We start from the raw sequence: 115,343 nt of genomic DNA, 5'->3' as shown, positions 1-115,343 counted from the left end.
GCTCGCTGGCAACGAACTTGCGGATTGCCGCAACGCCGTTGTCGAACAGCTTCCGGCGGGTCGGGGCTCATCAGCGCGAATTCGGTCGCGATGAGTTCGCCCGTCTCGATGTCTATCGGATAGACGTCATCTTGAGCGACTGCTGAATGTGGGTCGCAGAGGCCCTGTCTTGATCCAAGGCCATACCAAGGCCTTCTACGCCTCTCAGCAGGGTCGGACTCATTTGAAGGCAGTGCTGGTCCATCAGGTTCATGCGGCGTTGCCGGTCGAGCCGCGCCCTTTGTCGATCTCAGGATCTCGCACAAGACCATCCAGACATCGGCAAATATACCAGGATACAATGAGTCATTGATGCGCAATATTGAGAACGCCGTACATGCTTGAATTTCCGGTCTGATCGGCTGTCACGGGTGCGGGGGTGTCCGTCATCGCTGACGACGTATGGGACGCGGACACTGGTGCCCTGGTCTCAACGCTCGCCGCCTTCGCCGGCGAACCTGCCTGTCCAGCAAGACCGTCCGCTGGGCCAGCGAGCGCGAGTGGCGCCTGTTCAAAGTGGATCAGGGCGAGGCGCGCCACGACGATCTTAGGACCGCAGCAAAGATTTTCCTCGGCTCGCGGGTGAGCGGGGCCGACGAGCGATTGGTGCGCGACGCGGCCGACAGTCTCAACGTTAGCGTGGCCAAAATGGAGATCGACGCGCACTCAATCGCCTTCAAGTCGCTGCCTATGAGAAGGAGTCGTAGCTCTGTTTAGTAAACTCGCTGACGAGGTCTATTTCAGTTATCGAGCTGTCGCAGCTTGAGCTGTTTCGTGTCTCTGTTAAGCATGATAGAGGCGAGGTTGTTTGAACTTCAAGGCGCTATCCCGATTAGATAACGGGGATGCGGGCGTGCACCCCAGGTTCAGCGTCCTCGCCTGATCTCTTCCGAAGGAAGCCAAGCGCGGTCCTTAGTAGAGAATCGCGGCATGCTGGGGGACATAGTCGTTGTGGCCAGGCTTCAAGCTCCCGCGCGTGCACGTTGGGCTTGAGCCGTAAAAAAATAGTGCTAGCCCCCGATGCCAGGCAGTCCCATCGCGTCACCCCTTCCGTATCGTCCCTCACGGCCACACTCTCCGCAATCCACGTCTCGTCGCGGTACAACGTAGGGAGACATTCCCGTCAGAAAGTGAAAGTGCTGGAAATCACCGATCGTCGGTCCAGGCTTGAGGCCGAGATAGTAGAATAGAAAGTCGTTGACCGCGTGCGCGGCAGAAACGGCGTTGAGCGTGATAACACTGGGGTTAGGCTCGGAAATGCCGTAGGCCTGATCACGTCGCTGTTGATCAGTCTTGGCCTCAAGCGCCAATTGCGTGGGATCGATCAACTGGTTGCACCACAGGCACCCAGTGCCCGGCCGCACATGGCGCACGGCCGCCATTGCCTCCGCCAGCCGTGCATCCTTACCGGGCCGAACCTTTGCACCCAATTGCACCCCAGGAATGCCGTATTGATGCACAAGGGCATTAAAAACCAGTCGCGCGCGCATCGAGTCAGCAGCAAGGAAGACGTAGTCGCAGTCCCGTAGCCGCAGCGAAACGGCGTGCTTGGCAAGGTCATCCGGGATCGCCTCAATACTAAGGTCGCCGCGCGATTCGCGCAGGTGACGGGCGGCAATCTGGGTCTTGAGCGCTGGCTCCTGCAGGTCAGCCACTGCCGCGCCAACCACCCGTGAAATGTTGGAGTATTCAATCACGTCTGGATCGACCAGCACCAGTTCTCCAACCCCTAACCGGCTAAGATATTCGGCAACAAGTGATCCAATCCCGCCAAGGCCGATGACTGCCACTTTGCTGCGCTTTAGCAAGGCCTGTCCGCTTGCGCCAAACATGCGAACCTGCCGATCAAAGGCCTTGTCGACTGAGTGTGTATCCAGTGGCCGGGGGTAAAGCCGTTCAAGCGTACCACCGATAACCCGACATTCGCCTAAGGAACGGCGTTCGCCAACCGGCAACCAGATGTCGGCCTCGACCGAGCGGTGCCCAAATACCAGCGCCCCGACCGGCACACCCTTGCCAATGTCGAGCAGTGCCGGATAGCCGCGCTCGTGCGAGGCGACGTCTACATCGCTGAAGCTCACGCAGTTATCGGAGTGGTGATTGTGCACAGCAAGGTAGGCGAGGCCTTGGTCGCGGCAGGCGGTGATCTGGCGATGGATAAAGGTGGGATGAAGTGCCCGATATCCAATCGTGCCGGCGACGTAGTCGGTGCCAAACTGGGCTAAGGCGACATGCTGCACGACAAAACGCAGCCTGTCGCCCGTCCGCACCACTCCGGCGCGCAACACAGCGCCATGTTCGTCGCCGTCGCCTGGAAACAGATGGGCGCGGAGCTGATCATAGTCCTCACGGCTTATGGTCAGATCACAAGTCGACTTCATGGCAGCCTCGCTAGAAAATCGAGCACTTTTAGGAATTTGGCTACGGCCGGCTGAGGATAGGTCTGGGCGTGATTATTGCGGCGTGATATCTGGATAGCGGTCCGACCAGCAAAGTTCGCGCCGTGCGTGACCGGAGCCTCGAACGGCGTGCCGTCCGCTCGCACGACCGCTGGATCTATGAAGACTGGGTAAATGTCAGCATAAGGATAGAGCGCTGGAATTTGCGCGCCGAGCCAAGCATGCCGCGGGACGTAGCGCTCCCCGAGATCCACATTGGACAAAAACACATATGCACCACCTTGCCCATCATCGATTGCCTCGACAACCGATGATGGAAAGGCCTTTCGCAACTGTTCCACTGCCCTCGCCACTTCCTGGTTCATGGTCGTGCGCCTTACGAGTTGTCGTCCGGCGCGATTGCGGTAAAGCTCATGTGTTTGTGCAGCTTCACCACGTCGGCATCGCCAACGATCATGCTTGAGCCGTTGGGCAATTCGCGCTGCAGCACGAAATTGAGCTGGATGGCGACACCCTTATCCACCGCTGCCTGCTTGATCTCGATGCCTGTCGCATCCTTATCCGACATTGTGATTTCCCGCCCGTTTACCTCGATTTCGATGGTCTTAAAGGGCTTTGCCTCCTGGGGGTGCGCAGAAGCCCCGGGCCGATCCTGTTCCGCCATAGTCATTCTCCTTTGACAATCGATTGCGAATGAGCAATCATCTTATTGCATTTGCAAATTAGGAATGCAATTGCTAAATCGCAAATGTTTGGAGAAAATTGCGGATGGACAAGGATCGGTTCGATTTTGAGTCATTTTATCGGGCGCTGACGGCTACGGTCGCTGCTCGGAAAACGAACTGGAAAGATGTCAGCATGCGCACAGGAGTGTCACAGTCGACGCTGTCCCGGATGGCCTCAGGGCGGCAACCTGACGCCGCCAGTCTGACGGCTCTGTCGGCCTGGTCAGGACTTGATCCAGTCGATTTCATGGGGACAAAGAGGCCGACACCAGAGCCACTGGCCATGGTTGGAAAGCTGCTCCGGGAAGATCCCCAGCTCGATGCCAGTGGAGCTGAAGCACTGGAGGCTATCATTAGTGCCGCTTACGCTCGCTTCCGCCGGGACAAAGCCAGTTAGTTGGCAGGCTCCTTGCGGGACGTGCCTTGCGTCGCAGTAGGAGAGTATCGCAACTCGGCTGCCAGCAGTTCGCGTTCCTGCACTGCTTCGACGATCTCAGGGATCACCTGTTCGTTCATTTCCGTGATATAGTCTTCGACGAGTTCTGGTTTGACGGCCTTGGCGCCCTGCTTGAGCAAATAGTCTTTCAATCGGTCCTTCATCGCTGCTTCGCCTCCAAGCTCGGTAGCATTCTAGACATGTGGTCTGACCGGGCGGAGATTTAGCTCCATCCGCCCCAAAGGGCTGCTGCCTGGCCGCGCGAGTTCGATAAGGCTCGCTTCGCTAGCCGCTGAACTGCGATCAAAAAAGATCGCCTTGTCGTGACCATGCACCATCCACATAGGAACTGCATCTCTTGGGCTGGCTGTCGCGTCCAAAATCGAGCGAGCGGCAATATGCCCCGCCGCCCACTGAGCAGCGGATGCATATTCCACTACCCATACATATTGCGCCGTGCGTAACTGCATGATGGCAGCCACCAGCTGATCGCCCAACTGCGACTGATTGTCCCTCGCGTAAGACCTGAGGTCCGATATCGTCGTCACGAAATAGCGCAGGACAAGTTCGTCTTGCACGGGCATTGGAAAAATTGGGGCCAGCAATTTCGACGCGGCGACCGCCTGTCGCGCAACCGCATCGGCAGGATAGAAGATCTTGTCTGGCAGCGAGACGGTGAAACTGTCGAAGTTGTCTGTGGTGTACCCTATCGAAGGATCGGCGGCGTTGCTGACTGTAATCACCTGGTAGGGCAGTTGATTGTCGTCAACAACGACAATCGAGGCGACCTGATTCCAGGCGTGTCTGTTGAGCAGGGGCGCCGCCAACGGTGGGGTGCGCCAAGCGTGACCTACCGCAGCGACGGCGTGCTGTTGCCCATTCATCGCGATGAACAGGGGAAAGCCGGATTCCAAATACGCCAGCATCTGCGTATAGAACTCGGCTTCATTCGAAACAGATTTGCGGACCGTCAGTGGGTAGCCTCCGGCCGCCTGGAAGATGCGCTCGGCTTGGGGAACGTTGAGTCCCAAGGCCGGTGTTAGCCCACCCGGGTCGAAGACGCTCGCCATCTTTGTGACTTCATGGATAAGGATCTCGCGGTGTTGCGGGAAGACCCGGCTATAGTGCCGAAGGATGGCCCAGCAGGACACATGCGCGCAGACTGAAATATCGGTGTGCTGCGCCATTGACGGGAAGCCCCAGACCGTCAGGGCGTGGCCGAGCAAGCTCACATTGTGTCTTGCTTGAATCACCATGCCGCTGGCACCCATCCGAACGTCCGGCGACAGGATCGACCGGCCTATCGTGCCGATGATAGTCGGTCGAAGAACCAGATAGCCAAAATAGTGATCACCTATTGTGCCTTCCGTGCTGTACAAGTCTAGCTTGTCGGCTGCGAAAGAAACGGTTTCATCGAACAAATGCAGCCGAACGCAGTCGTCGCGGTATCGCCGTCCCTTCTTCGTGTAGAAGTGGTAAAAGGTACTGCGATAATCTTTGTCGACATAGTCTCGCTCGATGAGTATGCCCTTTACCGCCGGCGATATTGACCCCTTTAGCTTTGAGGATGCTTCCTTAGGACCGAATTCAGGTTCAAGCAGGACTTCTAGGCAATCATAGTCCGCGTCGCTACCGATCGGCAGCCACTCATAAGTGGGAGCGATGAGCGTCGATGTCATTGCATTGCGTCTCGCAAGTTACGATGGCGTTCATTGGCTGCCAACTATTCAAAATTAACTATTTCGGTTTGAGACGTCTCGTCAACAGCGAAACGCCCCACACTTCTTTCCAACCCAACGAAAGAGAGACTGATTAGTCCAGCTCACGTCTAGCTTACGGCCATTTTCAGGGCCATGCATATTCCCGGTTCGTCCCACCTGGATCCGACAGGACTGATCGGGTCCCCGAAGATTTGCAGAATTCAGTTCGGCTAACGCATCAGGCGGTCTTCATGACTGCACCTTCGATGACGACGCCGGCGCTGACGTACTTCCACAGCGCGACGAGCAGCTTGCGAGCGAGCGCCACAATCGTCGCCTTCTTGAGGCGGCCGCCGTTGTGTTTGACCCGGTCCGGGAACCACAAGGTGAGCGCCGATCGCGGTTGATGGCGATGCCAGAGCCAAGCCGTCTGGATTAGCGTCGTCGCACCCTTGGATTGCCGGCTTTCGATATCCCCTAGTCGTGATCGACCGAGCCGCTCTGCCAGGGTCACGGCGCGAGGCCCGCATAGGCGGCGACCTGTCGCCGGTTGTCGAAGTGACGCGACAGTCGCTCCGACCACAGGACAGCGGCAAACTCCGGCCCGATGCCCTTCAGGTCGAGGCAGCATCGCCGGTGCCGGCAGACAACCTGCGTGGCCGCGAGCATGGCATCGCGCTCGGTCTCGACCGCCTTGATCTGCTCGAGCAGCAGTTCGAGCCAGTCGAGTTCCCGGCCGACCTGCGCCTGCAGATGGGCCGGCAAGGGCCGGCCGTCGCCGTCTTGAGCACCTCCAATCTCTTCCGCCGGTCGCGGCGCAGCGGCTCGTAGCCGGATACGCCTTGGGCGAACAGCAGGCCCTTGACGCGATTGACGTGTCGCACGCGCTCGTTCGTCAAGGCCTTGCGCTCACGCGAGATGCGCCGACGGTCCTCTTCTTCGGGCGCCCGCACCCGGAGCATCGCACACACCCGCGGCTCGCCTCGCTAGTAGGCCAGCAACGCGCGGGACCAGCGCCTCACCGTCGATCTTGTCGGTCTTGGCCCGGCGCCGCCGGCGCGAGGTTGCAATCAATGCCGGATCGACAACGTGGCTTTCGATTCCTTCGGCCTGCAGCACGCGATGGATCCAGAAGCCGTCGAGCCCGGCCTCCTGGATTGCGATGATCGGAAAGCGTCGTCCGGTGCGCGCCTGTGCCTTCCTGTGTTGAGCTCGGCAAAGCGCGCCAGCATGTCGGCGCCGGCCGCCACCATATGTTTCGACATCTTCTCCCCGCCGCCTGGCGACAGCGAGGTGATCAGCCATTTCGAGCGGCTCAATTCCAATGAGACGAAAATTGCGCCAAGATCGGTGCGAATAGCGGTCGGCGCTTTCGGTCGGTGAGCTGCAACGGGCATGCTTGTATCCAAGGGGTAAGGTGATTGTGTTTAAGCAACCGCACCTTACCACAGCGCAGGTCGCTATCCACCCTCCTCATAGGATCTACCTTTACGTGAAAGACGCGGAAGGTCAGTTCTTTCAGCGGACATCTTTCATCGGACTGGCCTTTCGTGTCGAAGCCGGGCAAGCAATGTCAGCCGATTAGCCGTGCGATGCTGTCGACTCTCAGAATGCGAGAAAAAGGGCTTGCGGTACAGGGTCGGGTACTCACGAGGTGAGTTGAGCAGAAATTCCGCAGTAGATCAACGATGCGGGTACCCAGTACGGCCAGTCCCCATCTGTGTACCGATAAGGCGCTCGATGTGACCGCCGAAGCGCAGCTCGCCCGGCGGTCGCCATTCGATCGCAATGCCGACATCCTGGCATCCTCTCTTGAAGGCTCGGCTGCGGAAGTCAGGACCGTTGTCGACATGCAGCGTATCCGGCAGGCCAGCAACGGGCCATGGTTTTGTGATCTGCGTTCTCTCAGCCATGCCGATTTGTCGAAGACAGAATGCAGCAGGCAAACGCTGGTCGAAAGCCGGGACGTTGCTTCCATCGTAAGGTAGAACCCAGTCACCATCCGGCTGGACACGTCCATCGCCAGTGTCAGCCACGGTCGACCGACCGGCTGCCGAGTTTGCTCGTCGACGACAAAGAGTATGGTCGATCTCGACCACCTCCAGGGGACGGGAGACCTCAAACGATCTAGGAACGGCCGTTGTCGCCTTCACGATCCTCTGTTTGCCGCGTCGCTTTGCGCATTTCTGGAGGTCGATGTCCTCAAAGCGAGCCACTATCGTCCGCCTATGCGGCGACTTCAGCCCAGCCGACATGCGGACCAGCTGCGAGACCGTCGGCCGGTTGCGATTCAGGTAGGATGCGTTGATCGTCGTCCGGACGATTTACTCTCGTTCATAGTCCAGGACACGATGACCCTCCGGCCGTCCGCGCTGACGATCCACCAGCGACAGGACGGTCCCTCCGCCGCGGAACAGCGTGATTAGACGGCAGGCTGCGACACGAGGCGGGGTCGTGACCGCTGAAACATTACGCGAGGCCTATGGTGTGAGGTTCAGCGTCATGACATCGATGAAGAATCTCACGCAGCCGATCCCCGGCGGCGCTGCACGGGGCGGCCGACCTGCGGTTAGTTTGCGCATAAAGCACGGCCGCCTCGAAAGCCCGACACGGAATATCGGGATAGTCCTCCAGGAGCGTCTGGATCGTGTCGCCGGAGGTGAGGCGACCATGGATCGCGCTGACGGTGAGCCGCGGACCCTTTATTACCGGACGCCCGCCTTGCACACCTTCGGCAGTCTCAATGAAGGCATCGCGGTCGGGCGGCGGTGGGTGTCGCAGTAAGGGGTTGTGTCGAGACAGGTAACGCAGTTGGCTTCGATGGAGAAGGTCGGACCGATCTCGCTCGCGTGCCAGGCGCTTGATAGGCTTGCCAACAACGCGGCCAGGTTCGGCGGTTCGAATGCGGTCTGTGGCGGGGTTTCGCCGTCAGCTAGGGGGCGCCAGATAAGCCTGCACAGCTCGTATCTCCTCGCGGATCGAGGTCAGTGGCGATCTCGCGCAGCTGATCTTGGCCGCAACGGTTGACGAGCTAGTCGCAATAGGTTCGCGCTCGAGTGCGCCGGACGCACCGCGCGCCTTGCCGCAAGTATGAAGCGCGACGCTGTTGTCGCTGCCCTCGAACGCGGTGGCAAGGCCGCGATCGTACGGGCCTAGATGCCAGTGGCGTACCATGGTCGACGACGATGAATGCCTCGTGCCGATCGGCAAGTTCGACCAAGCTCTCGATAGGCGCGCCAGCGCGTGATCGCATCCTCAATAGCAGGGACGCGGTTGTTCGCGGCCAGCATGAAAGAACGGACTTGCCAAGGCTTGTCGCTCATGCTGCGACCGGCAAGCTTCGGCTGTGTGAATGCTATCGCACCATTCATTGCTACTGCTCCTTGGGGCGGGCAGAAACCACAATTTGCTGAATGGTTTGAATCTCGCGCCTCATCCACCTCAGGAGCTTCGGAATCCGCTCTTGTGGCATCTGTGCAGTTGTCGCCTTGATAGCCAAGGCCCCAACGACATCCCTGCCAGGCGGTCGGATCGGCAACGCTAGTGATGAAATTCCAGTTACGAGATGGCCCTGATCTAGTGCATATCCTAGCTTCCGGATGCCCGGTAGTTGGTGCCGGATCTCCTCTGCACTTAGGCCGTTGAAAGCGTGGTAGAGGTGAGCGTCGGCGCTTATGATTCCATTGGCTTCTTCAGGCAGCAGAAAAGCCAGAATTGCAAGGGTTGCTGAACCGACCCCCAGCGGCACCTTACACGTGTGACGGGCCACGCTGTCAATGGGGTAGGTTCCCTCTTGCCTGTCTAAGCACACACTATGGAAGCCGCTTCGCGCCACCAGAGAGACAGAATTCCCCGTTTTGGCTGCCAGCCGTAATAGCGCGGGGCGGCAGCAACGACGTAAGGTCGTGCTTTCAACGGCCTTGACACCGAGCGTGTATAATAACAAACCCAAGCGGTAACGCCTCGTTGAGGAATCCCTCTCAAGTAGTGAATGCCGCTCCAGCGCGCTAACGATCCGATGCGTTGTTGACATGGTGAGACCGAAAGTTTTCGCCATTTCGTGCACGCGCGCTCCTTCGTCCCCCATCTCGGCAAGATAGTTTAGAAGGGCCACTGAGCGGTCGAGAAGCTGTGCGCCTTTTACTTCTTCTGGTTCAATCTTGTTGATTTGCTTTCTCATGATGGCACCCTCAAGGTTGTAAAACGGGTCGACTGCCAGGGTACTTCGTGGAGAAAAGGTGTTCCAAGTTCTGCCGGAGGCCGGCTGTCTTTTGCAATCAGGCGAGACGCTTGCGGTGGCAGACAACTTATCGAGGGCTGGGAGGTTGAGAGGGCTCAGATGGAACAAACAGCTGTACATTGGCAGGCCAGGGCGCGATTATTGTAGTCGGGCGGCGCGAGTGGCGCCTATGATTGAAGGCGGTCGCAATATTCGGCGTATTTGGCTGCCAACTCATCTGCGCGGTTTTCGCACTCATCCAGCGCCATTGCTTCGCAATCATAGCCGAGCAGCTCACGCAGGATTCCTGCCGATTCTCTCGTGAAGCGCACGGTACCGTCGCTTTCGATCGCCTCGATCCCATCGTACTTCTGGCATTGCGAATTGATCTCCACGGCATTGTCCAGGGACAAGCCTTCAGGCAGTTCGATCGAAATACCAGTTGGAGCAATCCTAACGGGATAGCCCCCCATGAGACCTAGTGGTCCCGGCGCGTGAACAACGCGTTCCAAGTGATCGGCAAACGCACGTAGAATCGCTATCGCTGACGAAGCGGTGACGGATTGGCCTGCAAGACCTTTCACTCGGCGAAAACGTCCGGCCACGTTCGCGAAGATTTCATTGTGCCCCAGTTCCTGTGGATTAACTTCCTGGCCGTTCCGATATATGGTCAGGTGATAGGGCGCTCCGTCCGTGGAGCCGGTGCTCGGCATACGATAACTCACATAATGTTGGGCAAAAAACTGCACGTCCACCGCGTTCAGTTCGCAACCCAGAAGATGTGCTGCTGCCAACCTGATGCCCGGGACGGCATTTGCGATGTTGCCGATCCCAATTGTCGGCGAGAGACCCTCGGCCGCAAGCGCGGCATTCGTCACGTCAGGGTAGGACGCGTTTACAACAATGCTCTCCACACCAGCTTGCCGCACAGCCCTCATGAGGCGTCGTACGAGCACTAGATGCATAGGCGTCCATACGCCCCCGCGTGCTCGATCGAGCTGCTGATGGGCATCGGTCGGCAATTGCGTTATCCGCCACCAAGAATGCAAAGTCGTGGCATTAAAAATTATATCAGGACGAAGGGCCGCTAGACGCTCTGCTGTCGCCTCTGTGTTCATCAAATCCAGCGGAACTATCTTAATGGCCGGAGAGAGCCCGAGGTTGACGGCGGTGTACGCTGAGAGGTTGACCCTCAAGGAGGCCCGCTGCAGATCTCGTGCTCCAACGTGCAGATCGTAGGGTCTGCCACTTTGGCAGAGAAAGTCGAGAACGGCCCCACCAAGTACGCCATGCCCAACAATCAGAATCTTTACCTGGCCATTCACTGCAGATCTCCGCCTTCTTTGCCGAAGAACGTCTTAAAGTGGGATTTGCAAGGATGAAAGAGGAGTTCTGTGAATTTTATGTTGCACGTGTGAAACAATCGTGCATGTAACTTTACATTACATTATACTCTCTCTAATGGACTTTTGGCGATTTCGTTGTTCTTATATGGATATGATTAATTAAGCTGATACTTGCTGGCGTGTGGCGGGAGGTGTGGAGTGCGACCGAGCTTTTCGATGTAACTGTGTACATGTCGCCCGACGAATTTGCGGTGCTTCGAAGTGCGTGCCGAGGACGGTGGAGAGCAAGACATGTTGACCTCGGTACGACCTGCCGATGTTGTGCTCGAAATCGATCTCAGCGCAATTCAGGCGAACTTTCAGACTATATCGGCCCTCGTTGGGCCACAGGTAAGGGTAGCCGCTGTCGTTAAAAGCGACGCCTACGGGCTTGGGTTGGTTAAGGTTGCAGGCGCGCTCATTGACGCCGGATGTGATCTGCTCTTCGTCGGCAATCTGCACGAAGCGCTGCTTCTGAGGTCTTCCCACACGGGCGCGGCAGTGGCGGTTTTGTGCGATGAGGTTGCGAGGTACGGCGAACACTATCGATCGAACGGCCTTATACCAGTTGTGAACAATTGTGCCGAACTGGATGCCATTAGCGGCGCACGGGAGCCGCAAACATACTTCCTCAACGTGGAAACTGGGCTCTCTCGGCTTGGCCTCGCTTTCGATGACGTACGGCGCATATATCTTGGTGGTATCTTCAAGCGGCGTCCGCCTTCGGTCGTACTCAGCCACCTCGCATGCAGCGAACGCCCTGGGGACGCAATGAATTTGCTACAAAGGAACCGCTTTCGGGCGACGTCAGATCTGCTCAAACCGACACTTCTCAGTCTCGCGGCCTCCGCCGGTGTGTGGCTAGGGGAGCGCTATCACTTCGATATGGTGCGGGTGGGCTCGGCACTTTACGGACTTAACAATGCCGGCATCCGGCCAAATCCTTTAAAGCCCGTTGTCAGCATCAAGGCAAAAACACTCGAGGTGCGCAATGTACCAAGGGGTGAGGCAGTTGGCTACGGTGCAACTTTTCGAACGGGCCGAGCCAGCCGCATAGCGATCGTCGGGATCGGCTACAAGCATGCCCTTCCATGGGCCTGCGCCAACAAGATATCCGTCCGGTTTGCTGGATATTCTGCTCCATTAGTCGGAAGGGTGTCCATGGAATGCATAACAATCGATGTAACGGATGTTCCTGAAACGCTTTGTGGTCCGGGTACGGATGTGGAACTGCTGGGTGACGATTTCACCGTCGATGACCTTGCCGCGACCGCTGGAATTCATCCACAAGAACTGCTCACGCGGCTTGGTGTCGGTTGCGCGAGGCGGTATCTGAATAGTTATTCTGCATCTGCGGGATCCCGGGGCAGTTTTACCAATGCGGGGCCATGACCACGATCCGCGCGCCATCCGTGGCTAGAGTGAAGAGGCCCGACTGTATTGCTTCAACATAGTTAAAGTAAGGGGCTTTTTTTGCCACGATCTCTGCAGTCGCGTGGAGCACCGCCGGGCTGTTCGTCAGGGTTCTGCCTCTTGACGCTTTGCGGCGGCGTTCCTGGCAATTCATCTCTTTGTAGATGGGCCAAGACATAGCCTTCGCCCAACAAGGCGAGGGGTGATTGTTGCAGCCCTCGATGTCAATGGCCATGCTAGCGTTCATCCACACGTGTCAGTTAACCTCGATCGCCAACGTAGCAGCCCTCTATGGGACGACACCGGTCTTCACTGCTATCCTGGGGTGGGCTTTGGTTAGGAGAGAAAAATCGTCCTGCGACCCTGTTGGCAATAGCAACGATGGCCGCAGGTACCTGCGTGCTCGTGCGGGAAACAGGTCTAGACTCCGAATTTATCGGCAACGCTCTCGCCGTCGCCATGACCTTCATTCCAACCTTTTCGTCTCGCTGCTCAGCTTGTGCTTTGCTGCGCCTGTATCATCAAGGCTGGGACATCTGGTATATCTTGCGCTTTTTGGCCTGCCGCAAGTGGGATTGGCTTGTGTTTTATTCGGCTGGCGCTCGTCGCGTTCCAGCTTCGCAAGCCGCCTTGATTGGAGCGCTAAAAACGTCGCGCTCCATTTTAGTGTGGCTCGCATTCGACGAGACACATTCCCTGTCTACCCTGGTTGGGGTGAGATCATTACGGCATCAAAATTTGAAGACGTTCTACCAATGGCCGGATTCACGGCGCGCCCCTAACGCTGATGTATGACTGTCTTAGGAGTTGCAGGCAGGCGTGAAAAAAGGAGCTAAAATCAGTGAAAAGTTCGCAATCGCCAATCATAATCGAAGGCATCGCGGGGATCATAGAAAAATATCGTGCCGTTGTTCTGGATGTATGGGGCGTCTTGCACGACGGGAGAGTTGCCTTTCCTCATGCGATAACTGCGCTGAAGGGTTTGCGAAACAAGCGGCTCGAAATTTGCCTCCTGTCGAACTCCCCCCGTCGTGCCAACCAAGTTGCGGAATACCTAGAGTCGATAGGAATAGATCCATCTCAGTATAACTATATCGTCACATCCGGAGAGCTGGTTTACAAGGCGCTAGAAAATGTGTCAGACGACTGGCATAGAGCACTAGCTGCTCGCTACTTCCATTTCGGACCACCTGAGCTGGCAGGTTTGCTCCGGGGGTTAGACCGATTCGAGGTTTCCTCAGCTCGGGACGCCGACTTTATTTTGACCACCGGGGGGAGCAGCCAGTCGCCAGATGAAGTTGCGGCATTGTTGAAGGAATGTGCTTTGCGCAAACTTCCAATGGTCTGCGCGAATCCCGATCTGGTCGTTTTAGTTGGCGATCAACTTGTTGCTTGTGCCGGAGCGCTAGCCGAGCAGTACGAAGCGCTGGGAGGCCACGTTTTCTACCATGGAAAGCCGTATTCATCGGCTTACCAACTCGCCCTCGACCTCCTCGGCTACGAAAGACATGAAGTGCTCGCAGTCGGTGATTCGCTGCGGACCGACGTCGCGGGTGGTCGAAACGAGGGCATGGACGTGCTCTTTATCGCCAGCGGCATACATAAGGACGCTGCTGATCACTTCAAAGCAGGCAAATTCCCCAGTGCGCTCCAAGAGTTCTTTGCGGGAGAGCCAGTCGTTCCCACGTTCGCTGCTTCCCTCTTTAGGTGGTAGGAGAGAAAAGGTGACGGGTACAACCACCCTTGGCAAGTTAGCCTGAAAAATCCACGGTGGTTGGTTGGCGGATGTGGCGCGCCGATCCGAACTATTTCCCGGAGACAGGATTGAAGGTCTGTGCAAACTCGTTCGGCGTTTGCCATCCGATCTGCGAATGAGGCCGCACGCTGTTGTACAACTCGGCGACGGAACACCCACGGAACCACCCCCGGAGCGCGGGCTTCTCTATCCATGGCATCCTTGGGCGGGTCGCCAGGTCCATATTCATGAAGTGATCGACGAGAACAAAGCAGAGTTTTCCGCTGCGGTCTTTCTGGCCGGGTATCGGATCGCTGGCCGGAGGTTCCCGGGTGGATGTTCGATCGGAGCCTCAGCGCTAGCTGGCGCATTATGACTGCTCCGCACGTCTACCTTGCCCGCGCTGGGCATCCTGGCGAAACTGCTCCACGACACGGGGGGCCATCGCAATCGCCGGAGATGGGCGCAGCATTGGGCTGTCACGCGAATCGGGAGATGTCCATGCCGCGCCAGCCCACGACCTACCAGTCCGATCTGCTCTCGAAGCCGAACGACGCCGACACGGTGCAGACGCCGTAATGGCAGGCGCTGCCGGCCGAGGCGCGCCGATCAGTGACGAAGCTTATGGTCAGCCTGATGCTCGGACACGTCGACGGCGAGGATTCCGCAAAACGGGAGGGCGCGAACGATGCATGAACAATTGGGCCCCGCATCATCTGGAGGGCAAAGCGATCCTCTATGTGCGGCAGTTGTCAGCACATCAGGTCCTGCACAATCGCAAGAGCAGCATGCTTCAATATGCGATGCGCGACCGCCTGACGGTCCTTGGCTAGCCTCGCGTAGAGACGATCGATACGATCTCAGCCGTTCCGCGGCCGCCGGCGTGGTACGCGCCGGCTTCAATCGGAATGGTCGCCGAGATCTGTCTCGGCAAGGTCGGAGCGGTTCCGGCACGGGAGGTGTCGCGGCATACGAGGCGTCCGCTCGCCGATCTTCGCCCGTGCGATCCACCGGATCGTACTCGATATGCCGACGCCGAACCCGCGCCGCTGCCTGCCGGGCCGACATGCGTCCGAAGCCTTGAAGACCCGCGATCGAAGATCGTCGCTCAGTGCTCTTCCCATCATCCACCTCATCAAAGTGGATGTTGAATCACCCGCCAAGCCCCACGTCACTTGATCGCGGGACGTGCTCTAGGCGATTGGTGCTGTTGCGAAAACGGGAGCGAATGATGCAAGGCTCCCGATCACCAGGAAGCACTGCAACGCTTCGTTCCGATCTTCTCGGCTCCTCGCAATTCATCATCCCGCCCCGCTCAAAACGCTCCGCTCTCTCGCTGCACATATTTACCGCCTGCAGGTTATGGCGGAATGGAAAGGCTGTGGCTGTGTTCGGCCAAGATCAGTGCTAAATATCATTATATGCAAAAAAACACTTGAAGATCCCATAATATGAGAGTACGCATCGATGCACTGCCGAGGTGAGGCGTGCGTCGGCGCCGTGGGCGGCCGGGGTGGCATTAAGCTCGAGAAGCAGGTTCTAATCACTGAGAATGATGGAGAGAACCTAACTAAGTGCCCGCTCGATGCTGCCCTGATGGCTTAATCAACGTTCAGATCTGAGCGGGACGTGTTCTGCTCACCAGGTATTCAGATGAACCTTGTCAAACATTCCGAGAATCTTTTCGAATTCAAAGATACCTGCAACGTTTTTGTGGTGAAAAGTGGCAGGGACTGTGTCTTGATAGATGCGGGGTCAGGCGCCGTGCTTGAACATCTTCAAAGTATCGGAGTGGACAGAGTGGTGTGGGTACTTCATACCCACCATCATCGTGACCAATGCTGGGGGACCCACTTGGTCAGGGCGAGCGGCGCACAGATTGCCGTTCCCGAATTCGAACGGCATTTGTTTGATGATGTTGAAGCGCGTTGGCGAATCCGGGCAGTATTTGACAACTATAATGATACCAATACGTTTTTCTCCCTTGCACAAAATGTTTCGGTCGATGCGGCACTAAAAGACTACGAAAATTTCGTTTGGAACGAATACAATTTCTACGTGTTGCCGGCCAAGGGTCACAGTTACGGCATGGTCACCCTAATCGCCGAGGTGGATGGGCAAAGAGTTGCTTTCACCGGCGACCTGATGGCAAGCGGTGGCAAACTGTATCAGCTCCATGCCATGGAGTACGCCTACGCCGATATGATCGGCGTACAGTTCACTATGCAGTCCATACTTGCCCTAAAGAAGCAGCAAGTCGCGATCGCATATCCGTCGCATGGCAAAGCCATCATCAACCCCAACGAGGACATTGTTAGTCTTGAGAAAAGGCTGGAAGCACTTGCTAACTTGGGCAGGCTATACACCTCAGGGCTAAATAGCAAATTCCCCGAGTGGCAAACGGTCCGCGAGAGCAGACTGCAGAAGATATCAGAACACTTGCTTTGGGGAGGGCCGTACACCTGCTCTAATTTCTATATCGTGCTTAGCGGGGTTGGACACGCGCTACTCATTGATTACGGCTTGGCTTCCGACGCACATCTCCATTTTGGGGTCGAGCACGAAGGCATACAGGCGCTGCGATTTGTCGAACACCACCTCGATCAGCTGCGGGATGACTATGGCATAGACCATATCGAGGTCGTAATACCTACGCATATTCACGACGATCATACGTGTGGAATTCCATTCCTTCAGCGCAACTTTGGAACCCAATGCTGGGCCCTTGATTGTGTCGCGGAGGTAATCGCTAACCCGTCCGATTGGGCAAGTACGCCCTGCTGCTTCAACAAGCCAATCAGCGTATCAAAGGTGCTGCGTGATGGTGAAGCCTTCCATTGGCGAGGGCACGAGTTCGAAATTTACTACGCACCCGGCCAAACCGAGTATCACTCAATGATTCTTGGCTTGATCGACGGTAAGCGGGTCTTGTTTAGCGGAGACAACGTCACCCTCTGCAATCCCAGGACAGAGCACGTCAATCATGATATTCCCGTCCAGACTAATATCATGCGTAATAGCTTCCAACTGGCAATGCACCGCCGTTGCGCTGAGGTGATGCAGACAACACATCCAGATTTTCTCTGTCCAGGTCACGGGGAATTAATCCAGATGGATAATTCTCGGCTCACAGAGTACTTGGACTACGTTGAAAGGAAGGAAATTGCTTTTCGCGAGGTTGTCAACGAACCTGCAGATCACTTTATCGATTTATTCTGGGCTCGCATGCTTCCTTATGTTGCCCAAGTGCCTCCGAGCAGCGAAATCATCTACACAATCAAGGTCCGCAACAATCTTGACCGCGCTGCCGTATACAGCGCTCGACTTCTGCCGGCGCCGGACTGGGTCTGCCGCCAGGGCATACAAAGCGTTGCCCTTGGGCCGTCAGAACACGGTGAAATTGTCTTCACGGCTGTTGCACCGGGAGATGTGGATCCAAAACGGAGGCTTATGACCGCCGAGATCCTCATCGATGGATTATCGTATGGGCCAATCTGTGAGGCTCTCGTCTCGGTTTCAGGCAGGGATCGTCATCCGTGCCAATCCTAGTTAGCCATAAGAGCTTGCATCACGACCACCAGCAAACGACGATCGAGACTCCGGCGGATATTGAACCGGACTGACAACCGCTTTGGCTGGGGATCTGTTCCAACCTTTTGATCGCCAGCGCTGTGGCATGGAGCCTTCGACCATTTTCGGAAGCTTGCGATGTTCCGCAAGCGTAGCGTAACCGGCAAATGGCATCTCGACGAGACTCGACTTACATCAAGATCCGCGGCCGTTGGATGTATCCAGCGTTATCAATTTAACTCGCGTTCAGGGATTTGCCGCATAGACCCGATGGCATGAACACCGCGACCGTCAGCTACAAGCGCCAATGGTTTCCCGCCGCAGATCATCGCCCATGCAGTCTGGCTCTACTACAGATTCCCTTGAGCCTGCGTCTGGTCGAGGAAATGCTGCTGGAGCAGGGGATCGTGGTTTCCTACGATATGAGACAATCCGCCGGTGGGCATCAAATTCGGTCCGGATTACGTTCGCCGCTTGCGCCGCAAGCAGCGCAGGCGAACCGATGTCTGGCACCTGGACGAGGTCGTCTCACCGTCGTCTGCAGGAAACACTGGTTGTGGCGCGCCGTCGACCAGGATGGCTATGTGCTCGACGAGATCGTTCAGAACCGTCGCAACACCAAAGCGGCCAAGCGCTTGCTGATGCGGCTGCTGAAGAAGCAAGGCGTCGCGCCGAAGCGCAGGATCACCGACAAGCTGCGCTCCTATGGAGCACCCAGGCGACAGGTGCCGTTGCGAAAACGGAAGCGAATGATGCAAGCAAGGCTTCCGATCACCAGGAGCACTGCAACGCTTCGTTTCGATCTTCTCGGCTCTGCGCAATCTCTTCATCCCGCCCCGCCCAAAACGCTCCGCTCTCGCTACACATATTCACCGCCTGCAGGCCATGGCGGAATGGAAAGCTGTGGCCGTGTTCAGCTGACATCAGCGGCCGCAGGTCTCAACGCGTTTATACGCAGACAACGCGACATCGCCGTTAATCGGCTTTGTACTGCAGGGGCTCGCGATCTAGTGCCTCCTGTCATCCAGGGCGTGCGTCCCAATAGCCTTCCTCTCTCAAGTTTGTCAGCTTAGCTGGCAATCGAAATATCGTGTGGGTTCATCGTGCGTTCGATTTCGTCGATTTCACGTCGCAGAATCTGAACGAAGTCGCCTACGCTGCTCCTCCGCAGCCTTGCGCTTGTCATGTTGATGGCGAGCGCGCCTGCTACATTTCCGCTTTCTAGGATGATTGGCACCGCTATCGCGGAAATTCCTTCCACAAGGTGCCCGTCATCGACGGCATAGCCGCGCCTGCGGATATCTGGCAGCGCATGCCTGATCTCGTCCGCTGTCAATCCATGGTAGCGCTCGAATTGTGGAGCGTTGGTTTCTAGAATGACCTCGGCTTGGTTTAGTGGCAGCATGGCCAAGATCGCCTGGCTAGCGGGGCCAACCCCAAGGGGTATCTGGCCACCGACCTGTCCCGTGAGGCTGTCGATCCGGTAGCCACCGTCCTGTCGGTCGACGCAGACGGTATTGAAGCCGTTGCGAGCCATAAGAAAAACAGTATCACCCGTTTCGGCCGCAATCCGCATCAAAGCAGGATGACAAACCCGTCGCATACCCGTCGTGTCCGCGGCCTTGGCTCCGAGCGCAAAAAGGGCCAGCCCCAATCTGTACCGCTTTGTTGTCTCGTCGCGCTCGATGTAGCGATGCCGCTCAAGGCCGGTGATGATGCGATGTGCCGTTGACATATTTAAGCCGAAGGCTTCGGCAATCTCGGAAACCCGCGCACCGCCACGGCCGAGCTCTCCAAGATGATTCAAGATAGCGATGGAGCGATCGAGCAATTGCGTTCCGGTCGCCTTCTCCTCGCTTTCAGTCGTCGTCTTCACGTGCACCTCGATCAACAAGCCGGCGGATCAAAACGATCCACAGGGTCGTCGCCCCATTATCACGACAGCCTTCAACGAGGCTAGCTACAGGGGCTACCAGCTCTTTGCCTCGAGCCAGGCTCGTCTATCGACGAAACGCGTGGTCGCTGCAGAGTCTCCATGAGGCTCCCTAGCTCCCCCTCTCGGAGATCCCGGAATGCCGCCAGAAACATTTCCAGATGCTGCTCTTCCAGTCTGCCCTGTGCGACGTTTCGAAACTTGTTCTTCAAGGTAGCCCAGCCCATCGGATTTGTCGGCTCCCCCATTGGGGCGAGAACCTCCTTAGACAGCCGCTCTTTCTTGGTCCTTATTACCACGCGTGCTGGAACGGATTGAGGGAATGCCGCGTCAAAATCGGGATCGACCCGCAACTCAATTCGCCTCGCAAGTGCGATCGTATCGGAATGATCTAAGTCCCTGTTCGTGATCTGCACGAGTGCTTCGGCTCCTTTTGTCAGCGCCATGGCCACACAAAATGGGACGCTATATTGGGCGGATTCCGTTGTGCGCGGCGCCACTTCGTTATTGAGACGAAGTGCCCAAGAAAACGTTTCTATTTCTATCGACTGTATTTCGGTGGCATGCAGCCCATGCTCAGCCTTAAGAGCCAGCACAGAATCAATCGCCGAATGCGCCCAACGGCAACAACCGTAAGGCTTGAAATAAATGCCGTTGATTGCCCAATCGGTTCCAAGCCCATCGAGTAGGCGACCGCGATCGAAGACTCTTTCGTTGTCCAGCAGGTCGTCCGGCCCGGTAAAGCCTTGGGCCGCGAGTTCGACCGCAACGAGAGCTGTAGCGGTTGCCCATGGGATCCCTTCTTTCACATGGTTGCCCATCACCTTCGAGTATGCGATCGCGGAAAGGTTCGGCGCAGTCGAGCCAGCTATAGCAATGGCCTGCTCGATTGCAAGGGGCTCAAGACCGCGCAACCACGCTGCCGCGGCGGCAGCCCCGTAGCCAACCCATGGGCCTGAAACGAGTGTCGTCAGGGTCGCGAAATCCCGCGAGGCAGCCACGCGGATGGCGATTTCATAGCCGAGCGCGATCGCGGGTAATATCCGGTTGGTCGGACATTTGAGTTCCGCTGCTGTGGCTATAACAGCGGGAATGATCGACGCCCCGGGATGTCCGGCCGCCGCTCGATGACCATCGTCTAGATCGAGGCTCGACGCACTTGTTGAATTAACAAAGGCCGCGCCGGCCGCGCTGGTGCGATGCTTGGTGAACCAAATTGGGGTATTTCCATGCTGCCAGATCATCAAAGCCGCATTTCGTGCTGCGACCGTCGCATCTTCATTGACGCCGGCGAGCGCAGCTGTCGCCAAATCCAGAACCGCCGCTTTCGCTTGTTCCACAGCGGGACCGTCGATGTAGCTTACCTCAGAAAGAAAATCTGCAAAGTGTCGGGCAATGGTCATGGGCGGTTGCCACCTGTGAACGGGATCGAAGGCTATTCGATAATTTTTATCATTATCTGAAAACAAACGCTTGTAAATCCCATAATATGGAAGTATGGATTATGCGTGGATGTCGAGTTGGCAGGCTGAGACCGATGGTAGATCGCACTTTAAGTCAGTCGGAAGGGCTCCTGGCAGCCGTTGCTACCTCTGGACAGCGTCGGGTTGGCATTGGTCAAGTTGAGACACCCGGACGACAGGTTTACCCCAAGTCGTGGAGCCGGAACCAAGCCCGCTGCTCCTCGGTGACGAGCAGCGGCTCAGGCGGCCTTCACGGATCGCGTGGTCAAGACGGCACCCTCCCGCCGATTGCGCCCCGTTCCGCGAAGGCCGCCACCTTCGTCTCTTTATTTCAGCACTTTAAATGCACATGCATGGGATGAGCAAATGACCGGCAACCGGCAAGCGTTTACAACCGAAGAATTCAAGACGCGCGTAGCGCAGGTGCAGTCAGAAATGTCGGTGCGGGGCATCGATATTCTTTTGCTGCACGCTCCGGAAAACATCTACTACCTCACCGGGCACCAGACGTCAGGTTATTTCGCCTATCAGACCGTGGTGCTCGCCCAGACTGGACATCCGCAACTGCTGTTACGCTTTCTGGAAAAGGGCAATGTCGACGAATACTCGTGGCTGCCGGATGCCTCTACCTGGAAGGAGGGCGACGACCTCGTCCAGAAAACGCTCGCCCTGGTGCGCGGTTTCGGAACCGCCGGCAAACGCATCGGACTGGAGAAAAGGTCCTGGTTTTTGACATCGGCCATCGCAGATGCACTGACCAATGGACTTAGCGATGCCACCATTGTGGATGCAAGTTTACTTGTCGATCGTGTTCGCGTGATCAAGTCATCCGCCGAGGTGGGCTACATCCGGCGTGCAGCGCAAATCGCCGAGATCGAGCAGCAAGTCGCGTTTGCCACCATTTGCGATGGAGCCACGGAGGCCCAGGTTGCTGCTGCGGTTTTCGCGGCCGGCGTTAACGCCGGGTGCGAGTATACCGGCTTGCCCCACCATATCATGTCTGGATACCGCTATAACGTCTGCCATGCGAACTGGAGCCCAAAGATCATTCGGCGTGGGGAATTGGTACTTTTCGAGCTCTACGGTTGTGTCGAACGCTATCATGCTACACAGATGCGCACGGTGGCCATCGGCCACGCGTCGGACGAGGTAAGGCGGGCCGCCGACATCGTTGTTGCCGCTCAGGATGCCGGCATTGCAGCTATGAAACCCGGAGCGTCAGCCCGCGAAGTTGATGCTTTGGTGCGGCAGCCAATCCGCAAGATCAGACCGGAATATTACAACCGCAGCGGCTACTCGACCGGCATTGGCTTCCCACCCAAGACCGCCGAATGGGAAGCACTCGACTTTAACGAGCAACAAGATTGGGAACTGAAGGAGGGCATGGCCTTCCATATGCTGGCACTGGCCTGCGGGTTCGGCATCAGTGAGACGGTGGTCGTGACCAGCAACGGAGTTGAGCGCCTGACAGGCTCAAATAGGCGCGCACTTCTGGTCAAGTGATCAGAAACTAAGAGGGATTCTAACAAAGGGAGTAAGAACATGATAGACAAAATCCTCAATATCCGCGTTGGCCGCAGAGGCTTTCTTGCTGGCTCGGCTGCAATAGCGGCGGCAGCGCTGCCATCCCCTCTCATCAAATCCGCCTCTGCACAGGAGTTTGCAGGAAAGCAGATTAGAGTCCTTACCTGGTCCGATCCGACTGGCCAGGCTGCTGTTAAGCACATCATGCAAACCTTCGAGGCAAAGACCGGCGCCAAGGTCATCGCCGACCTGACCGGCACCACCTCAGATATGATTGCGAAGATCAAAGCGTCTGCATCCAAGCCGCAATTTGATGTCGTCATCCTATCGGGGTTTGGCGCGGACGCTTTGGCCGAAGCCGGACTTCTAGAAAAGCCCGATACCAGCGCAGTCCCCAACCTGTCCCGCGTCGATTCCAAGTATCAAACCGGTGCCAATGGGCATGGTATCGGCTATTTCCTGTGGAGCGATGGCCTGATCTACAATACGAAGCGCTATCCTTCACCACCGAAGTCCTACGATGTGATCTGGGACCCGGCCAACGAGGGTAAGATCGTACTTCCCACGCCGGACAATCTCAACGCGCTTGAGCTGATAATTGTAGCAGCGAAGGCCGCTGGCGGCGACCTCAAGAATCCTGACCCTGGATTCGAACTGCTGAAAAAGCTCAAGGGTAAGAGCTTGGCCATCGCGACGAACTCGAATCAAATCGCCGACTTGTTCCGTTCGGACTCTGTGAATGCGGCAGGTGTAATATCCCCTCTCACGTTCTCGGCGTTCATTCCAAAGCCGGAGTTCAACATGAGTGGCACGTACGATCTGGCCGAAGGTTTCTTCGTGGATCTTCAGTACATGGTTGTCCCGAAAGGACACCCAGGCGATGCTGCAACCGTCAATGCATTCCTTAATCACGCTCTTGACCCAGTGGTGCAAGGGAAGATGGCCGAAGAGGTCTGGTACGGTCCAATCAACCAAGATGCGATTTTGTCGGACAAGGCAAAGAAAAGCCCGTTCATCCCAAGCCCGGAAGTGATCAAAGAACGCGCCAACCGACTGGATTCGGGCTTCCTGGCCTCGGTGCGTGACGACTGGATCCAGCGCTACACAGACGCAGTGATGTAAGATCACGTTCGGTGTTGGGCCGGTCACTCGGCCCAGCACCGGCCTGCATCATCTTTCAAGAACGCAATTCTGAGGTGACATGGAACAGAATCCTGTCCTTGAGATACGAAACCTTTCACGCACCTTCGCTCATGGTGCTGTGAGGGCTGTCGACCATATCGATCTCGACGTGCGCCCGGGCGAGATCATATCAATCCTCGGTCCCTCCGGCTGCGGTAAGACGACGATCATGCGCATCATTGCGGGATTGGATTCGCCGACTTCCGGAGAGGTTCGCATTCTCGGCAAGGACGTTGCGGGAAAGCCGCCGCACAAGCGCAATGTCGGCTTGGTCTTCCAGTCGTTGGCAATCTTTCCTCACATGAGCGTCAAACAAAATGTCGCCTTTGGCCTGCGCATGCAGGGTCTCGCCAGCAACCTGATTGAAACCAAGGTCGCCAAAGCGTTGGAACTCGTACAGCTTTCGCCCGAAAAATTTGCGGGACGACGGCCAAGCGAGCTGAGCGGAGGGCAGCTTCAGCGGGTAGCTTTGGCACGGACATTGGTGACTGAACCGGCGCTGGTCCTTTTCGACGAGCCAATGGCGGCACTCGACCGGCGCCTTCGCGATTACATGGCGGTCGAACTCAGGGCTATTCAAAAGCAGCTCGGCATTGCGGCGGTCTATGTTACGCACGACCAGGAAACGGCTTCGATGATGTCGGACCGCGTCATCATCATGAATGCTGGCAAGATCCTGCAAGCCGGGACCCCGGAGGAAATCTACGAGGCACCGAATTCCAGGTTCGTATCTGATTTTCTCGGCGACACCAACACCCTTCGCATTGCTCGCGTGCTCGATCAGGCGGATGGGACATCGCTGGTGCAGACCGATGCTGGGCTCGCAATTCGTGTCGCAAACTGCAGCGATATAGCTGAAGGAGCGTTTGTCATTTTTCGACCCGAGCAGACAGTCGTTCATTCCGCTGACCCTGGCGGCGCTTTTGAGGGCCGGGTGGCGTCGTCGCAGTTTCGCAGCGGTCTCTACTGCTGGCAGATTGTGCTCCCCGGCGGCAACACGCTTGTTGCGCAGTCGACCGAAAACAGACTTGCCTCATCTTCCGGCGATACTGCTTGGGTTACGATTGACCCGGGCAAAGCGAGAATCGTTAGCCAATGACCGCGATCGAGAACCCCATCGCTCCGCTTCCGTCGATGGAAAAAGACGCGCCGATCCGCAAGCCGCCGATCAGGCTCCTTCTTCTTCCGGCTGGCACGTTGATCGGTCTCCTCTTGGTCTGTGCGCTGGTCGTCCTGCGCATGAGTGTCGGAGAACGGAATGCCGAATGGACAGGCTGGAGTTTGACCGCCTACACGCAATTGGCCAGCTCCAGAAACATCGGCATCATAATAGACACAATCTGGATGGCACTGCTGAGTGCCCTGATAACAACGCTCGTAGCCCTCCCCATCGCGCTTTTCCTGACACGGACGACATCAGCATTTGCTCGGCGGCTCGTGCTAATTGCAATCCTGTTGCCTATGATCATCAGCCTGCTTGTGCAAAGCTTCGGCTGGATGGCTATTCTCGGGCCGAATGGGCTCCTCGACCAAGCTATTTCAGCCGCAACCGGAATCGAACGGCCCTTCTCGCTGCTCTTCAACCGCACGGGTGTCATGCTCGGACTTGTTCAGACGAGCATCCCGCTTGCTGTCTTGCCCACTGCCGCCGCGCTGCGCTCGGTTCCTGTATCGCTTGAAGAGGCAGCAGATGTTCTTGGAGCAAATCGGGTCAGAACCTATCGCCACATAATTCTGCCGTTGGCCTGGCCGGGTATGGCTGCGGGCGCCATTCTTGTCTTCGGGGTCAACACGGGTGCGTTTGTCGTGCCGTTGCTGCTGGGCGGGTTGAAGGTGACGACGATTGCGGTCGTAATCCGCGATCAGATGGGCACGTTTTCCAACTGGCCGCTCGGTGCAGCGCTATCGGTCTTGCTGATCCTGTTGGCACTCGCCGTGCAGTCGCTCAACCGCCTCATCGTGCGAACCAACGTGGAGATCAAGGGATGAGCATGCCGACCGCAACCGGGCGTGCCGGAATCGAGTGGCAGCTTGTCAAAGGCATCACTTGCTTGCTGCTGGCGCTGATGCTTGCACCAATCTGCATGGTCCTGGTGATCTCATTTACTAGCGGCGAGACGCTGCAATTTCCGCCGCCGGCGCTTTCACTGCGCTGGTATCAGCAGGTCTGGACAATGCTGGTCGGTCCCGACGCCGGGATCGGGAGATTGCGGGAGTCACTGCTTGTCAGCTTGGAAATCGCGGCGCTGACTGCGCTTGTGTGTGTGCTTGCTGGTGTCCCGGCTTCCTATGCGCTGGTCCGATATCGTTTCGTGGGTAAGACAGTTATCGAAGAATTGATCGGCCTGCCGGTGGTATTTCCAGCCGTAGTTCTGGGAATTGCGTTGCTGGTGCTGGTAAGCGCCTCCGGTCTCGATTTTGGTATTTTTCAGATCGTAGTCGCCCATTCGATCATCGGGCTGCCGTTCCTCATGCGCAACTGCATGGCGGCGATGCGGGGCATTGATCCCATGTTGGAGGAGGCTGCGATGACGCTTGGTGCTTCCGCGCCTAAGGTCTTTCGGGAGATCGTCTTGCCGCTTGCCAGTGGCGGTATCGCCTCTGGCGCCATCCTCGTCTTCATCTTGTCTTTCAACGAATTCACGCTGAGCTATTTTCTCTACTCCGTCGATGTCTTCCCGCTCTCCATCTGGCTTTTTCAACAGGCGAACACCTCCTTCAGCCCGGCGGTGTTTGCCGTGTCGTCGCTCATCGTCGTCGTCAACGTGGCGGCAGTCTTGGTCGTTGACGCGGTGATCGGAAGTCGCGGATCGGCTGCATAGCGGCATACCCGAGGATTCGTTCAATGACATTTGATCCGTTCTGGTCAATCGAGCAACTGTCGGATCTCTTCGCTCGGCGGGAACTGTCGTCCGTTGAAGCCGTAACCGAACTCTTCAGGCGCATAGCGATCTGGGATGGCCGGCTGCGCGCCTTCTGTCAGCTCGACGAGAACGGTGCTCTTGCACGCGCCCGGGCCGCGGACGAAGCACGAGCTAACGGAACTTCCACGTCCCCTCTGCTCGGCGTGCCGCTAGCCGTGAAGGACATCTTCGATCAGGCCGGGCATGGCACTCATGCTGGCTCCAAGGCTCTGAATGACAGGCTGCCAATCCGATCGGCAAATGCGGTCGAAAAGCTCGAATCCGCAGGCATGATCGCCATCGGCCGCACCAACATGGTCGAATTCGCCTACGGAGGATGGGGAACAAACCCAGTTCAGGGCGCGCCGTGCAATCCCTGGGGTCCGGACACTCACGTCGTTGCCGGAGGGTCAAGCAGCGGTTCGGCAGTAGCGATTGCTGGTGGGCTCGCCCCAGCCGCTTTGGGTACCGACACTGGCGGCTCGATCCGCACGCCTGCCGCCTGGTGCGGAATCGTCGGCCTCAAGACTTCAGTCGGGCTAGTCGGACGCGGCGGCGTCGTACCGCTATGCCCAACACATGACAGCGTCGGGCCGATGACCCGCACGGTCCGAGACGCCGCGCTTTTGCTGGAAGCCATGGTGGGGTCAGATCCTCGCGATGTCGCCACGTGGCACGTTCCCTCCGTGCGTTCACTTGCCACCATCGAGGACGGCGTGAAGGGCCTGCGGATCGGAATGCTCCACGAGCGGGATTTGGCAGGCGTCGAACCCGACATCCGGATGCTGCATGATCGCGCCATCGCCGATCTGACGGCTGTTGGCGCCCAATTCCACAAAATTGCTCTGCCATTGTCCATCAGCGATTATCTCGGCCGTGGCGGCGAAATCATGAGCGTCGAGAGCTATGCCCTTCTCAGTGCTTATGTCGACCATCCGGACAGCCTGGTGGATCCCGTCATTGCAGAACGCATCAGGCGCGGCCGCGACATCAGCGGACCAGCTTACTACCGCCTTCTCGAAACCCGCCGCTTGGCGCAGATCGGCTTTCAGGAAGCGGCAGCAGGATTTGACGCGTTCGTCGCGCCTGGCTCCCATCGAAGTCCCGTACCGCTTGCCGAAGTAGACGAAAGCCAGCCTCCCAATCATTTTGGAAGACTGGTGAACTATCTCGATCTGGCCAGCCTGGTAGTCCCGGTCGGATTGACATCAAATGGCCTGCCAGCTGGCCTGCAGATTGTTGTCAGGAAATTCGACGATGCCTTGGCACTTCGGATCGGAAGGACGTTGGAACGTGAGCGTGGTAGCCTGTTTGTGCCAGCGCCGGGGTTGCAGCCCCAATGAAGTCCACGGCTGATTTCCACAACCTGGCGAACCCTCCGCATTTATCTATGCCGAGCCCAACGGATTGCGAGGGCTTTTGATAACACTACGGGTGGCTTGTGGCCCCGCTGGACAAGTACTCAAACGATCGACTTGCAGAGCGAGAACATGAAGAAGCTGATCAACAGTCCTGAGAAATACGTGGATGAAGCGCTGGCGGGGATGAGCTTGGCGCACCAGGGCGCCTACAAGATTTCCGGCAGCAACGGGCGTGTCGTTGAACGGGCCAAGAAAAAGGCTGGGGGCAAAGTTGGAGTTGTGTCCGGCGGTGGGTTCGGGCACTTGCCGCTATTTGCCGGATATGTCGGAGAAGGACTGCTGGACGCCTGCGCTGTTGGGCACGTGTTCGCCGGTCCATCCTATGACGATATATTGGAAAGCCTGAACGCGGCCGACCACGGCGGCGGCGTATTGTCAGTCATAGCCAATTATGGCGGCGACACAATGGTGTTTGGCATGGTCAATGACATGCTGACCACCGAGGGCAAGGACTGCGCCACCGTGATTGTGGCCGATGACGTTGCCAGTGCAGACAAGGATCGAGCCGATACGCGCCGTGGTGTGGCTGGAATCATCTTCGCGTTCAAAGTTGCCGGCGCCGCGGCAGAAAGGGGACTTAGCCTATCAGAGGTGAAAGCCATGACCGAAAAGGCCATGGCTGGATGCCGGTCCATAGGGGTAGCGCTATCGGCCTGCACAGTACCGCAGGCGGGCGAGCCGACCTTTCATCTTGAAGAAGATGCCATTGAAATGGGCATGGGCATTCATGGCGAGAAAGGACTGTGGCGCGGGGCGCTCAAACCCGCTGACGAAATTGCCGCAGAGATGATCGAGCGCTTGTTGGCTGACCTCAACCCCCCCGCGGGGTCAAGGATAGCGGTGCTAGTCAACAGCCTTGGCGCCACACCGCTGGAAGAACTTTATATCCTGTATCGCAAAGTGGCCCAACTGCTCGAGGCAGAGGGTCTGAAAATCGCCTACTCACTCGCTGGTGAATACGCGACTTCAATGGAAATGGCGGGCGCCTCGGTTAGCGTTATGCAAGTCGACGACGAACTGCTCAGCTTATTGAATGCTCCTGCCCAATGTCCCCTGTGGAGAGCATGATGGCGACCGCCTTCACAGGAATGGATGTCGGCGCAGCCATGCGGCGCGTTGCGCTAGCGCTTGTCGAGAGCAAAGACCGATTTAACAAGCTTGATGCTGCTGGTGGTGACGGTGACATGGGCACTACCTTGGCTACTGTCTCACAGGCGTTGCTAGCTGATGAGACACTTTATCCGGATGACATCGGCGAGAGTCTAATGCGGATTGCAAAAACAATTGCACGGACCTCAGGCTCCAGCCTGAGTGCCGTTGTTATGACAGGACTGATCACACTGGGAAAGACTTGGTCGGCGAAACACGAAGTTGCCTGGATCGAGATGGCGCCCGCGTTATCAAATGCCGTTGAGACCATGCAGGCCCGGTCAAAGGCCAGACTCGGCGACAAGACGGTGCTGGACGGCATAATCTGGGTCGCACGGAGCGTCGAGGGGATTTCCACTGCAGAAGAGATGAGAGCCACGGCACAACAAGCGACCGCCGACGCGCTGGCGGAGTTTCGCAGTCGCCCGGCAATCATTGGGAGGCTGCGGCTCGAGCCATCCAAAGGGGTCGGAACCGACGATCCGGGCATGGTTGCATTGCATGTTGCCGTATCGGCCATGGCAGGGTCGCTGTCTGATCAGGCAGTGGGCGGTTCCAACAAATGACCGATCCGAGCACTAAATTTTCCTCCGTCTCTCACCAGACAAATCAGACGCCCAGACCGATACCCGCGAAAGCTGATGTCATTGTGGTTGGCGCTGGCATAATCGGAACCGCCACCGCCCTGTTCCTTGCACAACGCGGGCTGTCAGTCGTCGTTTGTGAAAAAGGCCATGTTGCATGCGAGCAATCCAGCCGCAATTGGGGATGGGTGCGCAAGATGGGGCGCGATCCGGCCGAGATACCCATGGCTCTTGCCAGCGCAAAGCTATGGGCTGGAATGAACGCGCTTACAGGCATCGAGACAGGATTCCGCGAAACAGGCATCTACTATTTGTGCAAAGACCAGAAGGACATCCAAAAGTACGAAGAATGGCTAGCATTCGCCAAGGAGCATGATCTCGATTCCTCCCTACTAAGGCAAAATGGTTTGAAAGAGCGTTTCCCAACGCTCAAGGGTCATTGGGAGGGTGCACTATTTACCAAAAGCGATGGACGCGCCGAACCCACCATGGCGACGCAAGCGATGGCGGCTTCCTTACGCACACTCGGCGGACAGATCATTGAGGATTGTGCTGTGCGTTGCATTGAAACGGCAGCGGGCTCAGTCCATTCGGTTGTAACGGAGCTTGGCGAGATTCGCTGCAAGTCCGTCGTCCTGGCGACCGGCGCCTGGACAAGACTGTTTTGCGGCAATTTGGGCATCGATTTCCCCCAATTGAAAGTTATCGGATCGGTCATGCGCACGCAGCGCCTTGACGGGCCTCCTGAGTGTGCCGTCGCGGGTCGGGATTTCGCTTTTCGCAAGCGTCTTGACGGTGGCTATACGATTGCTCAGAAAAACGCGAACATCGCGCAAATCGTACCGGATAGCTTCCGCTTGTTCTTCCAGTTTCTTCCGGCCTTTCGGTCGGAAGGGAATGAAATAAGACTTCGCTTCAGCAGTCAGTTCTTTAGAGAAATGAATACCCCGAAGAGGTGGCGATCGGATCAGGTCACCCCATTTGAAACGACCCGGGTTCTCAACCCAAAGCCTTCGAAAAAGATCCTTAGCGAGGGGCTGAACAACCTAAGGAAAGTGTTCCCAGAATTTGCCAATGCCAAAGTGGAAGAAAGCTGGGGATGCGCTATCGATGTCACTCCGGATGCGGTGCCCGTGATCGATACGATCGACGAAACTCCGGGCTTGCTAATCGCCAGCGGTTTCTCGGGCCATGGATTTGGCATCGGGCCGGCGGCAGCTCATCTAGTCGCTGATATCATCACGGCCCAAAGGCCGGTCGTATCTGCAGAGCCGTTCAAATTGGCTCGGTTGAAGAAGTTAGCTGTACCCACTATGGAGCAGGCAAGGAGGCAAGATTCCAGCTCGACTTGACGCGGGCCACGTTTCAAACAACGTGACCACGCCCGCAACAGCCTTTTGTGGGACGCCGTGGGGGCGATGGTGCGGCTATTGCCATGCCACGGCACGATCGCCGCGCGGCGAAGAAGCGGTCCCGGGCGATCGAATATACCCGCGGCCACCCGAAACGGGTGAAGCACTTCCGCGCTGCTCAGGATTACACGCACCACCTTGGGCTATCTCAAGCACGGGCTAAGCAGCTGACCTAGGCGTCGCCGCGCCGTTTGAACTGTGGCAGGCCCAAGTCCGCCATTACCCGCCGCTGATTGAGCAGATCGCAGATCATCGCCCAGACCGAACGGCGGGTCCTTGCAGGCGACGGTCCCCGGCTGTCGAGAGCTGATGAGCCTGTTCGAGCCGCATGCCGATGTCATCGTCAACGGCAGCCGCGACATCGAGTATGGCCATAAGCTCAATCTGACCACCGGTCGCAGAGGACTTATACTCGATCTCGTCATCGAACAGGGTACCCCAGCCAACAGCGAGACTGCTAATGCTGGAGCGCCACATCCCGTTTTGCGGCGAGCCGCCGCATCACGTGGCCTCGAGGCGGCTATATGCTAGCCACTCGCCAATCTGCGCAAGGCCAAAGCTGGGGTGGCGTGCGCGACATGCCGTTTCTCGTGAAAAGCGCGCTCAGGAATCGAAGTCAAGGTCGGCAGCTGCTCGGGTCTACCCCAAGCTGCGCAAGTTCCGCGCTGGTATCGAGGCCAGCATCTCCTGAAGGTCCTATGACGGGTAGTGGAAAGCGACCGGCGCTCTGGAAGAGTGGGGTTGCACGTCGAGGCCATCAAATGAGGTGAGAGACAAAGGTGGTGTGGCCAAATAGAGGCATATCACTCATATAACAAATTGATTTGCAAAATCTTAACATAACCTTATAGAAAAGGTATTTACCTGTGTTGTGACATAAATTAACGTAGCAGTTATCAAGGGAAGACACGAATCAAGAAGCTTTGGAACGCTTGACACAGGATGTCGATAAAAGCCACTTTTCAATAAAGGGTGGTTTTTGGCACGAGCAAATGAATGAATTTTATGACAAGCGATAATGGGCCAATGGAGTAATAGAACGTGAGAATAATTTCATTTAAACCCGACCATGATGGCACGATTGCAGCACTGGATACATCGTCAGCTGAGCTCATCTATTCATACGAGGCTGAGAAGGATAGCTTTCCCAGATACTCGACCATCACCCCGGCAACCGTTCTCGAAGCCGCTGGGCGCCTGGACGCCATTCCGGATGTGGTGGCTGTTGGTGGTTGGTTGACCGGATTCGGCGCGGACGCGGTAGGCTACTACGGCGTAGCGAAGGGGTCAGAGGTTGTCGGTCAGAAGACGATCTTCGGCAGAAAGGTGCATTTCTATTCCTCGACGCACGAGCGCTCCCATATCTGGGGTTCCTACGGCATGTCACCATTCCCCGCCGGAATGCCCTGTTATGCGCTGACCTGGGAAGGATTGTGCGGCGACTTCTATGAAATCGATGAGCGCCTGCAGGTCGTGCATTTGGGAAAAGTTATGGCGAACCCTGGCCACAAATACGCTTTCCTCTATGCGCTGGCGGATCCGAAATTCACCTTGCCCAAGGCACCGATGCGCAACGAAGACCCCGGCAAGGTGATGGCACTTAGCGCCTATGGGCAGACCGGATCGCCTGACCGGGACGAGCAGGAGCTGATCGACTTCCTGCTTCCACGCGATATGTACCCGCTCAACAAAGAGGATTTGCGGAATTCACCCTACTATAACATTGGCGTAACCCATCAGAAGTTCACCAACCTCGCCAGGCGAGTCTCGGACGCCATCTTCGATTCATTCCACGCCTTTGCAAAAAAGAACCTGACAAAGGGCTATCCGCTGCTGATCTCTGGCGGGTGCGGGTTGAATTGCGAGTGGAACCGCCGATGGATCGAAACGAAGCTTTTTTCTGATGTTTTCATTCCGCCGTGCACAAATGATACGGGCTCAGCAATTGGGACCGCAGTCGACGCAATGCGGCATTTCACAGGCAATGCTAAGATCAAATGGAACGTCTATTCGGGCCAGCCTTTCGTACTTGACCAAATTGACCGCACCGGGCTCGAGGTCCATCCACTCGACTACGGCCAAGTAGCCTCCGCGTTGCTTGATGACAAGGTGATCGGCTGGGTACAGGGGAATTGCGAAATCGGGCCACGGGCGCTCGGTAACCGGTCAGTTCTCGCGGCACCTTTCTCAAAGGCAATCCATGAGCGTTTAAACCGCATAAAAAACCGGGAGGGGTTCCGCCCGATCGCGCCGGTTTGCCTGGAAGAGGACGTCGGGCTCCACTTCGACTTGGCACGCCCGTCGCCCTATATGCTTCTTTTCCAGAAGGTTCTCGATAACCGGTTGGGGGCCGTCACCCATGTCGACGGAACTGCGCGCGCCCAGACAGTGTCGCGGGAGCAGAACCCGCACCTCTTTGAACTGCTTACCTCGTTCAAGGCGAAAAGTGGGGTTGGCGTTCTTTGCAACACATCGCTCAACTTCAGTGGCACCGGTTTCATCAATCGCGCAAGCGACTTGCTGAGCTATGCCCGGACCGCAGGACTCGACGGATTCGTTATCAACGATGCCTTTTATCTCCTCAAGGAGGCCCCGCTCACGGCATCGAGTGGACAGCAAAAGGCCGCGTAGCGGAGGAGAAAAGATCCCTCCGTCGGTGCTTTATAACCGCACCTTTTGCGCTCGCTCGACGCGGCTGCACCAGTTGCTGGAGCGCTTGGGAGGTCCCAGGTGCGCAAGCTTCTGAACCGCCCGGGTTTGCCAGAGGATCGCCTACATCATCTACACCTCGGGCTCCACAGGGACGCCCAAGGGCGTCATGGTCGAGCATCGCGGAGTGGTGCGCCTTGTGGCGGGGAACGATTTCGTAGAGATCTCCCCGCGGGACGTCGTTCTCAACGCATCTTCGCCCACATTCGACGCGACCACGTTCGAGCTCTGCGGAGCCTTGGCGAACGGCGCCAGCATTGTGCTCTATCCTGAACGTCACCTTTCGACCGCAACGCGCTGGCCCAGGTCATCCGAGATCAAGGCGTCAGCATCGCCTGGATGACTGCCCGATTGTTCGACGTCTATGTGGGGGAGGAGCGGAGTACTGATCGGCTACAGCAACTGCTGGTCGGGGGCGAAGAGGTCTCCGCGGCTTCCATAAGAACATGCCAGAAGCGACATCCGACGCTGCGGGTCTCAATGGCTATGGCCCGACAGAGAATACCACCTTCAGTCTCTGCTATTCGGTACCTGCCGTTTTCGATAGCCGGCAACGGGTGCCGCTGGGACGACCAATTCGCAATACGGTCGTCTACCTGCTGGACGGTCATGGTCAGCCGGTGCCGTTCGGGGCGGTGGGCGAGCTTTACATTGGCGGGGCAGGCGTTGCGCGTGGCTACCTGAACCTGTGGCTTCTCGGCCGAAAATACTCGGTGATGTCCTCGAACTCCACCCTTCATAAGGATATCGAGACCTATCGCAATTCGGCGTTCAAAGGCAGCCGAGCTGCGAAGCGCCTGGACCTTCTTTTGTCCCAGGACTATGGCGACAAATATTTGCTGATCGAGTTCAAGCGTCCGTCGCATAACATCACCCGTGACGACATTTCCCAGGCAGAAAAATATCGAGACGACCTTTCGTTCTCGGCTTTCGTCGACTGCCACCATGGACATCGTGATGGTCGGCAACGGGCGTGTCACGGCATTGGACACCCGCAATCTGCTCGATTCGATCTCGCTGCACTCGTACGCTAGCATCATTTCGTCTGCACCCACGGAGCTAGACTGGTTGATCGCTTCGCTGTCCAAGCCATAAGCAATGAGGCCGACGTCGCCGATCGGCCTCAGTGCGAACGTCACCTCTAGCCCGGCCGTCGAACCGAAACCTGCCGGTTCCCTGTCGGCCCCAATTCGCTCATTTCGGAACATGCGAAGGCGACTAAGTGGCGATTGAAATCAATACCACTGCGCCGCAGTGTTCATGGTTTGTGGTTCGAAAGTTGCATAAAAGGTAGTGTGGAACGCCACCGCCGAGTTTGCCTTGAGGTGACCGAGATCCGGCTCGGAGCGGTAGTGCTTGAGTGCTTGCGCAGCGTCTTAGGGTCGACGCCGATCAACCTGGCGAAGCCGAGTTCGGGAATGCCATAGCCGGCCAACGCTTCAACCTGTCGACGGAGGGCGCGATCGGCTTGGTGAGATGGTCGCGCCATCAGATTGTGTCCGCGCGGCGCTCAGCGCCTGTTGCCGCGGTTCGGGTGACCCCGGCGACGACAAACCGGACTGAAGGCTGACACAATGCTTCTGCCCGGGCCTGCTGCGAGGCCTCGTCGAATTCGGCTGAGGTTGCTTGTCCGGGCCTCGTTGCATAGCTGAGGCACTCAAACGGAACCTCGCCAAACACCTCCGCCACAGATCTCGTCCATGAAAGAACGGTGAAATGGCTTGACCATCACCCGCAATTAAACGGCCGATTGGCACCCAGCAATCAGGGGCTCTTCGAATACATGCAGCCTTCGGCCTGCCCATCCGGGCCGCGCGAGACAGTGATGCGATCAATTCGCGGGGAATGAGGCGCCAGCTTCTCCCAGATCCATTTGGCGATGTTTTCCAAGGATGGCACCGCCAAACCGTCAATGTCGTTCAGGTATGTATGGTCCAGGATTTTTTGCACCGAACTAATTCTCGGCTCTATCTCGTAAAGATTGGCCGGCCAGCCGAACACTGCGTCAGGTGAGCCCTTAAAGTGGACTCGAACCCTGAAGGTGTGGCCGTGTAACCCGGAAAATGGCTGTAGCTGGTGGGCGGCCTCGAATGTGAACTCTTTGTATGTCTCGACCATGGCGACGCTGGCAGAACGTTCCAAAATTCACTCCTTAAAATGCCGAGGGCAAAGCTTCTGACATTGTGATTGATCAGTGTCAAACGGGCTGAGCCGGCCCCTGGTTCAATGGAAAGAGGCATTAGCCCGCGATTTTACGCGCGCAGTTAACGCGGCGTTCAAGGATCGCGACGCATTGAAAGCGGGTAGTGTAGTGAGGCAAAGGATAAAATGATGTCAGGGATTCGCGGCGCACTTGCCTTAGCTGTTGCGCTTATGCTGCTGACCATATCTCCGGGGCACGTTCAGAATCAACAGCTGTTGCCGCCAAAGGAGACGCCAATCCTGTCGATCGAGGGCAAGATCCGAGTAACTAACGCCGATGGTATGGCGCAGTTCGATCGTGGGATGCTCGAGAAGATCGGTATGACCACGTTGACCACCACTACGCCTTGGTTTTCCGGGCCGGTCGAGTTTGAGGGCGTCTCACTCAAACGGATCATGGCGCTTGTCGGAGCGCACGGCACGGAAGTAGTCGCCATAGCTCTGAACGACTACCGTACGACAATTCCTCTTGAGGATTTTGACGACTTCGATGTGATATTGGCGCTGAAGCGCGATAAGCAATACATGCCGGTTAGCGATAAGGGGCCCCTCTTCGTAGTGTATCCTTACGACAGCGCTCCAGAATTGCATGCCCAAAAATACTATGCACGTTCGATTTGGCAACTTTCACGCCTGATTGTGCGATGAACAAGAGATAATTTATGCGTTGTCGCGGGGTCCTCCAGTGGGCGCTTTTCACCCCTTAAAGATAGGTCTCAGCACCGCGATCATTGTTCTCAGCGTTGGCGCAGTTTATCTTTCGACGCTCATTTTCGAGCGTCAGGAGATGCTGGCCAAGGTCTCGCGCTACAATGTGGCCTGGAGCGCAGGTCAGGGCGTGAACGAGTTTTTGCGGCTGCGTCAGCGCGTCAGCGAATTGGCGGCCGGTGAAGGCTCGAAGCAAGAGGCGCAGCTTCGGTTTGAAATTGTCAAGAATCGGCTTGAGCTGTTTCGCAGCGGCGAGTTTCAGCCGTTTGTGCTGGAAGCGGACGACCGGCAAAGGACGGTTGAATCACTATCCAACTTCCTGCATCGCGCCGAGATGCTGATCGAGCAGGTTGAGATTCCCGCAACTGCGAGAGCCATCCTATCAGAAATGGTCCCTCTGGAAGGAGACCTCATCGGTCTCGCCGCGGAGGCCAATAATTACGGCGGTCAACAGGTCGCGCGCGACCAACAAGAACTTCTGCAGCTGCATTGGACGTTCTCTGCCCTGGCTTGGGGCCTCGTGCTCTGCACGTTTGTGCTTATTGTACTTTTGGAAAGACGGCACCGACTTCTTATCCAGGCTCAGCAAACACTTCACGCGCTCAATGCGACATTGGTGCAAACGAGCGGGGACCTCGAGAAGGCCAATTCTGCAGCGCACGCTGCAAATGATGAGTTGATCACGCAAAACCGTCTATTCGATACTGCACTACACAATATGTCGCAGGGGCTTTGCATGTTCGGCGAAGACCGCCGGCTTATCGTTAGCAATCGCAGGTTGGCCGCCATGTATGGTCTGTCTCCGGAATCGCTGCGGCCGGGGAGTACCCTTGAGGATATCATACGGCTCACGGTCCAGACGGGTATCTGCTCCCGGGACAACGCCGACAATATCCATTCGGAACAACTTAGCCTGATTGCTCGAAAGAAGGGGGGTACGTTACTGCAGGAGCTGAGCGATGGTCGCGTGATTTCAATTTTGCATCAACCGATGAACAATGAAGGCTGGCTGGCTACTTACGACGATATTACCGAACGCCATCACGCTGAGGCCCAAATGGTGCACATGGCGCGCCATGACGCTCTCACTGACTTACCTAATCGAATTCTGCTTCGTGACCGGATGGTGAGTGAGCTGGCTCGGTGCCAAAGGCATCAGCGCTCTGCCGCGGTTTTCTGCTTGGATCTCGATCATTTTAAGAACGTCAATGACACGCTCGGACATTCCATAGGCGATCGGCTACTCCGCGAGGTTGCTGCCCGCATCTCAACCCTCGTTCGCCGAGAGGACACTGTGGCTAGGCTGGGAGGCGATGAATTCGTGATCCTGCAGGTGGATGTCACACAGCCAGCGGATGTTGACCAACTTGCCCAACGTATACTCGAGGTTCTTAGCGAACCATACCAGCTCGATGGGCATCAGGTCCTTATCGGGGTGAGCGTCGGCGTAGCCGTGACGTCAGGGATTGTCGACGACCCTGACACGCTTCTGAAAAATGCCGACTTGGCGCTCTACCGGGCCAAAGAACACGGGCGTGGCACATATCGCTTTTTCGAGCCCGAGATGGATGCGCGTCTTCAGCGCCGTCGGACGATTGAACTCGATTTGCGTGCCGCCGATTTTGACCAGGAGTTCGATGTAGTATTCCAGCCGATCGTGAACATTCACACGCTGCAAGTCACCACACTTGAAGCACTGTTGCGGTGGCCGGGCTGCAGACACGGACCGGTCGAAACGGAGGAAATCATCGCCATCGCCGAAGACACGGGCTTGATCGTCAACCTGGGCGAGTGGGTGTTGGAAAAAGCCTGTCGAGCAGCTGTAAAATTGCCGGGCGAGCTCAATTTCGCCGTTAATCTATCACCAACGCAGTTCATGCGAGGCGATGTCGTCGAGATGGTCTCCAGAGTACTCGCCGCTACGGGATTTCCTGCTAATCGCCTTGAACTGGAAGTGACAGAAACGTTGTTGCTTGAGGACAGCCAAAGGTCGTGCTGTGCGCTGCGGGACTTGCGTGCGCTGGGTGTCCGCATATCACTCGACGATTTTGGCACCGGTTATTCCTCGCTCGGCTATCTCAGAAAATATACCGTGGACAAGATCAAAATAGACCGTTCCTTTGTGGAGCAAATCTCCACAAATCAGGATCACATGGCGATCGTGCACGCGATTGTCAGTTTGGCCCATGCTTTGGGCATGAAGACCACGGCTGAAGGAATAGAAACTGAGGACCAGCTGGAAATTGTTCGCGCTACAGGTTGCGACGAGGTTCAGGGATATCTATTCAGCCCACCAAAATCGCTAGCTGAAATAACCGACTCCCTCGGCAATCGTAGGAGTAAAGCGGCTGTTGCGTAGCTTCTGTCAGCCCCGTGCCGTGGGGTTCTCGCCTCCGACTGGAGCCCGGAAGCCCGTTCGCTCTATGCACCTGGCTTTGGCCCGTGGGAGCTCCCTCGCCGCCATTTGGCGGCATCGGCCATACGCTCCTTTGGCGTTAGTAGGAGGGGCGCTCGGGTGTTTGGCGGTAATCTCGATCTATATCGGGCCTGGAACCGCAACAGATGACTGCGTTGGCGGAAAAATTGAAAAAATTCGATTAGCACGGTATCTCGATGTTGATCCGAATGGCCAAGCCTGAGACACCGCCGCGCTCCCTTACAAGTTGACCCTCCTATCTGTCCACATGGCCGCGACCTTCGCCCTGCGCAGCCTAGCCGTTTCCGTGATTGCACGCTCGTCATTCTCCTCGGAGATCAGCCGCATCCGGCGCAGGCTGGTGTTATCCTGCCGCCGTCTTTAGTCGTTGTCCCTTCCCAACAAGGCGACCGGCAGCCTGGCATACGCGGGAATCTTGGCGGCAAAAGAGGCGGACCGCCGTATGAGGCGCAATGGGACGCGTCATGGGCTGAGGTTTGCAGGAGCTGCTGGCTCGGCGCTGGAGGGACTATCCCCAGCCTCGCGACCGTCAAGGAGGTCATGGACAGACTTGCCGAACTCGGCCCGGCTGCTCAACGTCAAGCCGGTCTGGCAGATCGCATCGCCAAGATGGAAGAAGATCAGGCTCCCTTCTTGCGCGAGCTTGCTGGCTGCAGAACTCGGATTGGAGCGACCAGCAGACAGTGCCCTGAGACTTTGGGCGCTGATGTACGCCAGAGTGGAAGAGGCCGGACGAAAAAGGCAGAAAGGGAATCCAAGCAGCTTGCTCTCTAGGATCAGAGTCTCAAAATCCGGGACCTGGAGGCGGAAATCGCGATTTGCGAGCGACGCAAATCTGAAATGACGCAGCTGTTCGGTATATCTTCGTTGCAGGACGTAGAAAAAAGCTGCGCATGATCGAGCAAAGGAGAGACTTGCGACGGCGTTGCAATACCATCGAACATGAAATCCGAGAGGCGCTATCAATCCAAGACATGGGCGATGTCGAAGCGATGCTTGACGCCGCGGATCGGCCGGCGCTGGAGGCCGAGCAGGTAGAACTCAGGGCCCCGGATCGAGGATCAGGATCGGCGCGTACGAGAGTTGTTTACGGCATACAGCAAAGCGTCCGACGAGATGGAAGCCGTCGACGGCGATAGTGCCGTAGCTGCTCTTGATGAGCAAAGGCGCACGGTTCTCCTGGAAATCGAGGATAAGGCGTTCAGCTACTTCCGCCTCAGGGCCGGCATCGTCGCAGCCGAGCAGGCCTTGCGCCTCTATCGCGACAGGCATCGCAGTTCGATGATGCTTCGCGCCTCGGCAGCTTTTCAGGTGATCAGCCGGGGCGCCTATCGTGGTCTGGCGACCCAGCCCGACAAGGACACCGAAGTCCTTATTGGCATCGGGGCTGTTGGAAGTTCCAAGCTGGCTCAGGAAATGTCAAAGGGGACGCGCTTCCAACTGTATCTCGCGCTCAGGGTTGCCGGCTACCACGAGTTCGCCCAATCTCGAACTCCTGTTCCCTTCATCGCCGACGACATCATGAAGACGTTCGGCGACTTCCGTGCCGTGAACGCCTTCCGGCTGTTCGCCGACATCGCGAAAGTGGGGCAGGTAATCTATCTGACGCATCACCAGCATCTTTGCGATATCGCCCGGCGGGTTTGCCCCAATGCGCGCATACACGAGCTGGCCGTGCCGCTCGAGCCGGAACGCCGAGCTGCGTGAGACGTCGAAGCCCGAGAGCTGCCCTATCAAGGCCGGCCGGGCCGGCGACCAGCACCCGGCAGCCGGGCAGCGCGCCAAAAGGACCCCGCCCGTCATATGAACTGCATCCCTCCTAGTGCGTCGCAACATTTTGATGCTGCACTGCGGAACTTTGCGGTAAAGCGGGAGTTCTCTGTGCTTCTAGCAAGCGAGGGCTCGATGAGGCGCTACAAGATTCTGCCGTCGGAATCAGGGCTGTGGTCTGTGATCGATAGCCTGACAGGGCTTCCCGCCGAGAGATACGGTCGGCCGCTCACCGGGCTGACCCGGTACGAGGCCGAAGAGGCTGCCTTTAACCTCAGCGAGAGCACTCCGCCATGGATGGCCTTGGTCAGACGTCGCAGACCTTAATCAAGGCTGCCGTTTCCACGGATGGTCGGACGCGATGCGCCTCCCACCCCATCACACCCGTTCGCGTAACCTCTCACCTCTTCCTTCTGGATGCGTGCGTCATGGCAGGGGGCGCATGTGCTCCCCAGTTCGCCCTGGCATAAGAGCCGGACCGTCGCGGTGCGCCACCAGATGGTTCGCGACCGTGGCCGGAACCGTCCCCGTTCTCTTGCCGATGAAGTGCGGGGTGCCCGACACCGAAATGGCGCGCGAGCCCCCGAACCTTCTGCCGATCCTGACACGGGCGATCGACTGGAACCTCATCGAGCAGCAGTATGATGAGTTGATCAAATATGCGGCGGCCCTGCAGCACCGCACGGCCGATGCGGAATCGATCCTGCGCCGCTTTGCGCGGGCGAGCGTGCAGCGCCCAAGCTACAAGGCGCCGGCCCAACTCGGCAAGGCAATCAAGACCATTTTTCTCACCGCTATCTCGGCTCGGAAGCCTTCCGGCGCGAAATCCACGAAGTGTCGCTTGGCGGTTAATAGTGAGAACGCAGTCGTTCAGTCACGTTTGGCAGTTTATTGCGAGAATGGCGTAGCTCGGATTCTCCTTTTTAACTGCAATCGCATCAGTGTGAAGGTCATGAATCCTTTTCATTTTATAAATCGGAATTCCGCTTGCAGTGGTGCTGAACTCCCTGGCGAGGCGACCGGCATCTTCGTGCTGGAGGAGAATATCGGACCGGTGCGTTGCGCGGTGAGCAAGCACGACGGCCCGACCTTCGACGAGTTCGATCTGGCGAAACTGCCGCTCTTTCGCAACGTGGTCGATCTTCAGCGACAGCCTAGCGACCCCGGCTTCTAAACGCCGTCATGGAGTAGCTCCTGCACTCGTTCGACCGAAATGTCCGATGCAAAGATCAGGTCGTGAGGGAATGTCCCTTCCCCGCAGATGATCGGCAGTCGCTCGATCGCGCGACGCGCGGGATCGGCTTCTTCCGTGAACCAGCAGGTCGATATCAGAAAAAGGTTGCGGCGGTTACCGCGAACCCATGGCTGGCGCAGCAAGCGCTCTTTTCAGCAAGCGCCCTGGTCGGGAGCCGGTGAGGATGAAATTCGGCTCGGGTGCGACGATTACATGCTCGAGGTTCCATTCGGTCATCCCGTGCGTGTCTATAGCGACCTTCTTGTGTCCGAAACTGAACAAGAATGTCGGAGCCCCACCCGCTGGCCGTTACAGCCAGGCACCGGCCGGCGAGCAAGCGGTGGAACGAAACGGAGCGGACATCCCGGCACGCAAATTGCTTTGATCTGGTAAGTGAGACGTCGGCAGGGCGTCGCGGAGGACCGAGAAATCAACCAGGAGCGTGCTCGATGCCCGCAATGAGACGGCCAGAACAGGACGATGAACCCAACCACACCTGGGGAGCTGGACCGCTATAGCCAGCCGCGGCGCCTCCTCGTAGATCGCGCCTCCTTCAGCCAAGCCGTCCACCAGCACTACCAGGACCACCCTATGCAGCTCTCCAACCTGGCCACAGCGCGCATGTACATTCAAGCGCGCCCCTCAGCCTTGCGTGGTCCGCTCGAAGCGCGCCAGGAACGCATTGTGTGTGGACGAGGAACGTGCGCTTGGCAGCTCAGGGGGCGCGAGCGCTCTCGCACTCCTCCGATGCGCCGCACCCGTTCTTCTGATCAGCCGGTTTGACCCGCCATGTCGCCTTTGCATTTCATCTATCGTCCCTTTGAGACGCTTATCCGCCCGCTGGATATCCCCTACGCGCCTTTGCCGGCAACAGGTCCGTTTGCGCTGCTTCTGCATTTCGCACGCATGTTCCGTGGCGTGCTGGCGGCCATCGCCGTCTTCATGATGGCGGTCGAGGGAATCAACCTCGCGGTGATCTGGGGCATGTATATCATTGTGGACGGGGTGAGCACGAACGGTGCGGCGGTTTTCCTTGAGGAAGCTTGGCCTATGCTCACGTTCCTCGGCCTGCTGATGTTCCCCGCGCAACCGCTGCTGATGTTCATCGCCAATACATTGGGTTCCCAGGCTGTGTCCGTATGCATGCCCGCGGCTATGCAATGGCATGGCTACAAGGCGGTCGAACGTCAGGACCTTGCATTTTTCCACGATCTCTTCGCCGGCCAGGTGGCGTCGCGCATTTCGCAACTCGCCTCCGCCGTGCAGCAGCAGATCGTCGTAGCGTCGTACAGCATACCGTATTTTCTCGTGCAGTTTCTCGGTTCGCTTTTGCTGCTGGCCACGCTGTCCTGGCCGCTAGCGCTTCCGGTCTTTTTTTGGATCATGGCGAACGTCGCAGTCGCGGTTGTGGCAGTGCCATGTTTTGCCGTGCGGTCCCGCCACTCTGCCCGCGCGCGCAGCCTCGTCGTCGGCGCCATGACCGACCTCTACAGCAACATCCACGTGGTCAAGCTGTTTGCGGCCGAAGACAGCGAGGCGGACGCAATGCGCACCATCATGGGAGATGCCATCGAGACGCAACAGCTTGAACGGCGCATCCACTTAACAACCGACACCAGCGTCGTCCTGCTGAACGTCCTTCTTTCGCTGACCAACATCGCCGTCGGGCTCTGGGGACTCGTGGCCGGTTTTGTCACCACCGGCCAATTTGTTGCTTCAATCGCACTCGTTCAGCGGCTCAACGCCAACTCCCTGGCCTTTCTCCAGCTAGGACAGCAGATATTCCAGGCTGTGGGCACGATACGCGACGCGATGCCGGTCATCACCACGCCTTCAACGGTAACCGATGTCTCCGGAGCCAGGCCGCTGGCCGTTATCGCTGGCACGGTCGAGTTCAGGGATATCCGGTTCGAATACCGGCAAGGAAAAGGGGTAATCGAGAATCTATCGCTCAGGGTCCGCGCCGGCGAGAAGGTCGGGCTCGTCGGCATGTCGGGGTCCGGCAAGTCAACGCTTGTCAGCCTGCTTCTGCGGTTCTTCGACGTAAACGATGGCGCAATCTTCGTCGACGGCCAGGATATCCGTTCGGTGACGCAGGCAAGCCTGCGTCAGAATATCGGGGTCGTGACCCAGGATGTCTCGTTGCTCCATCGCTCTGTCGGGGACAATATCCGTTACGGCCGGCCGGATGCCTCGCCGGAGGAGGTCGAACGCGCCGCAATGCTGGCCGATGCGGACGGTTTCGTGGCCGATCTCAAGGACAGCGAAAACCGCACCGGCTACGATGCTTTCGTCGGTGACCGCGGGGTGAAGCTTTCTGGCGGCCAGCGTCAGCGGGTCGCCATCGCTCGGGTGCTGCTTAAGGACGCGCCAATCCTCCTTCTAGACGAGGCGACTTCTGCCCTGGACAGTGAAGCCGAGGCGGCGGTCCAAGAAAAACTCGAGCTTATAATGGAGGGCAAGACGGTGATCGCCATTGCCCACCGCCTGTCGACGATTGCCAGCATGGACAGGATCGTCGTGCTCGACAAAGGGCGCATCGTTGAGGAGGGCTCCCCCTCGGAGCTACTCAAACGCGACGGCCTGTATGCCCGCCTGTGGCGGCGGCAGACCGGCGGCCACATTGCCGACAGTTCCGAGGAGAGATAAGCCGACTGGAAGGTCGTTCGTCACGGCTCCGCGCTGCTCGCAATGCTTGGCTGTTGTCGTAGAGAGCGGGCATGTTCGCGTTAGACAAATCTCGGCTTTCGCCGCCTCCGTCGCAAATGTGTGGGAATGGGCGACGAGATTGCCACAAGAGCTCTTCGGTTCTATCGCGAGAAGCTGACCGCCCGCGGCCGTGCCGATGCTGGTACCGCCGAGTCTTAAGCAGTGGTGATCGCTCGACTTCGTCTCCGACCGTTCCACATCCTCATCGTTTGCCGACGCCACTGCAATTGGCCCCGCAACGGGGTCGCGAGCCGGAGTTCAACCAGGCCGTTCGCCCTAAAACTGATCCAGCTCAAGGCAGCCCACCGCTACCCATGTAGAACGGGCAACGAGCGCGGTGCGCACCAGACAAAGGGCAATGACCAAAGCCGTCCTCGACCTCGCATCGGAGTTCAACGTCTTTGCACCAATGCCCAGGAATGGTCGACGCGACAAACAACTCCCCGCGTACAGGCGCTGAGAGCCGCCGACGTTTAACGGAAAATCACAAACGGGCTATCCCGATCCCTGGGGGGCCAAGGAGGCCGCCCCGTGAATCGCTGCACATCATCAGTTGCAATTCTTGCTTTCGCCACCGTCTGCACATTGTCTGCCGTCGCTACGGCGGCGGATCGGACCATCTATGCAGCGCCCGACAAGAGCCTCGTGTTTCTTAGTGGCGTCGGCTACACGTGGCTCAAGGCCAACGAGCTTGTCTACGACAGGGGCAGATCACAATGGGCACGAACAATCCGCCGCTTTCGCCCGAGGACGTCGAACGCTTCGGGCCTGATCCCCTTACCAGCTTCCGCACCAATCTGGCGTCGGTTGAAGAGCGCATCACGCTTGCTTGCGCACGGGCCGGACGCGACCGTGCCTCCGTGCGGTTGCTGCCGATCACCAAGACGGTGCCGGCCCATATCCTGCGATATGCCTTCGACGTCGGCATCAGCACCTTCGGCGAGAACAAGATCCAGGAGGCAATGACAAAGAGCGAGGCGCTTCACGATCTCGCCATCGACTGGAGCATCGTCGGACATCTGCAGACCAACAAGGCCAAATATCTGGCCCGCTTCGCGCGTGAGTTTCATGCGCTCGACAGCCTGCGGCTCGCCGACCTTCTGAACACGAGGCTGGACCGCGAAGATCGCTTCCTCGACGTCTATGTGCAGGTCAACACGTCTGGCGAGGACAGCAAGTTCGGCCTTCATCCGAACGCACTGCTGCCCTTCGTGGAAACCCTCGATCAGTTTCCCCGTCTCCGGCCATGCGGGTTGATGACACTTGCGCTGTTTTCCTCCGACATGGCCAAGGTGCGGCCTTGCTTCATTCTGCTGCGCCGGCTGCGGGACAAAGCCGTGAAGCACAACGCCGCGCTCACCGGGCTCTCCATGGGTATGACCGGAGACTTCGAGGAAGCCATCGAGGAAGGCGCCACTGTCGTGCGCGTCGGTCAGGCCCTCTTTGGCAAGCGGCCGACGCCTGACGGCCACTACTGGCCGGGTTTCGCCCCCACCGATCGAGGAATTGAACCATGATTTTTCGCAAACGGCCTGTCTGCTTTTCCGATCACCCCCGCCGATCGTTCCGGCCGGGTCGACGTTGACGCGCTACGGAAACTGGTCAGCCGGCTGATCGCGGCTGAGGTCGATTCCATCGGCCTGCTCGGCAGCACCGGCATTTATATGTCACTAATGCTTTCGCCAATCATCAATGTTGCAGAGATGGGCGCAGCGGCGAAGCTGCCAATCTCCCTCCTTGCGGGGGAGATGGCCGGCAGGCCAGGGCGAAACATTCCAGATACGCTGTTGAAGCATATCTCGCCGCTGAGTTGGGAACATATCAACCTGACAGGCATCTACACCTGGGACACCGAGCATCAGATGCCCGAAGGCTTTCGAACCCTTAGGCTACCGACCCCAACCCGGCGGGCCGCATGAGTTTCACGATCCGTTCGGGCTTAGCGCAAGATTTTGTACAGCTCTTGTCCTCACCCCAGATTGTGAGCTAAGGACACCTTTCGTCCTGACAATCATGGTATCCTGCAAAGAAGATGCGGAGTGGCAAGCGGCCAGTCACTCGGACACTGGCTGCCTGTGGGAATGTCCACGAGGCGACACTTGGGTGAATAATAAATGGGCACGTTGAGTAAGATGACGAGACGATATTTCGGAACGGACGGGATCCGGGGAGGGGCCAACAAATTTCCGATGACCGCCGAGGTTGCGATGAAGGTCGGCATGGCTGCCGGCCTGTCGTTCCAGCGCGGCCACCATCGCCATCGCGTCGTGCTCGGCAAGGATACGCGGCTGTCGGGCTATATGATCGAGAACGCGCTGGTCGCGGGCTTCTGTGCCGCCGGCATGGATGTGTTCCTGCTGGGGCCGATTCCGACGCCGGCGGTCGCCATGCTGGCGCGGTCGCTGCGCGCCGATATCGGCGTGATGATCTCGGCCTCGCACAACCCCTATTACGATAACGGCATCAAGCTGTTCGGCCCCGACGGCTACAAGCTGTCGGACGAGATCGAGATGCGCATCGAGGCGCTGCTCGACCAGGATGTCGACATTTCGCTGGCCGACGCGGATGGGCTCGGGCGCGCCAAGCGCGTGGACGGCGTGCACGACCGCTATATCGAATTCGCCAAGCGCACTCTGCCGCGGTCCATGTCGCTGGCGGGCCTGCGCATCGTGGTCGATTGCGCCAACGGCGCCGCCTACAAGGTGGCGCCGGCAGCGCTTTGGGAACTCGGCGCCGAGGTCATCACCATCAACAACGAGCCGAACGGCTTCAACATCAACGAGGAATGCGGTTCGATGCACCCGGTGGGCCTCTCCAAGAAGGTTCATGAAGTGCGCGCCGACATCGGCATAGCGCTCGATGGCGACGCCGACCGCATGGTCATCGTCGACGAGAACGGCGCTGTCGTCGACGGCGACCAGATTATGGCGCTGATCGCCGAATCCTGGCATCAGAGCGGCCGCCTGGCAGGCGGCGGCGTCGTCGCCACCGTCATGTCCAATCTTGGCCTCGAACGCTTCCTCGGTGAAGCCGGCCTGCAATTTCACCGAACCCAGGTCGGCGACCGTTACGTGGTCGAGCACATGCGCGCGCATGGGCTGAATGTCGGCGGCGAGCAGTCCGGCCATATCGTGCTGTCTGATTTCTCCACCACCGGCGACGGGCTGGTCTCGGCGCTGCAGGTGCTGGCCTGCATCAAGCGCCAGAACAAGCCGGTCAGCGAGATCTGCAAAAAGTTCGAGCCGGTGCCGCAGCTCCTGAAGAATGTGCGCTTTTCCAGCGGCGAGCCCCTGGAGACGGCACCCGTCAAGGCCGCGATCGAGGATGCCCGCAACCGGCTCGGCAAGTCCGGCCGCCTAGTGATCCGGCCTTCCGGCACCGAGCCCCTGATTCGGGTTATGGCCGAGGGCGACGACCAGAAGCTGGTCGAGACGGTGGTGAACGACATCGTCGGCGTCATGGCCGAGATCAAGACCGCTGCCTAGACGTGCGGCGATTGATGCGCCGATGGTCCTGCTCGATCCAATTGTTGAGATACTTGCTCTTGCGGATTCGGATCGGCTTCAGCGCTCGTCGCGATCGATTCCGCAGACGGTGTTCGGCGTCGCGGGAAATGATCGCCTCATGATTGGTCGGGCTGCCGTCGATGACGATGCGATCCGGTCTGCCGTGGCGCTCCAGGGCCTTCCGGAAGAAGCGCTTGGCTGCCGGCAGGTCGCGGTGTTCGCTGAAGAAGAACTCGACCGTGTCGCCGACGCCGTCGACGGCACGATAGATACATCCATTGGCCGCGTATCTTGATGTATGTCTCGTCCATGTGCCACTTGCCGGTGACGGCGCGCTTGCCCGTTGAAGCGCTCCAGAAGCTGGGGCGAGAAGTGGACGACCCAGCGGTGCACAGTCGAATGGTCGACGTTCAGGCCGCGTTCGGCCATCATCTCCTCCGGACGCGCAGGCCGAGATTGTAGGCCAGATACCAGCGCACGCACAGCAACGCGTGGCGCGGGGGGCTTCCGGGAACCAAAAGCAATGCTGTATGCGGTGGGCACGGGCGTATTTATCGCCGGATATACGGTCGTAGATGGTTTAGGCGCCGAAAGCGCAGCAAGCTACACTTTCTGGTCTCACCTCTTCAACGGTATTCCGATAACCTTGGTGGCGTTGTATCTGCGAAGGGGGCAGGTTCGGGTCTCGCTGCAGAAATGCTGGAAGGTCGGAGTGCTCGGGGGCATGATTTCTCTGTTGGCGTATTGGATTGTCACTTGGGCAATGACAAAAGCGCCTTTGGCTTTGGTATCCGCAGTCCGGGAATCAAGCATGGTGTTCGCTGGGGACTGTCAGGAATTCTGTGCGCTGAGCTTCGTCGGTACGAAATGCACCCACCCCCACGACAAGAGGCGTTTTGCCGCCGATGCATTCCACGGCAGCCTGGACGGCACGCTTCCTTTGCTCCCTCGTGAGGTAAGCATAGCCGCCCGTGCTTCCGAGCAGCCCGATGGAGTCTGCTCCCGCGTGGTGAATGCGCTCGAGAAAACGAGCCAGTACCTCGGTGTCGACATGCCCTTCCGTATCGGTTGGCGTGAGGGGGAACGCCGACAGGCCACGAAACAAAGTCATCATCTATCTTTTCGAAACTACATACGGGAAAGCAGCATGCGCAGCCCGGCGAACGCGAAGAAGATCGCCAGCAGACTTTCGATCCAGCGGCGACAGCGGCGATACAGAGCCACCATCGGCGGTGTGGAGAAGACAATGGCGTAGCCGCAGAAGATCGTGACACTTAGGACGGCACAGCCGCCCAATATCGCCGCGATGCTCTGCCACGACGAATTCGGGCCGATCCCCAGCGTGACGAGCGCGATCCATGCCAGCACGGATTTTGGGTTCGCCAAATGCATCAAGAGGCCCCTTCTATAGAGCTCACCCCGTGAAAGAGCGACTTCGTCGGCCGACGCGCGTGCCGCCAGCTTCTCGTTCGACGTAAGCGCCGACCGTCCCGCCCTGAAGGCGAGGAATAGCAGGTAGAGGCCGCCGAAAATCTGCAGAACGAGCAGTGCCTGGGCGTACCTGGCCAACAGGGCGGAGATGCCGGTCGAGGCCATCAGACCCCAGAAGATCGAGCCGCTGACGACGCCCGAGGCGAGCATGAGCGCAGCACCTCTGCCGCGAGCCATCGCCACGCCCATGATGCGCATGTTGCTGGGGCCCGGGCTTCCCGCGGCAATGACATATGCAGCAAAGACAATGAGCAACTGATGGAGATCGACATTCATTCTCGGAGCCCTTGAAATTCTCATTCAAATCAATAAATGCGACCGCTCGACCGGAAACGTCATTTGGTGATGGCGATAGCTTGGCTGACGATCCTGCAGCCCGGCATCAACGCGTTCAGCCCTTCGACCGAGGAATCCGTCGCCTCCGCCAGCGCTTCGTCGGGCATGGTTTCCAACGCCTCCAATATGAACCATATCCGGCCTGTTGCGGCCTCCAGGCGGGTTCGAGTTCCTTGTCGCCAGTTCCAGCTCTGCAGGTGACGCCAATGTCGTCGCGCCAGATGACCTCTCCCAATAGGGGAGGATCGTCGACTGCCTCCCCGTTCATCAGAGTGTCGAATGTCTCAGTCCCGTCCGCGATCGTCAGGAAGAGTCTCCCGACATAGGCGTCGTAGTTCTCTCCGCCCACCGGATTGCGTATTTCAGGCTGACGGCGTTGTAGAGATCGACGACTGGGTTGATCGTCGGAAGGGTGCCGTCTTTCAGAACCCGCTTTCTGAGGGCCTGGGCTGAGCACGGCGTGCGGTTAGGCTTCGCGCCGAAGAGGACGTAGGCGTCGGACCAGCTCGCCAGATGAGCTTCTGCCCAAGCCGGGCCACCCGCCAACACGCAATCGCAGGCTTCAGCAAGCAATCGGGAATCGAAACGTCCTTCTCCAGCTGAAGTGGCATCGACGTGGACGCTCACGGCTCTAAATCCCGATGCAATATTCTTAATTCGACCGTCGATGATGGGACCGTCAAACATCCAGGCAACTCCATAATTGAAGCGCAAGCAATCCATGCGGCGCGCCCAGCCACGACCGCTTCCTTGACTGCAAGCCATATTGCAGTTCACTGGCCCAAGTTAAACTGCCACTTTTGGTAGATTTTCATCGGTCCAGTATAAGGAGGGTCTCGCAGGACGGGAGCGACGCGTCGAATTTATAAATCCTTGGTCAAGCAGATCGAGGCGTGAGTGGACGGTGTCGGTGACGCTCTACCTTCAAGTCGCTCGCTTGCGGAAGAACTGGGTGTTTCGAGGAGACTGTGACCGCCGCATTCGACCAACTCATTTCGGAGGGCTGTGTCTGGGCAGCAGGGACGGAAAGCGTCGGTTGCGGCCGCAGGGCGGCCGAGCCAGGTCACCCCGGCCGACGGTTCGGGGATGGCCGCGCGCCAACTCTCAGCCTATGCAACTCGTGCGATGGCTCTGCCGTCGAACAGCACCGCCGGGAGGCCGCCGCTTAAGTTCGATTTCCGCTACGGGGATGTCGCGTCAGCGGACTTTCCAACAGCCCCCTGGCGAAAGGCGATGAACACCGCCTTACTCACGCATCGCGACAGATTGGGGATACGATGGCCCGGCAGGAAGCCATATGGTGTTGGCGTAACGCTTTTAGGTTGAATGCCCAATGCGAAGGTAGCTCAGGCGGTCGCCTTTTGTGGCCGGCGGAACGTATTTTCCGGGCGCGGCAGACCGAAATGGTCCCTCAGCGTTGCCCCGTCATAGTCGTGCCGGAAAAGTCCGCGCTTGCGCAAGATCGGCACCACCTCCTCGGCGAATATGTCGAACCCGCCCTGCAGATAGGGCGGCATGATATTGAAGCCGTCCGCGGCACCATTGTCGAACCATTCCTGGATCTTGTCGGCGATTTGTTCGGGCGTCCCGGCCTGGACCCAATGGCCGCGCGCCCCGGCGAGGCGGTGGAGCAACTGCCGGATGGTTGGATTCTCGCGCTCGATGATGTCGAGTACGACGTGGAAGCGGCTGCTTGCACCACGCTCGCCCTCGATGCGGATAAGCTCGCGCGGAAATGGCCCGTCCAGATCGTAGCTGGAAAAGTCGGCGTCTACGATGCGGCGCAGCTGGTGAAGAGAATATTCCGGCTGCGTCAGCTCATTGAACTCGTCATGCAGCGCGCGGGCTTCCGCCTCGGTGGAACCGATGAAGGGGCTGATGCCGGGCAAGACCTTGGCGTGGTCAGGGTTGCGGCCAACCGACTTCACGCGCGCTTTGATGTCAGCGTAAAATTCCTGCGCGTTCCCGAGTGTCTGATGTGCTGTGAATATCGCCTCGGCATAGCGGCTTGCGAATGACCGTCCGTCTTGCGACGAACCTGCCTGCACGTAGACCGGACGCCCCTGCGGCGAGCGCGGAAGCGTGAGCGGTCCCTTCACCCGATGATATTTGCCGATGTGGTTGATTGGGTGGATCTTGTCAGTGTCGGCAAAGATCCGGACTCCCGGTCCGAGACGAGCGCGTCGTCCTCCCAGCTGTCCCAGAGCTTCGTCACCACGTCAACGAACTCGCCGGCGCGCTCGTAACGATCGGCGTGAGTTGGATGCCGGTCAAAGCCGAAATTCGACGCTGCGGACGCATCGCCCGTGGTGACAATATTCCAGCCGGCGCGCCCGCCGCTTAGATGATCAACAGAAGCAAACAGCCGGGCCAGGTTGTAGGGTTCGTTGTAGGTGGTCGAGCCGTGGCGATGAAGCCGATGCGTTCCGTCACAGCAGCGAGAGCCGAAATCCATGTCAGCGGCTCCAGTCTGAAGCGGCTTGCGTAGCGAATGTTGTCGGCAAGCGCAGGCCCATCGGCAAAGAACAGCGCGTCGAATTTGCTTGCCTCGGCCTTTTTCGCCAGACCCTGATAATAGGCGATATCCAGCACTCTCTCGGGGGCGGAATCCTTGTAGCGCCAGCCGGCTTCATGGTGGCCGCCAGGATAGATGAAGAAGTTGAGGTTCAACTGTCGTTTTTCGGCGGGCATCTAGTTGGTCCTCCTGGGTGGTGATGCTGAGCGACAGGTCTTGGGGGGCCGCTCAGACGGGCAGCACAGGTTTTGTCTTGACGCCGAGATGACGCAGAAGTTCGGAGCGGATCTCGCCGAACCGGCGATCGCCATGATCGCGTGGCGTGGGGACATCGATTGCGATGTCGGCGACGATCGCGCCATTGTCGAGCACCAAAACCCGGTCCGCCAGCGTCACGGCTTCGTCCACATCATGGGTGACCAGCAGAACGGCCGGCTGGTGACGGGCGCAGAGCTGGCGCAGCAGATCGTGCATGCGAAGGCGGGTCAGCGCGTCCAGTGCGCCGAACGGCTCGTCCGCTAGCAGCAGCTCAGGATCACGAACAAGCGAGCGCGCCAATGCCACCCGCTGCTGCTCGCCACCAGAGAGTTGGACCGGCCATGCGTTTTCGCGGCCGCTCAGGCCCACCTCTTCGAGAGCTACCCGTCCGCGTTCGACGGCGTCCGGCAGGTCGAGGCCAAGAACCACATTCTCCAGCACTCGTTTCCATGGCAACAGTCGGGCATCCTGGAACACCACCGATTTCTTGTCGGGTGTTTCGAGTCGGCCGGAGCCGGAGACTTTGCCGTCGAGATCGGCGAGAGCGCGCAACAATGTACTCTTGCCCGACCCGCTACGGCCGAGAAGCGCGACGAACTCCCCCTTCTCGATGTCGAGGCTGAGGCCGTCGAGGATGGTTCGCGGCCCGAAACGTCTCACAAGGCTCTCGACCCGCACCACGGGAGCGCCGCTCAATCCGCCAAGGTGCGACGCCATGACAGTGACCTTTCCTGGAAGAAGCGGACGATGCCGTCGGAGACAAGCCCGAGCAATGCGTAGACGACGAGGCCGACGATGATGATGTCGGTCTGGCCGTAGTTGCGCGCGAGATCGATCATGTAGCCGATGCCGCTGGTGGCATTGACCTGTTCGACCACCACCAGAGACAGCCAAGCATAGGTCACCGCGAAACGCAGGCCAAGGAAGAACCCAGGAAGGGCGCCGGGCAGGATGACCTCGCGGATGAATTCGCCGTAGCCCATTCGCAAGGTCTGGGCCAGTTCGACATAACGGCTGTCTATGCTGCGCAAGCTGCTGTGGGTCTGGATGTAGATCGGGATCAGGACAGCCAGCGCGATGGCCGTCACCTTCATGCCCTCGCCGATGCCGAACCACAGCATCAGCAGCGGGATCAGAGCGAGCGTCGGTATCGCCCGCTTGATCTGAACGGGGCCGTCGATGATGGCCTCACCAAGCCGCGACAAACCTGAAATGAGAGCAAGGATCGTCCCGATCAGGACTCCGAACACCAGCCCCTGTGCTGCCCGCCAGGCAGACGTTATCAAATGATGCTGAAGCTTCTCTTCGGCGATGAGATCGATGGCGGTGCCGACAACCGACCAAGGCGCCGGCAGCGTTCTAGGATCGATCAGGCCGGCGATACTGCCGATGGACCAGATCACAAGAAGAAGTACAGGCCCGATCAGCGCGCCAAACGGGATCGTTCGCCCAAGCGCCAAGCGACGCCTCGTCCCGGTCTTGCGGGGCTCGGCCGCAGGCGAAATCAGCACCCTTTCATCCGATGGGTAGGGAATGTTGGGGGCAACTGCGGCGGTGTTGGAGAATGCGTTCATCGGTGTCGTCTCCGGTCTCGGGAAGCAGGCGTCAGGAGGCGTTCAGCGCGTTTGTGGCGATCGCCTCGAAGCGCCTGTCGAACAGGTCCTCGGCCTTGATCGCGGGCTTGTTCAACTCCTTGGCCAAAAGATCGATCGTCGCCTGCTGGCGCACGATCACGTCGTTCCAGTCGGAGGGGATGTCGAACTGACCATCAGCGTCGACCAGATACTGGCCATCTTCTGTGTTGAGGCCCTGGGTGGCGACGTAGTACCCCTCGATCCACTCCTTGGGATGCTCTTCCACCCAACGGGCGGCTAGCGCCCAGTAGCGCACATATTCGCCGAGAGCGGCGGCTTTGGCCGGGTCGTCAAGCACGGCTTGTGGGGCATAGAGATGGGCTGGATCATCGCGCAAGCCGTGCGGGATGGTGGCAGCGCCGTCGGCGCCATACTGGCGCAGGTAGCGCTTAATGAGGACGCCCGAGATCGGCGCGACGTCGACTTGCCTGCCGGAGAGTGCCACCGGATAGGCATCGCCTTTGCTGGGCAGTTCGATGAGATCTACATCCTCCTTTTCCAGGCTGGCGGCCTGCAGGACCCTCAACACCAGCGCGCCTTGTGCCTGACCGGGGCTGAAAGCAATCCGTTTGCCGCGCAAATCCGCGAGCGTCCTGACCTCGACTCCCGGTGCAATGCCGAGTTGATAGATCGGGTGCGCAACCGGATCATTGCGGAACTTCGCGGCAATGATCTTGACCTTGAGCCCCGTCCAGGTCGCGTGGATGGGTGGAATGTCGGCAACAGATCCGACGTCCAATGCGTTGGCGCGAAAGGCTTCGATTGTCTGTGGACCGCCGCTGATATTGGCCCATTGGACCTCGAACGGCAGTTGGTCGATCAGGCCGGAGAGTTCCAGTGCCCTTTGCGTCTCGGGATCGCCGATACGAAGCACAGTGCCCGCCGGGATTTTGGTCGGCGGTTTGCCAGCGTCCGGACTACCCGCCTGGGCAATGAGGGGGGAGAAAGAAGCGACCAAGCCTACTGCGAACGCGGTTACGAACCCACCAAACCTCCTTCTTGAAAATCTCTCCACAGCTAACACCATCGTCTTGCTCCAGTTTTGGGAAGGCTCCGAATTCGCTGCTAGTATCTCCAGAGATTTGGTAGACTATAAAAGTATTGGATGCTGTTCTTTGCCACTCAAAGGAAACGCTGTTCGCCTCCAATGCTCATTTGGAGCACGGGCCGCCCAACAACAGGCGGCTTGGGGCGCTGCAGAGCAGCTGGCGTTTCTAACCGGCGCCAACTCCGTCGTCGCCAAAAGCGGTTCCTGATGCCCTATGCGCCTTGCCAGCGAGCTTCGGCTTGGAACAGGACCCAGCGTGAAGCTGCTAGCAGAAAAATCGCTTCGGCTCCGGTCGTGGAAGGACAGGCCTGCGGTGATTACCGGCCGATAGGAACGGCCGGGCTCGTAAGGACCGGAAGAGCTGCTGTTTCCTTTTTGGGGGTTTATCTGAAAAGTCTTCAGCCTAAAACCTCATCATTGTGGTCCAGCCGTCGTATTTTCCAAGGCCATTACACGGTAGAGTCATAGCACTTTTCCGCCTGCGCGGCAGAGAAGGCTATGGCAAAGCCGGAACAACGGTAAGACGGCGCAGACCGTCAGGCTCTTCAAAAAATTCAGAGGGGATCGTCATCATTGGTCCGGCGATTGGGAGGCTCGGCCGGCTGAAAAGAGGACGTTGGCAATGGGGCGGCCACGAGATAGCTGGGGTGATCCACGCCACGCATTTGCACGGATCACCTACCAAAAATGGCGGACCGGTCCCGGAATTGAGCCGCCGTCGCGGGTTTTTTGCGGCCGTAGCGGCCTCGCTGTCTGCTGTGCGCCTGGCGAAGCGCGCAGCAGATGAGAAACCCTGCGTGCGTCGCGCTGGCGCTGATGGTGCAGCCGGAGATACGGCTGCTCGACGAGCCGTGAGGGGCTCTCGAGGCTATGACCATACAGGAAGAACTGAGCGAGAAAAACGTCATCATGGCGGACAAGGCGTGCCAGCCGGAGCGGGCGCTTCGCGCCTCCAGCGCGGCAATCATCCTTTGTGAATCAGGCTTGTTTATATGGCGAAACTTCGACAAGTGATGCAACGCTTGCCGGCGCCCTCGGCCTCTTCAACCGCAAATATAAGCACTGATACCCCTTAATCGATTGATCCGCACAGATGCGGAAACCGCGCATCTGATTTTTGTTGCCCAGATTTGTCCGGCCGCGATCCCCATTGCCGATCAGTGGCAGATAACTTTTATACATTCTGAAACGCCGAAATAGGTTGGTCGAGTGGAATCGACCGCGACCCGGACAATTCATCATAATATCAAACCTACCGCACAGAGAAAGGAGAGCGGGCAACTAGAGAATTTCTTTAACCAGGGAATCGTCCGGGATCGTCAAAGTGTCGGCCAAAAACGACGCACGCTTATAGTGCGCGCGATTCGGGTGCCAAACCGATTCGTCCGATTGCGGAAGGCCGACAACATAGGCGATGCCGTGTCTCAGAAGAGCAGACAAACATTGCTCGATCGTGTCACTGTCGATCCCGCGCATACCCCTGAAAAAAGCTCCCTTCTTCCGGCCTGAGCCTTTCTGATAGAAGAGTTTGCGCAGTATGATCTTAAGCGCCTTCAGGCTGTCGGGTATCGCCATATCCATGATATCGGCGTTCGTGGCGTCGACAAGGACCCGTTCCTCGACATACTGCTGACCGAGACCACAGCGGTCCAAGGACTCTGCCGTATCTAACGAGAAAACCAATCGACCTACCCTGCAGCGCCTGAATTCCAGGTTGGAAATGAGATACGCATCGATCGAGAGCTCCAATATGTCAAAGGTGCAATCCTCGAACTGAATCTTTCGCCCTCCCAAGAGCTCCTTTGTAATTTCGATCTCTGGGATATGTGCTGCACCGACACGGACGTTCCTGAGTTCCCTCTTGAGCAGGTCCGGCTCCAACGACGCACAAACCAAAAAATCTGCAATCAGATTGCCTGTGGCGAGCCCGTCGTCTGCCATCGCCTCCTGCACGGCAATACTCAACAACGCCGATATATTCTCCTTCCGGAGGATCGAGTTGACGACCTGAGCTGTCAGAAATGATATTGCCTGCTGCGTGCGTAGTAGCGGCCGCATCAGCCGTAGAACCACATCGGATCGCAAGTATTCACCGCTCTTGCTTGCCAATGCCTCTATCGCTTCAACGATTGTTCCGGCCTGTGCCGCGTCGAAGATGCCGGTATCGATAAACCCACGCTCCTCATTTGCATGCCCTGAAGTCAGTCCTGGAAACCGCATCAACACCTGCTGCACGGAGATGTCGGGTTCCATCAGCATTACGTCTCGATATGCGTCTGCCACATGCAGGCTCGTCACCCTGCCAGGGTCAGAGATGTTGGTCCTCGCGAAGAGCGCAATTCTCTCCAGAAGCCGGCGAATCTGTTTGGGCTCGGCGCCTCGCGCAACATTGGTCTCGCGTGTGCAGAGCCTCTCCAACAGAATGTTCCAGCCATTGCCCGGCGACAGAGGGTTGAGCAGCTCGTTGTCGGACGACAGAGAGGGGCCGAGTTCGAAATATATGTACGAAAGAAGGAGCGGTCTCTGAGGAAGCCATTCCATAACCACAGGATCGGCGATCTTCGGATTGATCTTTCTGAACAGGGATCTCACCTCGCTCTCATGGAAGTCATGAAGAGAAACGTGTGAGAAGTCCCGTGCGCTAAGGCACTGGCGCATCTCCTCGAAGCTTGAAAAGTAACTCTGGCGCCCTGAAAGGAATATAGGTGTCGCCTTGGGAGATTCAGCAATTGCAGATCTGATTATGTGTGAGGACGCGTAGCGAATGTCATTCGATGAGGTTGTGAGGCGCGTAAAGCCAGCTCTGATTAGCTCATCGAATCCATCAAGTATAATGATGCAACAGTCGGAAGTCCAAGCGTGAACCAGTTTTTCTCGCTCTGAGCGAAGGCCCAGCCACTTGGCATGACGCTCCAGCAGATCAACGAAATCGTCGCTCTCATCAAACGCGGCATCATTGAGGTTTATGTATATGGGAAATCGAAATGTTTCGCCGTATTCGTATTGCTCAGACAAGCGAAAGAAGATTTCCCTGTACGTCATACTTTTGCCAACGCCAAAATCACCGGTAACAACGATCCTTGTCCGTTTCTTTTGACGAATATCGTCGATAATACTTTCTAACGTTCTTTCCTGCTTCGTGTCATAGTTTCGAAACGGGACCTGGACGTAGCTGCTTCGTTCCAAGTGGATTGTGTCGTTAGCCGGGTTCCGCACGCTGCCGAATTGGCGCTTCCTTCGCTCGATGAGGTAGGTCGAGCTACAGTTGAACCGGTTGATGAAAGTTGGGAACGCGCATGCTTCGATCCAGCTGCCATTATCTTCTGCGACTTTGTGGATTTCCGCCGTTGGCTCTCCTTGAGTGACGAAATAGCCAAGAACACGCTTGGTCTCCAGGTCCCCAACCAGGCTCCGCCTTGCAGCTCGGATCTTGGCTATGTCATGCTCGGCCTTCTTTTTGGACCGCTCAGTCGTGCATTCAATCAGTATGAATTCGTTGTCATTTTCAATGACGATGTCCATCTCGCGATTGTCGACTAATCGGTTGGTATGTACTGATTCGGGGCGCCGGACGTCGGGCTTGATTGTTTTGTTGCGGCGATGATGAGGCATATCGGCCTATCCGCGCTAGTTTACCGTCGCTGTAGAGCGGCTATCCAAGAGCGATGCGGCGGTGCCAGCCGGCCGAGACGTTCGCAACACCGGTCAGTCCGTCACCAGGCGCTTTTCTTTTCAGGAGAATTTCGTTGCAAAGGGGAACGCCTGCGGAGCGTGGTCACAACCTACCCTCACCAGCAGCAGGCATGTCTTGATCCGCACTCGAGCATGCATCTTGGCTATGAATCGGTGCGACGTGAATAGAATTCTTGAGTAAAGGGATTACATTTTCTGCGCCGAAAAACAACCTTCCCGACACAGGCGGTTACCTGTTGCGCTGAAGCGGCTCAAAAATTCTTTCTTTCTAATTTTGCAACATTAACTTGTAGTTAGCCAAAGAAGTCAAATCCGTGGCACTTCCGCTACTTGAAGAAAGCCGCGAGCGATCCTTACCTCAGATCTCGCAAAGTCGTGAGCGGCATGAACGCGATCTGGTCGTTGTCCCCCGCTCAGGTCAACGCCCATAGGTTGGTGAGGAGCCTTACATGGCTAAGTCGGCCGTCGAAATGAACAGCGGCGAAACTGCGTATCAGAAAGAGCCGCAGAAGCCTGCACGCGCTGCAAAGACCGGGCGGAAGCTCAAAGCGAAGGCGCATTTCCCGCCGGACATGCGCTCGGCAGATCGCTCGGGTCCGCGGAAGCGTCGGGCCGTCAGGGCGAAGGTGCATTTTCCGCCGGACATGCAAAAGAGCGCTTGGGCGGGGGACGCCATGCCCGTCGCCCTCAAGACCAAAGCTGCCTTTCTGGCGATCGGTCTTGCCGTTGGTTCCGTCTTCAGCGGCGTGGTCTTTGCGGCCGACGGTTTTGTGAAAATTGAGGAGGCCTGGACAAAGGTCGCTGACCTCAAGAACAACGAAAAGGGTATTGCCTTGGCCAAATCCGCCGAAGCGGCCTTCAATGAAAAAGCAGACCCGTTGTACAAGCAGCTCACGCCGGCGTTGGCTGGCGTGAAACCCTCCATCGACATGATCGTATCGGCAAAGGCCGATCCGGCAAAGCTCGGGCAGCTGGTCGAGGCGCGGCAGAATCAGGCGGTTACTGTGCTTGGTGCCAAGCCTCAATTCAAGGATGCCGCAACTTCGCTCGTCTACGCCTTCGAGACGGCCGCCGAGTGCCTCAACAAAAAGGAATGCGACGCCGCGACGTGGCACTACAGTTTCGACGAGGCTTTCTGTCAGATGCAAAGGACGTATTCGGGTTTCATCGACCTTCAGCGCGGGCGTTTGCCAGGTTTCGCGCAGACGTACGCAGAGGTGCTCAAATCGATCGACTGCGCCAAGCTGCTCTACGGCTGACCTCTTCCCGAAGAATGGAACCTGCCGAGCAGGTGCTGCTCGGCGCAGCACCAAATCCCGTGAACCGTTTGGCAACCCCTTTGGCGCCGGGTTCGCTGCGGGCTTTCGTCCAAGTCCGCCGGACTTCGCCAGCGCCGACCGTTGGGCCGCGTAATTCGGCGCGACGATCGGGTAATCGCGCGGAAGGCTCCATTTCTCGCGGTATTCGTCTGGCGTCAGACCATAGTGAACGCCGATGTGGCGCTTGAGCGACTTGAACTTTTTTCCGTCCTCGAGACAGACGATGAAATCCGGCGTCACCGATCTTTTGGAGTTGACCGCTGGCTCCTGCTTGGGTTGCTCCGCCACGATCGGTCGTCCGAGGCCTGAAAGCGATGAATGAATTGAAGCAATAAGGTTAGGCAGGCCCGAGACTGGCACGGGTTCTGACTCACATTTGCAGAGACAATGTCGGCCGTCAGCCCGACGAGATCGGCGCTCTGAGCCTCGTCTTGTTCTGTCAAGGTGTCTGCTCCTGGTATCGCAAATCAAAGAGTCCCCACGCAGCGGATATGTTCTGCAAGTTTGTTGGATCGCCAATCGCACTACTCAGGGTCCGAGCTGAAGCCCTCCATCGAGGAGCGGTTTTTTTCTTGAGCATGGCCTCAAGAGACGTGTCGAGGTTATCGTGCAGGCGTTTAGCATGATCCGGCCGATGGTCTCAGGCACAGCTCGTATAGCGACCATGCCCTTCCGGCTGGTTGAGCATTTCAAGAAAACCTTCCCGCTGCGGATCATCGAACTTCCGCTGCCGCTTCCCGCATTTACCGAGGCCCTCCAATGGCCCGCCCTTCACAACAGTGATGCCGCAAGCATCTGGATGCGAGAGATATTGTTACAGGAGGCGTCTCGAATGACTTCTCCGCGGGACGCCAAAAAGGGTCGCGTGCACCCCTGACTTACTCCCGCATCTCACGCCGCCATTCGCGTCAATAGCCCTTGTCGGACTAGATCGATGCTCGCGGCATGTGCGCCTGCGAGATCGTCCAGCGGGTGGGCTGCGTCGACAAACGGTGCGAATGAGAAGGGGCCCGCATAACCGCCATCAAGCAGCGCCCGGATCTGGCTGCCATTGTCGGAACCTACTAGGACGCGATCCGGGTAGATCCAGTGGATCGGATCGTTCACGCTTGAAATGTGCACCAGACCGGTCAGTTCGCAGGAGAAGAACGGCTCCCCGGCGAGCGTGTGATGAAACGTGTCGTGCACGAGGCGGAAGACGGACTGGCCATCAATGGCGGCAATGGCCTTAGCCGCTTCGTTCTTCGATCGAAGCGAGCAGGTCTGGAAGCCCAGCGGCTCGATGAGACCGATCAGGCCGCGCGACTGGAGGATCGGCTTGAGCGCCTTCAAGGCAAAGCGGAGATCGCCCCGGCGCTCGCCATTGGCGGGCCAGGAGCCATCGTTGACCGGCAACAGCATGAGCGTCTTGGCTCCGCAGGCCGCCGCATAATCGGCGAGCTTGCTCGCCTCGGTCTTGCGGGCGGGAGTCCACTCGTTGAAGCGCTGCAAGGCATTGATGGAAATAATCCCAATGCCTGCTTCGGCGGCGGCAGCCCGGACGTCCGCCGCCGGCATGCCGCGTGCAATAGCATTGCTGCGCTGTTGGCTGCGGATCTGGACATCGGTCAGGCCCTGGTCACGGGCAACAGCGAAAAGTGCCCTGACGTCAAGTCCGGACGTCGCCATGTGATCGAGTGCAAAGCGGGGCGCTGCTTGGCGCATGGCTTGGCTTTCCTTCAATGTTCCCGGAAATCTCTCTACTATTGCGACACTTGACTTAAGACAAACGATTAGATCAGATGTTTTTCATCTGAAAAGGAGATGGCTGATGAACAGCGCCGACCTCAGGTTTTTCCAGGCGGTTGTGAGAGCAAACAGCACGGATTGGAGCACAATGGCTGGCCAGGGTGCTCCGCTTGCGCGTGCGATGCGGCCAAACTCATTTCGACATCGGTTAAGGAGCTTGGGGTCAGCACTGCTGCTCTTAAGACCGAGGTTCAACAATCAAATCGAGATCAGTAAGTGTGACTGTCGTCGAAGGTGACCCGCAGCAGCCGAGTGCCCCATCTGTGGGATGCCTCTCGTTTTGCCAAAACTTGGACAGTCACACGATCTTCGCATGATGGGGTCGGAACAAGAACTGCTCAAGATCGTACGAGGCATTTATCAACCAAAGGCAGCTACGGTTGATTTGATGATGATTCCTCCACCCAGGCTTCGGCGCATCTGACGCCCCGTGGCGGCGCGAAAAACGCTCAGTAGCTGCAGCGCCGGCTGTACGCGCGACCAGATGGTCCTCAAGACTTCTCGACCATGCCGGGTTTTCCGAACGGCGCTCCCGGATACCACGCGCTGTGACCATCGGAAGCCAACCTCGTGGAAATACAGGTCGGCATGCTGCGGGCTGATATGATGAAAGACGCCGGCGATGGTACGGCGGACGCGGGAGTTGAAGCCCTCTACCGAATTGACGTGGACGGCATCGCGAACATACTCACCACTGGAATGCTTCACGGTCTCGTGTTTGGCAAAGCTCTCACCAATGGCCATGAATGCTTTCCACTCGTCGCTCATCAAATGAGCTCTCGACTCGATCTGCGCTTCAATGACGCGTTCGCTGCTCGCGCTGAGAGACCGGTCACGACCGCGGCACGCGCGTCACCGGCCGGAGCGCCGGTCGTGACGTCTGTCGGCCGCTGCACCATGGCCAACATCTGAACTCTCCGGCAGACCCTCGATGGCTCCCTGCGATCGACCTTCCGGCAATGGTATCCCGGCATGGCGAACGACAATCACGAGAACGGCGAAATGGTCCGCGCGGCTTGACCGCCCCACAAATCCTCATGTTCCCCTCGTACGGGCGTGAAGCATCTCGAGCATCGCAGGCCCGGCGCGCTCGACGATGGCGACGCCGGCCAGCAATCCTGCGCGCAGTTGCGGGGCAGGATCGGGTTAGCCGCGGAAGGAAGCGGCTTCCATTGCGCATGGGGATATGGAACCAGTCGAGGACATGCTCGCTGGCCTGCGATCATTTCCGCGTGCGACCGGACTTCTTCCCAACTGCCGGTACGAAAGCTAATATCCTGATTGGGTCTGGACGCCTGCTTCTTGAGAGGGTCGAGAGTACGCCGTTGCAGCTCGCGATCATAGCCGCGCCGTCTTCAGCCAGCGAGCGGCCTACGATCAGCTCGAATTTTTCTTTCGGTCGTCACGGGGCGGATGTACTCGGGAACCGGGCAGGTTCACGCGGGCAGGCATCCTGCATGAAGGATAACCGACAGGCGAGCGTTACCGCTTTCGCTAAGACGCCGCCAATTCCGGCGGCATTGGCGGCCGAGCGAGCGCCGTTCGACGCGCAGGCTATTCGCCGTTGGACTTCAGGAAGGCGACCGTCGCTAAGATCAGCTTGTCCACGGTCTTGGCACTCTGTTCAACGCCGAAACCATGATCAACGGGTTCAGCCCACAGTTCTTCCGGACCGTCGTGATAAGCCAGCAACGACCTGGCGAGAACGGGTTGGGGAAAGACGATGCTGTCGCGCGTGCCGACCGCGAGGAACAGCGGCCCCTTGTAGCGCGAGATTTCGCCGGCAGGCTGCACCGCGTAGAGGCTCTCGAAGAAGCGGCCTTTCAATGGAATTTCCTTCCCATCTCCGACGCGCTTGGCCGGATAGACTTTATCGCCCGCTGTCACAGCTTCCGCCATCTGCTTCTCGCCAAATATGGAGATGAACGCTGCCGGAAGATTGATGCCGGGGTTCCAGAGCACGACAGACTTTAAAGGCGTTTTCGTCCGGCCGGCAACTGCTGTCGTGACCGCACCGCCCAGGCTCATTCCCATCAACGAAATACGTTTGCCGTCGATGCTGTCATTCGCCGACAGGAAGTCGAGCGCTGCTTGTGCGTCCGTTATCTCGGTTTCGACGATCATGTCTTCGAATTTGCCGTCACTCGCGCCGCTGCCGCGAAAATCGATCCGAAGCGAAGCGATGCCATTCTTTGCGAGCACCGGCGCGGCACGCCCGAACAGGCCTTCCTTCACCGCCTCCGAACTCCATTCGTTGCGGCTGCCGGTGAAACCGTGAAGCATCAGGATGACGGGAGGATTCGCGACATCATCCGGCCTGACCATCGTGCCTACGATTGTCTGGCCTTCGACTTGGAACTTGATGATGGCCTCCTTGGCTTGCGCCGAAACTAAAAAAGTTGTCATCAGCATTCCCAGTGACGCTGCAACGGTTCGGTGTAGCTGTTTCATAGCTGCTCTCTCCTTGTTGTTTGAATTTGCGCGGCCGGTCAAAGCTGATGGCGCGGCCGTATCGGACTGGCATTAGACATTGACGTCTTTCACCGCCGCGATGCCTGATTTCCGCGAAGCTCGCCGGTTATGAATTGAGCTCGACCAAGGCCGAAGGACCAATCCGCGTCACCATTTTCTACGACACTGACCACAACACCTGCAGGGTCGATCGCACACACATCCAAAAGCCCTGCCGCAACGAAACGATAGAAGGCCTGTTTGTCGTCAGTTGACCGCGCTCGCGAGATCACCTCGATAATGATCAGCCTGTCACTGCGAAAAAGACCAAGACCGGTATCCTCCGCGCGCACATGCGATCTCTCGTGTTCGATCAGGATCTGATAGCGATCGGCTGGCGGTACATGGAAAGCCCTGACCACCGCCTCATGGATGCAGTCGAGGATCTTGTCCTGCTCCCCAGGCGATCGGCCCTTCAGAAGGTTAATTTTATCAGCGGCATGGGTCGTGCTCGGAAATAGGAAAGAGGGCGGGGACGCGCACTCGGCGTCCTCGGTGAACATTCAGATTGCCCTCGCCGGTAGACCGGTTGGGGCAGCCTCGGGCTCCCCAGCCAGCGCGCAGGGGAACCAGAGAACATTTACGACTGCGCTCATGATCGCGATCGCAATGGGATAGGCCAGGCCCGCATAGATGTTGCCCGTGTAGGCAACCAGCGACAGGTTGATGAGGGGAACAAAGCCGCCAAACACGCCTGTGCCGATGTGATAGGGCAGCGAGAGCGAGGTGTAGCGCAATTTCGCCGGGAAGAGCTCGACGAGGAAAGCTGCCATAGGGCCATAGACCAATCCTACGAAAACGAGTTGGGCGACGATCAGCGCTGTTACCAAAACGAAGTTCTGGGCAGCGACGGCGGCGGCGATGCCCTGATAGATTGGAACATAGAACGCGGCTGCCAGAATAAAACCGGTGACAATCAACTTGCGGCGGCCGATCCGGTCGGACAAGGCGCCGAAGAAAACGATGAGGGGCGTTCCGATCACCAAAGCAGCAGCAAGGCAAATGTTCGCTGTCAGGAAGTCAAGCTTCAGCACGCTTTGCAAGAAATACAGTGCGTAGAACTGGCCTGTATACCAAACGCACCCCAGGCCGGCGGTCGCCCCGAACAGTGCAAAGGCTGCATAACGCACGCCATGACCGGTGGCAAAACTCTCACGGATTGGGCTCTTTGCGGTGTTCCCGCCTTTGCGAAGCTCCTCGAAGACCGGGGATTCGCTCAGCTTGAGGCGCAGATAAAGGGACAGCACGATCAAAACCGATGATAGCAGGAACGGAATTCTCCAACCCCATTGCTTGAAGAGTTCTTCGCCGAGCGACAGCCGGCACGTAAGCACGACGACAATCGCCAGAAAAAAGCCAACGGTTGCCGTTGTCTGGATAAAGCTCGTGAAGAACCCGCGCCGGTTCGCCGGTGCGTGTTCTGCAACGTAAACGGCGGCGCCGCCGTATTCGCCGCCGATCGCCAATCCCTGGATGAGCCGAAGGACCACAAGAGCGATCGGCGCGAAATATCCCGCGGTCTCAAAGGTTGGCAAGACGCCGACGAGCGCGGTCGCAATGCCCATCAGAATGAGCGTCATCAAGAACGTGCTCTTGCGTCCGACGCGGTCGCCGATGCTGCCGAACAGCAGGGCGCCCAATGGGCGCACGAGGAAGCCTGTGGCAAAGGTTGCGACGCTGATCAGAACAGCTGCCGTCGGTTCATTGGCAGGGTAGAAGAGCGTTGAGAAGAAAATCGCCAGACTTCCGTAAAGATAGAAGTCGTACCATTCGATGACCGTGCCGGCGCTTGATGCAAGGACGACGGTCCAGATACCTGGTTTGCGGACCGAGTCGCCCCTTTCCTGTAGCTGTTGCATGCTGCAGTTCCCCTTTATGTTTTTGAAAGCAGTCGGCCCTCTCTTCAGGGCCGTGGTAAGTCAGTTCGCGATGCGCTGATCGAATGCGTAGACGCCAAGTCTTTCGCTTGCCTCGCGCACCGTTCGGCGGACGATGTCCTTCGCCGACGGCAGATCGTTGATGAGGCCCACCGCCTCACCGACAGTCACGTTGGCCGTGTCATAGTCGCCAGAGGCCCATGCCGCCTCGACCTTCGACAATTCTTCGGAATGCAGCGTGCGCAGCTCTTCTTCCCGCCCGTGCCACTTGTCGATGAAGCCGTTTTTGAGCAGTCGGCCGGTATAGCCAGCGGGCCAGGCCTTCTGACGGACGATATCGTAGACGGAAGTCCGGATTGTCTCGTCGCCAGAGGCAGCGACTACCTTGTCCTTGGCTGCCGGATGGATGAGCGACTCTCGCGTAGCCCAGAACCTGGTTCCCATCAGGACCCCGTCTGCTCCGAGCATCAGCGAAGCGGCCAGGCCCCTACCGTCGGCAATGCCGCCTGCCGCCACGACAATGACAGAAGGCGAAATCTTTGCCACCAGATCCACGACTGCGGGAACGAAGGGCATCGTTGACCGCGCGACCAGGCCATGGCCGCCGGCCTCGGTCCCCTGAACAATAAGAACGTCGGCGCCAACGTCGATTGCGCGCCGGGCATGTTCGAGTGTGTGGATCATGCAAATCAGCGGAACACCCGCCTGCTTGACCCGTGCCGCGAGCTTCGCCGGATCCGAAAACGAAAGCATCATCGCGGACGGACGCTCCCCAAGTGCGCGGTCAAACAGATCAAGGTCGGCTTCAACTGCCCAGGCGATGAACCCGCAGCCAACGCGTTCATTGGTAATGAGCGACGACTCTGTTTCGTACCATTGACGATCAGCATATCCCCCACCCAACAGGCCCAGACCGCCGGCGTCGGCGACGGCGGACGCAAGCGCGCCACCCGCGACCGGTGTCATCGGGGCAAGGATGATGGGATGCTCGATTTCGAAAAATTCTGTCAGACGCGTTCGTATCGTCATCAATACTTCTCCCAGTTTGAGGGATGTTCCCGGAAATTTTTCTTCGACGGTATTGCGACACTTGACTTAAGACAAACGATTAGATCAGATGTTTTTTATCTGAAAAGGAGATGGCTGATGAACAGCGCCGACCTCAGGTTTTTCCAGGCGGTGGTGAGAGCAAACAGTATCGGAGGGGCTGCCGGTGTGCTCAACACGGTGCAATCCAACGTCACCGCGAGAATAAAATCGCTTGAGGAGGAAATCGGTGCTCCGCTTTTTCATCGCTCCAGGCGAGGGGTTACACTGACAGCCACCGGCATTCAGCTCGTTCCCTATGCCGAGCGCGTCGGAGAGCTTCTGGACGAAGCCAAGCGCGTCGTCACAGACCGCGGTACGCCGTGCGGTTTACTCAGGATCGGCTCCATGGAGACCACTGCAGCGCTTCGCCTTCCGCCGATCCTGATCCGCTATGCTGCAGAATATCCAGAGGTCGACGTACTGGTGGAGGCTGCCCCGACGGAACAGCTCGTCAGCGAGGTCGTCGGACGCAAACTGGATGGCGCGTTCGTCTCCGGCCCCATCGCTCATCCCGAACTGAAGAGCCTATCGATCGTCGAAGAGGAGCTCGTTGTGATCTCCTCGCCGCGGTTTCGCGAGCTTTCGGATCTGAAGGCCTTGGCCGCATCGCCGGCTCTGAAGGTCCTCGCTTTTCGATCGGGCTGTTCCTATCGCCGGCGCATGGACACGTTCCTGGCGGCGTGTGGGGTAACGCATGTCCGCTGGATGGAACTCGGAACAATGGACGGGATCATCGGCTGCGTCGCCGCCGGGGTAGGGATGGCCATGCTACCTCGGGGGGTCGTTCAGGATGCGGCAGCCGACGGACAGGTCATCATACACCAGCTACCTGACAATCTGCGGTCGGCGCCGACTGTTTTTGTGACGCGGAGCGACGAGTATCTCTCCGCGGCACTTCAGGCTTTCATGGCGGTGGCGTCTGAGGCGCATTCACGGCCTCAGCCGGCAGGACCAGAGCCGGTCCGACAACTGCAGCGGGCTTAGGAAAGGTGGAGAAAAAAAGGGGCCAGTCAGACCCAATCGTCGGCGAATCTTGATGGCAGATCGTAGGGGTGCGTTTGCCCAGAGATCGCCTACGATGCTGGAAAGGCGCTGCATTCTGCTGCAAAAGCAAGAAATGAGCGCGGATTCGGAGCATAATGGGCTGGCCAGGGTGCTCCGCTTGCGCGTGCCATGCCCGCGGCCAAACTCATTTCGACATCGGTTAAGGAGCTTGAGGTCAGCACTGCTGCTCTTAAGATCGAGGTTTAACAATCAAATCGAGATCAGTAAGTGTGACTGTCGTCGACGGTGACCCGCAGCAGCCGAGTGCCCCATCTGTGGGATGCCTGCGTTTGGGAAAACTTGGACAGTCACACGATCTTCGCATGATCGCTGAGGGTACACCTGCCGCGGCAGGATGGCGAGCCGGCGGGGATCAACCGCATTTACCGGCTCTACCGCGAGGAAGGGCTGGCGGTGCGCAAACGGCGTGCGCGACGGCGTGCGGTCGGCACCGGTGCCGATCCTGGTGGAGGCCCGGGCCAACGCGCGCTGGTCGCTGGATTTTGTCCTCAACGTCGTCGACGACGTGACGCGAGAGTGCCTGGCGGCGATCCCCGACACCTCGATCTCGGGCCGGCGTGTGGCGCGCGAACTGACGGACCTGATCGCCCGCCGCGGCAAGCCCGGCATGATCGTCTCCGATCACGGCACGGAATTCACCTCGAACGCCATCCTCGCCTGGTCGAAGGACCACCAGGTGGAATGGCACTGCATCGCACCGGGAAAGCCGATGCAGAACGGTTTCTGCGAGAGCTTCAACGGGCGGATGCGGGATGAACTCTTGAACGAGACCCTGTTCTTCGGCCTCGACCATGCCCGCACGACGATTGCCGAATGGAGGGACGACTACAACCGATCACGCCCACATTCAGCGCTCGGATACCTCACGCCCGCGGCCTATGCCGCCATCTCACCGCAACGGACGATCGGCTGCGCAACCCCGACCAGCTCCGCCGATCGCCCGTTGCTCAACCCGCGCCATACGGCGTAAAACCCGCCGAGGCTCTAATTGCGGCTGGATGAAAATCCGGTGGCAGGTCACCACCTGTCTTGGCGTTCACTGCGACCGCTGGGCGAGAGATGCAGCAACGCATCCTCAAATCGCTCGGTATCGAAGACGCCGAGATCTTTGTGCGCGATGTCGACAGACCGAATATCGCGCTCCTCCGATGGCGACGCGCAGCCGATCAGCGAGCCGGGGAAATCGCATCTCTCCTGCGGATACCGCAGCTCCAAGGACAGAAGGCGATGGTGTTCGTGCCCTCGACGAAGGTTGGAGAGGAGTTGCAAGCGGAGCTACGCAATCTCGGGCGTGAAGTGCCGCTGTATCATTCCAGACTGGGAAACGCTTGGGAACGACAGGAACTCGTCAAGCGCTTCCTTGGGCAAAGCAGGCCGCCATTCGACCAGATCATTTGCATTAACGCCTTTGGCATGGGCCTCGACGTGCCGAATGTCCGCCTCGTGATCCATTGGCAGCAGCCGGCCTCGGTTGAAGACCAGCTACAGGAATTCGGTCGCGCCGGGAGGGATGGAGAGCCTTCCGTGGCGGTCATGTTCCACAATCGTTCGAGCGTCGGCCGGGATATCTCAAGGCTACTTTTCATGGGCGAGAAAACAGTGGAGGCAGCACAGATCTCCGCGCTCGACCGGGAGCATATGCTGCAGCAACGCTATCATCAGATTGATCAGGTCAGTGAGCTGATGAAGACCCGGTCCTGCATGCGCACCGCAATCTCGGAATATTTTCAGGGGCCGAAGACCACTCGACGTCCAAGCTTTTCGGTCTGGATTCTGGATTGGGCATTCGGCACTCGGACGAAGTCCAGACGTTTCCGCGCCTGTTGCGATCATTGCGATACGGCGGAGATCAGACGCCACGGGATGGCGGGGTACGTTGCCCGGGTCATTGCTGGCCAGGTTGAGGTTGCCTAAGCGGCGATCCGGTGCAGAGGGACGTCCGACTTAGGCCGGCCGCCTGTCGGACCGTTTACCGTGTCTCGGCTCCAACTGCCCCCGGCGCATCGATGGCTAGAACCTCGAGGGCCTCAATTTCCTGCATAACCTTCCCCGCGATGCCCTGCAGGTCGCCGTACATCCCGACGGTCGACTCGATCACACCCTGTATCTGAGCCTCCCGTTTGGCCCACATGCGTATCGTGGCTTTGCGTTCCCTGGCCAGATCGTCCTGCATATCTGAGAACTTTTCGACGATCGCCTCGACCCGGTGACGAAACCGGGGGCCGGTCAGATAGCCGTAGACCTGTTCCATCTTGGTGGGCCTGACCGTCCCGCGCCAGGCGGGAGTTGGCGAGTTCGATCAGGGACAGCCGGAGCATGATCGCGATCGGAATCGCGCATTTGGGATGGGCGATGTAGACGCCATCCACGAGATCGAACGTTTCCACGCCCGCAGGCAGCGCTTCCGAGATCATCAGCGCGATGTCGGCCTTGGCGGCCGCTGGTCCGCCCGGAGCTTGCCCAGCCAGCCCTGGCTCCAATTCTTGGTGCGTTTTGATTCCCACAGGATCGCGCCGCAGGGCCGGCCGGCCGGCCCCACCACGCGCTGCAGCACATCGCCACCGAACTCACCTTTTGGGACCGGTTCGATGATGTCCATCGGGAAGCGGCTGCCGATCAGCGACTCCAACTCGAGCTCAAGGACCTCGCCCTGAAGCTGCTGGGAACCTTGCTCGGCGCGGCGCTTCAGCTCCTCGATCTGACGCTGCATACCGGCGATCTGTTCCTCTTTCTCGGCCACCTTCATCTTGAGACCGTCTTCGGCTTCGGTCCTGGCCTTGACGCGAACGGCGTCCAACCCTTCCTGGATTTTCTTTTCAATGGTCAGCGTCATTTCCCGTTTTTCGTCTTCGAGCGCCCGCTGCTGCTTCATAAACTCGGCCTGTTGTAACTGCGCCGCGGCGAGCTTCTCGTCCCGCGCCCTCAACGTCGCCTCCATCTCGCCAAGTTTCCTGTCCTTGTCCTCAAGGTCCGTCGAGATCAACAGTTTTGCCTTGCGGGCCTCTTCGGCGACTATGCCAGCACGCTCAAGCTTGAGTTTTTCGACGACCTGGCTGTCGATGTCATCCCGGGCGGCGTCGATCGCTGCCTGCTTGCGTTCAAGCTCTTCCTCCCGGGCGGTCATGACGGCGTTGCTCTGCGCCAGTCGTCGTTCGTATTCCTCGCGCGTCGCCGCAATCAGCGGCGCCGCGAGCGACTCATTGAGCTTGATGTCCGTCTTGCAGCTCGGGCAGCTGATTGTCGGCTCATTGAGAGTCCTGGGCTGGACAGATCAGGCACATCCTCGCGAAGTAACGTGGTGCAAAAAGAACGGCCCAAAGTATACAGGATTGCACGGCCACCAGAAAGAACAAAGAGTGAACTTTTCAGTTACCCCCCGCAGAGGTGGCCAGACCGGAAACTGATGTCGAAAGGGCCGATGTCGATCGGGCCATTGGCCTTCTTCCGTTGCGGTCCGGGCACCTATGGCCCTAAGGACATGTTCAGTGGCCGTCGCTCTCGCGGTGGGCCATCAAAGATAGACAGGGAGGTAGCAATGAAACGATCTCCAGGCATCGGGCAGAAGCCGAAAGCGGACGAATACACGGCGTTCGCCGAGCTGGCAGCCCATAAGAAGCAGGGCGTCGACTACGATTTCTCGGTTCTGGATCTAGCTTCGGCCGTGGCAATTGTCGCCCCGCATGGAGGCTGGATTGAGTATGGCACGTCCCAAATGGCCACCGCCGTCGCGGGAGATGATTTCTCGCTCTACCTGTTTGAAGGGCTCAAGCCGAAATGACCCCATCGCGAGCTGCATATCGGATCCGAATATTTTGACGAAGACCGATGCGTCGAGCTGGTCACCAAGGCCCAGATCGCGATCGGCATGCACGGCCGCGCGGACGGCAATGACCCAGAGTCGATCTGGCTCGGCGGGCGGGGCGAGGAGTTGCGCGACGCAATGGCGCTGGTTCTAAGAGGCGTGGGCTTCAAGGCTCCCTGGCCAGCACAGGAACAACATCTGCAACCGCGGAATAGGCCGGGCGGGGCGTGCAGCTCGAGTTACCGAAAACACTGCGGGACGCGCTCGTCGCGAATCCCGAACGCCGCGCGCTGTTTTCCGCCGCGGTCCGCAAGGCAATTTCGGATCGTCTCGGCAATCAAGGCACTGCTTGAAAAGCTGTTGGTGGCGGCCAAACCTTCAGCCACCGGGATTACAGCGCAGATTCGCCATGAAATCGTTCCACGAAATAATTTGTTGATCTTCCCACGCAATGTGCCAACAAATGCGCTTGGGGCTCTGTCCGGGGAGCCCCCTCAGGCGATCTTTGGCGCACCACCGGGGATCTTTCGAAGGGGGAGTGTCATGCGGATATTAGACAAGCCGAGAGAGCGGGTGTGTTCCTCCCTCTGACTTGGCGCTATTGGGCCGCGTGATCGATCAGCTGAAGCTGGGGCTCAATCGGAGAAGCAGCATGAAGCACTCGCGTCTCGGATCATGGCCAATTGTATGGCGGCGTGAGGGACGAGGAAGAACTTCTCGGCTTCCAGGCAGTTGCTTGGAGGTGAGCTTGTGATGACTGTGCGTCACGCGATCGAGGGAGCGGCGGGCTTCGGCCAAATTCTCGGCCAGAGTCGCTAGCAGGGCTTCGTTATCCGGGAGGATATGTGCGCACCGGCGCTCATGCTCGACAACTCTGTCTTGGAATGACACCGTCTTCTCATAGTGAATGACGAGCTGGAATATAGGTGCTGCATCGTACTTCTCCCTGATTAGGCGAAAGCACGTTGCTCGCTCTCAAGCGCTCAATTGCAGCAAGGTATGGGCGACCGGGAAATCCTACTCTCCTTAAGTGCAAAGCGCCACCATACACTCGCCAACCGAAAGCCCGCCGTGGCTAAAGGGTGCCAACCGCCGGTTAGTAGACGCGACGCAGCTGGCGAGCGTAGGATTTCCTACGATCCAGGCATATGCCCTCCGCCCACACCCCGTGCCTGGTGAACGACTGAAAGCCCGCCGTGCCGAAAGGTGCGGCGGGTTTTTGTCCTCCGTCCGGGAACTCTGGCCAAGCCAATACGTTTGAATCGCGCAGCACTGGTCCCCGTGCTGAGAGATTGGCTTTTCCCGGTTTCCCGCGCCTATGCGCAGGACGACATTAAAGACCAAGACATTTTCCGGTGTGCCCCTCAATCTGGAATACATGGAGGCCTAATATTACCCTGCGCGGCCCCACCGGGAAAGGAATCGACGATTCCGATGCCGGTCCGGAGGGGTTGTAGGCCGGGTGATCGGCCGAAGGTGTCCTTGCGAGAGGCGAGGGCGGGCTTGGTCCGTTCCAGAGATCAGCCGCCGCTCTTTCTCGGCGAGCGCGGCATACAGGTGAAGCCTAAACGGGTCAGCATTTGTGCCAAGTTCGGCTACCTGAGACGAGCGGGGACGACCATCTGCTTTCGACTGCGGTTAATCGGCGGCATGGACAAGCTCGTTGACGAGAACGGGCCGAGACGGCCGAGACGGAAGGACTGGGGCTATGGAACCCTGAACAGGCGCATGTTGTTGATGGTCATTGCCGGCCCCCTATCCGGGCCCGCAAAATCCAAACAGAAGGAGTAACGAGTGTTGGCCAGTCAACGAGGAAGGCGCGTCCGCGCTGAGATTGCTCTTGCCCAGAACCTGATGCTCGCGCCCTGGGTTGTGGGGTTGCGGTTGCCGATCCTGGTTGCCGAGGCAACCGGTTCGCTGGTTTCAGGTCGGCTAGAAACCGTCAAGGCGGTGAGCGAAAAAGTTTCGGCCCTTGCGCAGGGGATTTTTGCGGCACAGGTGGCTTGGACGCGGGGCGCATTGGCATTGCCGCTCGCCATAGCCGACGCGTCATCGCCGCTGGCCGATATCGGGCGATCAATGGCCCTTGCTGCTTTTGAGCCTGCGGGGCGGCAGGTTCGCCTAAATCACCGCCGGCTTTCCAGGCGCCGCAAACGGTGAAGCCGCAAGGGGCGAAAACACCCGCAGCAAGGCTGCAACTGCCGCAGTCATCGATGAGTATGCGAAGGCAGTGTAAAACTTGGCGGAATTTTAATGAAAACCTCTTCCGGGGCGGCGGCGCAGAAAATGATTTCAACCACCAGTATACCCGGGCAGTCGCAATCACCTGACAGACGCGAAAAGAACGCGCCGTCGGCGGAGGTGTCGGGGACTGAGCTTCGGTTCGGCGGTTAAAAAAGAGGGAGAGTTACGGAGGTTAAGGTGAACGGCTTGCTGAAGACTGGACTTTCGACAGGCGTGACCGGCACAGTCGCAAGTGTTGTGACGGCGGCGTTCCTCGCCCTTCTGGCCAAAGCCGAAGGAAAGTCGGCGCTGCAGCCGACCAACGCCACCAGCCACTGGCTCCACGGCGACAAGGCTGGTGCGGCTAGGAAGGCCGACCTCGCGCACACGGCGGTCGGCTTCGGCACCCATCATGCTTCGGCCATATTCTGGGCCGCTCCTTTCGAGGCTTGGCTCGCCAGAAGTCCTCCGCGGTCGCCGCTACTGATGCTGCGCGATGCCTCCGCGGTAGCCGCGATCGCTGCGGCTGTGGACTATCTCGTTGTACCGAAGCGGCTGACCCCGGGCTGGGAGACAGTGCTTTCTAAGCGCTCCATCGCAACTGCGTATGTAGCGCTCGCACTGGGTTTGACTGCCGGCAGATTAGTGGCGCAGGAGATGCGAAAAGGCGAGGTACGGCCATAGCGCCGGGCATTTCGTGGCCATTGAACGCCTGTGCAAAAGCTTCTGTACTACGGCACCAAGTGGAGAACCGTTCGGCCACGGCATCGCCGAGACCGCGGGTGTGTCGATTCAGTTCGTGAACACAACCCGGACGGCCTCGCAAATCTCGGCCTGATGACCACCCGCCGCTGACGCTGCGCTGCGCCCAGATGGTGCTTGCGGCGCGCGCATGGAGTGCAGCAAAGCCAGACCAAGATACCTCGTCGACGGCCCAGATGGTGCCGCTGGCGTCGCTCCATTTCCATAACTAACGTGCCAGAAGCATCCAGGTCCAACACACCATCCACTGCGAACTTGTCCGCGCAGTCGCAGATCCGGAGCTTTGACCGATCGGGACAGTCGTCTCCTGCCCAGCGTGTGCAGTGGTCGCGATCAGGATCCAGGCAGCGGCAGCGGCGAGAAGTTTGTTCAAGTACGTGTCCTTTCCTTGATGGAATTGAACACGATGATGAAACACCCGGCCTCTTGCGTGCCGTTTCGATTGCGCGGTTACGGAAACATCGTTTGCTTCAGCTGATTGCACCGATGTGGACCGGGCGCACTTCTGCCTTGCCGGCAGGCAGGCCGGAGAGGATATGCTGAAGGACGAGCGTGAATGCGCTGCCAAGGTCAGAATCCGCTTCATTTCCGTTCTCCATTTATGAGCTTCATAGCTTCGGCCAATTCGGCGCGCGGGCTACGCCGCCACACAGCACTGGACGGTCCGCGCTCGGTCCCCGACGATTCCGCGAATTGGCCGAGAAGGAGTTGTAAAGTGCGGCGGCCTACCCCGCGCGGCGAATTTCCGCTCGCTTCGGAAGCTTCCAGTTTGGTCTCGGGAAATGACAGGTGTAGCCATTGGGATAGCGCTCGAGGTAGTCCTGATGCTCCGGCTCGGCCTCCCAGAAAACGCTGACCGGCACCACCTCGGTCACGACCTTACCGGGCCAAAGCCCGGATGCTTCGACATCGGCGATGGTGTCTTCCGCAACGCGCTTTTGCTTGTCGTCTGTATAGAAGATCGCCGAGCGGTAGCTGGCGCCGACATCGTTGCCCTGGCGGTTGCGCGTCGTTGGATCATGGATCTGGAAGAAGAATTCCAGCAGATCGCGATAGCTGATCGTGTCTGGATCGAACACGATCTCGATCGCCTCGGCGTGGCTGCCATGATTGCGATAAGTAGCGTTAGGCACCTCACCGCCGGTGTAGCCGACGCGGGTGGAAATCACGCCGGGGTAGCGGCGGATCAGATCCTGCATACCCCAGAAGCAGCCGCCTGCAAGCACTGCGCGTTCGGTCGTCATGGTCTCTGACCTCCTGAATTTGGTTCATCGCCAATATAGGCATTGTTGCCATCTTTTTTCAGCCGCAGGCCATTTGACACAAACGCGTCGCCCGATGGAGATTATCCTGACGCCAGCGCAGTGTGCGCTCCATGTCAGTCGAGACGATCATGGGCAAATATCGAGACTATCGCGAGCCACGCCGGCATCGCCATGACGATGACCCCGTTTCCTTTTCGGAACAGGCTTCCGAGCCAAGCTACTTTCAGCGGCCCGCGATTGTAGCCGCAGACCCTGTCGACGCCGAGATATTGTGGTTCAATGCCAGCAAGGGTTTTGGCTTCGTCAAACTGTCGGACGGCACGGAAGCTTATCTGCACATCCGAGTGTTGGAGGCTGCCGGAAGCCGCGCTGTTTCCGAGGGAACACGTCTCAAAGTCGCGGTTGAACAAAGTCCAAGAGGTCGTCAGGTCGTGCACGTGCTGGAGATCAGCGATCAGATCGCGAAAACGCCGGCAGATGCGCGCCTTGCTGGGGGGTCCATCGCCGCGATGGGTGGTGCGCAGCTGGAGAGCGAGGGCACGGTCAAGTGGTACAATCCCGAAAAGGGGTTCGGCTTCATTGCTCCCGAAAATGGTGAGAAGGACGTCTTCGTTCATGCCACCGCGCTGACCCGCTCAGGGCTCAGCGTGTTGGTGGAGGGACAGAAGGTGATTGTCGAATGCGGGCAGGGCAAGAAAGGCCTGGAAGTCCGGAGCGTTCGCCTCGCCTAGAAGCGAATAACCGGGCCATGGCCCGAAATTGCCCTTATGCAACGAAAAAAGCCCGCTGCCGGGAGGAGGTGGCAGCGGGCTTGATTTGAAATGCAGCGCGGGAGGAGGTGCACCGCATTCAGCGCCGGCATCGCATCTGGGAGGAGTAGATGGCCGACAACAGGATCATATCGATCGCCGCAGATATTGCAATGCACAAATTTCATATCGCATGCGCGAAAGCGTTACCTGGGTGTAAGCATCGCGATTTCCGATAAAAGCTGCAGCTGATATACCGTCGTCATGTGGCAGTCTGGCCCGCATGACGACGCTTCATCTCAATTGGCGCGGAAGACGGTGAATCCGGCAAAGCCGAATAGAACGCATCCGCCGAAATGGATCGAGCCTCAGCTGACGCGCCTGGTCGACGAAGCGCCCAACGGCCTCGATTGGCTTCACGAAATCAAGTACGACGGATACCGCATGCACGCGCGGATCGACGGCAGCGACATCCGCTTGCTCACCCGCACCGGCCTCGATTGGTCGCATCGCTATCAAGCGACGATAGCGGCCCTCCGCGCGCTCCCGGTGAAAGAGGCATATCTCGACGGGGAGCTGTGCGCAGTTCGGGCAGACGGCGTCACCTCCTTCAGCCGCCTGCAGGCCGCTTTGGACGAGGGCCGCACGGGCGATCTTGTCTTCTTTGCTTTCGATCTTCTGTTCCTGAACGGAGAAAGCATTGCGGAGCTGCCGCTCATCGACAGCAAGGCGCGACTGGAAGGCCTGTTTTCGACTGACATACCTGGCCTGCGCTTCAGCGATCACGTGATCGGCGACGGGCCTGCGTTCCGCAAGCACGCCTGCCGGCTTGCACTCGAGGGCGCTATCTCAAAGCTGATCGACCGCGCCTACGCATCCGGCAATCGCGGCCTATGGGTCAAGTCAAAGTGTCTCAACAGAGAGGAATTCATCGTCGTCGGCTGGACCGATCCGACAGGAAGCCGGCCGCATATCGGCTCGCTGCTTCTCGGCTACTACACCGATGATGGTCGTCTGCTGTACGCGGGCCGCGCCGGCACGGGCATCACGGTGGCAGAGCTCAAGCGATTGGCTCGCCGGCTTGGGCCACTTCAGACAGCTCGAATGCCCCTCGACGTTCCGCCGCCGCGCGAGAGCCGGTTTGGCTCGCCGCTTGAGCTGTCGCGCGTGCATTGGGTCAGGCCTGAAGTGGTGGTCGAGGTCACCTATCTCACCTGGACGGAAGACAATCTCCTGCGCCGAGTCTCGTATAAAGGCGAGCGTCAGGACAAGCCAGCCCGGCAGGTGGTGCGCTCCCCGCCCCATCTCTGATCGACATCGGGCGCCGTTTCGTTTCAAGTCACCCGACTTGCTCTTCCTGCAGTGTGCTGGGGGGGAAGGGCCTTGATCAGCGACTTCGACGACACCGTAGGGTCAAGCCAGTCCGCCCACGCGCTGCGATCGAGGATAACAATCTGCCTGTCATGATAGGGCGCGAGATCGGGCCCAGGCTCCATCGTCAGCATGGTAAAGGATTCGCCGACCTCCGGTGTGTCACGCCAGATTCCAGGAATGCAGAAGATCGGCTCGTCCTTCTTTGTGAAGAGCCACTTGTCCTTTCGCTTCTTCTTGCGGTCTATCGGATCGGTGAACTCGTAGAAGCCGTCCGCCACGATTAGGCACCGGTTCGACGAGAACTCCCGGCTCTCTGAACGGAAATAATAGACCGGCCGCTTGTTCGGTCCGGGCCAGCTCCAGCGACGTTGCATCATATCGCCTTCGCCTCGGACGCCCCCGATAGTCCTGATGATCGGCGCCACGTCACGCCGGCGCGACATAGGGGCCATAATCCTTCGCTCGGATCGCTGCGATAGCCGCATCTGGAGGGTCAAACTCACCCTCGCCCGTTTCTTTGGCCAGAAGTCCCTCGGCCAACGTGCCCTACCGGCCGAAGAACTGGCTGCGCATCGCCTCTAGAGTCTTGCACGTTTTGACGGAAGCGTAGCCGGCGTTTGCGAAGTAGTTGTTGCATTCGGTTGCCTCGATCGTTTCAACGAGGTGGCCGATGTGTCGCCAAGTATCCTCGACGGTGCGCTTCTGGGCTTGGCGCATCCAGTGCTTGATCTTGGCAAAGGCCTGCTCGATCGGGTTGAGGTCGGGAGAGTAGGGCGGCAAATACCAAAGCCTGGCGCCGGCGGCCTTGATCATCTGTCGGATGGCGGCCGACTTATGGCTTCCCAGGTTATCCATGATGACGATATCGCCGGGCTTAAGGACGGTGATGAGCTGTTGCTCGACATAAGCGCGGAAGCATTGGCCGTTGATCGGGCCGTCGAAGACGCAAGGTGCTGCGAGCCGATCCCAGCGCAGCGCGCCAAGGAAAGTCAGCGTGCGCCAGTGGCCGTGCGGAGCCAAGCCGCGCAGCCGCTTGCCCTTCGGCCCCCAACCGCGCAGCGGAGCCATGTTGGTCTTGATCCAGGTCTCGTCGATGAAGACCAGGCACTGGGGATCGAGGCCGGCCTGCCAGGATCGCCATCGTTGGCGCCTGCGGGCAATATCGGCGCGTGCCTGCTCAAGGGCGAACAGCGTTTTTTTTGAAGCTCAGCCCCTCGCGGCGCAGGAATTGCCACACTGCGTTGTGCGAGACCTTGATCCCGCGAGCGGCCAACTCATTCTTCAGACCATGCAGCGTCAGATGCGGCGTCTCACGCACACGGGCCTCGATGAAGGCACGGTGCGGCTCCAGCACCCTCTTGCGATGTCCGCCCATCTTGCCAGGCGCAACCGAGCCAGTCGCCCGATGGCGCTGCAACAACTTCACCGCCGCCGAAACCGAAATGCCGAACCGTTTCGCGGCCGACCGGCGGCTCTCGCCACCCAAAACCGCCGCTACAACACGTTCGCGAAGATCATCCGAAAGAGGTCGCGTCATCAGATGCTGGCCTCCACTCCAGCCAGCATCTTGAATCACAAAACCGACTGATCCGGAATCCCCTTCGATTCCGTCAAATCAGGAACCGCTCTAAAGGCGTGCAAGAAGGCGATTTCGTGATGGTCGCCGGCTTTCCCGGAGCAACCAATCGGTTCCTCACGGCGGATGAAGTCCGGTTCAACTTCGCTGCGAGTTCGTGGGTCTCGCCTTCGACGGCACGCTCTAGGGCGTAATCTCTGACTGGGAGCGCGACGCGGACCGCAGCCGCAGCATCCATGTCGACAGTCGCTTCATCCTCTGGACCATGGACAGATTGACGGCGCTAGCCGGTTGCTCAAGGAGATGGGAGTGCTACCGGCGTTGCGCTCCTGAGCGGGGTAGTCTGGCGGTAGGCGAACGCGTCGGCGTCAGCCAGCCAGAACGGCACTTCGGGACATTGACGTGACCTTGCCACAGCGATCGTTGATCGTGCTCGAATCGGCCGGCGCTCCAACGCATGCGCAACATTCGAAGGTTCGCCAGCGCCTGAGCAGTCGCAATTCCGTTTCCCCCTTGGCATACCCGTCCAATGACGTAACTCGGTGCAGTCGCACCGACCAACGCTTGTTCGTCTACTCGAAAACGAGCAACCCGAGTTCTGAAGCCGCGTTGAACCGACTATTCCCTTGCAATGGAGACAAGACGATGCAGCTCTTCTGTGGAGAAAATGCCGAAATGAAAACCGCCGGACAGGAACAACGGCGGTCCACAGGAACGGGAGGCCACAGATGTGCAAGGTTTACGCGAGACAGGATCCCGAAGGATACCGCCAGAGACCAACCGTTCGGTCCGTGTTGCCGGCCATTCGACCAGCATCCAGCTCGAGGCCGCTTTTTGGACACTTCTCGACGAAATTGCCGAGAGCCAGGGGCTGTCAACGCCGAAATTTATCTCCAAGCTCTGTGACGAGGCACTCGAGATCAACGGAGATATCCCGAACTTCGCGTCTATGCTCAGGACTACCTGCGCACTCTATCTGCGAGGTTACCGGCCCTCACACGACGAGCGTCTTAAATTAAAGCGAAGCTGCGTGAAGGCGAGAGGGCGCAGGTGGAGCATTTGCACCTGCGCGCGGACACGAATTTGCTCGGTCGCTAGACCTTGGATCAAGCGGAACGCTGGGCAGACTCTTTCCCTAGCTGGTGACTCCGCACCGCCGGTGAATGCTTGTTTGCGTCGAACCGTTTGTAATTCGCTCGACTGGCATTGATGCGCCCCGTGGAACGGGATAAATCTGCAGGGGGAAACGAATGGTGCCAGAGGTGCCCGACCCGGTCGGTGCTTATTTCGAAGCCTCCTCGCGCATATACACACCCTAGGCGATACCTGTGTCGCCGATGCCGCAATGGCAGGATGCTTACAAAAAAGGACATATCAGACCTAATAGCTGAGCGGCCGTTGTAGCAAACCTGAAAAAATATCAATCAATCAAAGTATTACCGCCTTGGCATGCTCCTTGCGAGCTTCATGTAGATCTTAGCAGTGTAAGCGTTCTTATCCGGGATGCAGCGCTCACCGGGGAGGGTAGAAGCCTTGAAGTCCAAAGATGTGCGTGCCCAAGCCTATTCGATGCCGCTGACAAGCCCCGCCTACCCGACGGGGCCATATCGCTTCGTGGACCGCGAGTACCTTATCATCACCTACCGGACGGACCCCGACCGGCTACGCGCCGTAGTCCCTCAGCCACTCGAATTCGATGATGCCTTGGTAAAGTTTGAGTTCATTCGCATGCCCGACTCTGCGGGTTTCGGGAGCTATATTGAGTCCGGCCAGGTCATTCCCGTTAGGTTTAACGACGTGATCGGCGGCTATTCGCATGCCATGTATTTGGACGACGGACCGCCAATTTTGGGTGGCCGTGAGTTGTGGGGATTCCCGAAGAAATATGCACATCCTGCGTTAGAGGTCTATGGAGACACACTGGTCGGCACCCTCGACTACGGCCCGGTCCGGATCGCAACAGGCACCATGGGCTTTAAACATCGGGCGCTCGACCACAGCGAAGTTCTGGCCTCGCTGTGTCAGCCGACATTCCTCCTGAAGATTATTCCGCATGTCGATGGCAGCCTGCGTGTCTGCGAGTTGGTACGCCTTAAGATGGAGGACGTGACATTGAAGGGCGCATGGGGTGCTCCCGCAGGCTTGGACTTACGGTCGCATGCACTCGCGCCGATTGCAGAACTGCCGGTTCTGGAGGTCGTTTCAGCCGCCCATTTCATCGCGGATCTGACACTCGGCCTCGGGACAGTTGTTCACGACTATCTGGCCGAACCGCAGGCGGCGTGAACCCGAAGTCAAGGTGATCAGATCGACCAGCATGTAGGTCGGGCAACAAAGAAAGTTGGCTCTCACGAAGCAGCATCAAGCCGTTGCGGAAAGTCTTCGGTGTGCCGTTCGCGGACGGTGTGGCCGTGCGACGACTGTTGCGATGACGATGAGCCCACCTCGTAAAGCTAGATCGGACTGATGACGTGCAAAAAGTATTTAGAGCTCTGCTTCGGCACTTGAAGGGCTTTTGTTCGATGGAATGTGCAGAGCGGCTGGCGGCTTTGGCCTCTGTGGTATTCCCGAGCTTTTGATCAGCGCTGTTCTGCAAGCTGGTACCAAGGACCTTACGATAACCTCGAACAACTGCGGCGTCGACGACTTCGGGCTTGGTGTCCTGTTGAAGAGGAGGCAAGTCAAGAAGATGTTCTCGACTTATGTCGGCGAGAACACCGAGCTTATGCGCCAGTATCTGAGCGACGAGCTGGAGCTTGAGTTAAACCCGCAGGGAACGCTCGCCGAACGAATGCGTGCCGGTGGTGCCGGTATCGCAGGGTTCTGCAACATCCTCTCGCGTCATATTCACCTTAAACTGCTCGGGGTTATAATCGACCTCCGCTGTCGCCAGCTCGACGAACGCCCGCATGTCTTTTGCGACGGTCTCGGGCAGCGGATAGCTGGCTTCGGGGCTTAAGACTTGCAGCAGCCGTGCCACGTCGTTGCGATGTTTTTTGATGTTCTTTTCGTCAACCTTGCCGCCCGCATCGCGCTCCCAGCTAAGGTCGAGCCACGCGCGGGCCTTGAACGGGATGATCGCTGCCTCGTTGAGCACCGGGATGGCGCCGGCATCGCGCACCATCGACTTGAGAAAGGCGTAATAGTCCTCGTCGAGCAGGATCGCCGACAGACTCGCGGCCGTTTCGTCGATCGGAAGCGGCGTAAGATGCGAGTCTCGGCAAGCGTCAGCCCTTCGGGCGACCGCGAGAACAGCTTGAGCATGGCGGGAAATCTTCGGTCTTCGGCTTCTGGAAGCGGTAGAGGACTTTCTCCCCCTGGCTTCGCTCTCTGATCTCGTACCCACCGTGCTCGACAAAGGCCCAGAAGCGTTCCGCGAAGGCAGCGTCCAGCGCCTCGACGATCAGCACGATGTCGAGATCCTTGGTGGCGCGGAAGTCCAGGCCGACCTCGTTCATGATAAGCTCGCAGGCGGCACCACCGATCAGCACATATTGATGTTCATGGCCCGCGAAATGAGCGCGAAAGCGGTCGACCCCGATCACCATTCAAACCTCTCCAATAATTCTTCAATAATTCTTCCGCCGCTTGCGCGACGCGTTCGTCCGTGCTCCCCCGAACACTGAGATACAGCGAGAGCCGATTTATGACAGCATCCCGCGCGAGGACCTGCGGGTCGTAAGTCCAGGTCTGAATCTCTAACCGGTCGTCATCGAACGCCGTGGCTGGGCTGAGTGCGAGCCTCTCCTTGAGGCGCTTCCAACGAATCGACAGAATGGCGCGCGTTTGGACCCTTGGCGTCGCCAGCATGGTGTAGCGGGCAAGCGCGCTCTCGCCAGCGAGCGGTGCGATTTGGTTTTCGACCCGGCCACTAACAAGGCGAACCTTGCGCACTGGGGATTGCAACCGCTCTTGGATTGCCTCCCATAGTTCGTGACCACCCAGAAGCATGTGCAGACGGCGTTGTCGGCCGACTGGCGAGCCTTTGCAAGTTGGAGTGCCTCAAGCTCATCGAGTGTTCGGCTTATGCTTATGATCGACACATGGAGTCGCTCGGCAAGGTCGGTGAGGTGTTCCTCCTCAAGGGCGACACTCTGCAGGACCGCGAGGAGCACCAATTGCGTAGTAGGGCTGATCTGGTCGGCGGGGCGATCGCGGTCGTCGGCCCTCGCTCGCGCAGGTCGAGCAATGCTTCCGGGACATAAAGCTGCGCACCCGGCGCGATGAAACCGATCTGCCGGTCCACCATCTGGCGCCGGATGGCGTTCGGCACATGGTCAAGCAGCAGCAGAATGAGATCGACGCCAAGTTGGCGACGGACAAGATCACGATACTTGAGGTAATCCGTTGTGGCGCCTTGCCGGGGTTCGCGAATCGCCATGACAACCAGAGTGCGACCGCCCAGCAAACCGTTCCCACAACATGTAGCGGTCAAGCACGAAGTATGGGACGTTTGTAGGCGCTATCGGCGTGAGTTCGAGCCGCCGCCCGAAGGCGTGCTGGACATACGCTTCCGCCGCCTGAGCGAGCGCTTCTAACCGCGCGGCAAGGATTCTTTCTAACACCATGCCCGTATTTAACAGCGCTTCTGTTAAATGTAGATGCACTGTTAGGTATGGGTCGCTTTCTACGACACCGGCTCTAGAGAGAATAGGGTTTCGACAACCGCCTGGCGGGTTTTCCTATGTGTTCAACCATTCGCATTCTCTTCATTCGTAGGGTAGTTCCTCAAAAGCCCGATCATGAGATCGCCCTCGTAACCGAGAACGGAAATTTCGACGTAACGGTCGCGATGGTGGGGCAAGGCGCGTCCGTCATTGGGGCCATTTTTGATGTGGCTCTAACGTGCTCCCACGTCGAGGATGTCTCCTTGACCTGCCAGCCAACGCCACCATCGGCCTCGTGCCAGAAGACAATGCCGTTCGAGACCAGCACGCGTTCGCAGCGCGCAAGAGCTTCGGCGAGCATCCGGCTGCACGCTCGCGAGCTGGAGCAATCGATTGGCGCGGGGTAGAAGGATCTGTCGGATCGTGGCCTTCGTCTTTCCCTAATGGGTGCTGGCGCTCAGGCCAAATCCATTGGCGATCTTCGCGCGTTGTGTCGATGATCTGCCGTTCTCCGTCCAGTAAAGGATGGGCCCAACCCGATTTTACGACGAATATCTCATTGTAGTCGTCATCCTGGCGGCCTATCACCGAATTGGGTTTGTAGATTTTGCGGTAGCACCGAGAAAATCGTTGTTGCCCCAATCGTTCTTCGACAATGTCCCCCTATTGGATGCGATGCGAGCGCATGGACTGCCGGGGCGAAATCGCGGGGCCAAACCAGCATCGCGCAGGAATCCCTGCACATGGCTAATTACCCGAAACCACTCCCAGGCAATTACTCGTGCAGACGCAACTCAAAACTTGCGGCTCAAGTACGACGAGGCTGCCAATCCGAACCGCCATTCGAGATCTACAGCCTTGGTGATGCCGATCCGGCGTCCCGTCAAGATGGAGGTGGTTCTGGCTCCTGGCGGCAGCTTGAACTGGAACGGAAGCTCGTCCAGTGGCAGCCCGTCAGAAGATGCATCGAGAGCAAGCGCCTGGCAAAGGCGACGGGTCCCGAACAAAGAAATCGAAGGTCATCAACGCCGCGATTGGCCCGCATCAGGTCGAGCTTTGATTGCGGTTCGATCGCGCGCAGAAGGACAGCACCACCGGGAAGGCAGACGGCATTCAGGCACCGATGCAGACCATAGGAGCGATAGACGTATGCGCTCCCTGGGGCGCCGAGCTGTTTCGCGAAGTCCGACCACAAAAACTGTGTGAGGCTGGATCATCGGCGCGATAGGCTTCTGGTTCGACGACGATCCTGCCCACGCCGTGCACAAGAAGCGTGGCGCCGATCATATCGCGCGCGACAACGCAGGCGTCCCGGGCAAAGAACTGGCGGTTCGTAATCAACGCTTGCACCGGATCTCGACCGCGCCGGAACGTGGCGCGAACAAGAACATTCCCGCTCCGGCTGCAAATGGCCAATCCACCAGGGCCAAACTTACGATCATCAGCATGGCAGCGATTCCTACTGAGCTCGGATAGGGCTGATCGCCTATGCATGAGGGTCGATTGGCTATTCAACAGCGCCAAGCCAAAGGGGTCGAAGTGATTTGGAAGTTCGAAGTTCGCTGCCGGCGTAGAAAGAGAGACCCGGAAGACCGTGCCTGCCGCGTTTGCGATGCCGCGATGCGTTAGGTGGCCCGGAGCAAATCCTCGTGCGCTGCTCGGGAGCAACACCACGAAGGAACGTGACAGGCTCTGCGATCGTTGAAGACTTGTGCTCGAGCTGCATCATGCCATCCACCTCATACGCAAAACGGAATACGATCCGAAGCGCAAAGTCCTTTCGGTGTGGTTCGTCGCCAGCGGCAAACGGTACGATTTTGAGGACGTGCCGCGGGAGACCTTCGCCGCGTTCAAAGCCGCCTTCGCCAAAGGCCGCTTCTTCAACGACCATATCCGCAATCAATTCCGGCACCGCCTAGTTGGTATTCAATACGAGCTTCAATGGCCTGAACCTGTCGAAGTCCTACGGAGAGTTTCTGTCATTCCTCGCGTCTGGTCTAGCCGCACCAGCGCTTCATTGACCATCAGCCGGATCGGGCGCAGTGGATGATCGGCTGGAACGAAATCCTCCAACCGCTTCATCGTGAACAGCTGCTCCATGAACACATCGCTCCCGCGCATCGAACCGCCTCGCCAAGGTGGATCAGTAGTCTGTGTTTGGCGTAGGCATTTCAGCAGCCTGCTAGGCGCCCGCCGCCACGTGCGGGCGACGCCGGCATCAACCGGCGGGCAGATGCGCCGAGGGCAACAAGCGCGCCTGACGCAACGCCGCCAGATCAGCCGAGCCGGTGCAGAAGCAGGCGACGGCCAACTGGCGGATGACGATCTCGAAATGCGCGACAACCGCCTCGGTGGACACCGTCGCCGCGCGCAGCACGCCGGCCGCCTGCCCAGCGATGTCCGCGCCCAGGCGGATGGCCTTGGCCACGTCGACGCCGTCGCGGATCCCGCCCGACGCGATCAGCTTCACCGTTGGCAGCGCCCGACGTACCGCCTGCACGCTGGCCGGGGTCGGAATCCCCCAATCGGCGAAGGCCATCGCCACTGCACGGTCGGCGGCATCGCGGGCGCGCTCGCCCTCCACCGCGGCCCAACAGGTGCCGCCGGCGCCGGCGACATCGATCACCGCCACGCCCGCCTCGACGAGCGCACAGGCCACCGAGGCGGACAGGCCCGACCCCACCTCCTTGGCCACGATCGGCACGTCCACGCTGCGCGCGGCGCGAGCGATCTGCGCCAGGACGCCGCGCCAGTCGCTGTCGCCCTCCGGCTGTACCGCTTCCTGCAGCGGATTGAGATGGACGATGAGTCCATCGGCCTCCAGCGCATCAACTGCCCGGCGCGCCAGGTCCAGGCCGTCGGCCTCGCGCAGTTGCGCGGCGCCGATATTGGCCAGCAAGGGAATGTCTGGGGCCAGGCGGCGCAGCGCGCGCGTCAGCCCCTGGGAGCTGCGGGATTGCAGGCTCACGCGCTGCGAACCGACGCACATGGCGATCCCCAAGGCTTGCGCTGACTCGCTCAGATGCCGGTTGATGGCCTCGGCGCGTGGCATGCCGCCGGTCATGGAGCTGATCAGCAGCGGCGCGCGCATGGTCTTGCCCAGCAGCGAGGCGCGCAGGTCGATCTGCGTCAGGTCCAACTCGGGCAATGCGCAGTGTTCGAAACGGATGTACTCCCAGCCGGCGGCGACCGCGGCCGGCGCCGTTCGCCGATCCAGCACGATGTCCAGATGATCGTCCTTGCGCCGGCTCAGGGCGGTGTCGGTCATGCTCGCTCCATCCGTCGCATCGGGCGACGGCGTTGCGTCGGATCGGACCGACGGCAGCGCGCGCACGCGCCGCCTCCCGCGCGTTCAGGCCGGCGCACGCTGGCCTCCCCCCGCAGCGTCGCTGCGGTAGCGGCTGGTCGAGGTCTGGTAGTACTGCGCGCGTATGGCCGCCATGGCCTCGATCAACGGTCCCCACGGCGCGGGAAAGCGTTCTTCCGCCATCGCCCGGTGCAGCATGCCCGTATGGCCGGCCAGCTCGTCTTTGAGGAACTCCATCACAGGCATAGCCGGATAGCGCTGCAGCAGCAGGATCGCCGCGTTGTCGGCCTCGCCGGCCGACCTGTCCTTGTCGCGTCCATGCAGATCGTTCTGCAGGCGCCCTATCGCGGAGATGAGCCGCAGGACCTGGCGAAACGCCGGTCGCGCGCGCAAGCTCGCCATGTCCAGCCCCCACAGCAACGACAGGCAACAGAACACGTTCGCGTAGCCGATCGAATCGATGCCGTTGTGCAGGTACTCGGCGTAGGACCAGCGTTCCGCCCCTGCCGCCTGCGCGTTTCCTGCGCGTAGCGCCGCGCAGTAGCACCGGGTATCGTCGAGAAGCTGAGCGTAGTCGCGACGATCGTAGGCGAGCGCGGCCAGCGAACCGCGCAGCACAGCGCAGCCCTCGAATCCGGGGAGCACGCACGGCACGCCCTGCCCCAGCGCCTGCTCCACCGCGGCGAGTTGCTCCGGCGCGATCAGGCCAAGGTCGTTGCAATCGTCGAGCCAGAACAGCAGCGCCAGTTCGCGATAGAACGCCACGATCAGCGTTTCGTCCTGCGGATCGCGGCCGGTGCGGGCGCTGGTCTCACGCAGGCTCGGGTGGATGCGCTGCAGGATGTACTGGCCGCCCCTGACAGCTTCCATCGCATGCTCGTCGGCGAACCCGGTCAGGGAACGCCCCCACTCCAGCACCTGCTGCAGCGCGCGTTCGGTCTGGATCATGGCGACGCTCCTGCTACCTCGGCCAGGACGCGCCGCCCCCAACGAAGCGCCAGCCACAACCCGGCGAGTTCGGCCACGCGCACGACCCGGATGGGGCAATACAGTTCCTTGCCGATCCACAGCGGCGTCTGCGGCAATGCATGCGCCGCATGGCGGGGGAGCATCCACTCCAGCGCACGCGCCACCGCCTGCGCGATGCGCCGGCGCTCTGTCGGCTCTTCGCTCCCGTCCATCACGTGCAACGCGAACAGCGCATAGGCGGTTTCCTCGAATGTGGACGTGCGACCGGCGCCCCAGCCGCCGTCGTCACGCTGCGCCTGCAGCAGCGCCGCCAGCGCGCGCTCGTCGCGCCACTGGGGCTTGCCTTGCGCCAGCGCAGCGACCGCATGCGCTGTGGGATACAGCCACGAAACGTGCCATTTTTCGTTGTCCCATAGGCCGTGCGGGTTGCGATTGGCCTCGACGTAGGCGCTGGTGTCGGCGGCGGGCTTTCCCAACAGTCGCAACGCATGCAGGGCATGGATGTTGGTCGACACCGAGGCATTGCGCTCGCCGGGGAATGTGACGAACAGCTCGCCGATTTCGAAATGGCGCAACGCATCGACCGCCGGGTCGCGGCCTGCAAGGCGCAGGACGCACAACGCAACGGCGGTGTCGTCCGCATCGGCCGCGAAGTGCAAGGCCGGGCCCAGACCGCGCACGCCCAGGCGGGCGTCGAGCTGCGCGACGATCACGCGCACCGCCTCGGCGAGCGCGGGATGCGCGAACAGCCCGGCCAGATGCAGGGTGTACAGCGACCAGCATGGCTCGAACACATTGATCGGCCAGACGTTGGGCACGACACCTTCGATGCCGCTGCGCGTCGCCCGCGATGCCGCCTGCAGATACGCGTCGGCGCGCCCGACCTGCGGCGTGTTCCCCTGTGTCACGGCGTGCGCACGCCACGCGGCGGTGGCCGCCGGACTGATGCCGATGCTGCCGTCGTCATCGGGGCATGCGGTGGTCGGCGACGTCCCCCAGGCTTCCCAGGAGTGCAGCAACGGATGGCCGCTCGGCAACGTCGCCACCGCCCCCAGCCTGACCAGGCACACTTGCCGCAACGGCAACAGCGCCGGGTGGCGCGGAAACGCCACGCCGCCCAGCAAGGATGCGGCCTCGCCGCACAACTGCGGCAGGATCAGCTCCGCGCCGATCGGCGCGTCTTCCGGCACCGCATGCGCGTAGGGATCGGGCTGGCGCTCGAGGAACCGGGTTGCAGCCTGGACTGCATCGGCAGCGCCGGGAAGAGGATCGGCACGCTGCAATGCCAGCAACGCCGCCCACGTGGGCGCATGGCGGAACAGCGGGAAGTCCGCGCTTCCCCATCCGCCATCGGCCTGTTGCTGCGCGAGGAGCCACGAGTATGCGTCCTGCCGACCGGTGACGTTGCCGTGGAACTGCAGAGCTCGCGCCGTGTCGTAGACGGACGGACCGACGCTGCCGCCGTCGCTCATCTCGCTCAGCAGGTGGCGCAATTCGGAAAGGATCTGTTCGGACAGCGCGTTCACGCGGGATGTTCCTTCTGCAGACGGATGACGAGAACCAGGATAGGGCAGACGCCACGCGCGTCGCCGCAGGCCCGTCGCGGCCCGGCGCACGGGCAGCGCCGGACGGCCGCCCTGCTCCGGCGCGGCGACGCGCCCCGATGCCGGCGCCGGTCCGCCGCATAGGCTTGCGCGCAGCGGGCCGCGGCCGTGCTGGGCAGCCGCTGCGATCGGCGCCGCGGACTCGGACACAGTGCGTCCACCGCTGCCGCCGGCCGATCGCAGCGGCACAGGGGCGACTCCATGCGGACGCTCATGCGCAAGGCGCGTGCTTGAACAGATACGCGTTGGCCCGCTGCAACATCTGCGCCAACCGTTCCGCACGCGGCCCCAGCGGGGCGATGGCCTCCCCGGCGTCGCGCAACAGATCCAGCGCGAACTGGCGCGCTGCCTGCAGCCCCATGATCGACGCGCAGGTCGGCTTCTGCGCCGCCGCGTCCTTGCCGGGGGTCTTGCCCAGCGTCGCGGTATCCGCTGTCGCGTCGAGAATGTCGTCGACCACCTGCAACGCCAGGCCGAAACAGGCGCTGTAGCGATCGAGCGCACAGTACAGCGCAGCGTGCGCGGCATCCTCCGCGATGGCGTATAGCGCGCCCATGCGAACGGACGCGCGCACTAGCGCTCCGCTCTTCATCCGGTGCATCGCCACGATCCTGTCCAGCTCGACGTGCTTTCCGACCAGCGATAGATCCATAGCCTGCCCGCCTGCGGCACCCTCGGCGGACACCGCCTGCGCCAGTTCGCGCACGAGCGCGATACGGTTGTGGCCGGGCGCATCCAGGCTCGCCAGGGTCAGGAAGGCGTGCGCCTGCAACGCATCGCCGACCAGGATCGCAGTGGCTTCGCCGAACTTGACGTGCACGGTCGGAAGGCCGCGGCGAAGCACGTCGTCGTCCATCGCGGGCAGGTCGTCGTGGACCAGGGTACAGGCGTGCATCATCTCGATGGCGGCGCCGACGTCGTCGAGCATGTGCGCCGGCGTGTCGGCCAGTGCGCCGGCAGCCAGACAGAGCAAGGCGCGGGTTCGCTTCCCGCCATGCAAGGTGGCATAGCGCATCGCCGTCATCAGCTCGGTCTCACCGTCGTCTTCGGCGCAGAGAAGACGCGCCAGCGCCTGTTCGACCCGCTTTGCACCGTCCTGCATCCAGATCTCCGGCAGCAGCCTGCCGGACGCGCCGCGCGCCTGCGCGCCCAATCCGCCGAGCGCGGAAACGCCAGTTCGGTCGTCGTGTAGCGTGGAACCGGTCTGCATGTTGTTCATGTCCTTGTACTTGACACGGCCACGGCGAGCGCCGAGCCGCCGCGGTGTTGCCGGTGTCGCACCGAGCGCGCGCGCCGAGGCAGCAATGCCGGGCGTCGCCGGCGCCGCTGCCTCGCCACACGGGGCGTGCGATGCCAGCTCATGAGAATCCGATGCGGATTGTCATGGACGGATGTGCGGTCGGGTAATAGCGCCGGCCCTTTTCGACGCCGCTCAGCAACCGCGGCCGCACCCCGGCCTTGTGCATGGTCAGCGCCAAGGCGACGGAGAACTGCACCAGTTCCAGCCATACCAGGTGGTAGCCGATGCAGACGTGTGGGCCGGTACCGAACTGCAGCATGTCCACCGGCCGGATCGGCTCCGTGCGTTGCAGCCACCGCGCCAGGCGGAACTGATCAGGCGCCTCGTGCAGCAGCGCCGAGGTCGAGAAATGCAGCAGCGGGATGCACAGATGGGTGCCCGCGGGAATGCGCCGTTGGCCGAGCTGCAATTCCTGCAGCGCGCGACGCGGCAGGACCGTAGTCGCCGGATGCACGCGCAGCGTCTCGCGGAACAGCGCCTCGGCGACCGGACACTGCGCCAGGTCCGCGTGTCGGGTCGGCACCGCGCCCACGCGTTGCGCCTCCTCGACTAGGGCGTCCCACAGCACAGGCTGCCGCGCCAGCTCGATCACCATCCAAGCCATCGTCGAGGCGGTGGTGTCGTGACCGCCAAGCAGCAGCAAGCGGATATTGGCGATCAGGACGTCATCGGAGAGCGCATCATCGCTGCGATCGAAGGCGCTCACCATGTCGTTGATCAACCCGGTTCGCGCGGCATGCGCGCGCGCGTCGCGGACGAACTGGCGCAACTGCGCGTCGATCCAGTCGCGGGCGGCGCGGCCGCGCCGCAAGGGCAGTCCGGGCAGGTCGACCGGGGGCGCGACGATCAACTGCAGCAGTTGCCGGTACTTGCGATGCCACCCCGGCAGGTCGTGCGCGGGGATTCCCATGAGGCTGAAGATGAGCTTGAGCGTCAGGTCGCCGGTTTCGCGCAGGATGGTTACGTCGCCGCGGTCGCGCCACGCCTGCACCCGCGCCAGGATGATGGGCGCGAACAGGTCGCCGATGCCGGCCTGGGTCAGCCCCTTGGGCAGGAACGCCGCCTTGATCGCATCGCGCGCCTGCCGGTGCGCGCCGCCGTCCTGGGCGACCAACGTTCCGCGAAGCAATTCGGGCGCGATCTCTTCCATCAGCGCCGAGGACACGTCCTTGTGCCGGAGCAGTGCGAACGCATCCAGATCCGTGCAGGTCATCAGGTGACCGGCAGGGCCGAAATCCAGCCAGAAGTGGCTGCCCAGCGTCCGTTCCGCGCGCCGCAGCAGGCGCGGCAGGTCGCACACGATGGCGGGAAGATGCCCGACGAGGGGGAAAGCGCCGGGCACGACCGGGATGTCGTACCGCAGCCGGTGCCGACGGTCCAGCGGGTTGAGCAGCATGTCCATCAGCAGCGCGGCGCCGCGGCCGCTTCGGCGATGTCGCCGGCAGGCCGCGCGGCGCGGCTATTGCCACCGTCGGCGTATGTCGGCACATGCGCCAGCATGCCGCCGTCGATGCACACGACCTGGCCAGTGATGAACGCAGCATCGTCGGAGAGCAGGAAAGCCACCAGCGCGGCCACGTCCTCAGGGCGGCCGACGCGCGGCAGGAGCTGGTGCCGGCGCAGATGCTGTTGCATGCACTCGTCCAGCTTGGCGAGGAGACGCTCGGTCATGATGAGACCCGGCGCAACCGCGTTGCAGCGGATCTGTGCATGACCGTACTGGGTCGCGAGCGAGGCCGACAGCATGTTCATCGCCGCCTTCGACGCGGCGTAGGACGTCTGCGCGGTGTCACCGCTGAGCCCCTGGCACGACGACATGTTGACTATCGCGCCACCGCCGCGGGCGATCATCCGTGGGATCGCCTGCCGGCAGCAGAGCAGCGTGCCGCGCAGATTGGTCGCCATGGTATGATCCCAGACCGCCAGGTCCAGGTCGAGGATCGCGTGGTCGCGCGGGGTCAGATGCATGGCGCTCGCGTTGTTCACCAGCAGGTCGACCCCACCGAAGTGCCGCTCCGCCGTCTCGAACAGCGCTGCCACCGCCTGCGCATCGGCAATGTCCATGGCCAGGGCCAGCGCGTGGCCGGCTTCGGCCGCGATCTGCGCGGTGCAGGCGATGGCCGCCGAGCCATCAATGTCGGCCACCACCACTCTGCCGCCCTCGCGCGCGAGGGCGAGGGCGCATGCCTTGCCGATGCCGGCGCCGGCGCCGGTCACCACGGCCACCTTGCCTTCAAACCGTCCCATCGTGTCCTCCTGGATTGCGTTGGTCTTTCGCGGCATGCCGATAGGCCTCCGCCGGAGAAGGCGCAGGGTCGGCGCTGGCGCGCTCGCCATCGCCAGAGTCGCTTTCGATGACCCGAATGGCGGCGACCGGGCACTGGCTGGCCGCGAGCCGCACGGCGGCGTGCAGCGCCTGCGGGACCGTCACCACGCACACTTCAGCCACGCCGTCCGGTTCGCGCTGGCGAAAGGTCCCCGGCAGCGTCAGCACGCACTGCCCGGTGGTTCCGCACAGATCCTGGTCGACCACGACGCGCATCTCAGCCCCCCTGCGCATGCAGCCGCACCGGCAGCGCGCGGAACGTCCTAAGGAACGCGGAGGGCTCCCGGGTCGGCTGCTCGGCCAATGCCAGCGTGGGGAAGCGCGCCTGGATCCGGGGCAGGCTCTCGGCCAACTGCACCCGGGCCAGTTGCGCACCGAGGCAGAAGTGGATGCCGTGGCCGAAGCTCAGCATGATCTTCCCGTCAGTCGACATGCCAGGACTGGTGCCGTAGAACCGCGCGGGATCGAAGCGGTCGGGATCGGCGAAGGCGTCCGGGTCGCGATTGCCTGCCGCGATCAGCACGCGCACGTCCGCGTTCTTCGGAATCACCACGCCGCCCAGTTCGATGTCGCGCTGGGCGATCCGCGGAATGGAGCTGAACATGGCGGGCGCGTCGCAGCGCAGGACTTCTTCCACGAATGCCTTCACCCCCACGGCGTCTCCCTGCAGCCAGTGCCGCTGTTCGGGATACGCCAGCATCGCCAGGACCGCATGGTCGATGATCGCAGCAGTGGTGGCGAAGCCGCCCAGCAGCATGCCCCACAGCATGCTGATCAACTCCGCATCCGACAGCGTGTCGGCATCGTCGTCATGTGCGCCGACCAGCATCGACACGATGTCGTGGTGGGGGTCGGTGCGCTTGCGCTGTATGAGGTCGCCGAAGTAGGCCTGCACCTTGGCGCTGGCCGCGTCCGCCGCGGCGAGCTGGGGATCGCTGGCGTGCGGGCTCAGGCCTTCCAGAATGGGGCCGATGCCGGCGGCGAGCCCGAACATGTCATCCTGGGGCATGCCGAACAGTTCGGCGAAGACCAGCATGGGCAAGGCCAGCGCGAATTCCCGATGCAGGTCCACCGCCTCCCCGCGCTCCAGCGCGGGCGCCATGCCGTCCAGGCGCGCTGCGGCGATGCGCGCGATGCTCGGCCGCAGGTCGTCGATCTGGCGCATGGTGAAATCGCGCGAGATCAGCCGGCGCAGACGCGTATGCGTCGGGGGGTCCTTCATCGCTAGCGTGGACGCCAGCAGATTGAGCGACAGGCTGGTCGCCGCACGCGGGAAATAGCGCGCCAGTTCGCCCGGCGCCGGTCCCCGAAACGCATCGCCCGTGGCCTTGAGCGCCCAGTAAATGTCGACGTGGCGGCTCAACAGAAAGAGGCCCGACGCCGCGCGATGCACCGGATCGTGCTCGCGCAACCACCGCATGAACGGATACGGGTCGTGGATGCACGCTGGCGACGCCAGTTCGGCGAAGGCGTCCCGGCATGCTGCTGTGGTTTCTTGCACGTCCATCCTGGTTACCTGTTGGCTGGCTGATCTGACCGGTGCGCGCCCAGGCGCGCCGGCAAATTGCGGAGAAGATCCCGATCCCGGCGGCGTCCGCGCATCACCAGAGCACCGGGAACTCCTCGAACCCGCCAGTGATGATCTCCTTGCGCAACTTCAGTTCTTCGGGCGCCACGGCCAGGCGTAGCGCGGGAAAGCGCTGGAAGATCGAACCGAACACCACCTTGAGTTCCAGCCTGGCCAGCGCCGCGCCTATACAGTTGTGCGGCCCGTAGGAGAACGCCAGGTGCGGGTTTTCGTCGCGTCCGACGTCGAAGATTTCCGGGTCGTCGAAATGGCGCGGATCGAACGACGTCGCCGGCAGGCCGACCAGCACCTTGCTCTCTGCGGGAATATGCACGCCGGCGACGGTCACGTCGCTCCTCGGATAGCGCATGATGCCGTCCCAGCCCGCGCCCGGTGGGTACATGCGCAGGATTTCCTCCACCGCCTTGTCCACCAGGGACGGTTCGCCGACCAGGCGTTCGCGCTGTTGCGGATGGCGGAACATGGCCAGCAGGCCGAATTCGATCTGCGCGACAGTGCTCTCGTGCCCCGCCACCAGTATGCCCGCCGCCAGGCCGATCGCCTCTTCCTCGGTTGCCTTGCCTTGGTCGACCGCTGCGAGCAGATCCGTCAGCAGGTTGTCGCCCGGATCCTGGCGCTTGTCCCGCATCTTGCCGCGAATGTAGGCGCGCAGTTCTTCCCAGGCCAGGCGCGACGCGGTGCGCGGGCCGCTTTCATGCTGGTGCGTCATCACCTCGTCGGACAGCCCGGCGAAAAAGGCGTGATCCTCGTAGAGCACGCCCATCAGCGCGCTGATGACCATGGCTGGAAGCGGAAAGGAGAGGTGGCGCCGCAGGTCGGCGGGCTGGGGCTGGGCCGCCAGCGTCTCGAACAACTGCGCGGCGATCGCTTCGACCTGCTGCGCGAGCAGCTTCACCCTGCGGTTGCTGAAGGCCGGCGCCACGATCGTGCGTAACCGGGCATGCTCGCCCCCCTCGTGCGAGACCAGCCATCCCGGCGAACCGAGAATCACCGAATCCGGGGTGAATGCCGCCGGCGGCATTCCCGCGGGCCGGAATGCCGCGTCGGACAGCACCGCCTTGGCCTCGTCGTAGCCTGTCACCCACCAGCCTTCGTGCCCGGACGGGAACCGCACGCGGTGGATCGGACCATTGGCGCATAGCGCCAACATCTCGGGCGAGGGCTCGATGTGATCGATGCGCCACATCGGCAGCGTCGGCAAGGGTTGTTCGGACATGGTGGCACTTCACTCTCTAAGCGATGGACGGGCGGAAGGTGACCGGCAGGCGCTGCGGGCAGCGAATGACGTAAGACGGCATGTAGACGACGTCCTCCGCGGCGATGCTCAGCGCCAGATCCTCCAGCCGCCCGAACAGCGCGGGGAAGGCGCAGCGCAATTCCAGGCGCGCCAGCTCAGCGCCCAGGCAGGAATGCGGCCCCTCACCGAACGACAGGTGCGGGTTGTGCCGCCGGGTGACATCGAACCTTTCGGCGCCGGGACCGAAGGCCTTTTCGTCCCGGTTCGCCGCATGGAACGCCATCAGGACGGCGTCGCCGCGGCGGACCATGCATCCGTCGATCTCCACGTCCTGGGTGGCATAGCGGAACGGCAGATTGGCCACTGAGCTGCCCCAGCGCAGGATTTCCTCGATCGCCTGTGACCACGGAACTTGGCCGCTGCGCACCAGGTGCAGTTGCTGCGGATGCGTCAGCAATGCCAGCACGCCATTGCCGATGACGCCGGTGGTGGTCACGAAGCCCGCAGAGAGCACCATGAACAGCATGTCGATGAGCTCGCTGTCGGAAACGAGCTCGCCGTTGTCGCGCGCGACGATCAGGGCCGAAGCCAGATCGTCGCCGAGTTGGCCCCGCTTGAGCGCGATCAGGCGACGGAAGAACTCCGGGATGCGCTGCCGCGTCTGTCGCACCTCTGCGGCTGTGGCGGAGGTGTTGGCCCGGCTGTAGGTGAGCGCGACGATCTCCTCGCGCTGTTCGTCCGGCAAACCGAACAGTTCGGCGATCACGTTGGTGGGCAGCGGAACGGCGAACTCGCACATCAGATCGGCACTGCCGCCGCGCTGCGCCATCTCGGCCAGGAGTCGATCGACGCATTGTTCGATCCGTGGCGCCAGCAAGGCGATACGACTGGGCGCGAAGCTCCTGGACAGCAGGCCGCGCAAGCGCCGGTGATCGGCGCCATGCGCCGTGACCATGTTGTCCACTTTGCACATCCCGATCAGCGGATGATCCTCGGGAATCTCGCCGTCCTGCAGCGCCCGCCACTGTCGCCAGTCCCTGTTGAAACGCTGGTCGGAAAACATCCGCCTGAGCGTCTGGTGACGGCCTGCCGCCCAGGTCACCACATTGCCTGGCAGCGACACTCGCGCCATCCCCCCCTGCTGCAGAATCGCAGCAGACAGACTATTAAGTTGCGTGGGAGCGACCGACACACCGATCACATCGCAATGATCGTTTTCTACGCGCATGCCAACAACTCCTTAAAGAACCATTATGTAATAAAGTTGCAAAAATCATTTGCAGCTTCGGGCAATACGCGTGGCGTCTCATCCCTCGACAAGCACCAGCAAAATTGGATTTCGACTAACCCGCTTGATCTTGCCGGGTTCGGGCGCCCTAGTTATTTGAATAACAAGCCCCAAAATTCAAGTGAAAAGAATGTTAACTTTATTTGTTACTGAAATGTCTAAATTTCATAATGCCGCAATATATTTAACAATTCTGGCCCGTCATCCAATTCCTCTCACGGCGTATCAGAACCGCTCGGCAGGGCTTCGGGCCCGAGAGCCGCAATACGCGAGGGCCGCGTCTTGTCGCAACAGCCCTTGAAGCCTTCGGCGGCGAAGCACTCTGCCAACGCCATATGCAGCTCTTGGACTTGCCGGTCTGCCGGATCATGTCGACGGCGCCGACGTCATTGTCGGTCCAGCCGGTTCGGAGCCGCCTCAAGAAAATGGAAACCTCTGTCATCAGACATAGGCGCTGACATAGAAATTGACACCGTAAGATCCCCGGCTCCTTCAGTATCATCATCTCTCGCCCGTGATCTCATGCCACGCAGATGAGATCGCGCCTGCTTCTGTTGTCCCATTCCATTGTCAGGATCTGAATCCGAAAGGGGTTACTTGCTATTCATCGAAATAATCCGTTCATAAATAATTGACAGTTTATATATCTGTTACAAATATTAACATGATATGTACTTGTCTCTCAATAAATCAAAAAATATAGTTGGCAAATTATATGTCCATTGGCAGTTAACTGTGAGAATGCAGTCGTTTAGACCAGGATTGGCATTTAATTGAAAGAGGTGGCGCCACACGCCAGACACGCTTCAGGTTGGAAGCGTAGAAATAGCGGCAAGCCCGTAAATCGTGTCGTTGGCGTGATGCACGGCAAGCGGTCAATAGCGCCGTTCAGGTGGCGCATCAACGGTTGGCACAGTGGCATCCCGGCTTCCTCCTCAAAGGGGCGTGTTGTTCATAGGGTCGCGATCGCGTATGCCGCATTCCCAGCCCTCGAATAGGGTCTTTCACGTCCTGGGGGGTAGACCAAAGCGATCGCCTCCCAGACTCGACCGGAGCTTTGATACATTTGGGCCCGATCAGCTTTTCGGCTCGATGTCCTTCGATCTGGCAAGCGCATCGAAAACATATTGCTTGGCGCGGCTGACGCCCGCTTCCAGCGATGCTCCATGAGCAAGCGAGCTGGCGACTGCGCTGGACAGCATGCAGCCAGTACCGCGCATCCCACGCGGCAAGCGGGGCGCATCGAATCGAACCGAGGGGAGGTTTGGCTGCAACAGCACATCGATGCAACGGCTTCCTTGCGCATGGCCGCCCTTGACGAGCACGGCGGCCCTCACCGTTCTCGACAATTCGTCAGCTTGACGCCAGGCGCCTTTTTCGTCCGAGGCCGGTGCCGATCCGGTCAATCGCGCCAGCTCGACCAGGTTGGGTGTTACGAGCCGGCAGATCGGCATCAGATCACGAGTCAGCGCGTCGATGGCATCGTCCGCCAGCAGCAAGCCTCCCGAGGTCGAGGTCAGGACCGGGTCGAGCACCACAGGCACTTTGGGGTTGCTGGCCAAAACAGCGCCGACTGCCTCGATCGCCGCGGCTGTCCCAAGCATGCCGATCTTGACCGCCGCGACAGGGTTGGCAGCGAACGCGGCGCGCATCTGGGCGGCGACAAGTTCCGGCGGCATAAGCTTGACGTGCTCGACAGCGAAGTGCGTCTGGACGGTCACGGCCGTGACGGCGAGACAACTGCGCACCCCGAAGGCGGAAACCGTCTCGATGTCTCGAACGATGCCAGCCCCGCCGCTCGAATCCGAGCCGGCGACGATGAGGACGTGCGTCATCGCAACAGGGCCGTCGCCGCCAGCCATTTGAGGAGACGGACCTCGGGACGGGGGTTCCCAAGGATGTCCGTGACAACGGCGGCGCTCTGAGCGCCCTGGGCGAAGACGCCGGTCGCGCGCTCGACGGTCAGCCCGCCGATGGCAACGAGCGGAAGGTCGCCGACACGCTGCTTCCAGACAGCGATGCGGTCGAGCCCCTGCGGAGGCCATTTCATGATCTTGAGAACGGTTGGGTAGATAGGGCCGAGCGCCACATAGTCGGGTTCAGCCGCAAGAGCGGTTTTGAGCTCGGCGTCGTCGTGGCTGCTGAGGCCCATTGCAATGCCTGCCCGTCGGATCGCCTTTACATCGGCCCGGGCGAGATCTTCCTGGCCGAGATGGACGAACTCGCAGCCCTCCTCGATCGCGATGCGCCAATAGTCGTTGACGACGAGCCGGCAATCGTGGCGTTCGCATATCGCCTTCGAAGCTCGGATTTCCTGTCGTAGCGAAAACTCGTCCTTGTCCTTGATGCGTAATTGCACCAGCTTGATGCCGAGCGGCACGAGACGCTCGATCCAAGCGCTGGAATCGACAATCAGATAGAAGGGGTCGAGCTTCATCGAAACGCTGCCATGCCGATTACGGGAGTTGAGGGGACGGCCATGTCGCGCGGCTCGAGCAACCCGGCGCAATATGCTTCATGGCCTGCCTTGATAGCCTTGCCAAACGCTGCGGCCATTTGAACGGGATTGCCAGCCTTTGCTACAGCCGTGTTGAGGAGCACCGCGTCATAGCCGAGTTCCATCACGGCTGCCGCATGCGACGGGCGACCGATACCGGCATCGACGATGAGCGGAATGTTTGGGAAATGGCCACGAAAGCTTCGCAGGGCATCGGGATTTTGCGGTCCGCGCGCCGAGCCGATCGGCGCGCACCATGGCATCAGCACCTGGCAACCGGCTTCAAGCAGATGCTCGGCAACGACAAGGTCATCGGTCGTATAAGGGAAGACCTCGAAACCTTCGGCGACGAGTAACCTTGCCGCTTCTACCAAGCCGAACACGTCCGGTTGCAGCGTGTCCTGGTTGCCGATCACTTCGAGCTTGATCCAGCTCGTGCCGAACACTTCGCGTGCCATTTTCGCGGTCGTGACCGCTTCCTTGACGGAGTGGCAGCCGGCAGTGTTGGGCAGGATATTTACGCCGAGCGCGCGGATCAGCGACCAGAATTTTTCGCCGGCCCTGCCGCCTGCCATCTCACGTCGCAGCGAGACCGTCACCACCGACGTGCCCGACGCCTTGACCGCATCGGCAAGGATGGAAGGCGAGGGATATTGAGCGGTGCCGAGAAGCAGGCGAGAGGGAAGCGTCGTTCCGAAAAGCTCGAACATGCTAGCCTCCTTGCATCGGTGAGAGGATTTCGATCCGGTCGCCGTCACTCAATCGGAATTCCGCCCGGTTGGCCTTTTGCACGAGGTCGCTGTTGACGGCCGTCGCCAGCCAATCGCCTTCATAGTCAAGCGCGGCAAGCAATTCGGCCAATGTGGTGGCGGCAACCTCATGCGCTTCGCCGTTGACGGTCAGTTTCATGAGCAAGCTCCTTGGTTCTGTCTTGACTGAAAACCAGGTCGGCCGCCTGGCGCGCCATGGCAGGGGCGAGGAGAAAGCCATGGCGATAGAGCCCGTTGATCGCGATGGTTTCTCCGCTCATTTCGACGCGCGGCAGATTGTCGGGAAAGGCTGGACGAACGCCGACACCGGTTTCAACGATCTCGGCCTCGCCAAAGGCCGGATGGAGGGCATAGGCGGCACCCAGAAGCTCCATCATCGAACGCGCCGTGACCGGTCCCCCGGATTGGCTTTCGATCATCGTCGCCCCAACCATGAAATGGTGGTCGGCACGCGGCACCGCATAAAGCGGAAAGCGCGGATGGAGCAGCCTGACCGGGCGCGACAGCGAGATATCAGGTGTGCGCAGGATCAGCATCTCGCCGCGAACGCCGCGCAGCCTGTCATCGGCTGCTGCCATTCCCGTGCAGTCGATCTGACGATCGAATCCGGAGGGGGCGTCGACGCCGAAGCGGAATTCGACGCCCATGGCTGCCAGCCTGTCATGAAGCGCCGCCATCGCCTGGCGCGGGTCGAGATGAGCCTCATCGGGGAATAGCAATCCGCGGCGGAAGCGGCCGGCGAGATCGGATTCCAGGAGCGCAATGTCGTCTTCATCGACACGCCGATGGCCCGACGTACGGCTGGCGAACCGGTCGAGTTCGCCAGTATCGCGCGGCGCGGCCACGACCAGTGTTCCGGCGCGCGTCACCTGACCCGACAGCACCGCATCCCACCAGTCGGCAGCGTCGCGTCCGAGATCCAGCACCGGCTGCTCCGCGCTTTCACTCTCGCACCATGGCGCCAGCATGCCGCCGGCGAACCACGACGCATTGCCGCCAAGGCCATGTCGCATCTCGGCGACTGTGACCGTCGCGCCGCGAGCGGCGAGCTCGAAAGCGGCGGTGAGGCCGGCGACGCCGGCCCCTTTGACCAGCACCCTCATGGTCGCTCATGCGCCTGTGGCATGAGCGGCGCGCCGGTCTCGTCCGCTGGCACATAGAGATCCCCACCTTCGCGGTATTTCGCCGCCATCGCTGCCATGCCCTCTTTCTGTGCCTCGGCGCGGATGTCGTGAGAAATTCGCATGGAGCAGAATTTCGGGCCGCACATCGAGCAGAAATGCGCCAGCTTGTGCGCCTCCTTGGGCAGGGTCTGGTCGTGGAAGGAGCGCGCCGTTTCGGGATCGAGCGACAGGTTGAATTGGTCTTCCCAGCGGAACTCGAAACGCGCGCGGGAGAGGGCATCATCCCTGACTTTCGCCGCTGGATGCCCCTTCGCCAGGTCGGCGGCATGGGCAGCTATCTTGTAGGTGATCACGCCAATCTTGACATCGTTGCGATCTGGAAGGCCGAGATGCTCCTTCGGCGTGACATAGCAGAGCATGGCGGTGCCGAACCAGCCGATCATCGCCGCCCCGATGCCAGAGGTGATGTGGTCGTAGCCCGGCGCGATGTCGGTGGTCAGCGGGCCAAGTGTATAGAACGGCGCCTCGCCACAGACGGCGAGCTGCTTGTCCATGTTCTCCTTGATCTTGTGCATCGGCACGTGGCCGGGCCCCTCGATCATTACCTGGCAATCCTTCGCCCAGGCGATCTTCGTCAGCTCGCCCAGCGTTTCCAGTTCGGCGAATTGCGCAGCATCATTGGCGTCGGCGATAGAACCGGGTCGAAGGCCGTCGCCGAGCGAGAACGACACGTCATAGGCGCGGCAGATGTCGCAGATTTCGGCGAAATGCTCGTAAAGGAAGCTTTCCCGGTGATGGTGCAGGCACCATTTGGCCATGATCGAGCCACCGCGCGAGACTATGCCCGTGACCCGGTCGACGGTCAGTGGGATGTAGTGCAGCCGCACGCCGGCGTGGATGGTGAAATAGTCGACGCCCTGCTCGGCCTGTTCGATCAGCGTGTCGCGGTACACCTCCCAGGTCAGGTCCTCGGCGATGCCGCCGACCTTCTCAAGCGCCTGGTAAAGCGGCACCGTGCCGATCGGCACCGGCGCGTTGCGCACGACCCAGTCCCGGATGTTATGGATGTTGCGGCCGGTTGACAGGTCCATCACCGTGTCGGCGCCCCAGCGGATCGCCCACACCATTTTTTCGACCTCTTCGGCCATGGAGGAGGTGACCGCCGAGTTGCCGATATTGGCGTTGATTTTTACCAGGAAATTGCGGCCGATGATCATCGGCTCGCTCTCGGGATGATTGATGTTGGCGGGAATGATCGCCCGCCCGCGCGCCACCTCCTCGCGCACGAACTCCGGTGTGACGAAATCGGGGATCGCCGCGCCGAAGGCTTCGCCGTCGCGGTCGAGCTTGCCGCGCAGGATCTCGCGACCAAGGTTTTCGCGGATGGCCACGAACTCCATTTCTGGCGTGATGATGCCGGCGCGCGCATAGGCAAGCTGGGTCACCGCCTTGCCCTGCTTGGCCCTGAGCGGCCGGTTGCGAATGGGAAATTCCGGCGTCAGGCGCTCGCCAGCGGCGAACCCGTTGTCCTCCGGTCGGATATGGCGCCCGTCATAGGCTTCGACATCGTCGCGCGCCTTAATCCATTCGTGGCGAAGCCGGGCGAGGCCCTTTTCGATGCAGGTTTCGACAGTCGGGTCTGTATAGGGTCCCGACGGATCGTAGACGGTGACGGGCGGTTCGCCCGCCGTCGGATGGACGGCGATTTCGCGCATCGGCACCCTGATCTGCGGGTGGATGGCACCGGGCTTGTGGATTTTCCGCGAGGCGGGCAGTGGTCCCGTCGACACGGCGGGGGTGAGGGCATTCATCTTGAGGCTCCTTTGCGCATGCATTGGAGACCCAGTTCTGTGCCGGAAGGATGAAAAGACGCTTTGGTTGACCTGCCGAAACAGGACCTCGGGCGTGAACTCCCGCAAAGCGCTTGCACCGTCCCTACGCCAGTATGAACTGGATCAGGTTCAACGGGTCACTGCGCCGCGAAAGCCAACAGTATCTCAGCCCCTTGCCGGGACTCCCCTGGTGAATGCCTCAGGTTGAACGGGCCGATGCTATCTTGTCAAGCGCATTTGGCCCGCGGCGAGCCCGCGGCGGTGATCGGCGGCCGGTCAAACCCGAGGGACGCTCGCGCATGTCTCGGCGACAAATCACGCTCCGGAAACCAAGGGGCTGATCAAGGGGGACCGCCATACTGTCGGCCTAAAGATCAATCCTTACGATGACCACACCTTCAAATCGGCGCCAAAGGTATGCGCGTAGATCGCCTCGATCCGCCCTGCCTTGTCATTGGTCAGCGCGGCGAATTCCTTTTCGCGGGCGCGGCTCGACAGGTGACCACCGATGAGCCGCTCAAGGATCGATAAATCTGTTGCCGGAATTGATCGTAGCGCTGCAGAAAAGCGGCTCCCCCTGGAAAGCCCCGTTCGATCCTTCGCTGAACGAGGCATAGAGGAATTCGGCGTGCGAGTTGCTTCGAAGAATGGGTAGAAATCCCCGGTGTCATTCAGCACCCGAACGTTGAATTGCGGCGTCGGTCACCCATTCGACCAATGGCAGTAGGCGCTGCGAATAGCTTAGAGCACGCGCCTGTACTCGACGATCTGTCCAGTATCGCGGCCGAGACAGGGAACACCACTCCCGGCGGGTTGAAGCGGCGCATGGCAAGCACGTGGTGGATCAGGTTGCAGTGAATGCGGCCGTTACCGTCCCCGAAAAAAGATGGATGTAGACAAGGCCGAAGGCGAGGATCGCGGCGGCGATGACAGCGTCAACTTTTTTGCGATGGGCCTTGATCGAGCGCAACTCCAGAAACAACTTTCCTAGATTTGAGGCGTTGCAAGGCAAAACACTGACGGCGCTAATCGTCGACCAAGCTGATCCGAGCAGGTGACGCCATGGTCAGCCAGCGCTCTAGCCGACCTTAAGGTCGTGTCCCACCGCGTGGTGTAGGTCGGCGGTAGCGAAGCCGCTCGCGAGCGCGCCCTCAACAGCGCTGTAGCGAGCGAGCGGCGTAGCGGCGGTCATCGATGTTCTTCGGTAGGGTTGGGTAGCTGACACAACCTGATTCGAAGGAACCACCGATGACCAAGCCCCAAACCTTTTCCGACCGGCTCCGTTCCAAAAAAGGGGGCGGCATTGCTGCCTCCCTTTGAGATTGGTGAGAGGCGCAGACCTTAGAAACCCGTACCACCCATGCCGCCGCCGCGATGCAGCCCTGAAAGTGTCGAGCGAATCGATGGTGTTCGGAAGCTCGACCCACAGGATGAATCCACCCTGCGGATCGGTAACCTTTGTGCCTTCCGCGACCGCCAGCGCGCTTCGTCGCACCGTAGAGAGCGAGTGTGAGGCGCTGAGCATCTAGTCGCGCCCGAGACGTGCCGAGCTTTTGCGTGGAGCCATGCGGGATGTCTCCTGTAGCATTATCTCCCGCAACCAGAGGCTTGCCCGTTCATTGGAATGTATCTCTATCCACAGGGTGGATGCATCCATTGAAACAAACGATTTTATCAAATCGTCCGGAATCTCGCATTGACAGCACCTCACACGCCCTGATCGCCCGCTACCCTTATCGTGTGACGACTGCGAAAAAAGAGCCACGAAAGGTGAAATTTCCATGAGCTCAGACGTGCGATGGAAGTTGCCTCTGGAAAATGAGTTGCAGTTGGATGCCTACGCCGCAGACCAACCGGAACTCCTCAGGTCTCTTTAATCCGATTGCTGTTGGTGAGTGGCACAAGCCTGGTCAGGACGATTTTCGCGACGTGACTGGCAGAGGTATGGCGCCGCACCCACGTCAAAAGGCATTGCTATGGAAAGGAACAGAATGGCTGATCAACTCGCAACGGAAATCATTGCCACGATCAAGAACCGCCTCGAATCGGAGAGCGGCCAGGGAAAGAGTGTGTCCATCATCGGCGAAATAACGACTGCTACGGAACTGACCTCGCTCGGAGTCGATTCGCTGGGTCTGGCGGATCTCCTCTGGGATGTGGAGCAGGCCTACGACATCAAGATCGACATGAACGCGGCCGACGCCTGGTCGAATCTCAAGAATGTCGGCGACATGGTGGAAGCCGTCCGCGGTTTGCTCGCGAAGGAGGTCTGATTGGACAGGCGAGTCGTCATTAGTGGGATGGGCGGGCTTTGCGGCCTAGGCAACAACGCCGCCTCCATCTGGAAAGAGATGCGCGAAGGCCGCTCCGCCATCCGCCCGATGGTCAGTTCCGAGCTTCATGAGATGAAGGGCATTGTCGGTACCGAGATCAAGGAACTGCCCGAGCACGACATCGGCCGCAACCAGCTCGTCTCCATGGACCGCGTCGGCTTGCTCGCTGTGCTCGCAGCGCGCGAAGCCATGCAACACGCTGGACTTTCCTGCGATGAGGGAAATCCGAATCGCTTCGGCGCGACAGTGGGTGTCTGCGGCTGGGGCTGGGGAACGGTTGAAGACACCTACCGCGCCCTCCTTTTGGGCGGGGCGAAGCGTGCTGGCATTTACACTGCACCAAGGGGGTTGCCGAGCGCCGCTGCCAGCCAGGTCAGCATGAGCCTCGGCCTGCGCGGCCCGGTCTTTGCCATCGCCTCCGCATGCGCATCAGCCAACCATGCGATCGCTTCGGCGGCGGATCAGATCAGGCTCGGCCGGGCCGACGTGATGCTTGCCGGAGGCGCCGAAGCGCCGCTCGTATGCCTTCAGATGAAGGCATGGGAAGCAATGCGCGCGCTCGCTCCGGATACTTGCCGGCCCTTCTCCGCCGACAGGAAGGGAGTGGTGATAGGCGAGGGTGCGGGCATGGCCGTGCTGGAAAGCTATGAGCATGCCGCGGCGCGCGGTGCCACAATGCTTGCCGAGATCGCAGGGATCGGCCTTTCCGGCGATGCCTTCCACATCGTCGCGCCGTCTATCGAGGGGCCGGAGGCCGCGATGCGCGCTTGCCTTGCCGACGCCGGGCTGAATGCCGAGGACGTGGACTACCTTAACGCCCACGGCACCGGCACCAAGGCCAACGATCAGACCGAGACGGCGGCGATCAAGCGCGTCTTCGGAGACCATGCCTATTCGATGTCTGTCTCGTCCACCAAGTCCATGCACGCGCATTGCCTCGGCGCAGCGAGCGCACTTGAAATGATCGCCTCCGTGATGGCGATCCGGGAGGACGTCGTGCCGCCGACCGCCAATTATCGCGAGCCAGATCCCGATTGCGATCTCGACGTAACGCCCAATGTGGCGCGCGAGCGCAAGGTGCGCGTGGCACTGAGCAACGCCTTCGCCATGGGCGGCATGAACGCAGTTCTGGCGTTCAAGCAGGTGTAGAAGCCATGTGAGATACCAGTAACTCTATCTTTCGGATCCAAATGCTTGCCGGATCATGATTGTGAAGGACGTGCCCCTGGACCGCCTCGGTGAATGCGCCAAGTGGCAGCGGAAGCTGGACAAGCCGGGACCCATTTTTTTGCAAAATTCTCAGCTGTTGAAGCGACGTGGACGTACCGCTACCCGGAAGGTTAAGCGAGGCCCTTCGAGTTCGGCTCGAGGACCTGTCCAAAGCTGTACCCGATAATGTCTGGAAGGGCGCAGGGCCGCCAGTGACCGCTTCCGTGCGAAGCCGGTCCTTAAAAAGGGAATTGATAAATGTTCGATCTGACCGGCCGCAAGGCGCTCGTCACAGGCGCATCGGGAGGCATCGGCGAGGCGATCGCCAGGGTGCTGCATGCGCAGGGCGCCATCGTCGGCCTGCACGGCACCCGTGTCGAGAAGCTGGAAACACTGGCGGCCGAGCTCGGCGATCGGGTCAAGCTGTTCCCGGCGAACCTTTCCAATCGCGACGAGGTCAAGGCGCTCGGCCAGAAGGTCGAGGCCGATCTCGAAGGCGTTGACATTCTCGTCAACAATGCCGGCATCACCAAGGACGGGCTGTTTGTGCGCATGGCGGACGCCGACTGGGATTCGGTGCTCGAGGTCAATCTGACCGCCGTGTTCCGGCTGACCCGCGAACTCACCCATCCGATGATGCGCCGCCGGCATGGTCGCATCATCAACATCACCTCAGTGGTTGGAGTCACCGGCAATCCCGGCCAGACCAATTACTGCGCCTCCAAGGCCGGTACGATCGGCTTTTCCAAGTCGCTGGCGCAGGAGATCGCCACGCGCAACATCACCGTCAACTGCGTCGCCCCTGGCTTTATCGAATCGGCGATGACCGACAAGCTCAACGACAAGCAGAAAGAGGCGATCATGGCGGCGATTCCGACGCGGCGCATGGGCACCAGCGCCGAAGTCGCCTCCGCCGTCGCCTACCTCGCTTCCAACGAAGCCGCCTATGTCACCGGCCAGACCATTCACGTCAATGGCGGCATGGCGATGATTTAGCGTGAAAAGTTCAGCGGCCCGATGACGGCTATCAACAGTGGGGGAAGGTTCGCACCCATAGCAGTCGGTTGGTCAGGCAACTGACGAGCGGGTCGGTCGGGCAACTGGCCGGGTCGAAGCCTCCTGATCAAGGCCGCCTTGGGCGGAGATTTAGATCAAGTTCTTTGAAACGCATGTCTTTTCCTATCCATAGCGTGGATGCATTAATCCAAAGAAACGATTTTGCCGATGCCGCAGAACGTCGCATAGCAAGATTTCAAAGATGTAAGCCAAAGCTAGTTATCGAATTTTTGCATTGGTTCAGAGCAGTATTGTTCTGGTGTGCGCCTTCCGGTGTGCTCGGAACACAACGGGGTCGCATGTTCATTGCGGCTAGTTTCTTCGGTGCGCCAGCTACATCGAGCCGGCTCGATTCGACAAGCGTCCCCCTGCTAGGCGCTTCCCCAACAAAATAGCAACAAAGATGAGGTTTTCCATGTGCTCTGACGTGCGGTGGAGGTTGTGCTGGGAAAATGAGTTGCAACAGGCCGACCATGTCGAACTCTCCGAGTTTTTCCGAAAGACCTACGGACCGACGGGGGCCTTCAACTCAGAGCCATTCGAAGACGGCCGTAGCTGGGCCGGTGCGAGGCCGGAGCTCCGCGCAATCAGCTACGACGCGCACGGCGTAGCGGCTCATATCGGCATACTACGCCGCTTCATCAAGGTTGACGAGGTCGAGCTCCTAGTGGCCGACCTGGGGTTGTACGGGGTGCGTCCGGATCTTGAGGGACAAGGGATCAGTCATTCAATGCGCGTTGTATATCCAGTATTGCAGCAGCTTGGGGTTCCATTCGCTTTCGGCACCGTTCGGCACGCGATGCGGAACCATATGGAAAGGTTCTGCAGAGACGGCCTGGCGGCGATTGTGTCGGGCGTTCGCGTGCGGTCCACTCTCGCAGATGTGTATCTCGACCTGCCGCCCACGCGCGTGGAGGACGTGCTCGTAGTGGTTGTGCCGATTGGACGCTCGATGAGCGAGTGGCCATCCGGCACCCTGATCGTTCGGAACGGTCCGGAGCTATGAACATCTTGAAGTGCCGGGTGATGGCGCCGGCGCCAAGCGCGAGACCGATGTCGAGAATGGGCGCGCTGTGGGTAAGCCAGCCAATCGATATGAGGTCCACGCCGGTCGCCGCAGTTGCCGGGGCGCTCGCCCGCGTTACTCGGCCCAAGGCCTCGGTGATCGCGCGGCGCCCGACATAGCCACAGCCTGCGCAAGCTCCTCGACCGACATGTTGTCGAGGAGCACGGCGTCGACGCCCACTGTAAGGGCTATCTCCAACTGGTCCAGCCTGTCCACCTCTACCTCGATCTTGCATGTGACCTATGACGCTACGCGCCCGCTCGATTGCGGTGGGGATGTCGCCGGCAATGGCGATGTGGTTGTCCTTGATGAGCACCGCGTCGTCGAGCCCGAAGCGGTGATTGGCGCCTGACCGCATATCGCTTCGACAAACGCGGCCGTAGCCTTGCCCGCTTAGCGCGCGTTAAGCGAAAGCTTGGCTTTGCAATCGGCGGCGATAATTGCATCGCTCGTGATATCGCCGGCTCTGCCTAGGTCTTCCAGCAGGGCACGGCGCACGATGGGATCCATGATGATCTGAGGAAGTGGTGCAAGTGAAGTCATGTCAACGGCTCCGTTCGGATGTCGTCGTCGCGGCCGCGCTCATGGCCGGCTGACGTGGGTCATGCTGCGTGCTGCCGCCGTAAGGTTCCGCTGGGATTAGCTGTGACGCACAACGAGAGGGTTCAGGTCAACGCCCTGGAACCCATGTCACTAGCTATCCATGACGTGGATGCGTTTCATCGAAACAGACGATTTTACCGATGGTACGGCACGTTGCATAGAAAGAATTCAAGGATGTAAGCCTTAGGGAAGTGGTTGATGTTTGCGTTGGCTCCGAAGAGCATTCTCTGGTCTGCGCCGAAGACCCGCCCAGGCGCGCGTCCATCGCGGCCAGGCACTTCCGCGATCGACGCAAGCTACATCGCATTGGCGCAGCACGACAAGCTTCCCGGAATTGCGCAGGCGCTTGCCTCAAAGCCAGCAGCAAAGCTGAGGCTTGTGGTGTTCTGGAAAGAGGCAATTTAGATGCTTGTTGATGGCTCAAGGATGGATCGGTTCGTTGTTTCTCGACGGCGCACGGGTCTCGGTGATTGCCTGTGGTCTCTCGCGTCGGCATGGGACTACGCACATCGGACGGGACGGGCTTTAGCAATAGATTGGCGTGGCTCTTGTTACCTCGACAACCCGTTTGCGAATGCCTTTCCGGCTTTCTTCAAGCCAATTGAAGAGATCGGTGGTGTACGGGTCATTTGCGATGACGAGATCAACCACGTCTCATTCCCGGGTCCCTTCTTCCCGTCGTGGTGGAACAAGCCATCCATCGACTGCGTGTACCGTCCGGATGAACAGATTTTCCAAGAACGTGACGAGCTTAACGATCTTTTCCAGGCCCAAGATGATTGTGAAGCCAACACGGTAGTGTGTGATGCTTGCTTGATGTGGCGCTGCGATGAGCAAGCCGAGCGAACGATATTTCGGAGCATCAGACCGAGGGTCGAAATTGAGGATCGGATTGAAGCGCTCTACCAGGAACATTTTGACGGGCACAGCATAATTGGAGTCCATGTCCGCCACGGCAACGGCGAAGATATTATGGATCACGCACCTTACTGGGCTGATCCAAAGGTTGCCTTAGAGCAGGTATGCACTGCCATTCGTATGGCCAAAGCGCAACCGCATCCAAGGCCTGTAAGGGTGTTCTTGTGTACAGACAGCGCCCAGGTTGTTGATCACTTGTCGGGCGTATTTCCCGAACTTTTCACCGTCCCAAAACGCTTCCAAGCGGATCAGGCCGGCCCCTTACACAGTGCAGCACTGGGCACCGATGGGGGGGGTTCCGCTCTCGTTGAGATGTATCTCCTCGGTAGATGCGACACTATAATTCGCTTTCCTCCGACTAGCGCCTTCACACGCTATGCCCGCCTCTTCGTGCCACGAATTGTCGAATTCGATTTGAATGACCCGCGTCGTTTGATCTTGATTGATAACTCTTTCGAACGTTCCCCGGCTCCATGAAAGGGTTGGCAGCCCGCTCGAACTCTCCCTAGCCTTCGCGCAGAGGCCCCGTTCGCCCTGCCCAATGCGCCCCTTTTTCGCCACGCAATCCCGCCGCAGGCGAGCATTTTCTTGGGCGCGTCAAAATCAAAAGGATTCAAGCTTGTCAAAGAGAAAAGTCGCTTTAATCACCGGGGTCACGGGCCAAGACGGTTCTTACCTCGCAGAATTGCTTTTAGAAAAGGGCTATTCTGTGCACGGGATAAAGAGACGATCGTCTCTTTTTAATACGGGCCGTATAGACCATCTCTATCATGACCCTCATGAAACTGGCGTTGATCTTACACTTCACCACGGGGACTTGACAGATTCGTCCAGCCTTACGCGCGTCATTCAACTGGTTCAGCCGGACGAAATTTACAATTTGGCAGCTCAGAGCCACGTTGCAGTCTCCTTTGAAGAACCTGAATACACCGCGAACTCCGATGCCTTAGGTGCGCTGCGTATTCTCGAGGCAATTCGGATCCTGGGGCTCGTCGAGCATACGCGCTACTACCAAGCCTCGACGTCTGAGCTCTACGGGCTGGTGCGGGAAACGCCGCAGTCCGAGACGACACCGTTCTACCCCCGTTCACCCTACGCTGTTGCCAAATTGTATGCTCACTGGATCACCGTAAATTATCGAGAAGCCTACAATTTGTATGCATGTAATGGCATTTTGTTTAATCATGAGTCACCCGCGCGCGGAGAAACATTCGTAACGCGCAAAATCACGCGCGCCCTGGCTCGGATTAAGCTTGGAATGCAGCGGACTCTATTCTTGGGCAACCTTAATGCGAGTCGCGATTGGGGGCACGCTCGAGACTACGTCCAGATGCAGTGGTTGATGCTGCAGCAGGAGCAACCTGAAGACTTTGTGATCGCTAGCGGTGAGCAACATTCGGTGCGCGAATTCGTCACCGCCGCGGCCGCTGAACTCGGCATCGATGTTCGTTGGGTTGGGGAAGGGGTCGACGAAGAGGGGTACGATGCAAAGACGGGAGCTCTGATCGTAAAAGTAGATCCCCGTTATTTTCGTCCTGCAGAAGTCGAGACACTTCTCGGCGATGCCCGCAAGGCCAAAGAAAAACTTGGGTGGGCGCCCAAAATCTCCTTCATCGAATTGGTTAGGGAGATGGTTCGGGAAGATTTGCGCATGGCAGAGCGTGACGCAGTGCTGATGAAGCAGGGTTATTATTCACACAGTCCACGAGAGTTATGCTGATAATGGTGTCGCCATGCTGGCTTGTTGTCAGTGATATTGTGGTCTTCTTAAGGAACGTCCAGAGCCTTATCAATGGAAAACAAAAAGATGAAGAAAGTCTATGTGGCAGGCCATCGCGGCCTTGTTGGATCCGCCACAATGAGAGCCCTCGAGGCTTTAGGTTCCTATGAGATAATAACACGTACTCACGACCAACTGGATCTATTTGACCGGAGCGAGACGCGCAGGTTCTTCATGTCGCGGCGGCCTGATTACGTCGTAATGTGCGCCGCAAAGGTTGGTGGTATACTGGCGAACGCTAGCTCCCCTGTCGATTTCCTTCATAACAACCTCGCGATTCAAGTCAGTGTTTTTGATGCCGCTTACGCTTCCGGCGTCGAACGGATGATTTTCCTTGGCTCCTCGTGTATCTATCCACGCGACTGTCCGCAGCCGATACGGGAGGAATATCTTCTCACCGGTCCTCTTGAAGTGACGAACCGTCCCTACGCTTTGGCTAAAATCGCAGGTGTTGAATCATGCTGGTCTTTCAACCGGCAGTACAAGGCGCGCTATCTCGCGTTGATGCCGACCAACTTATATGGTCCCGGCGATAGTTATCACCCCGATAATTGCCACGTTCTGCCCGCTCTGATACGCCGTTTTCATCAAGCTAAAATGAATGGCGACTCCTCGGTGGAGGTCTGGGGATCCGGAAACCCTCGGCGAGAGTTTATGTATTCGTCGGATGTAGGCGATGCCATTGCGTTCCTGCTTGGCTTGCCAGATTCAGATTTTGATGCCTTAACTACCCCCGACACTGCGCCCCTGATTAATGTTGGCGTTGGCGAGGACGTCACAATTCGCGAGGTGGCGGAACTCGTCAAGGCGGCGGTCTGCTGGAAGGGCGATTTGGTATTCGACACGACGAAGCCAGATGGTACTCCGCGCAAGTTACTGGACGTAACGCGCTTGCGTAACCTTGGCTGGAAAGCCAAAACGTCCCTTGGTGCCGGGTTGCAAGCGACATACGAGGATTTTCTCCGCCTTCATGGGGCTTGATGTTCATGCGCGCATCCTGGTTGGACTGCATGTCCGACCGGGTGCAAGCTGGCTCAGTCAGGCCAAACAGGGACGCATACATGCCCAGAGGGGGCCGCAATATTGG

Annotated in this window: 89 protein-coding genes, 24 pseudogenes and 1 riboswitch; of the genes and pseudogenes, 54 read left to right on the top strand and 59 right to left on the bottom strand. The window is 59.5% G+C overall.

The features are described from left to right. Positions 1 to 1,049: 1,049 nt before the first annotated feature. From AC0L3N_RS13505 to AC0L3N_RS13495, 3 genes are read right to left on the bottom strand one after another with little or no spacing between them, the layout of a single operon-like run. Complete coding sequence (locus AC0L3N_RS13505; protein ID WP_473548030.1) at positions 1,050 to 2,420, bottom strand: HesA/MoeB/ThiF family protein; 1,371 nt, start codon at positions 2,418 to 2,420, stop codon at positions 1,050 to 1,052. After that, entirely contained in the window at positions 2,417 to 2,803 is a 387-nt protein-coding gene (locus AC0L3N_RS13500) for a hypothetical protein (protein WP_473548029.1), read from the bottom strand. Before AC0L3N_RS13500 ends, AC0L3N_RS13505 begins: the two co-directional genes overlap by 4 nt. Before the next feature lie 11 nt (positions 2,804 to 2,814). Continuing rightward, positions 2,815 to 3,102, bottom strand: coding sequence for a multiubiquitin domain-containing protein (locus tag AC0L3N_RS13495; RefSeq protein ID WP_473548028.1), 288 nt, complete (start codon positions 3,100 to 3,102; stop codon positions 2,815 to 2,817). Positions 3,103 to 3,206: 104 nt separating this feature from the next. Here AC0L3N_RS13495 and AC0L3N_RS13490 point away from each other — a divergent pair, with 104 nt between their 5' ends. After that, complete coding sequence (locus AC0L3N_RS13490; RefSeq protein WP_473548027.1) at positions 3,207 to 3,560, top strand: helix-turn-helix domain-containing protein; 354 nt, start codon at positions 3,207 to 3,209, stop codon at positions 3,558 to 3,560. Here AC0L3N_RS13490 and AC0L3N_RS13485 read toward each other — a convergent pair. The 7 genes and pseudogenes from AC0L3N_RS13485 to AC0L3N_RS13455 all read right to left on the bottom strand — a co-directional run bounded on the left by AC0L3N_RS13485 (position 3,557) and on the right by AC0L3N_RS13455 (position 10,843). After that, positions 3,557 to 3,763, bottom strand: coding sequence for a hypothetical protein (locus tag AC0L3N_RS13485; protein ID WP_473548026.1), 207 nt, complete (start codon positions 3,761 to 3,763; stop codon positions 3,557 to 3,559). The genes AC0L3N_RS13490 and AC0L3N_RS13485 overlap by 4 nt on opposite strands. A 30-nt stretch (positions 3,764 to 3,793) precedes the next feature. After that, positions 3,794 to 5,278 (bottom strand): hypothetical protein, encoded by a 1,485-nt coding sequence (locus tag AC0L3N_RS13480; protein ID WP_473548025.1) that lies wholly within the window; start codon positions 5,276 to 5,278, stop codon positions 3,794 to 3,796. 259 nt (positions 5,279 to 5,537) lie between these two features. Next, positions 5,538 to 6,696, bottom strand: a pseudogene (locus tag AC0L3N_RS13475) (IS110 family RNA-guided transposase). Between the two features lie 285 nt (positions 6,697 to 6,981). Next, positions 6,982 to 7,515, bottom strand: coding sequence for a hypothetical protein (locus tag AC0L3N_RS13470; protein ID WP_473548024.1), 534 nt, complete (start codon positions 7,513 to 7,515; stop codon positions 6,982 to 6,984). A gap of 253 nt (positions 7,516 to 7,768) precedes the next feature. Continuing rightward, positions 7,769 to 8,026: a DUF433 domain-containing protein gene (locus AC0L3N_RS13465; protein ID WP_473548023.1), complete on the bottom strand. Its 258-nt coding sequence runs from the start codon at positions 8,024 to 8,026 to the stop codon at positions 7,769 to 7,771. A gap of 646 nt (positions 8,027 to 8,672) precedes the next feature. Beyond that, positions 8,673 to 9,479 (bottom strand): IclR family transcriptional regulator, encoded by an 807-nt coding sequence (locus AC0L3N_RS13460; protein WP_473548022.1) that lies wholly within the window; start codon positions 9,477 to 9,479, stop codon positions 8,673 to 8,675. 227 nt (positions 9,480 to 9,706) lie between these two features. Then, complete coding sequence (locus AC0L3N_RS13455; RefSeq protein WP_473548020.1) at positions 9,707 to 10,843, bottom strand: hypothetical protein; 1,137 nt, start codon at positions 10,841 to 10,843, stop codon at positions 9,707 to 9,709. A 312-nt stretch (positions 10,844 to 11,155) separates the two neighbouring features. On the opposite strand from AC0L3N_RS13455, the gene alr reads away from it, so the two are divergent. Next, positions 11,156 to 12,295 (top strand): alanine racemase, encoded by a 1,140-nt coding sequence (gene alr, locus AC0L3N_RS13450; RefSeq protein ID WP_473548018.1) that lies wholly within the window; start codon positions 11,156 to 11,158, stop codon positions 12,293 to 12,295. On the opposite strand, the gene AC0L3N_RS13445 is transcribed toward alr, so the two are convergent. Then, positions 12,276 to 12,551, bottom strand: coding sequence for a hypothetical protein (locus AC0L3N_RS13445; RefSeq protein ID WP_473548016.1), 276 nt, complete (start codon positions 12,549 to 12,551; stop codon positions 12,276 to 12,278). The two genes, alr and AC0L3N_RS13445, sit on opposite strands and share 20 nt — an antisense overlap. 146 nt (positions 12,552 to 12,697) lie before the next feature. Here AC0L3N_RS13445 and AC0L3N_RS13440 point away from each other — a divergent pair, with 146 nt between their 5' ends. From AC0L3N_RS13440 to AC0L3N_RS13430, 3 genes are all read left to right on the top strand, one after another. Next, positions 12,698 to 13,111: a hypothetical protein gene (locus AC0L3N_RS13440; RefSeq protein WP_473548014.1), complete on the top strand. Its 414-nt coding sequence runs from the start codon at positions 12,698 to 12,700 to the stop codon at positions 13,109 to 13,111. Positions 13,112 to 13,157: 46 nt separating this feature from the next. After that, positions 13,158 to 14,030, top strand: coding sequence for a TIGR01459 family HAD-type hydrolase (locus tag AC0L3N_RS13435; protein WP_473548012.1), 873 nt, complete (start codon positions 13,158 to 13,160; stop codon positions 14,028 to 14,030). A 713-nt stretch (positions 14,031 to 14,743) separates the two neighbouring features. After that, the gene (locus AC0L3N_RS13430; protein WP_473548011.1) at positions 14,744 to 14,884 is read left to right on the top strand and encodes a hypothetical protein; all 141 of its coding nucleotides are present in this window, start codon (positions 14,744 to 14,746) and stop codon (positions 14,882 to 14,884) included. Between the two features lie 138 nt (positions 14,885 to 15,022). On the opposite strand, the pseudogene AC0L3N_RS13425 reads toward AC0L3N_RS13430, so the two are convergent. After that, positions 15,023 to 15,175: pseudogene (locus AC0L3N_RS13425) on the bottom strand (IS630 family transposase); the annotation flags it as partial. An 80-nt stretch (positions 15,176 to 15,255) separates the two neighbouring features. On the opposite strand from AC0L3N_RS13425, the pseudogene AC0L3N_RS13420 reads away from it, so the two are divergent. The 3 genes and pseudogenes from AC0L3N_RS13420 to AC0L3N_RS13410 all read left to right on the top strand — a co-directional run. Then, positions 15,256 to 15,506: pseudogene (locus AC0L3N_RS13420) on the top strand (hypothetical protein); the annotation flags it as partial. 198 nt (positions 15,507 to 15,704) lie between these two features. Next, positions 15,705 to 17,600 (top strand): MBL fold metallo-hydrolase, encoded by a 1,896-nt coding sequence (locus tag AC0L3N_RS13415; protein ID WP_473548009.1) that lies wholly within the window; start codon positions 15,705 to 15,707, stop codon positions 17,598 to 17,600. Positions 17,601 to 17,896: 296 nt separating this feature from the next. Further along, positions 17,897 to 18,542 (top strand): annotated as a pseudogene (locus AC0L3N_RS13410) (IS6 family transposase). A gap of 148 nt (positions 18,543 to 18,690) precedes the next feature. On the opposite strand, the gene AC0L3N_RS13405 reads toward AC0L3N_RS13410, so the two are convergent. Beyond that, the gene (locus AC0L3N_RS13405) at positions 18,691 to 19,497 is read right to left on the bottom strand and encodes an IclR family transcriptional regulator (protein ID WP_473548008.1); all 807 of its coding nucleotides are present in this window, start codon (positions 19,495 to 19,497) and stop codon (positions 18,691 to 18,693) included. Positions 19,498 to 19,577: 80 nt separating this feature from the next. Continuing rightward, positions 19,578 to 20,957 carry an MmgE/PrpD family protein gene (locus tag AC0L3N_RS13400; RefSeq protein ID WP_473548007.1) on the bottom strand — a complete coding sequence of 460 codons (1,380 nt, stop codon included), beginning with the start codon at positions 20,955 to 20,957 and terminating at the stop codon, positions 19,578 to 19,580. Between the two features lie 426 nt (positions 20,958 to 21,383). On the opposite strand from AC0L3N_RS13400, the gene AC0L3N_RS13395 reads away from it, so the two are divergent. The 13 genes and pseudogenes from AC0L3N_RS13395 to AC0L3N_RS13335 all read left to right on the top strand — a co-directional run bounded on the left by AC0L3N_RS13395 (position 21,384) and on the right by AC0L3N_RS13335 (position 34,935). After that, on the top strand, positions 21,384 to 22,520 hold the full coding sequence (locus AC0L3N_RS13395; protein WP_473548006.1) for a M24 family metallopeptidase: 1,137 nt from the start codon (positions 21,384 to 21,386) through the stop codon (positions 22,518 to 22,520). A 39-nt stretch (positions 22,521 to 22,559) separates the two neighbouring features. Then, positions 22,560 to 23,663: an extracellular solute-binding protein gene (locus AC0L3N_RS13390; protein ID WP_473548005.1), complete on the top strand. Its 1,104-nt coding sequence runs from the start codon at positions 22,560 to 22,562 to the stop codon at positions 23,661 to 23,663. Between the two features lie 79 nt (positions 23,664 to 23,742). Beyond that, positions 23,743 to 24,822: an ABC transporter ATP-binding protein gene (locus AC0L3N_RS13385; protein WP_473548004.1), complete on the top strand. Its 1,080-nt coding sequence runs from the start codon at positions 23,743 to 23,745 to the stop codon at positions 24,820 to 24,822. After that, positions 24,819 to 25,712, top strand: a complete 894-nt coding sequence (locus tag AC0L3N_RS13380; RefSeq protein WP_473548002.1) for an ABC transporter permease — start codon at positions 24,819 to 24,821, stop codon at positions 25,710 to 25,712. Before AC0L3N_RS13385 ends, AC0L3N_RS13380 begins: the two co-directional genes overlap by 4 nt. Then, positions 25,709 to 26,545, top strand: a complete 837-nt coding sequence (locus AC0L3N_RS13375; RefSeq protein ID WP_473548001.1) for an ABC transporter permease — start codon at positions 25,709 to 25,711, stop codon at positions 26,543 to 26,545. Before AC0L3N_RS13380 ends, AC0L3N_RS13375 begins: the two co-directional genes overlap by 4 nt. A 23-nt stretch (positions 26,546 to 26,568) precedes the next feature. Continuing rightward, a complete protein-coding gene (locus AC0L3N_RS13370; protein ID WP_473548000.1) occupies positions 26,569 to 27,969 on the top strand; it encodes an amidase in 1,401 nt (466 codons plus the stop codon). A 147-nt stretch (positions 27,970 to 28,116) separates the two neighbouring features. Continuing rightward, positions 28,117 to 29,115: a dihydroxyacetone kinase subunit DhaK gene (locus AC0L3N_RS13365; protein WP_473547999.1), complete on the top strand. Its 999-nt coding sequence runs from the start codon at positions 28,117 to 28,119 to the stop codon at positions 29,113 to 29,115. After that, positions 29,115 to 29,762 (top strand): DAK2 domain-containing protein, encoded by a 648-nt coding sequence (locus AC0L3N_RS13360; protein ID WP_473547997.1) that lies wholly within the window; start codon positions 29,115 to 29,117, stop codon positions 29,760 to 29,762. The genes AC0L3N_RS13365 and AC0L3N_RS13360 overlap by 1 nt, the downstream gene beginning before the upstream one ends. Further along, a complete protein-coding gene (locus AC0L3N_RS13355; protein WP_473547996.1) occupies positions 29,759 to 31,132 on the top strand; it encodes an NAD(P)/FAD-dependent oxidoreductase in 1,374 nt (457 codons plus the stop codon). Before AC0L3N_RS13360 ends, AC0L3N_RS13355 begins: the two co-directional genes overlap by 4 nt. Before the next feature lie 36 nt (positions 31,133 to 31,168). Continuing rightward, a pseudogene (locus AC0L3N_RS13350) lies at positions 31,169 to 31,880 on the top strand (ISNCY family transposase); the annotation flags it as partial. 353 nt (positions 31,881 to 32,233) lie between these two features. Continuing rightward, positions 32,234 to 33,823: a carbamoyltransferase C-terminal domain-containing protein gene (locus AC0L3N_RS13345; RefSeq protein ID WP_473547995.1), complete on the top strand. Its 1,590-nt coding sequence runs from the start codon at positions 32,234 to 32,236 to the stop codon at positions 33,821 to 33,823. Between the two features lie 136 nt (positions 33,824 to 33,959). Continuing rightward, positions 33,960 to 34,244: an AMP-binding protein gene (locus AC0L3N_RS13340; RefSeq protein WP_473548081.1), complete on the top strand. Its 285-nt coding sequence runs from the start codon at positions 33,960 to 33,962 to the stop codon at positions 34,242 to 34,244. Between the two features lie 103 nt (positions 34,245 to 34,347). Further along, complete coding sequence (locus AC0L3N_RS13335) at positions 34,348 to 34,935, top strand: AMP-binding protein (protein WP_473547994.1); 588 nt, start codon at positions 34,348 to 34,350, stop codon at positions 34,933 to 34,935. 730 nt (positions 34,936 to 35,665) lie between these two features. Here AC0L3N_RS13335 and AC0L3N_RS13330 read toward each other — a convergent pair. Further along, positions 35,666 to 36,043, bottom strand: coding sequence for a 6-carboxytetrahydropterin synthase (locus AC0L3N_RS13330; RefSeq protein WP_473547993.1), 378 nt, complete (start codon positions 36,041 to 36,043; stop codon positions 35,666 to 35,668). Between the two features lie 189 nt (positions 36,044 to 36,232). Here AC0L3N_RS13330 and AC0L3N_RS13325 point away from each other — a divergent pair, with 189 nt between their 5' ends. The 9 genes and pseudogenes from AC0L3N_RS13325 to glmM all read left to right on the top strand — a co-directional run bounded on the left by AC0L3N_RS13325 (position 36,233) and on the right by glmM (position 48,446). Then, positions 36,233 to 36,751 (top strand): putative pterin-binding protein, encoded by a 519-nt coding sequence (locus tag AC0L3N_RS13325; RefSeq protein WP_473547991.1) that lies wholly within the window; start codon positions 36,233 to 36,235, stop codon positions 36,749 to 36,751. Between the two features lie 37 nt (positions 36,752 to 36,788). Further along, complete coding sequence (locus tag AC0L3N_RS13320) at positions 36,789 to 39,170, top strand: putative bifunctional diguanylate cyclase/phosphodiesterase (protein ID WP_473547990.1); 2,382 nt, start codon at positions 36,789 to 36,791, stop codon at positions 39,168 to 39,170. Between the two features lie 1,194 nt (positions 39,171 to 40,364). Next, complete coding sequence (locus tag AC0L3N_RS13315; RefSeq protein WP_473547989.1) at positions 40,365 to 40,955, top strand: ATP-binding protein; 591 nt, start codon at positions 40,365 to 40,367, stop codon at positions 40,953 to 40,955. Between the two features lie 607 nt (positions 40,956 to 41,562). Further along, positions 41,563 to 41,849 (top strand): annotated as a pseudogene (locus AC0L3N_RS13310) (Tn3 family transposase); the annotation flags it as partial. 151 nt (positions 41,850 to 42,000) lie between these two features. Beyond that, a pseudogene (locus tag AC0L3N_RS13305) lies at positions 42,001 to 42,138 on the top strand (phenazine biosynthesis protein PhzF); the annotation flags it as partial. Between the two features lie 903 nt (positions 42,139 to 43,041). Then, the gene (locus AC0L3N_RS13300; RefSeq protein WP_473547988.1) at positions 43,042 to 44,901 is read left to right on the top strand and encodes an ABC transporter ATP-binding protein; all 1,860 of its coding nucleotides are present in this window, start codon (positions 43,042 to 43,044) and stop codon (positions 44,899 to 44,901) included. A gap of 776 nt (positions 44,902 to 45,677) precedes the next feature. Beyond that, positions 45,678 to 46,478 (top strand): YggS family pyridoxal phosphate-dependent enzyme, encoded by an 801-nt coding sequence (locus tag AC0L3N_RS13295; RefSeq protein WP_473547987.1) that lies wholly within the window; start codon positions 45,678 to 45,680, stop codon positions 46,476 to 46,478. Positions 46,479 to 46,493: 15 nt separating this feature from the next. Further along, a pseudogene (locus AC0L3N_RS13290) lies at positions 46,494 to 46,610 on the top strand (dihydrodipicolinate synthase family protein); the annotation flags it as partial. A gap of 483 nt (positions 46,611 to 47,093) precedes the next feature. Beyond that, positions 47,094 to 48,446: a phosphoglucosamine mutase gene (gene glmM / locus AC0L3N_RS13285; protein ID WP_473548080.1), complete on the top strand. Its 1,353-nt coding sequence runs from the start codon at positions 47,094 to 47,096 to the stop codon at positions 48,444 to 48,446. A gap of 4 nt (positions 48,447 to 48,450) precedes the next feature. Here glmM and AC0L3N_RS13280 read toward each other — a convergent pair. The 8 genes and pseudogenes from AC0L3N_RS13280 to AC0L3N_RS13245 form a co-directional block, all read right to left on the bottom strand. Then, a pseudogene (locus tag AC0L3N_RS13280) lies at positions 48,451 to 48,991 on the bottom strand (IS6 family transposase); the annotation flags it as partial. A 323-nt stretch (positions 48,992 to 49,314) separates the two neighbouring features. Then, positions 49,315 to 49,578: pseudogene (locus AC0L3N_RS13275) on the bottom strand (dihydrodipicolinate synthase family protein); the annotation flags it as partial. Positions 49,579 to 49,595: 17 nt separating this feature from the next. After that, positions 49,596 to 50,234 carry a LysE family translocator gene (locus AC0L3N_RS13270; RefSeq protein ID WP_077378777.1) on the bottom strand — a complete coding sequence of 213 codons (639 nt, stop codon included), beginning with the start codon at positions 50,232 to 50,234 and terminating at the stop codon, positions 49,596 to 49,598. A gap of 59 nt (positions 50,235 to 50,293) precedes the next feature. Then, a pseudogene (locus AC0L3N_RS13265) lies at positions 50,294 to 50,981 on the bottom strand (B3/B4 domain-containing protein). Positions 50,982 to 51,640: 659 nt separating this feature from the next. Then, a pseudogene (locus AC0L3N_RS13260) lies at positions 51,641 to 52,985 on the bottom strand (LLM class flavin-dependent oxidoreductase). A gap of 52 nt (positions 52,986 to 53,037) precedes the next feature. Further along, positions 53,038 to 53,784, bottom strand: coding sequence for an ABC transporter ATP-binding protein (locus AC0L3N_RS13255; protein WP_473547986.1), 747 nt, complete (start codon positions 53,782 to 53,784; stop codon positions 53,038 to 53,040). After that, positions 53,760 to 54,641 (bottom strand): ABC transporter permease, encoded by an 882-nt coding sequence (locus AC0L3N_RS13250; RefSeq protein ID WP_473547985.1) that lies wholly within the window; start codon positions 54,639 to 54,641, stop codon positions 53,760 to 53,762. Before AC0L3N_RS13250 ends, AC0L3N_RS13255 begins: the two co-directional genes overlap by 25 nt. Positions 54,642 to 54,672: 31 nt before the next feature. Next, the gene (locus AC0L3N_RS13245) at positions 54,673 to 55,725 is read right to left on the bottom strand and encodes an ABC transporter substrate-binding protein (RefSeq protein ID WP_473548079.1); all 1,053 of its coding nucleotides are present in this window, start codon (positions 55,723 to 55,725) and stop codon (positions 54,673 to 54,675) included. An 894-nt stretch (positions 55,726 to 56,619) separates the two neighbouring features. Here AC0L3N_RS13245 and AC0L3N_RS13240 point away from each other — a divergent pair. After that, positions 56,620 to 56,763, top strand: coding sequence for a hypothetical protein (locus AC0L3N_RS13240; protein ID WP_473547983.1), 144 nt, complete (start codon positions 56,620 to 56,622; stop codon positions 56,761 to 56,763). A 267-nt stretch (positions 56,764 to 57,030) separates the two neighbouring features. On the opposite strand, the gene AC0L3N_RS13235 is transcribed toward AC0L3N_RS13240, so the two are convergent. Beyond that, complete coding sequence (locus AC0L3N_RS13235; RefSeq protein ID WP_473547982.1) at positions 57,031 to 59,361, bottom strand: NACHT domain-containing protein; 2,331 nt, start codon at positions 59,359 to 59,361, stop codon at positions 57,031 to 57,033. Between the two features lie 551 nt (positions 59,362 to 59,912). On the opposite strand from AC0L3N_RS13235, the gene AC0L3N_RS13230 reads away from it, so the two are divergent. Continuing rightward, positions 59,913 to 60,701 carry a hypothetical protein gene (locus tag AC0L3N_RS13230; protein WP_473548087.1) on the top strand — a complete coding sequence of 263 codons (789 nt, stop codon included), beginning with the start codon at positions 59,913 to 59,915 and terminating at the stop codon, positions 60,699 to 60,701. A gap of 81 nt (positions 60,702 to 60,782) precedes the next feature. Here AC0L3N_RS13230 and AC0L3N_RS13225 read toward each other — a convergent pair. After that, positions 60,783 to 61,204 (bottom strand): annotated as a pseudogene (locus AC0L3N_RS13225) (Ros/MucR family transcriptional regulator); the annotation flags it as partial. Between the two features lie 103 nt (positions 61,205 to 61,307). Here AC0L3N_RS13225 and AC0L3N_RS13220 point away from each other — a divergent pair. Then, positions 61,308 to 61,638, top strand: a pseudogene (locus AC0L3N_RS13220) (type 2 periplasmic-binding domain-containing protein); the annotation flags it as partial. A gap of 14 nt (positions 61,639 to 61,652) precedes the next feature. Here the strand turns inward: AC0L3N_RS13220 and AC0L3N_RS13215 are convergent. The 6 genes and pseudogenes from AC0L3N_RS13215 to AC0L3N_RS13190 form a co-directional block, all read right to left on the bottom strand. After that, positions 61,653 to 62,429, bottom strand: a complete 777-nt coding sequence (locus AC0L3N_RS13215) for a TIM barrel protein (RefSeq protein ID WP_473548078.1) — start codon at positions 62,427 to 62,429, stop codon at positions 61,653 to 61,655. 480 nt (positions 62,430 to 62,909) lie between these two features. Beyond that, positions 62,910 to 63,448: pseudogene (locus tag AC0L3N_RS13210) on the bottom strand (IS1595 family transposase); the annotation flags it as partial. Between the two features lie 655 nt (positions 63,449 to 64,103). Beyond that, on the bottom strand, positions 64,104 to 65,000 hold the full coding sequence (locus AC0L3N_RS13205) for an alpha/beta hydrolase family protein (RefSeq protein WP_473547981.1): 897 nt from the start codon (positions 64,998 to 65,000) through the stop codon (positions 64,104 to 64,106). 89 nt (positions 65,001 to 65,089) lie between these two features. Next, positions 65,090 to 65,563, bottom strand: a complete 474-nt coding sequence (locus tag AC0L3N_RS13200; protein WP_473547979.1) for a tautomerase family protein — start codon at positions 65,561 to 65,563, stop codon at positions 65,090 to 65,092. After that, the gene (locus AC0L3N_RS13195; protein WP_473547978.1) at positions 65,564 to 66,919 is read right to left on the bottom strand and encodes an MFS transporter; all 1,356 of its coding nucleotides are present in this window, start codon (positions 66,917 to 66,919) and stop codon (positions 65,564 to 65,566) included. A gap of 60 nt (positions 66,920 to 66,979) precedes the next feature. Further along, positions 66,980 to 67,903, bottom strand: a complete 924-nt coding sequence (locus AC0L3N_RS13190; protein ID WP_473548077.1) for an NAD(P)H-dependent flavin oxidoreductase — start codon at positions 67,901 to 67,903, stop codon at positions 66,980 to 66,982. 18 nt (positions 67,904 to 67,921) lie between these two features. On the opposite strand from AC0L3N_RS13190, the gene AC0L3N_RS13185 reads away from it, so the two are divergent. From AC0L3N_RS13185 to AC0L3N_RS13175, 3 genes and pseudogenes are all read left to right on the top strand, one after another. Next, on the top strand, positions 67,922 to 69,010 hold the full coding sequence (locus tag AC0L3N_RS13185; protein WP_473547976.1) for a LysR family transcriptional regulator: 1,089 nt from the start codon (positions 67,922 to 67,924) through the stop codon (positions 69,008 to 69,010). Positions 69,011 to 69,412: 402 nt separating this feature from the next. Next, positions 69,413 to 70,093 (top strand): annotated as a pseudogene (locus AC0L3N_RS13180) (integrase core domain-containing protein); the annotation flags it as partial. A 57-nt stretch (positions 70,094 to 70,150) separates the two neighbouring features. Beyond that, on the top strand, positions 70,151 to 71,005 hold the full coding sequence (locus AC0L3N_RS13175) for a helicase-related protein (RefSeq protein WP_473547975.1): 855 nt from the start codon (positions 70,151 to 70,153) through the stop codon (positions 71,003 to 71,005). A gap of 55 nt (positions 71,006 to 71,060) precedes the next feature. On the opposite strand, the pseudogene AC0L3N_RS13170 reads toward AC0L3N_RS13175, so the two are convergent. Further along, positions 71,061 to 72,215, bottom strand: a pseudogene (locus AC0L3N_RS13170) (DUF2130 domain-containing protein). Between the two features lie 279 nt (positions 72,216 to 72,494). Here AC0L3N_RS13170 and AC0L3N_RS13165 point away from each other — a divergent pair. The 3 genes and pseudogenes from AC0L3N_RS13165 (at position 72,495) to AC0L3N_RS13155 (ending at position 75,800) form a co-directional block, all read left to right on the top strand. Further along, positions 72,495 to 73,484 (top strand): annotated as a pseudogene (locus AC0L3N_RS13165) (poly-gamma-glutamate hydrolase family protein). A gap of 1,293 nt (positions 73,485 to 74,777) precedes the next feature. Then, complete coding sequence (locus AC0L3N_RS13160; RefSeq protein ID WP_473547974.1) at positions 74,778 to 75,053, top strand: hypothetical protein; 276 nt, start codon at positions 74,778 to 74,780, stop codon at positions 75,051 to 75,053. Positions 75,054 to 75,314: 261 nt separating this feature from the next. Continuing rightward, the gene (locus AC0L3N_RS13155; RefSeq protein WP_473547973.1) at positions 75,315 to 75,800 is read left to right on the top strand and encodes a hypothetical protein; all 486 of its coding nucleotides are present in this window, start codon (positions 75,315 to 75,317) and stop codon (positions 75,798 to 75,800) included. A gap of 548 nt (positions 75,801 to 76,348) precedes the next feature. Here the strand turns inward: AC0L3N_RS13155 and AC0L3N_RS13150 are convergent. Beyond that, positions 76,349 to 76,477 carry a hypothetical protein gene (locus AC0L3N_RS13150; RefSeq protein WP_473547972.1) on the bottom strand — a complete coding sequence of 43 codons (129 nt, stop codon included), beginning with the start codon at positions 76,475 to 76,477 and terminating at the stop codon, positions 76,349 to 76,351. A gap of 126 nt (positions 76,478 to 76,603) precedes the next feature. Next, positions 76,604 to 77,122 carry a peptide-methionine (S)-S-oxide reductase MsrA gene (msrA, locus tag AC0L3N_RS13145; protein ID WP_473547971.1) on the bottom strand — a complete coding sequence of 173 codons (519 nt, stop codon included), beginning with the start codon at positions 77,120 to 77,122 and terminating at the stop codon, positions 76,604 to 76,606. A gap of 149 nt (positions 77,123 to 77,271) precedes the next feature. Here msrA and AC0L3N_RS13140 point away from each other — a divergent pair, with 149 nt between their 5' ends. Together AC0L3N_RS13140 and ligD are read left to right on the top strand one after the other, a co-directional pair. Then, the gene (locus AC0L3N_RS13140) at positions 77,272 to 77,874 is read left to right on the top strand and encodes a cold-shock protein (protein WP_473547970.1); all 603 of its coding nucleotides are present in this window, start codon (positions 77,272 to 77,274) and stop codon (positions 77,872 to 77,874) included. A 282-nt stretch (positions 77,875 to 78,156) separates the two neighbouring features. Beyond that, positions 78,157 to 79,203 carry a non-homologous end-joining DNA ligase gene (gene ligD / locus AC0L3N_RS13135; protein ID WP_473547969.1) on the top strand — a complete coding sequence of 349 codons (1,047 nt, stop codon included), beginning with the start codon at positions 78,157 to 78,159 and terminating at the stop codon, positions 79,201 to 79,203. A gap of 28 nt (positions 79,204 to 79,231) precedes the next feature. Here the strand turns inward: ligD and AC0L3N_RS13130 are convergent. Further along, a pseudogene (locus AC0L3N_RS13130) lies at positions 79,232 to 79,694 on the bottom strand (SOS response-associated peptidase family protein); the annotation flags it as partial. Positions 79,695 to 79,812: 118 nt separating this feature from the next. Further along, positions 79,813 to 80,803 (bottom strand): IS630 family transposase gene (locus AC0L3N_RS13125; RefSeq protein ID WP_473547968.1). Its coding sequence is split into 2 segments (ribosomal slippage): positions 79,813 to 80,466 and positions 80,468 to 80,803, totalling 990 coding nucleotides; the frame shifts between segments, so codons are not numbered across the junction. Between the two features lie 119 nt (positions 80,804 to 80,922). Between AC0L3N_RS13125 and AC0L3N_RS13120 the strand changes: the two genes are divergently transcribed. From AC0L3N_RS13120 to AC0L3N_RS13105, 4 genes and pseudogenes are all read left to right on the top strand, one after another. Then, positions 80,923 to 81,036 carry a hypothetical protein gene (locus AC0L3N_RS13120; RefSeq protein ID WP_473548076.1) on the top strand — a complete coding sequence of 38 codons (114 nt, stop codon included), beginning with the start codon at positions 80,923 to 80,925 and terminating at the stop codon, positions 81,034 to 81,036. A gap of 534 nt (positions 81,037 to 81,570) precedes the next feature. Further along, positions 81,571 to 81,866, top strand: a pseudogene (locus AC0L3N_RS13115) (ribbon-helix-helix domain-containing protein); the annotation flags it as partial. A 509-nt stretch (positions 81,867 to 82,375) separates the two neighbouring features. Next, on the top strand, positions 82,376 to 83,128 hold the full coding sequence (locus AC0L3N_RS13110) for an acetoacetate decarboxylase (RefSeq protein WP_473547967.1): 753 nt from the start codon (positions 82,376 to 82,378) through the stop codon (positions 83,126 to 83,128). A 241-nt stretch (positions 83,129 to 83,369) separates the two neighbouring features. Continuing rightward, positions 83,370 to 83,666 (top strand): annotated as a pseudogene (locus AC0L3N_RS13105) (CoA transferase subunit A); the annotation flags it as partial. Here the strand turns inward: AC0L3N_RS13105 and AC0L3N_RS13100 are convergent. Both AC0L3N_RS13100 and AC0L3N_RS13095 read right to left on the bottom strand, forming a co-directional pair. Continuing rightward, entirely contained in the window at positions 83,604 to 83,966 is a 363-nt protein-coding gene (locus AC0L3N_RS13100; protein ID WP_473548086.1) for a hypothetical protein, read from the bottom strand. The pseudogene AC0L3N_RS13105 and the gene AC0L3N_RS13100 sit on opposite strands and share 63 nt — an antisense overlap. Before the next feature lie 103 nt (positions 83,967 to 84,069). After that, positions 84,070 to 84,390 (bottom strand): hypothetical protein, encoded by a 321-nt coding sequence (locus AC0L3N_RS13095; protein ID WP_473547966.1) that lies wholly within the window; start codon positions 84,388 to 84,390, stop codon positions 84,070 to 84,072. Positions 84,391 to 84,885: 495 nt separating this feature from the next. Here AC0L3N_RS13095 and AC0L3N_RS13090 point away from each other — a divergent pair, with 495 nt between their 5' ends. After that, the gene (locus AC0L3N_RS13090; protein ID WP_473547965.1) at positions 84,886 to 85,047 is read left to right on the top strand and encodes a hypothetical protein; all 162 of its coding nucleotides are present in this window, start codon (positions 84,886 to 84,888) and stop codon (positions 85,045 to 85,047) included. A gap of 1,196 nt (positions 85,048 to 86,243) precedes the next feature. Here the strand turns inward: AC0L3N_RS13090 and AC0L3N_RS13085 are convergent. Continuing rightward, positions 86,244 to 86,736 (bottom strand): annotated as a pseudogene (locus tag AC0L3N_RS13085) (DNA-3-methyladenine glycosylase). A 424-nt stretch (positions 86,737 to 87,160) separates the two neighbouring features. Between AC0L3N_RS13085 and AC0L3N_RS13080 the strand changes: the two are divergent. Beyond that, positions 87,161 to 87,499 carry a KTSC domain-containing protein gene (locus tag AC0L3N_RS13080; RefSeq protein ID WP_473547964.1) on the top strand — a complete coding sequence of 113 codons (339 nt, stop codon included), beginning with the start codon at positions 87,161 to 87,163 and terminating at the stop codon, positions 87,497 to 87,499. Here AC0L3N_RS13080 and AC0L3N_RS13075 read toward each other — a convergent pair. From AC0L3N_RS13075 to AC0L3N_RS12990, 18 genes and pseudogenes are all read right to left on the bottom strand, one after another. Further along, positions 87,442 to 87,570, bottom strand: a pseudogene (locus AC0L3N_RS13075) (IS5/IS1182 family transposase); the annotation flags it as partial. The gene AC0L3N_RS13080 and the pseudogene AC0L3N_RS13075 overlap by 58 nt on opposite strands. Before the next feature lie 97 nt (positions 87,571 to 87,667). After that, positions 87,668 to 88,717: a type 2 isopentenyl-diphosphate Delta-isomerase gene (fni, locus tag AC0L3N_RS13070; protein WP_473547962.1), complete on the bottom strand. Its 1,050-nt coding sequence runs from the start codon at positions 88,715 to 88,717 to the stop codon at positions 87,668 to 87,670. A gap of 84 nt (positions 88,718 to 88,801) precedes the next feature. Continuing rightward, on the bottom strand, positions 88,802 to 89,704 hold the full coding sequence (locus AC0L3N_RS13065) for a terpene synthase family protein (protein ID WP_473547961.1): 903 nt from the start codon (positions 89,702 to 89,704) through the stop codon (positions 88,802 to 88,804). Then, positions 89,701 to 91,251, bottom strand: coding sequence for a hypothetical protein (locus AC0L3N_RS13060; RefSeq protein ID WP_473547960.1), 1,551 nt, complete (start codon positions 91,249 to 91,251; stop codon positions 89,701 to 89,703). Before AC0L3N_RS13060 ends, AC0L3N_RS13065 begins: the two co-directional genes overlap by 4 nt. A 289-nt stretch (positions 91,252 to 91,540) precedes the next feature. Further along, positions 91,541 to 92,539 (bottom strand): polyprenyl synthetase family protein, encoded by a 999-nt coding sequence (locus tag AC0L3N_RS13055; RefSeq protein WP_473547959.1) that lies wholly within the window; start codon positions 92,537 to 92,539, stop codon positions 91,541 to 91,543. Between the two features lie 148 nt (positions 92,540 to 92,687). Next, positions 92,688 to 94,031, bottom strand: coding sequence for a cytochrome P450 (locus AC0L3N_RS13050; RefSeq protein ID WP_473547958.1), 1,344 nt, complete (start codon positions 94,029 to 94,031; stop codon positions 92,688 to 92,690). Beyond that, the gene (locus tag AC0L3N_RS13045) at positions 94,031 to 94,876 is read right to left on the bottom strand and encodes an SDR family oxidoreductase (protein WP_473548075.1); all 846 of its coding nucleotides are present in this window, start codon (positions 94,874 to 94,876) and stop codon (positions 94,031 to 94,033) included. Before AC0L3N_RS13045 ends, AC0L3N_RS13050 begins: the two co-directional genes overlap by 1 nt. Further along, on the bottom strand, positions 94,863 to 95,171 hold the full coding sequence (locus AC0L3N_RS13040) for a ferredoxin (RefSeq protein WP_473512003.1): 309 nt from the start codon (positions 95,169 to 95,171) through the stop codon (positions 94,863 to 94,865). The genes AC0L3N_RS13045 and AC0L3N_RS13040 overlap by 14 nt, the downstream gene beginning before the upstream one ends. A 1-nt stretch (position 95,172) precedes the next feature. Beyond that, positions 95,173 to 96,462, bottom strand: a complete 1,290-nt coding sequence (locus tag AC0L3N_RS13035; RefSeq protein ID WP_473547957.1) for a cytochrome P450 — start codon at positions 96,460 to 96,462, stop codon at positions 95,173 to 95,175. A gap of 94 nt (positions 96,463 to 96,556) precedes the next feature. Then, positions 96,557 to 97,759: a cytochrome P450 gene (locus tag AC0L3N_RS13030; RefSeq protein ID WP_473547956.1), complete on the bottom strand. Its 1,203-nt coding sequence runs from the start codon at positions 97,757 to 97,759 to the stop codon at positions 96,557 to 96,559. Between the two features lie 16 nt (positions 97,760 to 97,775). Continuing rightward, positions 97,776 to 99,008: a cytochrome P450 family protein gene (locus AC0L3N_RS13025; protein WP_473547955.1), complete on the bottom strand. Its 1,233-nt coding sequence runs from the start codon at positions 99,006 to 99,008 to the stop codon at positions 97,776 to 97,778. A 1,136-nt stretch (positions 99,009 to 100,144) separates the two neighbouring features. Further along, positions 100,145 to 100,903 (bottom strand): hydroxymethylpyrimidine/phosphomethylpyrimidine kinase, encoded by a 759-nt coding sequence (locus AC0L3N_RS13020; protein WP_473547954.1) that lies wholly within the window; start codon positions 100,901 to 100,903, stop codon positions 100,145 to 100,147. Next, entirely contained in the window at positions 100,900 to 101,505 is a 606-nt protein-coding gene (locus AC0L3N_RS13015) for a thiamine phosphate synthase (RefSeq protein ID WP_473547953.1), read from the bottom strand. The genes AC0L3N_RS13020 and AC0L3N_RS13015 overlap by 4 nt, the downstream gene beginning before the upstream one ends. Further along, positions 101,502 to 102,275, bottom strand: a complete 774-nt coding sequence (locus AC0L3N_RS13010; protein WP_473547952.1) for a thiazole synthase — start codon at positions 102,273 to 102,275, stop codon at positions 101,502 to 101,504. Before AC0L3N_RS13010 ends, AC0L3N_RS13015 begins: the two co-directional genes overlap by 4 nt. Before the next feature lies 1 nt (position 102,276). Further along, positions 102,277 to 102,474: a sulfur carrier protein ThiS gene (gene thiS / locus AC0L3N_RS13005; protein ID WP_473547951.1), complete on the bottom strand. Its 198-nt coding sequence runs from the start codon at positions 102,472 to 102,474 to the stop codon at positions 102,277 to 102,279. Then, positions 102,443 to 103,438, bottom strand: coding sequence for a glycine oxidase ThiO (gene thiO, locus AC0L3N_RS13000; protein ID WP_473547950.1), 996 nt, complete (start codon positions 103,436 to 103,438; stop codon positions 102,443 to 102,445). Before thiO ends, thiS begins: the two co-directional genes overlap by 32 nt. Next, the gene (gene thiC, locus AC0L3N_RS12995; protein ID WP_473547949.1) at positions 103,435 to 105,270 is read right to left on the bottom strand and encodes a phosphomethylpyrimidine synthase ThiC; all 1,836 of its coding nucleotides are present in this window, start codon (positions 105,268 to 105,270) and stop codon (positions 103,435 to 103,437) included. Before thiC ends, thiO begins: the two co-directional genes overlap by 4 nt. A 103-nt stretch (positions 105,271 to 105,373) precedes the next feature. Further along, a riboswitch (TPP riboswitch) is annotated at positions 105,374 to 105,490 on the bottom strand. A 182-nt stretch (positions 105,491 to 105,672) separates the two neighbouring features. Next, positions 105,673 to 105,969: a hypothetical protein gene (locus AC0L3N_RS12990; protein ID WP_473547948.1), complete on the bottom strand. Its 297-nt coding sequence runs from the start codon at positions 105,967 to 105,969 to the stop codon at positions 105,673 to 105,675. 1,313 nt (positions 105,970 to 107,282) lie between these two features. Between AC0L3N_RS12990 and AC0L3N_RS12985 the strand changes: the two genes are divergently transcribed. From AC0L3N_RS12985 to AC0L3N_RS12970, 4 genes are all read left to right on the top strand, one after another. Continuing rightward, positions 107,283 to 107,564, top strand: coding sequence for an acyl carrier protein (locus tag AC0L3N_RS12985; protein WP_065008438.1), 282 nt, complete (start codon positions 107,283 to 107,285; stop codon positions 107,562 to 107,564). After that, positions 107,565 to 108,773, top strand: coding sequence for a beta-ketoacyl-[acyl-carrier-protein] synthase family protein (locus AC0L3N_RS12980; protein WP_473547947.1), 1,209 nt, complete (start codon positions 107,565 to 107,567; stop codon positions 108,771 to 108,773). A gap of 318 nt (positions 108,774 to 109,091) precedes the next feature. After that, on the top strand, positions 109,092 to 109,829 hold the full coding sequence (gene fabG, locus AC0L3N_RS12975) for a 3-oxoacyl-[acyl-carrier-protein] reductase (protein WP_473547946.1): 738 nt from the start codon (positions 109,092 to 109,094) through the stop codon (positions 109,827 to 109,829). Positions 109,830 to 110,304: 475 nt separating this feature from the next. Further along, complete coding sequence (locus AC0L3N_RS12970) at positions 110,305 to 110,895, top strand: NodA family N-acyltransferase (protein ID WP_065010676.1); 591 nt, start codon at positions 110,305 to 110,307, stop codon at positions 110,893 to 110,895. Between the two features lie 100 nt (positions 110,896 to 110,995). Here the strand turns inward: AC0L3N_RS12970 and AC0L3N_RS12965 are convergent. Both AC0L3N_RS12965 and AC0L3N_RS12960 read right to left on the bottom strand, forming a co-directional pair. Next, positions 110,996 to 111,313: pseudogene (locus AC0L3N_RS12965) on the bottom strand (carboxylating nicotinate-nucleotide diphosphorylase); the annotation flags it as partial. Between the two features lie 35 nt (positions 111,314 to 111,348). Next, positions 111,349 to 111,498, bottom strand: coding sequence for a hypothetical protein (locus AC0L3N_RS12960; RefSeq protein ID WP_473547944.1), 150 nt, complete (start codon positions 111,496 to 111,498; stop codon positions 111,349 to 111,351). A gap of 465 nt (positions 111,499 to 111,963) precedes the next feature. Between AC0L3N_RS12960 and AC0L3N_RS12955 the strand changes: the two genes are divergently transcribed. The 3 genes from AC0L3N_RS12955 (at position 111,964) to AC0L3N_RS12945 (ending at position 115,237) form a co-directional block, all read left to right on the top strand. Further along, positions 111,964 to 112,953, top strand: coding sequence for a nodulation protein NodZ (locus AC0L3N_RS12955; protein ID WP_473547943.1), 990 nt, complete (start codon positions 111,964 to 111,966; stop codon positions 112,951 to 112,953). Positions 112,954 to 113,095: 142 nt separating this feature from the next. Then, the gene (gene gmd, locus AC0L3N_RS12950) at positions 113,096 to 114,196 is read left to right on the top strand and encodes a GDP-mannose 4,6-dehydratase (RefSeq protein WP_473547942.1); all 1,101 of its coding nucleotides are present in this window, start codon (positions 113,096 to 113,098) and stop codon (positions 114,194 to 114,196) included. A gap of 72 nt (positions 114,197 to 114,268) precedes the next feature. Next, the gene (locus AC0L3N_RS12945; protein ID WP_473547941.1) at positions 114,269 to 115,237 is read left to right on the top strand and encodes a GDP-L-fucose synthase family protein; all 969 of its coding nucleotides are present in this window, start codon (positions 114,269 to 114,271) and stop codon (positions 115,235 to 115,237) included. Positions 115,238 to 115,343: the final 106 nt, after the last annotated feature.

Source organism: Mesorhizobium sp. WSM4807 (assembly GCF_055811615.1).
The sequence above is the reverse complement of the archived record's forward strand: the minus strand, read 5'-3'. Positions and strand labels throughout refer to the sequence as shown.

Bases quoted from the DNA above. Each gene is read 5' to 3' on its own strand.
- AC0L3N_RS13505 (WP_473548030.1), bottom strand. From the start codon at position 2,420: ATGAAGTCGACTTGTGATCTGACCATAAGCCGTGAGGACTATGATCAG.
- AC0L3N_RS13500 (WP_473548029.1), bottom strand. From the start codon at position 2,803: ATGAACCAGGAAGTGGCGAGGGCAGTGGAACAGTTGCGAAAGGCCTTT.
- AC0L3N_RS13495 (WP_473548028.1), bottom strand. From the start codon at position 3,102: ATGGCGGAACAGGATCGGCCCGGGGCTTCTGCGCACCCCCAGGAGGCA.
- AC0L3N_RS13490 (WP_473548027.1), top strand. From the start codon at position 3,207: ATGGACAAGGATCGGTTCGATTTTGAGTCATTTTATCGGGCGCTGACG.
- AC0L3N_RS13485 (WP_473548026.1), bottom strand. From the start codon at position 3,763: ATGAAGGACCGATTGAAAGACTATTTGCTCAAGCAGGGCGCCAAGGCC.
- AC0L3N_RS13480 (WP_473548025.1), bottom strand. From the start codon at position 5,278: ATGACATCGACGCTCATCGCTCCCACTTATGAGTGGCTGCCGATCGGT.
- AC0L3N_RS13460 (WP_473548022.1), bottom strand. From the start codon at position 9,479: ATGAGAAAGCAAATCAACAAGATTGAACCAGAAGAAGTAAAAGGCGCA.
- alr (WP_473548018.1), top strand. From the start codon at position 11,156: ATGTTGACCTCGGTACGACCTGCCGATGTTGTGCTCGAAATCGATCTC.
- AC0L3N_RS13445 (WP_473548016.1), bottom strand. From the start codon at position 12,551: ATGGCCATTGACATCGAGGGCTGCAACAATCACCCCTCGCCTTGTTGG.
- AC0L3N_RS13440 (WP_473548014.1), top strand. From the start codon at position 12,698: ATGGCCGCAGGTACCTGCGTGCTCGTGCGGGAAACAGGTCTAGACTCC.
- AC0L3N_RS13430 (WP_473548011.1), top strand. From the start codon at position 14,744: ATGAACAATTGGGCCCCGCATCATCTGGAGGGCAAAGCGATCCTCTAT.
- AC0L3N_RS13415 (WP_473548009.1), top strand. From the start codon at position 15,705: ATGAACCTTGTCAAACATTCCGAGAATCTTTTCGAATTCAAAGATACC.
- AC0L3N_RS13400 (WP_473548007.1), bottom strand. From the start codon at position 20,957: ATGACCATTGCCCGACACTTTGCAGATTTTCTTTCTGAGGTAAGCTAC.
- AC0L3N_RS13395 (WP_473548006.1), top strand. From the start codon at position 21,384: ATGACCGGCAACCGGCAAGCGTTTACAACCGAAGAATTCAAGACGCGC.
- AC0L3N_RS13390 (WP_473548005.1), top strand. From the start codon at position 22,560: ATGATAGACAAAATCCTCAATATCCGCGTTGGCCGCAGAGGCTTTCTT.
- AC0L3N_RS13385 (WP_473548004.1), top strand. From the start codon at position 23,743: ATGGAACAGAATCCTGTCCTTGAGATACGAAACCTTTCACGCACCTTC.
- AC0L3N_RS13380 (WP_473548002.1), top strand. From the start codon at position 24,819: ATGACCGCGATCGAGAACCCCATCGCTCCGCTTCCGTCGATGGAAAAA.
- AC0L3N_RS13375 (WP_473548001.1), top strand. From the start codon at position 25,709: ATGAGCATGCCGACCGCAACCGGGCGTGCCGGAATCGAGTGGCAGCTT.
- AC0L3N_RS13370 (WP_473548000.1), top strand. From the start codon at position 26,569: ATGACATTTGATCCGTTCTGGTCAATCGAGCAACTGTCGGATCTCTTC.
- AC0L3N_RS13365 (WP_473547999.1), top strand. From the start codon at position 28,117: ATGAAGAAGCTGATCAACAGTCCTGAGAAATACGTGGATGAAGCGCTG.
- AC0L3N_RS13360 (WP_473547997.1), top strand. From the start codon at position 29,115: ATGGCGACCGCCTTCACAGGAATGGATGTCGGCGCAGCCATGCGGCGC.
- AC0L3N_RS13355 (WP_473547996.1), top strand. From the start codon at position 29,759: ATGACCGATCCGAGCACTAAATTTTCCTCCGTCTCTCACCAGACAAAT.
- AC0L3N_RS13335 (WP_473547994.1), top strand. From the start codon at position 34,348: ATGCCAGAAGCGACATCCGACGCTGCGGGTCTCAATGGCTATGGCCCG.
- AC0L3N_RS13325 (WP_473547991.1), top strand. From the start codon at position 36,233: ATGTCAGGGATTCGCGGCGCACTTGCCTTAGCTGTTGCGCTTATGCTG.
- AC0L3N_RS13315 (WP_473547989.1), top strand. From the start codon at position 40,365: ATGGAAGCCGTCGACGGCGATAGTGCCGTAGCTGCTCTTGATGAGCAA.
- AC0L3N_RS13300 (WP_473547988.1), top strand. From the start codon at position 43,042: ATGTCGCCTTTGCATTTCATCTATCGTCCCTTTGAGACGCTTATCCGC.
- AC0L3N_RS13295 (WP_473547987.1), top strand. From the start codon at position 45,678: ATGGGCACGAACAATCCGCCGCTTTCGCCCGAGGACGTCGAACGCTTC.
- glmM (WP_473548080.1), top strand. From the start codon at position 47,094: ATGACGAGACGATATTTCGGAACGGACGGGATCCGGGGAGGGGCCAAC.
- AC0L3N_RS13270 (WP_077378777.1), bottom strand. From the start codon at position 50,234: ATGAATGTCGATCTCCATCAGTTGCTCATTGTCTTTGCTGCATATGTC.
- AC0L3N_RS13255 (WP_473547986.1), bottom strand. From the start codon at position 53,784: ATGGCGTCGCACCTTGGCGGATTGAGCGGCGCTCCCGTGGTGCGGGTC.
- AC0L3N_RS13250 (WP_473547985.1), bottom strand. From the start codon at position 54,641: ATGAACGCATTCTCCAACACCGCCGCAGTTGCCCCCAACATTCCCTAC.
- AC0L3N_RS13240 (WP_473547983.1), top strand. From the start codon at position 56,620: ATGACCATACAGGAAGAACTGAGCGAGAAAAACGTCATCATGGCGGAC.
- AC0L3N_RS13235 (WP_473547982.1), bottom strand. From the start codon at position 59,361: ATGCCTCATCATCGCCGCAACAAAACAATCAAGCCCGACGTCCGGCGC.
- AC0L3N_RS13230 (WP_473548087.1), top strand. From the start codon at position 59,913: ATGAACAGCGGCGAAACTGCGTATCAGAAAGAGCCGCAGAAGCCTGCA.
- AC0L3N_RS13215 (WP_473548078.1), bottom strand. From the start codon at position 62,429: ATGGCGACGTCCGGACTTGACGTCAGGGCACTTTTCGCTGTTGCCCGT.
- AC0L3N_RS13205 (WP_473547981.1), bottom strand. From the start codon at position 65,000: ATGAAACAGCTACACCGAACCGTTGCAGCGTCACTGGGAATGCTGATG.
- AC0L3N_RS13200 (WP_473547979.1), bottom strand. From the start codon at position 65,563: ATGTTCACCGAGGACGCCGAGTGCGCGTCCCCGCCCTCTTTCCTATTT.
- AC0L3N_RS13195 (WP_473547978.1), bottom strand. From the start codon at position 66,919: ATGCAACAGCTACAGGAAAGGGGCGACTCGGTCCGCAAACCAGGTATC.
- AC0L3N_RS13190 (WP_473548077.1), bottom strand. From the start codon at position 67,903: ATGACACCGGTCGCGGGTGGCGCGCTTGCGTCCGCCGTCGCCGACGCC.
- AC0L3N_RS13185 (WP_473547976.1), top strand. From the start codon at position 67,922: ATGCTCGATTTCGAAAAATTCTGTCAGACGCGTTCGTATCGTCATCAA.
- AC0L3N_RS13175 (WP_473547975.1), top strand. From the start codon at position 70,151: ATGCAGCAACGCATCCTCAAATCGCTCGGTATCGAAGACGCCGAGATC.
- AC0L3N_RS13150 (WP_473547972.1), bottom strand. From the start codon at position 76,477: ATGGAGAACGGAAATGAAGCGGATTCTGACCTTGGCAGCGCATTCACG.
- msrA (WP_473547971.1), bottom strand. From the start codon at position 77,122: ATGACGACCGAACGCGCAGTGCTTGCAGGCGGCTGCTTCTGGGGTATG.
- AC0L3N_RS13140 (WP_473547970.1), top strand. From the start codon at position 77,272: ATGGGCAAATATCGAGACTATCGCGAGCCACGCCGGCATCGCCATGAC.
- ligD (WP_473547969.1), top strand. From the start codon at position 78,157: ATGTGGCAGTCTGGCCCGCATGACGACGCTTCATCTCAATTGGCGCGG.
- AC0L3N_RS13120 (WP_473548076.1), top strand. From the start codon at position 80,923: ATGGTCGCCGGCTTTCCCGGAGCAACCAATCGGTTCCTCACGGCGGAT.
- AC0L3N_RS13100 (WP_473548086.1), bottom strand. From the start codon at position 83,966: ATGGTGCGCGATGCCGGCGCCATCCCGGTGCTCAACGAGGCAGCGATC.
- AC0L3N_RS13095 (WP_473547966.1), bottom strand. From the start codon at position 84,390: ATGGTGATCGGGGTCGACCGCTTTCGCGCTCATTTCGCGGGCCATGAA.
- AC0L3N_RS13090 (WP_473547965.1), top strand. From the start codon at position 84,886: ATGGAGTCGCTCGGCAAGGTCGGTGAGGTGTTCCTCCTCAAGGGCGAC.
- fni (WP_473547962.1), bottom strand. From the start codon at position 88,717: ATGACCGACACCGCCCTGAGCCGGCGCAAGGACGATCATCTGGACATC.
- AC0L3N_RS13065 (WP_473547961.1), bottom strand. From the start codon at position 89,704: ATGATCCAGACCGAACGCGCGCTGCAGCAGGTGCTGGAGTGGGGGCGT.
- AC0L3N_RS13055 (WP_473547959.1), bottom strand. From the start codon at position 92,539: ATGCAGACCGGTTCCACGCTACACGACGACCGAACTGGCGTTTCCGCG.
- AC0L3N_RS13050 (WP_473547958.1), bottom strand. From the start codon at position 94,031: ATGGACATGCTGCTCAACCCGCTGGACCGTCGGCACCGGCTGCGGTAC.
- AC0L3N_RS13045 (WP_473548075.1), bottom strand. From the start codon at position 94,876: ATGGGACGGTTTGAAGGCAAGGTGGCCGTGGTGACCGGCGCCGGCGCC.
- AC0L3N_RS13040 (WP_473512003.1), bottom strand. From the start codon at position 95,171: ATGCGCGTCGTGGTCGACCAGGATCTGTGCGGAACCACCGGGCAGTGC.
- AC0L3N_RS13035 (WP_473547957.1), bottom strand. From the start codon at position 96,462: ATGGACGTGCAAGAAACCACAGCAGCATGCCGGGACGCCTTCGCCGAA.
- AC0L3N_RS13030 (WP_473547956.1), bottom strand. From the start codon at position 97,759: ATGTCCGAACAACCCTTGCCGACGCTGCCGATGTGGCGCATCGATCAC.
- AC0L3N_RS13025 (WP_473547955.1), bottom strand. From the start codon at position 99,008: ATGCGCGTAGAAAACGATCATTGCGATGTGATCGGTGTGTCGGTCGCT.
- AC0L3N_RS13020 (WP_473547954.1), bottom strand. From the start codon at position 100,903: ATGACGCACGTCCTCATCGTCGCCGGCTCGGATTCGAGCGGCGGGGCT.
- AC0L3N_RS13015 (WP_473547953.1), bottom strand. From the start codon at position 101,505: ATGAAGCTCGACCCCTTCTATCTGATTGTCGATTCCAGCGCTTGGATC.
- AC0L3N_RS13010 (WP_473547952.1), bottom strand. From the start codon at position 102,275: ATGTTCGAGCTTTTCGGAACGACGCTTCCCTCTCGCCTGCTTCTCGGC.
- thiS (WP_473547951.1), bottom strand. From the start codon at position 102,474: ATGAAACTGACCGTCAACGGCGAAGCGCATGAGGTTGCCGCCACCACA.
- thiO (WP_473547950.1), bottom strand. From the start codon at position 103,438: ATGAGGGTGCTGGTCAAAGGGGCCGGCGTCGCCGGCCTCACCGCCGCT.
- thiC (WP_473547949.1), bottom strand. From the start codon at position 105,270: ATGAATGCCCTCACCCCCGCCGTGTCGACGGGACCACTGCCCGCCTCG.
- AC0L3N_RS12985 (WP_065008438.1), top strand. From the start codon at position 107,283: ATGGCTGATCAACTCGCAACGGAAATCATTGCCACGATCAAGAACCGC.
- fabG (WP_473547946.1), top strand. From the start codon at position 109,092: ATGTTCGATCTGACCGGCCGCAAGGCGCTCGTCACAGGCGCATCGGGA.
- AC0L3N_RS12970 (WP_065010676.1), top strand. From the start codon at position 110,305: ATGTGCTCTGACGTGCGGTGGAGGTTGTGCTGGGAAAATGAGTTGCAA.
- AC0L3N_RS12960 (WP_473547944.1), bottom strand. From the start codon at position 111,498: ATGACTTCACTTGCACCACTTCCTCAGATCATCATGGATCCCATCGTG.
- AC0L3N_RS12955 (WP_473547943.1), top strand. From the start codon at position 111,964: ATGCTTGTTGATGGCTCAAGGATGGATCGGTTCGTTGTTTCTCGACGG.
- AC0L3N_RS12945 (WP_473547941.1), top strand. From the start codon at position 114,269: ATGGAAAACAAAAAGATGAAGAAAGTCTATGTGGCAGGCCATCGCGGC.